This is a genomic window from Pseudarthrobacter sp. W1I19, from assembly GCF_030817835.1.
Classification (GTDB): domain Bacteria; phylum Actinomycetota; class Actinomycetes; order Actinomycetales; family Micrococcaceae; genus Arthrobacter.
Genome location: NZ_JAUSZR010000001.1, coordinates 4,467,331 through 4,582,673 on the forward strand (window position 1 = coordinate 4,467,331; position 115,343 = coordinate 4,582,673).

The 115,343-nt window shown below is 62.2% G+C and carries 104 protein-coding genes, 3 tRNA genes and 3 pseudogenes (2 of these 110 only partly in view); 62 read left to right on the forward strand and 48 right to left on the reverse strand.

Annotated features, from left to right (window positions below; all coding sequences use genetic code 11):
• From QF038_RS20700 to QF038_RS20760, 14 genes and pseudogenes are all read right to left on the reverse strand, one after another.
• Window positions 1-322 carry the 5' portion of an alpha/beta fold hydrolase gene (locus QF038_RS20700; RefSeq protein WP_307612862.1) on the reverse strand. It extends 521 nt beyond the left edge of the window, so 322 of the gene's 843 nt are visible here — the first part of the coding sequence; the start codon lies at window positions 320-322; its stop codon lies off the left edge, out of view.
• Window positions 323-397: 75 nt separating this feature from the next.
• Window positions 398-967 (reverse strand): TetR/AcrR family transcriptional regulator, encoded by a 570-nt coding sequence (locus QF038_RS20705; protein WP_307612865.1) that lies wholly within the window; start codon window positions 965-967, stop codon window positions 398-400.
• 256 nt (window positions 968-1,223) lie between these two features.
• Window positions 1,224-1,658 (reverse strand): TetR-like C-terminal domain-containing protein, encoded by a 435-nt coding sequence (locus QF038_RS20710; protein ID WP_307612867.1) that lies wholly within the window; start codon window positions 1,656-1,658, stop codon window positions 1,224-1,226.
• A gap of 3 nt (window positions 1,659-1,661) precedes the next feature.
• Window positions 1,662-1,928, reverse strand: a pseudogene (locus tag QF038_RS22375) (TetR/AcrR family transcriptional regulator); the annotation flags it as partial.
• A 324-nt stretch (window positions 1,929-2,252) separates the two neighbouring features.
• Window positions 2,253-4,487: a glycogen debranching N-terminal domain-containing protein gene (locus tag QF038_RS20715; RefSeq protein WP_307612868.1), complete on the reverse strand. Its 2,235-nt coding sequence runs from the start codon at window positions 4,485-4,487 to the stop codon at window positions 2,253-2,255.
• A 338-nt stretch (window positions 4,488-4,825) separates the two neighbouring features.
• Window positions 4,826-5,866: an NADP-dependent oxidoreductase gene (locus QF038_RS20720; RefSeq protein ID WP_307612870.1), complete on the reverse strand. Its 1,041-nt coding sequence runs from the start codon at window positions 5,864-5,866 to the stop codon at window positions 4,826-4,828.
• Between the two features lie 24 nt (window positions 5,867-5,890).
• Complete coding sequence (locus tag QF038_RS20725) at window positions 5,891-7,273, reverse strand: NAD(P)/FAD-dependent oxidoreductase (protein ID WP_307612872.1); 1,383 nt, start codon at window positions 7,271-7,273, stop codon at window positions 5,891-5,893.
• A 183-nt stretch (window positions 7,274-7,456) separates the two neighbouring features.
• A complete protein-coding gene (locus tag QF038_RS20730; protein WP_307612875.1) occupies window positions 7,457-7,927 on the reverse strand; it encodes a carboxymuconolactone decarboxylase family protein in 471 nt (156 codons plus the stop codon).
• A 742-nt stretch (window positions 7,928-8,669) separates the two neighbouring features.
• Window positions 8,670-8,915 (reverse strand): hypothetical protein, encoded by a 246-nt coding sequence (locus tag QF038_RS20735; protein WP_307612878.1) that lies wholly within the window; start codon window positions 8,913-8,915, stop codon window positions 8,670-8,672.
• Window positions 8,916-8,947: 32 nt separating this feature from the next.
• A complete protein-coding gene (locus QF038_RS20740; RefSeq protein WP_307612880.1) occupies window positions 8,948-9,199 on the reverse strand; it encodes a hypothetical protein in 252 nt (83 codons plus the stop codon).
• 138 nt (window positions 9,200-9,337) lie between these two features.
• Window positions 9,338-10,096, reverse strand: coding sequence for a maleylpyruvate isomerase family mycothiol-dependent enzyme (locus tag QF038_RS20745; protein WP_307612882.1), 759 nt, complete (start codon window positions 10,094-10,096; stop codon window positions 9,338-9,340).
• A complete protein-coding gene (locus QF038_RS20750) occupies window positions 10,096-10,935 on the reverse strand; it encodes a fumarylacetoacetate hydrolase family protein (protein WP_307612884.1) in 840 nt (279 codons plus the stop codon). The genes QF038_RS20745 and QF038_RS20750 overlap by 1 nt, the downstream gene beginning before the upstream one ends.
• Window positions 10,935-12,065 carry a cupin domain-containing protein gene (locus QF038_RS20755; RefSeq protein ID WP_307612887.1) on the reverse strand — a complete coding sequence of 377 codons (1,131 nt, stop codon included), beginning with the start codon at window positions 12,063-12,065 and terminating at the stop codon, window positions 10,935-10,937. The genes QF038_RS20750 and QF038_RS20755 overlap by 1 nt, the downstream gene beginning before the upstream one ends.
• 98 nt (window positions 12,066-12,163) lie before the next feature.
• Complete coding sequence (locus QF038_RS20760; protein WP_307612889.1) at window positions 12,164-12,961, reverse strand: IclR family transcriptional regulator; 798 nt, start codon at window positions 12,959-12,961, stop codon at window positions 12,164-12,166.
• Window positions 12,962-13,046: 85 nt separating this feature from the next.
• Between QF038_RS20760 and QF038_RS20765 the strand changes: the two genes are divergently transcribed.
• The 15 genes and pseudogenes from QF038_RS20765 to QF038_RS20835 all read left to right on the forward strand — a co-directional run bounded on the left by QF038_RS20765 (window position 13,047) and on the right by QF038_RS20835 (window position 28,182).
• Window positions 13,047-14,309 (forward strand): FAD-dependent oxidoreductase, encoded by a 1,263-nt coding sequence (locus QF038_RS20765; RefSeq protein ID WP_307612891.1) that lies wholly within the window; start codon window positions 13,047-13,049, stop codon window positions 14,307-14,309.
• Between the two features lie 223 nt (window positions 14,310-14,532).
• Window positions 14,533-14,670, forward strand: coding sequence for a hypothetical protein (locus QF038_RS20770; RefSeq protein WP_307612893.1), 138 nt, complete (start codon window positions 14,533-14,535; stop codon window positions 14,668-14,670).
• Window positions 14,671-15,655: 985 nt separating this feature from the next.
• Window positions 15,656-17,386, forward strand: coding sequence for an L-aspartate oxidase (locus tag QF038_RS20775; RefSeq protein WP_307612895.1), 1,731 nt, complete (start codon window positions 15,656-15,658; stop codon window positions 17,384-17,386).
• A 189-nt stretch (window positions 17,387-17,575) separates the two neighbouring features.
• Window positions 17,576-18,739, forward strand: coding sequence for a pyruvate dehydrogenase (acetyl-transferring) E1 component subunit alpha (gene pdhA, locus QF038_RS20780; RefSeq protein ID WP_307612897.1), 1,164 nt, complete (start codon window positions 17,576-17,578; stop codon window positions 18,737-18,739).
• Complete coding sequence (locus QF038_RS20785; RefSeq protein ID WP_307612900.1) at window positions 18,736-19,728, forward strand: alpha-ketoacid dehydrogenase subunit beta; 993 nt, start codon at window positions 18,736-18,738, stop codon at window positions 19,726-19,728. The genes pdhA and QF038_RS20785 overlap by 4 nt, the downstream gene beginning before the upstream one ends.
• Before the next feature lie 14 nt (window positions 19,729-19,742).
• On the forward strand, window positions 19,743-21,026 hold the full coding sequence (locus QF038_RS20790) for a dihydrolipoamide acetyltransferase family protein (RefSeq protein WP_307612902.1): 1,284 nt from the start codon (window positions 19,743-19,745) through the stop codon (window positions 21,024-21,026).
• Between the two features lie 486 nt (window positions 21,027-21,512).
• Window positions 21,513-22,934 (forward strand): MFS transporter, encoded by a 1,422-nt coding sequence (locus QF038_RS20795; RefSeq protein WP_307612904.1) that lies wholly within the window; start codon window positions 21,513-21,515, stop codon window positions 22,932-22,934.
• Between the two features lie 4 nt (window positions 22,935-22,938).
• A complete protein-coding gene (locus tag QF038_RS20800) occupies window positions 22,939-23,436 on the forward strand; it encodes a pyridoxamine 5'-phosphate oxidase family protein (RefSeq protein WP_307612907.1) in 498 nt (165 codons plus the stop codon).
• Between the two features lie 151 nt (window positions 23,437-23,587).
• Entirely contained in the window at window positions 23,588-24,043 is a 456-nt protein-coding gene (locus QF038_RS20805) for a carboxymuconolactone decarboxylase family protein (protein WP_307612909.1), read from the forward strand.
• Between the two features lie 339 nt (window positions 24,044-24,382).
• Window positions 24,383-24,880: a pyridoxamine 5'-phosphate oxidase family protein gene (locus QF038_RS20810; protein ID WP_307612907.1), complete on the forward strand. Its 498-nt coding sequence runs from the start codon at window positions 24,383-24,385 to the stop codon at window positions 24,878-24,880.
• The gene (locus QF038_RS20815; protein ID WP_307612911.1) at window positions 24,877-25,869 is read left to right on the forward strand and encodes an NADPH:quinone reductase; all 993 of its coding nucleotides are present in this window, start codon (window positions 24,877-24,879) and stop codon (window positions 25,867-25,869) included. Before QF038_RS20810 ends, QF038_RS20815 begins: the two co-directional genes overlap by 4 nt.
• Before the next feature lie 20 nt (window positions 25,870-25,889).
• Window positions 25,890-26,327: a GNAT family N-acetyltransferase gene (locus tag QF038_RS20820; protein WP_307613550.1), complete on the forward strand. Its 438-nt coding sequence runs from the start codon at window positions 25,890-25,892 to the stop codon at window positions 26,325-26,327.
• Between the two features lie 182 nt (window positions 26,328-26,509).
• Window positions 26,510-26,680 (forward strand): hypothetical protein, encoded by a 171-nt coding sequence (locus QF038_RS20825; RefSeq protein ID WP_307612913.1) that lies wholly within the window; start codon window positions 26,510-26,512, stop codon window positions 26,678-26,680.
• A gap of 46 nt (window positions 26,681-26,726) precedes the next feature.
• A pseudogene (locus tag QF038_RS20830) lies at window positions 26,727-26,870 on the forward strand (helix-turn-helix domain-containing protein); the annotation flags it as partial.
• A gap of 604 nt (window positions 26,871-27,474) precedes the next feature.
• A complete protein-coding gene (locus QF038_RS20835; RefSeq protein ID WP_307612915.1) occupies window positions 27,475-28,182 on the forward strand; it encodes a helicase associated domain-containing protein in 708 nt (235 codons plus the stop codon).
• A gap of 28 nt (window positions 28,183-28,210) precedes the next feature.
• Here QF038_RS20835 and QF038_RS20840 read toward each other — a convergent pair whose 3' ends face one another.
• Window positions 28,211-28,372, reverse strand: coding sequence for a hypothetical protein (locus QF038_RS20840; protein WP_307612916.1), 162 nt, complete (start codon window positions 28,370-28,372; stop codon window positions 28,211-28,213).
• 633 nt (window positions 28,373-29,005) lie between these two features.
• Between QF038_RS20840 and QF038_RS20845 the strand changes: the two genes are divergently transcribed.
• Window positions 29,006-29,218: a DUF1508 domain-containing protein gene (locus QF038_RS20845; RefSeq protein ID WP_307612918.1), complete on the forward strand. Its 213-nt coding sequence runs from the start codon at window positions 29,006-29,008 to the stop codon at window positions 29,216-29,218.
• A 454-nt stretch (window positions 29,219-29,672) separates the two neighbouring features.
• Here the strand turns inward: QF038_RS20845 and QF038_RS20850 are convergent, their stop codons facing one another.
• The gene (locus tag QF038_RS20850; RefSeq protein ID WP_307612920.1) at window positions 29,673-29,903 is read right to left on the reverse strand and encodes a hypothetical protein; all 231 of its coding nucleotides are present in this window, start codon (window positions 29,901-29,903) and stop codon (window positions 29,673-29,675) included.
• A gap of 9 nt (window positions 29,904-29,912) precedes the next feature.
• The gene (locus tag QF038_RS20855) at window positions 29,913-30,680 is read right to left on the reverse strand and encodes a TM2 domain-containing protein (RefSeq protein WP_307612922.1); all 768 of its coding nucleotides are present in this window, start codon (window positions 30,678-30,680) and stop codon (window positions 29,913-29,915) included.
• 1,309 nt (window positions 30,681-31,989) lie between these two features.
• Here QF038_RS20855 and QF038_RS20860 point away from each other — a divergent pair.
• Window positions 31,990-32,772, forward strand: a complete 783-nt coding sequence (locus QF038_RS20860) for a response regulator transcription factor (RefSeq protein WP_307612924.1) — start codon at window positions 31,990-31,992, stop codon at window positions 32,770-32,772.
• A gap of 23 nt (window positions 32,773-32,795) precedes the next feature.
• On the opposite strand, the gene QF038_RS20865 is transcribed toward QF038_RS20860, so the two are convergent.
• On the reverse strand, window positions 32,796-33,257 hold the full coding sequence (locus tag QF038_RS20865) for an Hpt domain-containing protein (RefSeq protein ID WP_307612926.1): 462 nt from the start codon (window positions 33,255-33,257) through the stop codon (window positions 32,796-32,798).
• A gap of 397 nt (window positions 33,258-33,654) precedes the next feature.
• On the opposite strand from QF038_RS20865, the gene QF038_RS20870 reads away from it, so the two are divergent.
• The 4 genes from QF038_RS20870 to QF038_RS20885 all read left to right on the forward strand — a co-directional run bounded on the left by QF038_RS20870 (window position 33,655) and on the right by QF038_RS20885 (window position 36,570).
• Window positions 33,655-34,053, forward strand: a complete 399-nt coding sequence (locus QF038_RS20870) for a hypothetical protein (protein ID WP_307612928.1) — start codon at window positions 33,655-33,657, stop codon at window positions 34,051-34,053.
• Between the two features lie 93 nt (window positions 34,054-34,146).
• Window positions 34,147-35,685: a signal peptidase I gene (locus tag QF038_RS20875; RefSeq protein ID WP_307612930.1), complete on the forward strand. Its 1,539-nt coding sequence runs from the start codon at window positions 34,147-34,149 to the stop codon at window positions 35,683-35,685.
• 125 nt (window positions 35,686-35,810) lie between these two features.
• The gene (locus QF038_RS20880; RefSeq protein ID WP_307612933.1) at window positions 35,811-36,362 is read left to right on the forward strand and encodes a PAS domain-containing protein; all 552 of its coding nucleotides are present in this window, start codon (window positions 35,811-35,813) and stop codon (window positions 36,360-36,362) included.
• Between the two features lie 43 nt (window positions 36,363-36,405).
• Window positions 36,406-36,570: a hypothetical protein gene (locus QF038_RS20885; RefSeq protein ID WP_307612934.1), complete on the forward strand. Its 165-nt coding sequence runs from the start codon at window positions 36,406-36,408 to the stop codon at window positions 36,568-36,570.
• Window positions 36,571-36,767: 197 nt separating this feature from the next.
• On the opposite strand, the gene QF038_RS20890 is transcribed toward QF038_RS20885, so the two are convergent.
• From QF038_RS20890 to QF038_RS20905, 4 genes are all read right to left on the reverse strand, one after another.
• Entirely contained in the window at window positions 36,768-38,825 is a 2,058-nt protein-coding gene (locus QF038_RS20890) for a bifunctional diguanylate cyclase/phosphodiesterase (RefSeq protein ID WP_307612936.1), read from the reverse strand.
• Window positions 38,798-39,247 (reverse strand): PAS domain S-box protein, encoded by a 450-nt coding sequence (locus QF038_RS20895; RefSeq protein ID WP_307612939.1) that lies wholly within the window; start codon window positions 39,245-39,247, stop codon window positions 38,798-38,800. Before QF038_RS20895 ends, QF038_RS20890 begins: the two co-directional genes overlap by 28 nt.
• Before the next feature lie 132 nt (window positions 39,248-39,379).
• Window positions 39,380-40,126: an EAL domain-containing protein gene (locus QF038_RS20900; RefSeq protein WP_307612941.1), complete on the reverse strand. Its 747-nt coding sequence runs from the start codon at window positions 40,124-40,126 to the stop codon at window positions 39,380-39,382.
• Entirely contained in the window at window positions 40,123-40,467 is a 345-nt protein-coding gene (locus QF038_RS20905) for a hypothetical protein (protein ID WP_307612944.1), read from the reverse strand. Before QF038_RS20905 ends, QF038_RS20900 begins: the two co-directional genes overlap by 4 nt.
• Window positions 40,468-40,886: 419 nt before the next feature.
• Here QF038_RS20905 and QF038_RS20910 point away from each other — a divergent pair, with 419 nt between their 5' ends.
• Window positions 40,887-41,357: a sensor histidine kinase gene (locus QF038_RS20910; RefSeq protein WP_307612946.1), complete on the forward strand. Its 471-nt coding sequence runs from the start codon at window positions 40,887-40,889 to the stop codon at window positions 41,355-41,357.
• 321 nt (window positions 41,358-41,678) lie between these two features.
• Window positions 41,679-42,278, forward strand: coding sequence for a TetR/AcrR family transcriptional regulator (locus QF038_RS20915; protein WP_307612948.1), 600 nt, complete (start codon window positions 41,679-41,681; stop codon window positions 42,276-42,278).
• Window positions 42,279-42,336: 58 nt separating this feature from the next.
• Here QF038_RS20915 and QF038_RS20920 read toward each other — a convergent pair whose 3' ends face one another.
• Window positions 42,337-42,615 (reverse strand): helix-turn-helix domain-containing protein, encoded by a 279-nt coding sequence (locus QF038_RS20920; RefSeq protein WP_307612950.1) that lies wholly within the window; start codon window positions 42,613-42,615, stop codon window positions 42,337-42,339.
• Window positions 42,616-42,815: 200 nt separating this feature from the next.
• On the opposite strand from QF038_RS20920, the gene QF038_RS20925 reads away from it, so the two are divergent.
• From QF038_RS20925 to QF038_RS20940, 4 genes are all read left to right on the forward strand, one after another.
• Window positions 42,816-43,535: a DUF4389 domain-containing protein gene (locus tag QF038_RS20925; RefSeq protein WP_307612952.1), complete on the forward strand. Its 720-nt coding sequence runs from the start codon at window positions 42,816-42,818 to the stop codon at window positions 43,533-43,535.
• 175 nt (window positions 43,536-43,710) lie between these two features.
• Window positions 43,711-44,463, forward strand: a complete 753-nt coding sequence (locus QF038_RS20930; RefSeq protein WP_307612954.1) for a DUF4386 domain-containing protein — start codon at window positions 43,711-43,713, stop codon at window positions 44,461-44,463.
• A 224-nt stretch (window positions 44,464-44,687) separates the two neighbouring features.
• A complete protein-coding gene (locus tag QF038_RS20935) occupies window positions 44,688-45,005 on the forward strand; it encodes a DUF4386 family protein (protein WP_307612956.1) in 318 nt (105 codons plus the stop codon).
• 17 nt (window positions 45,006-45,022) lie between these two features.
• On the forward strand, window positions 45,023-45,358 hold the full coding sequence (locus tag QF038_RS20940) for a DUF4386 family protein (protein ID WP_307612959.1): 336 nt from the start codon (window positions 45,023-45,025) through the stop codon (window positions 45,356-45,358).
• An 807-nt stretch (window positions 45,359-46,165) separates the two neighbouring features.
• Here QF038_RS20940 and QF038_RS20945 read toward each other — a convergent pair.
• Complete coding sequence (locus QF038_RS20945; RefSeq protein WP_307612961.1) at window positions 46,166-47,371, reverse strand: ROK family protein; 1,206 nt, start codon at window positions 47,369-47,371, stop codon at window positions 46,166-46,168.
• Window positions 47,372-47,461: 90 nt separating this feature from the next.
• On the opposite strand from QF038_RS20945, the gene QF038_RS20950 reads away from it, so the two are divergent.
• The 7 genes from QF038_RS20950 to QF038_RS20980 all read left to right on the forward strand — a co-directional run bounded on the left by QF038_RS20950 (window position 47,462) and on the right by QF038_RS20980 (window position 55,730).
• Window positions 47,462-48,739: an ABC transporter substrate-binding protein gene (locus QF038_RS20950; RefSeq protein WP_307612963.1), complete on the forward strand. Its 1,278-nt coding sequence runs from the start codon at window positions 47,462-47,464 to the stop codon at window positions 48,737-48,739.
• A gap of 36 nt (window positions 48,740-48,775) precedes the next feature.
• Complete coding sequence (locus tag QF038_RS20955) at window positions 48,776-49,714, forward strand: carbohydrate ABC transporter permease (protein ID WP_307612965.1); 939 nt, start codon at window positions 48,776-48,778, stop codon at window positions 49,712-49,714.
• Entirely contained in the window at window positions 49,711-50,601 is an 891-nt protein-coding gene (locus QF038_RS20960) for a carbohydrate ABC transporter permease (RefSeq protein WP_307612967.1), read from the forward strand. Before QF038_RS20955 ends, QF038_RS20960 begins: the two co-directional genes overlap by 4 nt.
• A gap of 92 nt (window positions 50,602-50,693) precedes the next feature.
• A complete protein-coding gene (locus tag QF038_RS20965; protein WP_307613551.1) occupies window positions 50,694-52,367 on the forward strand; it encodes an alpha-amylase family glycosyl hydrolase in 1,674 nt (557 codons plus the stop codon).
• Window positions 52,368-52,737: 370 nt separating this feature from the next.
• On the forward strand, window positions 52,738-53,484 hold the full coding sequence (ppgK, locus tag QF038_RS20970; RefSeq protein ID WP_307612969.1) for a polyphosphate--glucose phosphotransferase: 747 nt from the start codon (window positions 52,738-52,740) through the stop codon (window positions 53,482-53,484).
• A 395-nt stretch (window positions 53,485-53,879) separates the two neighbouring features.
• A complete protein-coding gene (locus tag QF038_RS20975; RefSeq protein WP_307612970.1) occupies window positions 53,880-55,007 on the forward strand; it encodes a mandelate racemase/muconate lactonizing enzyme family protein in 1,128 nt (375 codons plus the stop codon).
• A 24-nt stretch (window positions 55,008-55,031) separates the two neighbouring features.
• A complete protein-coding gene (locus QF038_RS20980; RefSeq protein WP_307612971.1) occupies window positions 55,032-55,730 on the forward strand; it encodes a FadR/GntR family transcriptional regulator in 699 nt (232 codons plus the stop codon).
• A 145-nt stretch (window positions 55,731-55,875) separates the two neighbouring features.
• Here QF038_RS20980 and QF038_RS20985 read toward each other — a convergent pair.
• Window positions 55,876-55,958: transfer RNA gene (locus tag QF038_RS20985), tRNA-Leu, on the reverse strand.
• Window positions 55,959-56,333: 375 nt separating this feature from the next.
• Between QF038_RS20985 and QF038_RS20990 the strand changes: the two genes are divergently transcribed.
• From QF038_RS20990 to pknB, 7 genes and pseudogenes are all read left to right on the forward strand, one after another.
• Window positions 56,334-57,065, forward strand: a complete 732-nt coding sequence (locus tag QF038_RS20990; protein WP_307612973.1) for a DUF3662 and FHA domain-containing protein — start codon at window positions 56,334-56,336, stop codon at window positions 57,063-57,065.
• Window positions 57,062-57,544: an FHA domain-containing protein gene (locus QF038_RS20995; RefSeq protein WP_307612975.1), complete on the forward strand. Its 483-nt coding sequence runs from the start codon at window positions 57,062-57,064 to the stop codon at window positions 57,542-57,544. The genes QF038_RS20990 and QF038_RS20995 overlap by 4 nt, the downstream gene beginning before the upstream one ends.
• Before the next feature lie 2 nt (window positions 57,545-57,546).
• Entirely contained in the window at window positions 57,547-59,355 is a 1,809-nt protein-coding gene (locus QF038_RS21000; protein WP_373461605.1) for a protein phosphatase 2C domain-containing protein, read from the forward strand.
• On the forward strand, window positions 59,352-60,740 hold the full coding sequence (locus QF038_RS21005; protein ID WP_307612977.1) for an FtsW/RodA/SpoVE family cell cycle protein: 1,389 nt from the start codon (window positions 59,352-59,354) through the stop codon (window positions 60,738-60,740). The genes QF038_RS21000 and QF038_RS21005 overlap by 4 nt, the downstream gene beginning before the upstream one ends.
• The gene (locus QF038_RS21010; protein ID WP_307612980.1) at window positions 60,737-62,197 is read left to right on the forward strand and encodes a penicillin-binding transpeptidase domain-containing protein; all 1,461 of its coding nucleotides are present in this window, start codon (window positions 60,737-60,739) and stop codon (window positions 62,195-62,197) included. The genes QF038_RS21005 and QF038_RS21010 overlap by 4 nt, the downstream gene beginning before the upstream one ends.
• Window positions 62,194-63,925, forward strand: a pseudogene (locus QF038_RS21015) (serine/threonine-protein kinase). Before QF038_RS21010 ends, QF038_RS21015 begins: the two are co-directional and overlap by 4 nt.
• Window positions 63,926-63,940: 15 nt before the next feature.
• Window positions 63,941-65,872: a Stk1 family PASTA domain-containing Ser/Thr kinase gene (pknB, locus tag QF038_RS21020; protein ID WP_307612982.1), complete on the forward strand. Its 1,932-nt coding sequence runs from the start codon at window positions 63,941-63,943 to the stop codon at window positions 65,870-65,872.
• Between the two features lie 31 nt (window positions 65,873-65,903).
• On the opposite strand, the gene QF038_RS21025 is transcribed toward pknB, so the two are convergent.
• From QF038_RS21025 to QF038_RS21035, 3 genes are read right to left on the reverse strand one after another with little or no spacing between them, the layout of a single operon-like run.
• A complete protein-coding gene (locus QF038_RS21025; RefSeq protein WP_091419350.1) occupies window positions 65,904-66,545 on the reverse strand; it encodes an aminodeoxychorismate/anthranilate synthase component II in 642 nt (213 codons plus the stop codon).
• Entirely contained in the window at window positions 66,542-66,712 is a 171-nt protein-coding gene (locus QF038_RS21030; RefSeq protein ID WP_307612985.1) for a hypothetical protein, read from the reverse strand. The genes QF038_RS21025 and QF038_RS21030 overlap by 4 nt, the downstream gene beginning before the upstream one ends.
• Before the next feature lie 2 nt (window positions 66,713-66,714).
• Window positions 66,715-67,500, reverse strand: coding sequence for a class E sortase (locus QF038_RS21035; RefSeq protein ID WP_307612987.1), 786 nt, complete (start codon window positions 67,498-67,500; stop codon window positions 66,715-66,717).
• 174 nt (window positions 67,501-67,674) lie between these two features.
• Here QF038_RS21035 and QF038_RS21040 point away from each other — a divergent pair, with 174 nt between their 5' ends.
• A complete protein-coding gene (locus tag QF038_RS21040; RefSeq protein WP_307612990.1) occupies window positions 67,675-67,926 on the forward strand; it encodes a cell division protein CrgA in 252 nt (83 codons plus the stop codon).
• A gap of 12 nt (window positions 67,927-67,938) precedes the next feature.
• On the forward strand, window positions 67,939-68,550 hold the full coding sequence (locus QF038_RS21045) for a DNA-3-methyladenine glycosylase I (protein WP_307612992.1): 612 nt from the start codon (window positions 67,939-67,941) through the stop codon (window positions 68,548-68,550).
• Window positions 68,551-68,760: 210 nt separating this feature from the next.
• Here the strand turns inward: QF038_RS21045 and QF038_RS21050 are convergent, their stop codons facing one another.
• From QF038_RS21050 to QF038_RS21060, 3 genes are all read right to left on the reverse strand, one after another.
• On the reverse strand, window positions 68,761-69,228 hold the full coding sequence (locus QF038_RS21050; protein ID WP_307612994.1) for a carboxymuconolactone decarboxylase family protein: 468 nt from the start codon (window positions 69,226-69,228) through the stop codon (window positions 68,761-68,763).
• A 593-nt stretch (window positions 69,229-69,821) separates the two neighbouring features.
• Complete coding sequence (locus QF038_RS21055; protein ID WP_307612996.1) at window positions 69,822-70,700, reverse strand: rhomboid family intramembrane serine protease; 879 nt, start codon at window positions 70,698-70,700, stop codon at window positions 69,822-69,824.
• 9 nt (window positions 70,701-70,709) lie between these two features.
• Window positions 70,710-71,255 (reverse strand): peptidylprolyl isomerase, encoded by a 546-nt coding sequence (locus QF038_RS21060; protein ID WP_307612998.1) that lies wholly within the window; start codon window positions 71,253-71,255, stop codon window positions 70,710-70,712.
• Between the two features lie 154 nt (window positions 71,256-71,409).
• Here QF038_RS21060 and QF038_RS21065 point away from each other — a divergent pair, with 154 nt between their 5' ends.
• Together QF038_RS21065 and QF038_RS21070 are read left to right on the forward strand one after the other, a co-directional pair.
• A complete protein-coding gene (locus QF038_RS21065) occupies window positions 71,410-72,348 on the forward strand; it encodes a hypothetical protein (protein WP_307613000.1) in 939 nt (312 codons plus the stop codon).
• A gap of 124 nt (window positions 72,349-72,472) precedes the next feature.
• A complete protein-coding gene (locus QF038_RS21070) occupies window positions 72,473-73,348 on the forward strand; it encodes a glycosyltransferase family 2 protein (RefSeq protein WP_307613003.1) in 876 nt (291 codons plus the stop codon).
• Window positions 73,349-73,377: 29 nt separating this feature from the next.
• Here the strand turns inward: QF038_RS21070 and QF038_RS21075 are convergent, their stop codons facing one another.
• The 12 genes from QF038_RS21075 to dnaA all read right to left on the reverse strand — a co-directional run bounded on the left by QF038_RS21075 (window position 73,378) and on the right by dnaA (window position 86,691).
• Window positions 73,378-74,328 carry a DMT family transporter gene (locus QF038_RS21075; protein ID WP_307613005.1) on the reverse strand — a complete coding sequence of 317 codons (951 nt, stop codon included), beginning with the start codon at window positions 74,326-74,328 and terminating at the stop codon, window positions 73,378-73,380.
• A 71-nt stretch (window positions 74,329-74,399) separates the two neighbouring features.
• A tRNA-Ala gene (locus tag QF038_RS21080) sits at window positions 74,400-74,475 on the reverse strand.
• A 72-nt stretch (window positions 74,476-74,547) separates the two neighbouring features.
• Window positions 74,548-74,724: a DLW-39 family protein gene (locus QF038_RS21085; RefSeq protein ID WP_373461606.1), complete on the reverse strand. Its 177-nt coding sequence runs from the start codon at window positions 74,722-74,724 to the stop codon at window positions 74,548-74,550.
• 8 nt (window positions 74,725-74,732) lie between these two features.
• Window positions 74,733-74,806: transfer RNA gene (locus QF038_RS21090), tRNA-Ile, on the reverse strand.
• Between the two features lie 97 nt (window positions 74,807-74,903).
• Complete coding sequence (locus QF038_RS21095) at window positions 74,904-75,578, reverse strand: DUF3566 domain-containing protein (RefSeq protein WP_307613007.1); 675 nt, start codon at window positions 75,576-75,578, stop codon at window positions 74,904-74,906.
• Window positions 75,571-78,249: a DNA gyrase subunit A gene (gyrA, locus tag QF038_RS21100; RefSeq protein WP_307613009.1), complete on the reverse strand. Its 2,679-nt coding sequence runs from the start codon at window positions 78,247-78,249 to the stop codon at window positions 75,571-75,573. Before gyrA ends, QF038_RS21095 begins: the two co-directional genes overlap by 8 nt.
• A gap of 56 nt (window positions 78,250-78,305) precedes the next feature.
• Window positions 78,306-80,378 (reverse strand): DNA topoisomerase (ATP-hydrolyzing) subunit B, encoded by a 2,073-nt coding sequence (gene gyrB / locus QF038_RS21105; RefSeq protein ID WP_307613011.1) that lies wholly within the window; start codon window positions 80,376-80,378, stop codon window positions 78,306-78,308.
• A gap of 380 nt (window positions 80,379-80,758) precedes the next feature.
• Entirely contained in the window at window positions 80,759-81,316 is a 558-nt protein-coding gene (locus QF038_RS21110; protein ID WP_307613012.1) for a DUF721 domain-containing protein, read from the reverse strand.
• Window positions 81,309-82,511, reverse strand: coding sequence for a DNA replication/repair protein RecF (gene recF / locus QF038_RS21115; protein WP_307613014.1), 1,203 nt, complete (start codon window positions 82,509-82,511; stop codon window positions 81,309-81,311). Before recF ends, QF038_RS21110 begins: the two co-directional genes overlap by 8 nt.
• A 45-nt stretch (window positions 82,512-82,556) precedes the next feature.
• Window positions 82,557-83,441, reverse strand: coding sequence for a phosphogluconate dehydrogenase (NAD(+)-dependent, decarboxylating) (gene gnd / locus QF038_RS21120; RefSeq protein WP_307613016.1), 885 nt, complete (start codon window positions 83,439-83,441; stop codon window positions 82,557-82,559).
• 180 nt (window positions 83,442-83,621) lie between these two features.
• Window positions 83,622-84,746 carry a DNA polymerase III subunit beta gene (gene dnaN, locus QF038_RS21125; protein ID WP_091419638.1) on the reverse strand — a complete coding sequence of 375 codons (1,125 nt, stop codon included), beginning with the start codon at window positions 84,744-84,746 and terminating at the stop codon, window positions 83,622-83,624.
• Between the two features lie 523 nt (window positions 84,747-85,269).
• Complete coding sequence (dnaA, locus tag QF038_RS21130; RefSeq protein WP_091419371.1) at window positions 85,270-86,691, reverse strand: chromosomal replication initiator protein DnaA; 1,422 nt, start codon at window positions 86,689-86,691, stop codon at window positions 85,270-85,272.
• Between the two features lie 467 nt (window positions 86,692-87,158).
• Between dnaA and rpmH the strand changes: the two genes are divergently transcribed.
• The 8 genes from rpmH (at window position 87,159) to QF038_RS21170 (ending at window position 92,891) form a co-directional block, all read left to right on the forward strand.
• Window positions 87,159-87,296 (forward strand): 50S ribosomal protein L34, encoded by a 138-nt coding sequence (gene rpmH / locus QF038_RS21135; protein ID WP_003800212.1) that lies wholly within the window; start codon window positions 87,159-87,161, stop codon window positions 87,294-87,296.
• Window positions 87,297-87,336: 40 nt separating this feature from the next.
• Complete coding sequence (gene rnpA, locus QF038_RS21140) at window positions 87,337-87,744, forward strand: ribonuclease P protein component (RefSeq protein WP_307613019.1); 408 nt, start codon at window positions 87,337-87,339, stop codon at window positions 87,742-87,744.
• A complete protein-coding gene (yidD, locus tag QF038_RS21145) occupies window positions 87,737-88,129 on the forward strand; it encodes a membrane protein insertion efficiency factor YidD (RefSeq protein WP_170850781.1) in 393 nt (130 codons plus the stop codon). The genes rnpA and yidD overlap by 8 nt, the downstream gene beginning before the upstream one ends.
• 15 nt (window positions 88,130-88,144) lie before the next feature.
• Window positions 88,145-89,116 (forward strand): membrane protein insertase YidC, encoded by a 972-nt coding sequence (yidC, locus tag QF038_RS21150; RefSeq protein ID WP_307613021.1) that lies wholly within the window; start codon window positions 88,145-88,147, stop codon window positions 89,114-89,116.
• Window positions 89,116-89,682: a R3H domain-containing nucleic acid-binding protein gene (locus tag QF038_RS21155; protein WP_307613024.1), complete on the forward strand. Its 567-nt coding sequence runs from the start codon at window positions 89,116-89,118 to the stop codon at window positions 89,680-89,682. The genes yidC and QF038_RS21155 overlap by 1 nt, the downstream gene beginning before the upstream one ends.
• A gap of 21 nt (window positions 89,683-89,703) precedes the next feature.
• On the forward strand, window positions 89,704-90,354 hold the full coding sequence (rsmG, locus tag QF038_RS21160; protein WP_307613026.1) for a 16S rRNA (guanine(527)-N(7))-methyltransferase RsmG: 651 nt from the start codon (window positions 89,704-89,706) through the stop codon (window positions 90,352-90,354).
• Window positions 90,355-90,443: 89 nt separating this feature from the next.
• The gene (locus QF038_RS21165) at window positions 90,444-91,511 is read left to right on the forward strand and encodes a ParA family protein (protein ID WP_307613028.1); all 1,068 of its coding nucleotides are present in this window, start codon (window positions 90,444-90,446) and stop codon (window positions 91,509-91,511) included.
• A 66-nt stretch (window positions 91,512-91,577) separates the two neighbouring features.
• A complete protein-coding gene (locus tag QF038_RS21170) occupies window positions 91,578-92,891 on the forward strand; it encodes a ParB/RepB/Spo0J family partition protein (RefSeq protein ID WP_307613030.1) in 1,314 nt (437 codons plus the stop codon).
• A 5,094-nt stretch (window positions 92,892-97,985) separates the two neighbouring features.
• On the opposite strand, the gene trxA is transcribed toward QF038_RS21170, so the two are convergent.
• From trxA to QF038_RS21195, 5 genes are all read right to left on the reverse strand, one after another.
• Window positions 97,986-98,312, reverse strand: coding sequence for a thioredoxin (gene trxA / locus QF038_RS21175; protein WP_091419383.1), 327 nt, complete (start codon window positions 98,310-98,312; stop codon window positions 97,986-97,988).
• Between the two features lie 33 nt (window positions 98,313-98,345).
• Window positions 98,346-99,302: a thioredoxin-disulfide reductase gene (gene trxB, locus QF038_RS21180; RefSeq protein ID WP_307613032.1), complete on the reverse strand. Its 957-nt coding sequence runs from the start codon at window positions 99,300-99,302 to the stop codon at window positions 98,346-98,348.
• Between the two features lie 254 nt (window positions 99,303-99,556).
• Window positions 99,557-101,140, reverse strand: coding sequence for an ABC transporter substrate-binding protein (locus QF038_RS21185; protein WP_307613035.1), 1,584 nt, complete (start codon window positions 101,138-101,140; stop codon window positions 99,557-99,559).
• 165 nt (window positions 101,141-101,305) lie between these two features.
• Window positions 101,306-103,474 (reverse strand): murein biosynthesis integral membrane protein MurJ, encoded by a 2,169-nt coding sequence (murJ, locus tag QF038_RS21190; RefSeq protein WP_307613037.1) that lies wholly within the window; start codon window positions 103,472-103,474, stop codon window positions 101,306-101,308.
• 60 nt (window positions 103,475-103,534) lie between these two features.
• A complete protein-coding gene (locus tag QF038_RS21195; RefSeq protein ID WP_091419389.1) occupies window positions 103,535-104,035 on the reverse strand; it encodes an NUDIX hydrolase in 501 nt (166 codons plus the stop codon).
• Between the two features lie 207 nt (window positions 104,036-104,242).
• Between QF038_RS21195 and QF038_RS21200 the strand changes: the two genes are divergently transcribed.
• The 9 genes from QF038_RS21200 to QF038_RS21240 all read left to right on the forward strand — a co-directional run.
• Window positions 104,243-105,748 (forward strand): CCA tRNA nucleotidyltransferase, encoded by a 1,506-nt coding sequence (locus QF038_RS21200; RefSeq protein ID WP_307613039.1) that lies wholly within the window; start codon window positions 104,243-104,245, stop codon window positions 105,746-105,748.
• Window positions 105,745-106,329: a histidine phosphatase family protein gene (locus tag QF038_RS21205; protein ID WP_091419393.1), complete on the forward strand. Its 585-nt coding sequence runs from the start codon at window positions 105,745-105,747 to the stop codon at window positions 106,327-106,329. Before QF038_RS21200 ends, QF038_RS21205 begins: the two co-directional genes overlap by 4 nt.
• Window positions 106,330-106,906: 577 nt before the next feature.
• On the forward strand, window positions 106,907-107,047 hold the full coding sequence (locus QF038_RS21210; protein WP_307613042.1) for a hypothetical protein: 141 nt from the start codon (window positions 106,907-106,909) through the stop codon (window positions 107,045-107,047).
• A 121-nt stretch (window positions 107,048-107,168) separates the two neighbouring features.
• Window positions 107,169-108,635, forward strand: coding sequence for a glycosyltransferase family 87 protein (locus tag QF038_RS21215; RefSeq protein ID WP_307613044.1), 1,467 nt, complete (start codon window positions 107,169-107,171; stop codon window positions 108,633-108,635).
• A complete protein-coding gene (locus QF038_RS21220; RefSeq protein ID WP_307613046.1) occupies window positions 108,628-110,076 on the forward strand; it encodes an NAD(P)/FAD-dependent oxidoreductase in 1,449 nt (482 codons plus the stop codon). The genes QF038_RS21215 and QF038_RS21220 overlap by 8 nt, the downstream gene beginning before the upstream one ends.
• Before the next feature lie 68 nt (window positions 110,077-110,144).
• Window positions 110,145-112,133, forward strand: coding sequence for a penicillin-binding transpeptidase domain-containing protein (locus QF038_RS21225; RefSeq protein WP_307613048.1), 1,989 nt, complete (start codon window positions 110,145-110,147; stop codon window positions 112,131-112,133).
• 94 nt (window positions 112,134-112,227) lie between these two features.
• Window positions 112,228-113,910, forward strand: a complete 1,683-nt coding sequence (locus QF038_RS21230) for an ABC-F family ATP-binding cassette domain-containing protein (protein ID WP_307613050.1) — start codon at window positions 112,228-112,230, stop codon at window positions 113,908-113,910.
• Window positions 113,911-113,958: 48 nt separating this feature from the next.
• Entirely contained in the window at window positions 113,959-114,732 is a 774-nt protein-coding gene (locus QF038_RS21235; RefSeq protein ID WP_307613052.1) for a DeoR/GlpR family DNA-binding transcription regulator, read from the forward strand.
• Window positions 114,729-115,343, forward strand: the 5' portion of a protein-coding gene (locus tag QF038_RS21240) for an MFS transporter (protein WP_307613054.1). It continues 573 nt past the right edge of the window; the window shows 615 of its 1,188 coding nt (coding positions 1-615); it begins with the start codon at window positions 114,729-114,731; its stop codon lies off the right edge, out of view. Before QF038_RS21235 ends, QF038_RS21240 begins: the two co-directional genes overlap by 4 nt.

A 115,343-nucleotide genomic window follows, 5' to 3' on the forward strand; every position in this document is an offset into this window, starting at 1 on the left:
CGAACCCGCCGATGGAGAAACCAAAGAGGTCCACCTCGTCCAAGCTGAGTGCGTCTATGAAGGTCAGCGCATCGCGCCCGAACTCCTTGAAGGTCGTGGGTACAGTCCCAGTTGAAAGTGCCACGCCGCTGGCGTCGAACAGGATGACTTCCCGTTCGGCGGCGATGCTGTCAACAAGCGCAGGATCCCAGCTGTCGAGATTGCCCCGGAAATGCTGGAAAAAGACAATGGGCGTGGTTCCGGCTTTGCCGAACCGGCGGTAGGCGTAAGTCGTAGCGTTGCTTCCCTCGATAGCGAGGTTCGGAGCGGTGTATTGGGACATAGAGGAGCCTTCAAAAAGTAGACCGGTCGACTACTGCAGAAAAATAAAAGAGTTGTCGTCTGGTTGGCCAGCGGTTTAGGTCAAGACGTCGGAGTAGACGGTTTCCAGGAACCCATCGAGCGGCGCCGGTGAACGGGTCAGCTTGGATCGTGCGACGGCGCCTTCGAAGCCGGCGATAATGAAGCCGGCAAGCCGCCGTGGCTCGCTGTGGTTGGAGATCTCACCCTCATCTTGCGCTGCAGCGATGGCGGCGGCGAGCTTCGTTGTCCACAGATCGAGGGACTGTTCAACCACGGCCGTGACGGCCGCGCTCTGAGATGGCATCTCATTTGAAAAGTTACCCAGCAGACATCCCCGCTGGAAGTTCTCCGCTTCTGCCATCTTCGTGATGTAGGACAGATGCGCCCGGATTCTTCCCAGGGGAGATGTGTCGGCATTATCGAGCAGTTCATATTTGACGGTTGCTTCGTAAAGTTTCACGGTTTCAACGGCAAGGGCTTCCTTGCTTTCAAAAAAGTGATAGAAGGAACCCTTGGGAACTCCGGCGGCCCGGGTGATGTCCAGTACGCCGGTTGCTGAATAGCCGTTGGCGTGGAAGAGATCGAGTGCGGTACTCGCAATTCGATCCTTGGTGCCGGTGCTCATCTCTAGTCCTTCATTCGGGTGCTGGTTCCAGATTAGACCGGTCGTCTAGGAAAAGCAATAGCCTTCCTGGAACCTTGGTGATCATAGCTTCCAATCCTTCCTTCCGTGAATGTCTCAGCGCTGGTTTCAGACTCCCGCCCCGGGCTATATCAGGGCCAAGGATTGAGACGAAATAGCCCCAATTGTTCCACAGAGGGGTGAAACGACAGCGGGGAGAAGGCCGACACCACCAGGCGGGCTGGAACCTGCCTGCCGCTCACTCTCGGGCGTGGTAACTCTGCAGGTAGGACGGCGAGGCCGTTCCATCGATCGCGAACCGGGTGAGGTGCCGCAGGAAGGACCCATCAATGTCCTGTCCGGTAGCGACTAAGCGGTGGTGGATCGCACCGTAGACGGCATCGGTCACCATAACAAGATCGACATCCTCGCGGATTTGTCCGCGACGCTGCCCCTGATGCAGGATCGTGAGGAACCCCTCCCGGCGCTCCCGCAGCAATGTCTGCCGGAACTGTACAGCGAATTCCTCACTGCGGATCGCCTCGGCTAATAGATTTGCGACCGTCGACGCCGCCCCACCAACGTGTAGGCAATAGGTCAACGCGACCAGGTAGGAGTGCAAATCACGCCCGACATCCCCCGTATCCTGCACGTGGGTCAGAAGGTTCGTCTTGAAGGTGAACGCCTCAAGCACGAGCAACTGACGCGATGGCCAATACCGGTACAAGGTCGACTTACTAACCCCAGACGCCCTTGCCACAGCATCCACTGTTACCCCGTCATAGTCCAGCCGATCGACCAGGACGCTCGCTGCCTTCAAAACACGCAAACGTACCTCCGCCTCATGTGAAGCGACCAAGGGATGCGCGGGATCTGCCCTGCTTCGCAGTGCCACATGCATGCCCGGCTGACCCCCACGGAAACCGGGTCTTGACTTGCTGAACGTGCTATCAGATAAGGCCATCAGAAAACTCAAATCTTAAACGTTTGGCGCTTGTAGTCGTGAAGCGTACACAGAAATTGAAACACCTTGTGCCTTCGGCGCACGATGGGCTGGAGCGAGGGGGCGAGGCCACCCACAATCAGTCACACTCCTGGGATTCGGTAGCGGCTTGAAGCAACCATTGTCGCCCCTGCCTCTGCCTTCGGACTCCTTTCCTGCTCGGTGGAATAGCACAGCTGCCGGGCCCTTGTCTTTACTGGGGCGTAGGACGACTGCTGCCCTCTCGAAAGGATCTCCTTGCCATGCGGGTACAAACAACTTAGAGGTTGCTGCCAGAGCAGCGGGTTATTGGCCATCGAGTCCGGGTTCCGGTGTCTTCCCTCTGCTCGCCGTATGGCTCCGCCTCGAGCCTGTGATGTCAAATAGTTCGGAAAGGGGTGGCCGCCCACCGAGCCGCAGCCCCACATGTTTCGGGAGTCCGTGGACCTGGACCGAATCATTACGCATGTCGACGTCTAGGGAGATCCGCGCTTGACCGGCGAAGGGGACGTTGTCTAGGCGAAAATGCGTTCCGGGAGGCAGCGCTGGGGCGAGCCACAGTTCATTCCAGATGAGGATGGGGTCAAAACGCAGCAGCAGCCTGATGAGGTGGACCGGAGCGGCCGATGCCCAAGCCTGTGGGGAACATGATGCGGGATAGGGCACGGGTACTGGATAGCTGCGTCGGTCCAGTCCGCAGAACAATTCCGGCAGCCGTCCTCCGAAATAATCCGCCGCCTCCAAGAGGGCGTAAGCCACCTTCTGTGCTTGCTCAACGAAGCCGTATCTCATCATGCCGGCCGCGGCCAGCGTCGTATCATGAGGCCATACCGAGCCGTTGTGATAGCTGGCGGGGTTGTATGCCCCCATCGAGCTGGCGAGAGTGCGGATTCCCCAGCCGGTGAACATCTCGGGGGACATAAGGTGTTCCACCACGGAGGCAGCCTTGTCCTCGTCGATTATTCCCGTCCAAAGGCAGTGACCCATATTCGATGCGAGAGAGTCGACGGGTCGCTTGTCACCGTCCAGGGCGACTGCAAAGTAACCGCGGTCCGGAAGCCAGAAGCGGTCATTGAACGCCCGTTTCAGCGCATGAGCTTTGGCGGAACATCGTTCAGCCATAGCTGTATCTCCATTGGTCAGTGCGATCAGCGCGCGACCCAGGTACGCGCTGTAGCTGTACGCCTGGACTTCACACAGAGCTATCGGAGGTTCGGCGAGAGACCCGTCCGCGAAATTTATCCCGTCCCATGAGTCTTTCCAGCCCTGGTTACGCAATCCCTGCTCGGTGTGGCGTTTATATTCAATGAATCCATCGCCGTCACGGTCTCCATAGTTCTCCATCCATTCAAGCGCTTTGTCGGCGGCAGGCAGGAGTTCCTGAACCGCCTCCGCTTCAAGTCCCCACCGATTGAGTTCTCCCAACCCTGCGACGAAGAGTGGGGTGGCGTCCGCAGTGCCGTAATAGATACCGCTGCCGGCCAGGTCTTCGGCGGTACTGACGCCGAGCCGGACTTCGTGGAGTATCCGCCCCGGCTCTTCCTCCGTGAGCGGGTTGACGGCCCTGCCCTGGTATTCAGCCAGGGTTCGTAGGGTGCCTAGTGCCAACGATGGATCCAGCAAGAGGGACATGTAAGAGGCAAAGAGACTGTCCCTTCCAAACAGGGCCATGAACCAAGGGGCACCGGCAGCTACTACGACCCTGTCAGGGTGAGCGGAGTCGAAGATTCGAAGGGAACCTAGGTCTTCCTGACTGCGCCGGATGACTCTTTCAACAGCGTCATCGCCCAGGTCGGCGACGGGCATAGCAGTCCGCCACTCGGTGATGCGACGAATAGAGGCGGAAGGTTCCGCGTCTGTGACGAGATTTAGCGTTTGTCCATGCTTCGTCCCTTCACTCGCTGAGTTGGCTGTAGCTGCCATTCCCGAATGGGGGGTGGCGCTGATCGTCCAGGCGCGCTCACCATGCGCTGGGACGACGAGATCAGCCGCCAGGCCTCGTCCCTGGACCTGCGCGTCCTTGCAAGTGACGACGAGACCCTGGCTGCGGCCATTCCACTTGGACTCAAGGATCAGATTGTCTCCCTCGCTCCGCCGGGACTGCGTCCAACTGCGGGATACCCGTCCTTCCTTGACTTCAAACAGATCGGCGAAGTCCGTATCGACAACCAAGACCAGGCGACACGCCGCTTCCACCCGAGAGTGGTTCCGCACGATAACCCGCTCAGTCAGGCCGTGCTCCAGGGACCGTTCCCGCTCTACAAGCAGGGTGCTCTCGGCATTGGCGGTTGCCGGAACCCGGCCGATGAAGCGTGCCCGGTATGGATCAGGAGTCACGGCGGACAGCGCTTCGATCGGGCTGCCATTGACGGTCAGATTCCACTCGCCAATGAACCGGGTGTCATTGAAGAACGCTCCTTGCGGGCTTCCGGGATCTATGTCACCGTTCGCAGACGAGATGCAGAAGGATGCCCCCTCAAGCAAAGTAACCGCACCTGGCGCCATGCGGCCGGCGGCATTGGCTGCATTCCACCCTGACATGCCTGTACCTCCCATCCGGGGAACGGGGCCGCGGCGGGGAGGGGCCCGACTACCGATGTCCCCGATCAGTACTACGTACTATCCGGCGTGCCCAAGGCCATGGCAAGAGAAGTCTATTTCCCGGCACTATGCGCCCGACGGAAGACCGGGTTTCATCAGCCGGCAATTCCCAGAAGCTGAATGGCACTCTGTCTAGCCGTTCACGTACATCCGTTGCGCTTCTTTCAATAGAGTCGGGTCTTGCTCAGTGGCTGTGGAAATCGCCCCGGTTGAACTACACCCCAACCTGAATGCGTTCTTGATGGACCCACAGCCGGTTATCGGTCGCCAGTCGTGGGTTAATCCTTGATGGTCAGGACTACCCTGCCGGGCCGGCCAAGTCGCGGACCCTCGCTGTAGGCGCGGCGGCCTTCGGCCAGGGGATAGACCGCTGCGACTGTGGGGCGCAGCTGGTTGGCGTCGATCATGTCCGCGATGGTGCTCAGTTGCCGGCCGTCGGGTGTGACGATGAAGAAGAGGGCTTGGATGTTGCGGCCCTTGGTCAGCGCTTTTTCGACGGGTGCGCCTAATGTGATCAGCCGGGCCCCGTCATGCATCATCGTCGCGGCTTCTTGGAGCGCGGTTCCGCCGACAGTATCGATGACGACGTCCGCTTCTTGCAGGGCGGCTTGTAGCTTTCCAGTGCCTGTTTGAACGATTCGGTGGGCACCAAGACTCTCAGCGAAACCGTGGTGGACGGAGCGTATGACTCCGGTAACGATTGCCTGAAGGCTCTTTGCTACTTGTACCGCGTAGGAGCCGACGCCTCCGCTAGCGCCCAGGACCAGCACGTGTTCCCCCGGCAGGGTGCGTGCCTGCGTGGTCAGCGCCTGCAGTGCGGTCAACGCGGCGAGGGGGACGGTTGCCGCTTCGTGATGAGTCAGCGACAGAGGGCGGTGCGCGATGCTTGTCTCCTCTGCCGCGACGTATTCTGCGGCGGCCCCGTCCCTGTCGAACCCGGGAATGCCGAAAACCTCGTCTCCAAGCACGAATCGCGTGACCTCGGACCCGATTGCTGCGACAACGCCGGAAAACTCGTGTGCGGGAATAGATGGTGTCCTGTCCTTCCCTTCAGCATTGACGTATGTTTCCGGCCACTGGAACTCGTGGAACGTGATCGCCGTGGCGTGGACTTCGATGAGAACGTCCGTCGGGCCAAGCACTGGTAAAGACGCGTCTTCGTAAACAAGGTCATTGCTGCTCCCGGGGGCGTAAATCCGGAGAGCTTTCATGGTTGTCCTGCCCGCAGGGATGGCACTCCTCGAGATGATGCCGGTACCGGCAGCACTTCCGGGATTGATGGGGTAGGTGTTTGAGGGTTTGCTGGGGTTGGAGGCCATGGTCCTAATCCTCGTGCTTGGTTGTTACGCGGGCTGGTGCCCGCTCGGGATGGGCGGTGCAATACCAGTTGTCTCTGGTGATAGCGTGGGCTGGCTGTAGAAGGTGGCCTCCTTGAAGGTTGCCCGTGGTGTTTCCAGGCCCCGTAGTCCGGCTGTGTCGCGGCCTAGCCAAAAGTTGTTCCACCAGCCCCACAGAACCCGCCACTTCCGTTCCCAGGTAGGGATGGCCAGCACATGGTAACCACGGTGGATGACCCAGGCGGGGTATCCCTTGATGACTACTGGCCCGGACTGGAACACGCCGGTGCCCAGGCCCAAGGTGGCCACGGCGCCCAGGTTGTGGTGGAAGTATTCCCGGGCTTCACCGCCACGCAGGGTATCCCGGATATTGCGGGCAAGCAGCTTGGCCTGCCTGATCGCATGCTGGGCGTTTGGGACGGTAAATCCTCCGACCCCACCGCCGGAAAGGTCGGGAATGGCCGCAATGTCCCCTGCAACCCATGCATCGCGGACCGGGGCGTCGGGGGTGCCCACCCGCAGATCGGAGCGAGCTTTGACGCGGCCCCGCTCGTCGATGGGCAGGTCGGTGTTCCTGGTGATCGCGGGGTTCGCGATGACACCCGCTGTCCAGATGAGCAATCCTGCCTCAAGCGTCTCGCCGGTCGAAAGGCTGATGAGGCCATCTGCGGCGGATGTTAGCTGGGAGTTCAGGTGAATCTGGGCGCGGCGTGCGGCGAATTGCCGGAGGACCCACTGACTGGTTCTCTCAGACACTTCCGGCAAGATCCGGTTAGTCGCTTGGATCAGATGGAAGTGGGTCTCCGGGAGGGACAGTTCGGGGTAATCGCTAAGTGTCGCGGTGGCAAGCGCCCGCAACTCGCCTAAGGTTTCAATGCCGGCGTATCCGCCGCCCACGATTACAACCGTCAGCAGTTTCTCGCGGGCAGGCCCTGGGGGCAGGGCGGCCGCGGTGTCGATGTTGCGCAGCAGCGTGTCGCGGATGAAGACGGCCTCCTCGATGTTCTTCACCCCGATGGCCCGATCCGTGATACCGGGAACGGGGAATGAACGGGTCACTGCCCCGCTGGTGACCACGACGACGTCATAGGTTTCCTGGCTTTGATGCCCGTCAGGGAAATTCAGGGTGGCGGTCTTCGTAGCGTGGTTCAAGTAGGTGACCTTGGCTGTGATGAGCCGGGTCTTCCTCAAGTGCCTGCGATGGACAATGACACTATGGCGAGCCTCGATCGATCCTGCCAGCACTTCGGGGAGGAACGGCTGATACGTCATATACGGCACGGGGTCCACCATGGTGACCTGCGCCTCGTCAGGACGCAGGTATTTTTCCAGCCGCCAAGCGGTGTAAAAGCCTGCGTAGCCGCCGCCGATGATGAGGATCTTGCGCATCTTAATGCGCCTCCAAAGTTCTCTGGTACTGCTGCTGGTTTGGGATGCCTGCGGCCGATGTCAAGGGTGGACGAGCCACCCCAACGACGGCGAGGGACGGCCCTTCCGGCTTTGCCGGGTGGAGCCTAAGAGACTGCATTGGTGAACCCGTTCCGGTGTTGAGCAACCTATGCCTGCCGGGGTTCAGTCAGGGGCCACTGCGTACGCGCTGCTGATCGCAATGCGGTTGTAGGTGTTGATGACCATTACCACCCACGTCACTGCGGACACCTGCCCGGACGTCAGGTGCGCGACCGCGGACTCGTAAAGGCCTTTATTCCTGTGGGATTCGTAGATTAGAGTGATGTACTCGGCCAATGCGAGGGCGGAGCGTTCCTGCTCGTCGAAGTAGTTGCTCTCCCGCCACGCCGAGAGTACGTTCAGGCGCTCAGCGCTCTCACCCTTCTCTAAAGCATCCTTCGAGTGAAGGCGCAGGCAGAAAGCGCACCCATTGATCTGTGAGGCACGAAGCTTGACGAGCTCGAGGAGCAGTGGAGACAAGCCCTCCTCGAGAGCCGTCGCGTCCGCCAGCTTCGCCACTGGCATCAGGGCCCGATAAAGCTCCGGGTGCCTGCTTCCGACATTCGTCCGCTTAGTCTTTTCCTTCGTCGCCATGCTTTTCGATCCTCCGGTGGGTGGTATTTCAGCGCTTGTTCCTGCGCTGGTTCCAGCATCCCGCCACGGGCCATAACCGGGACAAGGAATGAAACGAAACGGTCCCGATCGTTCCACTGCAACTCGAGGCGGAGCCCACCAAAGCAACCGAGGGCGCCCAGGCGCCGGAAGTGCCCGTCTTAAGCTCGGGCGCATAGTTCTCGAGGTAGGACGGAGAGGCCGTTCCGTCGATCGCGAAACGGTTCAGGTGTCGCCCGCAACCGCCCGTCGATGTCCTCTCCGGTAGCAACTAATCGGTGGTGGATCGAGCCATAAACCGGATCGATGACCATCACAATGTCGACATTGTCGCGGATCTGTCCTCGACGCTGCCCCAGTCGCAGGATCGTGAGGAACCCGCCGGCGCTCCCGCAGCAGTATCTGCCGAAAACTTGACCGCGAATTTTCGCTGCGGATTGCCTCAGCCAACAAGTTGGCGGCTGTCGACGCCGCCCCACCAACCTTCAGGCAATAGGTCAAGGCAGCCAGGTGTGAGTGCAAATACATGGTCGACCAGGACGCTGGCTGCCTTCAATATGCGCGTACGCACCTCAGCTTTGTGGAAGCAATCAAGGGATGCGCCGGGTCTGCACTACAACGCGGCGCCACGTGGACACCGGGCCCAAACCGCGGAGCGTTCACCCGCAATTCTCCTGAAGACCGGATACCCGCACTGCTGCTTGGTGGCTCGAAGCACCAACAGCTAAATTTTTCTGAAAGGAAGCCCGTAGGGGCCACCGGCATAAACAAGCCTATACACCGTAGAAGCCTGAACGTCGATTAACTTACGGTCACCTGCCAAGGTGCGTATCCAAAATATGCCAAGGTCGCGCGCAACTGTTTCCACGGTTCCTTGCCAGACGACGCCCGCTCCGCTGAAGGCCTCCACCTGATCTCCAGGTGTGAGCAGGGGCAGGGCTTGCACCTGGATTCTTGAGATTCGGTCCATCAGCGTGGCTGCTTTCCTTTGCTTTTAGACTGTCACGGCTTTGTCAGTGAGCCGCTGCTGGCTGCGGTGATCCCAGCCTCCTCGGCGGCAGCCTCGGCCAGTTTCGACTGCATGATAGCCGTCTTGTACAACTCCGCATTTTCTTTACCTACGTTGATGGATATGACAGACAGTGGGTCAAGTGTCCTGTTCAGTTGTGCACGGAAGGTGAAGGTAACGCATGGGGATATAACGAGGTTGGCGGGAATTTTGAGTTCTACTTCGATGACAAAGGGGCGCAGCAAGTGGCCGACCTGTGCATCAGCAATACACCGGCCAGTTTGCGGACTACTTCGGGAACGCCTAACTTGCTGGGGCGGAGACGAAAGGGCGGGTCAGAGGGCATTCCCAACCTCAAGGCCTCCCAAGTAGGCGGCAGCCCGTCAGATCCAGGCCGGTGCCGGGGGCGTCGGGGTGGCCGGTCCGCCGTCGTGCCGTGCAGTGGTTCCGTCCGTCCCCCGCCCGGTCGCCCACTGAGCAATGGCAGGCAGCGAACCTGACACCACCGTGGGTGACATGCCCGCGCTGTCGCCGAATGTCAGCGGCGAAGTCCCGCCGGTGATCTCGACCACCAGGCCCTTGTCCGTTCCGCGGGCGTGCCAAGCGCTCGTGATGTCGGTGAGGAGGCGTTCCAGGACGGGTGCGGGGATGTCCTTGAACGTGGCGCCGTTGTTCAGGTCCACCGCATGCACCCAGACCTCGCGGGTGCGCATCCAGACGGTCTCCTCCGCCGGGACGGTCCTGCCCTGGACGGTCTTAACCTTGTGGTGCCAGGAGTCCGCGGCCAGGTCGCGCCATTCGACGTTCAGGTGCACGGCGGAATGGTCGAAGAGGTTCCGTAGGGCGATGGGGCTGAGCGTGGCACCAAAACCGATCTCATGGTTGCGCACCTCAACGGAAGGGTACATCGGGGTCTCAACTCCGGTGGCCGCCCATTCGATCAGCCGGGCGATGGCGCGGGCGTTGTAGCCCACGTGGGCCACAACGTGCCGGCGGGTCCAGCCGGGCAGCAGCGAGTCGTCGTCGAGTTCTGCGTCGGTGAGCTCGTTGAGCTTGCGGGCGAAGAACGCGGTGCCCCGGCGCGCCTGCAGGAGTTGTTCCTGCAGGCGCGGGTCGGTGGTCTGGTCGTGGCGGGCAACCATCAGGCTTCCTTGATGACGCGGTTCTTCAGCTGGCCCAGGCCCTCGATGGTGGTGACCAGGATCTGGCCTTCCTGCAGGTACCGTTTGGGGTCCTGCGCGTGGCCCACACCGCCGGGGGTGCCGGTGGCGATCACGTCGCCCGGGTTCAGGGTGATGATGGTGGAGATGTAGGAGACGAGGAATTCCGGGGTGAAGACCAGGTCCGAGGTAGGGGTGGACTGCTGGAGGTCCCCGTCCACGGCCGAAGTCATGAGCGGACCCGCAGTGAATTCGTCTTTGGTGACCAGGGCGGGGCCGAAGGGGGTGGACTTTTCCCAGGTTTTGCCCTGCAGCCACTGGATGGTGCGGAACTGGTAGTCCCGCATGGACACGTCGTTGAGGACGGCGTAGCCGGCGATGTGGTCCGCAGCGTCTGCTTCAGCGATGCGGCGGCCCTGTTTGCCGATGATGACGGCGAGTTCGGCTTCCCAGTCCACAGTGTCGGATTCCTGGGGAAGGGCCAGGTCGTCGTTGGGGCCGATCAGGGATTCGGCGTACTTGGCGAACAGGGTGGGGTACTCGGGGACTTCCCGGCCCATTTCCTTGATGTGGTTGCGGTAGTTGTGCCCCACGCAGATGATTTTGCCGGGGGCGGGTACGACGGCGGCAAGGTCCGCGCCGTCGAGGGCGTGCGTTGCGCCGTTGGCCGCCTTCGCCGTGGCTTCCCAAGCGGGGTCCTGCAGCAGGGCGCCGACGTCGGCGAAGCCGGGGATCTCGGTGAGGGTGTCGCCGTCCTGGCGCACCGCCACGGTGCCCTTGGTTCCGGCGCCGTCGGAAGTTCGGAGGGTGAGGAGTTTCATTACTTGGTGCGTCCTTCGATGTAGGTGCGGTTGAAGTTCAGGCGCTCGAAAATGGGGGCGTCGCTGAAGCGGAAAAGATCGAATTCCGTCTCGGCGTGGAGTGACCAGGCGGCCCAGGACGGGACCACGAACAGGTCGCCCTTGGCCAGCTGCCTGGTTTCGCCGTTCAGGACCACAGAGCCGGTGCCTTCGAAGACCTGCCAGACGCTGGAGCCCACCTCGTGGACGGTGTCCGTGGCGGCGCCGGCGCGGAGGCGGTGGAACTCGGCCCGGATGGTGGGCATCACGTCCCCGCCGGTGGTGGGGTTGGTGAACCGGACGGCGGCGTGGCCCTGCGAGACGGTGGCGGGGTGCCCCTCGTCCTCCAGGAGCAACTGCTCACGCAGCGCGGCGTCCGTGTGATTCCACCGGTAGGCAGCGATCGGGGAACTGGCGGTGTCATCCAGGCCCGAGAGCGGGCGCAGGCCGGGGTGCGCCCAGAGCCGCTCGGAGCGGGAGATGTCCGGGGTCGCTTCGTCGGTGACGCGCTCGGTGCCGAACTCGAAGAACGCGGCGTCGACGTAGTGCACAAACGGAATGTCCAGGCCGTCGATCCAGGCCATCGGCTGATCGGTGTCGTTGTGGTGCCCGTGGAAGTTCCACCCCGGGGTGAGCAGGAAATCCCCGCGGGACATCCGCACCGGGTCCCCGTTCACCACGGTCCACACGCCCTCGCCCTCCACCACGAACCGGAACGCGTTCTGCGAATGCCGGTGTTCCGGTGCTGTTTCCCGGCCGCCCAGGTACTGGATCGCCGCCCACAACGTCGGGGTGGCGTATGGGGTGCCGGCCAGGCCGGGGTTCGCCAACGCAATCGCCCGGCGTTCCCCGCCGCGGCCCACCGGAACCAAGTCCCCGGCCCGGGCCGCCAACGGATACAGATCACTCCACCGCCACACATGCGGCACAGCCTTCGGGCTCGGAACCATCGGCATCAAATCACCGATCTCCGTCCACAACGGAACCAGGTTCTCCTTCCCGAAATCCTTATACAACTGCTCCAGCTGCGCAGCCTCCTCCGGAGTGGGCTCCGGCATGACGTGGCTGGCGGCGACTGATTCGTGGGTCGCATTCTCGGCGCTGATGGACACGTGGGCCTCCTGGTATGAACAAGCTAGATCGGCTTGTCAAAGGCTAGGCAGCCCATCAGGTTTTTCACAGTCTTTTCTGGCCTGTAGAAATTCTGGTTCTAAGTAGCATCGGACGGGTTGGCTGCGATGTCAATCTCAAGCTGACGGCGGGTCTCGTCCATGATGTGCACCAGGCCAGCGTCGAACAATGGTCGGATACGCGCGACGGGAGTGGCGACACTGAACGCCCCTACGACATCCCCACTGGCATTGTGAAGAGCCATTCCCAAGGCGCCTATTCCGTCTTCTGTGCCTTCGAAGTTCGCGGCGAAGCCATTCCTCCGAATCGTTTCCAGCTCGTGGAGGAATGCAGGGTATTCCGAATCCAGGATGTGGTCACCCCCGATTTCAGCGCTGCTGGTGCTGAAGAGTTTCCTGACCATTTCGGGGTCGAGCTCGGCCAGCATTGCCTTACCCCCCGACGCCTTGTTGGCTGGCATAACGCTGCCCTGTCGGTCGCCGACCCGCAACGCATTTTTTCCTTCCACGGTGGCCAAGAACCTCACCTTAGTGCCGACTCGAACCATCAGGTTGACGGTTTCATTGACACGTCCTGCGAGAATCTCCATGTGCGGCTGGGCAACCGTTCGGAGCAGCCTGGTCCAACCCAACCCCGCGGGCCCAACCCCGATGGCTACTCCGGGGACGTAACTGCGTGATTCGTCCTGAACAGCGAACCCCCGATAGACCAGCATGGCCAGCAAGCGGTGGGCGGTGGAAGGCGCCACACCGAGCTCCTTGGCGGCATCCTTGAGCCGCAAACTGCCGCCATCCCGAAGCAGCTGCAACAGGCGCAACGCATTGTCCACGGCCTCTATGGGATACATGGGCTTCTTCTGCAAGGGAGGGTTCTGCATATCAGAATTGTATTGCTACTAGATGGAAGTGTCAGGGAAGTTTGGTCTTAACGAACACAACTGATCTACTTTTTTAGGAGTCTGCATGTCTGATTACCCATCTTCAACTGACGTTCTGGTGGTCGGCGGGGGCATGGCCGGCTTGGCCGGCGCGTTGGTTCTCAGGGAAAACGGTGCGGCCGTAACGCTCGTTGAGGTTGCGCCAGAGTTCGGCGAGATCGGTGCCGGGCTTCAAATGGCACCTAACGCTTCCCGCGCACTCAAGCGCTGGGGTCTTTTGGAAAAAGCCTTGGAAATAGGCGTACAGCCGAAACATCTCGTGTTCCGTGACGCTGTCAGCGGGGAAGAACTCACGCGCCAGAGTCTGGGCGGTGAGTTTGAGCAGCGGTACGGTGCGCCCTATGTTGTAATACATCGCAGTGACCTCCACCGAATTCTGTTGGAGGCATGTCAAGAAGCGGGGGTCACTTTGGTTAATGACGTCCGCGTCCAAAGGGTGGAGACCGAAGGAAACAAGGCTCGTGCCTATACATCCGCCGGCGAGGTCTTCGAAGCCGACGCAATCCTGGCCGCAGACGGGCTGAAATCCACCCTTCGCAGCACGATCTCCACCGATTCGCCTGTGCCGTCGGCTTACGTCGCCTACCGGGGTACGGTGCCCATCACGGCGGAAACCCCGGCGACGGATCTAGAGGACGTGATCGTATACTTGGGGCCAAATTGCCATCTGGTCCAATACCCACTACGCAAGGGAAAGCTCCTGAACACCGTCGCGGTGTTCAAGTCGCCCTCATTCGAACGCGGTGAAGAGCAATACGGCGGTGTTGATGAACTCGAGGACGCTTATCGGGATTGTGTCCCGGCTGTGCAGAACGCTTTGAAAAACCTCTCGACGGCTATGCGCTGGCCGATGTATGACCGCGATCCTATTGAAAACTGGGTCACAGGGCGAATGACACTAATCGGTGATTCAGCTCATCCCATGCTTCAGTACCTGGCACAAGGTGCTTGTCAGGCGCTGGAAGATGCCGCTGTTCTTCAGGACGTCACTCTAGAGCACGTCTTTACTCCGGAAGGTGTCGATTCAGGGGCTTGGCCCGCGGCGTTCAAAGAATTTAATGACACCAGGGCCGGTCGAACGGCAAGGGTTCAGCGGACTGCCCGGATTTGGGGGGAGTCGTGGCACGTGTCCGGGGTCGCCAGGATTCTAAGGAACATGTTGTTCAAGAGTCGTGGTGACGGAAATTTTGAGTACAACGATTGGTTGTACGGCAAAGGCGAACCCGGTGTCCCGGCGGACGCGCGTCGGGCAGCCGTACCGATGCTCGAAAGCGGAGCACCCGACTAACAAGACGGCGGGTTCCGACGTACGCCTTGTCTAGTCGTGGAGACTTCCATCCACTTCCTGGTGTCAATCCAGCTCGCAGCCAGCAGAAAGCCATCGATATGGAGAATCAACTGCAAGACGACACGTGATAAGAGTCGTCGCCGAAGCAGCCCAGCTGCAAGAGCAGTTCTCCGAAGCTGAGGCCGCTCTCCGTCTGACCTCCATTGCTGAAAGGGAAACACGCATGAATACAGTGTTGAAGAAGCTTATGAGCTTTTTGGCGGATCCAGTCAGCCGGGACTTCGCGGCCTGGGAAAATGAGCTAGCCGCCGTGGACATCCGCCTCACTTCGGCGGCGTGGGTCGGGTGGTACGAAGAATGACTTAGCCTGACCCGCGCTTCACCGATCCAAAGCTTTTCTGATGCTGCTGCGGCCTTGTGGCTCTTGAGCCGGCCGCGGGGCGCACGCACCACGGCGACAGGTGTATTCGTGGGACTGGTAGCGAGTCTGCATGGCTGCGCTTTTCCGGTAAGCAGAATAGACAATCAAGAGGTCGGCTTTTCAATGGCTCTACTGACAGTCGGCGTTATAACCTTCTCAGCACACGCGTTCGCTCCTTGGGCTGGAAGACGCGAAATGCGGCGGTGGGCTGCGAGTTTACGATTCATCACACGAATCATCTCTTTAGTTCAGAAGTGCAAGTCGGTTAGATATGAAGGTGTCTACTTCACGTAGACGGATGTAGTGCTTGTGACTGCCTACTACTAACCTCGCTGACGTCCGGAAGGGCGGCAACATAATTCTTGTTAGTAGAACGGGCTCGTTTCCATCCAGAAATCGGCGGAATCGGGTGAGACGTTGAGTGGCATTTCGTCCCAGATTCTGGCCTCTGTTACCGGGCCCGAGCCATAGTTGAAGCATCGCCGGAACAGGCGCTGCGAGACCCAACAAACGGATCGGAAGCCATGACCGTCACCACAACGCCGGTGCAAACAAACCCTTCGCTGACGCTAGGTCGGCTGCCCGGTGATCGGCTCCGGCGCGGCTTCCTGCGCTAACCCCAACCACGACTGGTCAGCCCTCCTCTTGAGAGATTCGGCTGGCGGGACTCCAGGACCTCACAATGTCCCTGCATGCTTGCACTTACTGAGGGCAGCAATCCGACCTGCCCGTAGGAGGTTGCATACCCAAATCCCGGTATCCGGCAATCAAGAGGCCAGGTTCCCTTCGTGTTACTCGCAAGTTTCTGGCTGCGCTCACGCCGACGCTATACCTCGCTTCGGCGGAGCATCTGACCGGGAACCCAACATATTGTCCTAGTCATTTCACATAAGGCGCCCCCGCTATCGCCAAAAGGAGAACCATCATGAACAGCAGTGAACGTCGTCTCGCGACTGGCGTCCTAGTCATCGGTACGGGTGGCTCTGGCCTCCGCGCGGCAATCGAACTCGCCGAGGCCGGCGTCGATGTGATCGCTGTTGGAAAGCGGTCGCGTCTGGATGCGCATACATCATTAGCAGCTGGCGGTATCAACGCTGCCCTCGGAACTGAGGACCCTCTCGACTCTTGGCAGCAGCACGCCGCGGACACGATCAAAGAGAGCTACTTTCTGGCCAATCCACACACCGTGGAGGTCGTCACCAGCGGAGCGGAGGAAGGCATTCGAGATCTGGAAAGATACGGGATGTCATTCGCACGAACCGCGGATGGGCGCATCTCACAACGCTTCTTTGGAGCCCACACCTGGCGCCGCACCGCGTTCGCCGGAGACTATACCGGGCTGGAGATCCAACGTACACTCGTCTCCCGAGCTGAACAGCTAGAGGTACCCATCCTCGATGGCATCTACATCACCCGTCTTCTGGTTAACGACAACCGGGTGTTCGGGGCGTACGGCTTCGACATCAACGATGGTACGCGCTACCTCATCCATGCTGATGCGGTCATTCTCGCCGCGGGCGGCCACAACCGCATTTGGCGGCAAACAACTTCCCGTCGGGACGAAAACACCGGCGACTCGTTCCGTCTGGCCGTCGAGGCCGGCGCACGCCTGCGGGACGCTGAACTCGTGCAATTCCACCCCTCCGGGGTTCTGGAGCCGGAAAACGCGGCTGGCACGCTGATATCCGAAGCCGCACGCGGAGAGGGCGGCATACTGCGTAACGCACTTGGTGAACGCTTCATGGAACGCTACGACCCTGACCGAATGGAACTGTCCACCCGCGACCGCGTCGCCCTCGCCGCATATACCGAGATTCAGGAGGGCCGCGGAACTGAAAAGGGCGGAGTCTGGCTGGACGTATCGCATCTCCCCCGCGAAACCATCATGCAACGGCTTCCGCGGGTTTATCAGACGATGCTGGAGTTGCAGATGCTCGACATCACACGCGACCCAATCGAGATTGCCCCAACCGCTCACTATTCCATGGGTGGGGTCTGGGTGCGTCCCGAGGACCACGGCACGGACGTCGACGGACTGTACGCCATTGGTGAAGCGTCGAGTGGACTCCACGGAGCGAACCGGCTTGGCGGCAACTCACTCATCGAGCTCCTCGTCTACGGACGGATCGTGGGCCAGGCCGCGGCCCGCTACTCTGCCGGACTGACCAATCACCGGAGGTCTTCAGCGGCGATAACAGAAGCGCGTGCCGAAGTTGACGCCCTGCTCACCGCTGACGGCCGAGAGAACGTTCGAGTGCTCCAACGGGCGATCCGCAACACCATGACGAAGCATGCCGGCGTAGTCCGGGATGAGAAGGGCCTCAGGGCCGGCCTGGACGAGATCACACATATTGGCCAAAGGGTAGAGAACATAGGAATCCACCCCGACATCGCCGGCTTCCAAGACCTCGCCCATGCGTTCGACCTCAAGGCTTCCCTGATCGCGGCTCAAGCAACTTTGGAGTCTGCGCTGGAGCGGCGCGAAACTCGAGGCTGCCACAACCGTAGCGACTATCCGGACTTAGACCCGAAGCTCCAGGTCAACCTCGTCTGGTCCCCCACCACAGGTGTCGTCCGAGAAGACATACCCCCTGTGCCTGATGAAATCGCCAAACTCATTCAGGACGTTTCAACCAACGGGAAGCTCGTCGAGTAGGGGCTTGGTGAATCGCTGAAGTGAACTTGATGTTTTTGACGGCGCCCCGCCCGCCCCGTGCTTAGAGAAAGCGCAACTTAGACACCCAAACTGTTGGTGCTCAAGCGACCCCGCAACAGCCCCGCGCCTGCGAACCGTCGCTTGATCCTCCCGCAGCTGTGGTTCGTCGACGTGAGAAGGAGAATCTACATGTCCACCACTAGCAAGGCTCGCGCTCCGAAGAGCCCGGCCGCAAAAGTCACTGCCGACAGCAGTGCGCCGCCATCATCGGTTGGCCGATCGTCAGTCGGACCGCTATTGCCTGGTCCTCCGAATGAGCTGCTGCTCAGCTTCTATCGGCAAATGGTGTTGATACGACGTTTTGAAGAGCGTGCCGCCCGGGCATACACCGAGGCGAAGATCGGTGGCTACTGCCACTTGAACCTCGGGGAGGAGGCCACGGTTTCCGGCCTCATGGCCGCAATGCGGGCCGAGGACTACGTGTTTACAAATTACCGAGAGCACGGGTATGCCTTGGCGCGAGGCATTACGCCAGAGCGGGTTATGGCTGAGTTGTTTGGCCGCTCCGAGGGTGTGTCGAAGGGGTGGGGTGGATCAATGCATATGTTCGACATCGACTCCCGCTTCATGGGCGGGTACGGAATCGTCGGTGGCCAGGTACCGCTGGCGACCGGAGCGGCACTCGCGATCCACTACCGGGGCGGGTCCGAGGCCGTGGTGTGTTTGATGGGCGATGGGACGACGAATATTGGTGCATTTCATGAGTCCCTGAACATCGCCGCACTGTGGGACTTGCCAATCGTGTATGTGGTCGTCAACAACGGACTTGGTATGGGCACCACGGTGGAACAATCCTCTGCTGAACCAGAGCTGCACAAGCGTGCCGCGGCTTATCGAATGGCTTCCACCCGCGTTGACGGCAACGATCCAGTTGCCGTGCACGAGGCGGCCCAAGCGGCGCTGGCCAGCGCCCGGGAGGGCAAACCATTCCTGCTGGAAACTGTGTCAGGGAGAATGAAGGGGCACTCGGTAGTCGACCCTGCCCGCTACCGCAGCCGCGAAGAGGCGGAGGCATTGAAGGCTGCAGATCCCCTCGCGGCATACTCGGTACACCTGCAGCAGCGGGGGTTGCTGACCGATGACCTGATTGCACGAATCGACACCCAGGCTAGGGAGGCTGTCGCCGCTGCGGTCGAGTTTGCCGAGGCGAGCCCCCACCCGGACGTGGCGACACTGTTCGATTACACTTACGCCACCCCCGTGGCAAACGACTCCCGCCGCTTGCCAGGGGATGCCCTGTTCCCTGCGGCACCCCGACCGAACACGGATGGGTTCATGGAGGTGACGGCATGAGTGTTATCAGTTATCGGCAGGCCCTGCATGACGCGTTGCGTTCCGAACTTCTGCGCGATGAGAACGTGTTTCTGATGGGTGAGGAAATTGGTCTTTTCGAAGGCTCCTACAAGATCACCGCGGGGCTCCTAGCTGAGTTCGGCCCCAAACGGGTCCGTGATACGCCAATCGCGGAGGAGGGATTTACCGGCGCCGCGATCGGCGCTGCGATGTTGGGTCTGCGGCCTGTGGTGGAGATCATGACGATCAACTTTTCGCTGCTGGCTCTGGACCAGATCGTTAACCACGCCGCGAAAATCTACGGCATGTTCGGTGGGCAAGCTCGAGTCCCCCTTGTTATCCGCACCCCAGGTGGGGGTGGGCAGCAGCTTGGTGCCACGCATTCGCAGAACATTGAGCTCTACTATGCGTTTGTACCAGGGATGAAAGTTGTCGCACCCTCAAGCCCAAGGGATGCGAAGGCCCTCATGCTGGCCGCGATCCGCGACGATGACCCCGTGCTCGTCCTGGAAAACCTTGCCCTCTACAACACCACCGGTGAAGTGCCAGATGACATTGAACCTGCAGAGATCGGCAAGGCCGCCATTACCCGCGAAGGCAGCGACATCACCGTAGTCGCGTACTCGCGGATGGCGGTGGTCGCCCTCCAAGTCGCCGAACAACTCGCGCCCGAAGGGATCGAGGTCGAAGTCATTGACCTGCGTAGTCTCCGACCGCTGGACCGCGAAACGGTTATTTCCTCCGTCAAGAAGACCAACTGCGCCGTCGTGCTTGAAGACGACTGGCTCACATACGGAATCGGCGCCGAGATCGCAGCGACCATCAGTGACGGTGCCTTCGATTGGCTCGACGCACCCGTCCGCCGCGTAGCCATGGCTGAAGTACCGATGCCCTACGCCAAGTCCTTGGAAACCGCCGCGCTGCCCTCGGCAAACGACGCCAAGACCGCCATACGTGAAACCCTTGACGCCGTTTCCCGGCGTCGCTGAGAAGAGCAAATACCATGATCGATATCCTCATGCCACGCCTGTCCGACACCATGACCGAGGGCGCTATTGCTACTTGGCACAAGAAGCCCGGCGATTCTGTCGCGCCGGGTGATCTGCTCGTCGAGATCGAAACTGACAAGGCACTCATGGAGCAGGAGGCCTATGACACCGGAATCCTCGCCGAGATCCTCGTCCAAGAGGGCGAGAACGCCGCTATCGGCACTCCGATAGCGCGCCTCGATAACGGCGCCGGCGATAAAACGGTGAACGTATCCGCCGCGTCCGCACCGACGTTTGTGCCAGACGCGGAGGTCACGGCGGCGGCTCCCAATGTGGAGATGGCGGCACCTGCTCGGGCGGCAGTCGTAGCCGACGAACAACCCACACGTCCCGCAGCCACGCCGCTGGTCCGTCGGCTCGCGCGGGAACGCAGCATCGATTTGACCATAGTCGAAGGCACTGGACCCGGCGGCCGGATCGTCCGCGCCGATCTGGACGCCGTCGCTGGCACCCCCAACACCTCGTTCCAGGCCGAGAGGACGAACCCCGTTCCCGTCATGCCATCTGAAGAAGCAGTGCAGGTGAATACGACGGATACACGCGAACCGCACCCGGTGCCGTTCGATGCGATCCGTCAGGCTCTCGCTGCCCGACTGACCGAGAGCAGCACCACCACCCCCGCTTTTACGGCTACCGCCTCCGCCGATGTGGTGGAGCTGCTCTCACTGCGCGCACAAATCAACCAAGCCTCTGCTGAAACCGGGGTAAAGATCAGCGTCAATGACCTCCTTGTCCGCGCGGTCGCGCTTGCCCTTCGCGTCCACCCAGGACTCAACGCTTCGTACGCCGCCGACGGGCGGGGACAAACAATCATCCACGGGCGAGTCCACGTCGGCATCGCCGTTGCTTCACCGGCAGGTCTAGTCGTCCCCGTTATCCGAGATGCAGACAAGGCGGCTGTCAGCGCAATCTCAACGACAGCCCGTGACCTCGTCGCTAAAGCGACCGACAGGAAGCTTACAGCCGTGGAGATGAGCGATGGCACGTTCACCATTAGCAATCTCGGCATGTATGGCATCGAACACTTCACCGCGATCATCAACCCACCTCAAGGCGCCATCCTCGCAGTCGGCGCTGCACGCGACGAGTTGACCCTCGTCGACGATAGTGTCGTCGCACGCAAACGGCTTCGCTACACACTTACTGCAGACCATCGAATCATCGATGGTGCCCTCGCCGCACAGTTCCTCGCTACGCTCACGGAACTACTTCAGAACCCACTGCAGATCGTGGCTTGACCATACGCCGCTCTGGCGGGGTCCGTGGCGCGGCGCAGTCTTGCCGGACGGTCGCAGATTCCGGAATTCTGCAGCTGACCACCACGACGTCAGCGCAGATACCACTGCTGATGACGCAGGCGTTGATTGGCGGCAGCTCTGAATACGTTTGAATGAGCAGCCTCTGGATCGTTTCCGGGGGCTGCTCATTTTGTGCTGCCCGATTATGCCGTGGTTGTGGGGTCAAATCCTTTTCGATGTGGGCATTTCCGGGGTCCAGCTACCCCGATTCAGCTTGTCCTTTTGCCACTCCCGGAAACGAAATCTGCATGGCATGAATGCTTTCTGATGAGCAGAAAGTTCTATCTCTGCAGTCAGGTAAGTCGTAGGTTCGATGTAGCCGACATCACACTTCTGTCGGCCAGATCTTTCTCATTCGAGTCTCAGACGGACACGTGGATGTGCCCTCCCTGGGAAGCCCCCCACATGGAAAGTAGCAACAAGGCAATGACTACATTAACTACCGGTGACGTGGACAAGAAGATGTCGCCGCAAGGACGGAAGGCGATGTTCGGTGCGCAGGGTGGTCTGTTCGTGGACATGTTCGATGTCTACTTGCCGATCATCGTTATGGCACCGGCAGCCATCTATTTTCAGGCGACAGGCATCTCCGACTCCGCGAGCCGGATTCTGACTGCTGTTGTCTTTGTTGCGACGATGCTCGGACGGCCCCTGGGAGCACTCATTTTCGGTAACCTCAGCGACCGAACGGGGCGACGCCGGACAACCCTGATTTCCCTGATCGGGTTCGGGTTTACGACCCTGCTCATTGCCTCGCTACCCGGCAATGAGCAAATTGGAGTATGGGCGATTATTCTCCTGATCACTCTGCGCTTCGTAGATGGCGTCTTTCTCGGGGGCCAGTACACGGCGTCAGCTCCGCTTGCGCTGGAGACCAGCCCGCACCATAAGCGCGGCCTGATTGGCTCGTTCATCATGACCGGATTTCCCTTGGCCTACTGCGCTACCGGTCTCATCACCTTTGGTCTGCTCCAAATCATTCCCGCAGGCAGTTTGCACTCACCCTACGTTCAGTGGGGTTGGCGGCTTCCCTTCGTCCTTGGTGGCCTCATGGCGCTGGTCTTCGCATGGTGGTACGCCCGAAACGTCAAAGAATCAGCCGTTTGGGAAAAGACAGTCCGCACTGGCCCCTCCCCCATCGTGCAGCTGTTCAGAGGGTCCAACCTCCGCGGCTTCCTTCAAGTGTTCCTCCTCATGTCCGGAAACTACATGTCCTTCAACATGGTCGGCGCAGTACTTCCAGGAGTGCTAAAGCAATACGCGGGGCTGAAGGATACTGAAGTCACCATGGTGATGATCATCGCGTACGCCCTTCTGGCTCTCACCTATTTGGGTGCTGGCCTATTTAGTCAGCGTGCAGGAAGGCGACCGTTCTTCATGATCCAAGGTGTTATGACGGCGACAGTGGCCCCTGTTCTGTACTGGTTGGTGGCATCGAAGACAGTGACCGGCCTTCCGGCTGTCGGGCTCGTAACCGTTGCCTTGATCCTTGTTGTCGTTACGACATGGGGAGTAGTCACTACGTACATCATTGAACGCTTCCACACCGGTGTACGCTCTAGCGGCTACGGCCTGGGCTACTCCCTGGCCGTTGTTATCCCCTCGTTCTACGCCTTCTACCAAGCCGGACTGACCAGCTTCATGCCCTTTGAGTACACGCCGCTTGTGCTGCTGGTTTTGGGCGGGATCCTGCTGTTTGTTGGGGCGGCAATTGGACCGGAGACCAAGGACGTAGACCTTGCCTCGGGTGCAGAAGTCAAGGCTGTTGACGGAGATGCACTCGCTGGCTCCCTTGTCGGTGTTCCATACGCCCACGACAAGAATGATTCAGAAAAAAAGGGAAAGTAAGACAATGGCTCTGATCACTGATGACATGCGAGACATCATCGCCAGCGCGATGCTCTCGTACGCAGCAACTACTTGTCCTGATGGGACACCCAACCTGTCGCCGAAGGGTTCCGTACGCGCCTACGACGACGAGCACCTGATCTTCATGGACATCGCGTCCCCCAACACGATCGCCAACCTGAAGGCGAACCCAAGCATCGAAATCAACTCCGTGGACGTTTTCAAGCGCCGTGGATACCGGTTCAAGGGCACGGCGGAACTGCTGCAGCCCGGGCATGCCGCCTATGAATGGTTGAACTCATGGCTTCTCGACCTCAACGGTCCCGGATACCCTGCACACCAGGCCGTGCTCGTGCACGTTGACAGGGTGTTGCCCATCGATTCGCCGGCATATACCTTCGGCGGCGCTGAAGAAAAAGAACTTTCCGACACTTGGTTCAGCCGTTATGAGGCAGTACATAATGCCCGCGCAGGGCAGGGCTCCGTGGGAGAAATTCAATGAACGATCTTCCCACCACGATGCGGGCGGCCTTCATTCGTGAACCAGGCCCCGCCGAAGCCATCGAGATCGGCATACTCCCAATCCCCGACCTTCGGCCTGCTGCGCTTCACCTTCCCTGCACAACAGAACAGGACAGTAACCAATGTCTGTCATGACTTCCACCAACGTAGGTAAAGAACATGGCGAGTTATACAAGACGGCTATCATGCAGTCGAAACAGGCCGAGGCTGCCGCCCAAGAGGCAGGCCTGTCGACGTTGCTGATCGAGCTGGTAAAGATCAGGACATCACAGATCAACGGCTGCACCTACTGCATGCGTCTTCACACTGGAGATGCCATTAAATACGGCGAATCCATCGACCGCCTTGCGGTACTCTCTGCCTGGCGGGAGACCTCGTATTTCAACGAACAGGAACAGGCCGCGCTCAGCCTCAGCGAGTACGTCACTGGCATCCCGAACGCCCACGCGAACAAGAGCCTCTATGAGGAGGCTACAGCAGTACTCACGCCTCAGCAACTGTCCGCCATCACCTGGATGACGATCAGCGTCAACACCCTGAACCGAGTCGCCATCACCAGTTCCTACCCCGTAAAGCCAAAAGAATAACCGCAGCAGACAGGCCGGTAGGACCAAGCAAACAGCAGGAGGGCCGGTTTCCGGTCCTCCTGCTGCTGTTTCCGGCACCGGTTTCAACCAACGTCGCATTCACGAGATCCGGAGCCACCCAAGGATTCTGATATCCAGAAACTCCTAGCACTTGAATTGTCTGCGGCCGTATCTTTGAGGCAGTCGTCGGGGCGGCAATTGGACCGGAGACCAAGGACGTAGACCTTGCCTCGGGTGCAGAAGTCAAGGCTGTTGACGGAGATGCACTCGCTGGCTCCCTTGTCGGTGTTCCATACGCCCACGACAAGAATGATTCAGAAAAAAAGGGAAAGTAAGACAATGGCTCTGATCACTGATGACATGCGAGACATCATCGCCAGCGCGATGCTCTCGTACGCAGCAACTACTTGTCCTGATGGGACACCCAACCTGTCGCCGAAGGGTTCCGTACGCGCCTACGACGACGAGCACCTGATCTTCATGGACATCGCGTCCCCCAACACGATCGCCAACCTGAAGGCGAACCCAAGCATCGAAATCAACTCCGTGGACGTTTTCAAGCGCCGTGGATACCGGTTCAAGGGCACGGCGGAACTGCTGCAGCCCGGGCATGCCGCCTATGAATGGTTGAACTCATGGCTTCTCGACCTCAACGGTCCCGGATACCCTGCACACCAGGCCGTGCTCGTGCACGTTGACAGGGTGTTGCCCATCGATTCGCCGGCATATACCTTCGGCGGCGCTGAAGAAAAAGAACTTTCCGACACTTGGTTCAGCCGTTATGAGGCAGTACATAATGCCCGCGCAGGGCAGGGCTCCGTGGGAGAAATTCAATGAACGATCTTCCCACCACGATGCGGGCGGCCTTCATTCGTGAACCAGGCCCCGCCGAAGCCATCGAGATCGGCATACTCCCAATCCCCGACCTTGGACCCACCGACATTTTGGTGAAGAACATTGCGATGGCAGTCAACCACGTGGATACGTTCGTTCGTTCCGGTGCCTACAAGACCCACACGCCGTTTCCATTCATCGTAGGACGTGATCTGGTTGGGACGGTCGCTGCAACTGGGCCAGGTGTAACAACGTTCCAGCCCGGCGACTCGGTCTGGTGCAACAGCTTGGGGCACGACGGTCGTCAGGGATCGTTCGCCGAATACGCCGTAGTCGCCTCCGATCGTCTCTACAATCTCCCTGAAACGGTCAATCCACTCGACGCTGTCGGAATACTTCACACAGCAGCTACCGCGCATATTGGGTTGTTTCGCGAGGCGAAAATCAAACCAGGGGAAACCATTTTTGTCGCAGGAGCAGCGGGAGGAGTAGGTAGCGCTGTGGTCCAAATGGCCGCCGCTGCAGGTGCGCGAGTGATTGCCTCCGCTTCCGACCGGGACGTCCAGTGGTGCCTGAGCTGTGGAGCAGACGAAGTTATCGACTATCGCGATCCGCAACTATGGAAGCGGATCGCCGACGCAGCACCTCAAGGCGTGGACATCTGGTGGGACAACTCCGGTCATCATGAGTTCGACCTGCTCTTCCCACTGCTTAGTAAGGGCGCCCGCGTTATCGTGATGGCAGGCCTTGGGGCCAAGCCGGTATTGCCTGTCGGCGGTCTCTATACCCGAGACGCGAGCCTCCACGGATTCGTCATCAGTAACGCGTCGACCAGCGAGCTGGCCGACGCGGCAACCATGATAAATCACCTATTGCAAAGCAAGCGGCTGGCTAGTCGCGTCGGAGTAACTTTGCCACTCAACGAGACCGTTCAAGCGCATCGGAAGATGGAAAATCATGCGCCTGGCGGCCGGATCGTAGTAATCCCTTGACGGTCTCTGACCGGGCACTAGTGTTCCTGGAGATTCACCCTAGCGACCCCCGGGTTGAGCTTGAGATAGCACCTCTACTTCGATCCCTCCGCCCGGAGCTTACGCCGGAGAGGGCAAGAGCATTTCTGCGCGAGGCACATACCGAGGGATACGTCCTCACTATCGCCACCGACGCAGACAACAGGTGCTGTGGATTGGCGGGCCATCGTGTATTGACGACCAGCCGCGGAAGGATCCTTTTTCTTGAGGATTTGGCTGTGGCTGCGGACATGCGGGAGGCGGGGATTGGTGGCAAAATCATGCACTACCTCGAGCGGAGGGCTGAGCTCGCCGGCTGCGACAGACTCGAACTCGACACAGGAATCGGCAACCACGTGGCTCAGCGCTTCTATCGAAAAAATCAGCTGGAGTGGGCTGCGTTGCATTTTTCAAAGAATATTGAAACCGAAGCGATTTGAGTGCTCATGAGGTCTGAAATCAACGAACACTATTGCTGACAAGGAAAGCTCGCCGGCCTTCAACGGCGGGCTTTCCTCGCAGCGGTCGTGCAGACCATTGCTTAGTGATTGCCAAGCGTTATCAAATTTGTCTTATAGGGCGTGGTATCGGGTGTTCTACCCATGCAGAGGAAAACAACCAGATGAGTGATACATGGTTCACCGTGGAGGACAACAACGGGAGGATATTCTCCGTGGACGAGGTAAGGGTCTCTTTCAGGAAAGATCCGCAAGTCGGAAGGGTGTGGACCATGTCGCATCTCCAGTTGGCCGACCTCCAAAAGGCAATCGAGGCCTACCAAGCGATGAACTGAGTAGGGACCGCCGCCAGGTCTGGAAAGCTCGATGGCTACTTCTAGGCGGAAAAGGACCCTCACACCGGAACGGGCTGCCGAAATGGTCCAGCGCGCCGGCAACGGAATTCCGAAAGCCGTCCTTGCCCGGGATTACGGAATCAGCCGGGAGACCGTGTACCAGTACCTTCGCCACGCCAAGCTTTGCTGAAGCACTCCCCTGCCGACGCCGTCCTTGTGCCGTAACCCCGTGACCGTAGCTTGACGAAAGATCAATTATCGGCGTTCGGTCTGGCCGTGAGTGGACGCGGGAATCGCTTACAGGTCTGTGGTTGGGCAGCGTTAATTCCGACGCTACGCAGAAGTGGCATCAGTCGGGACGACGACATCTGCCCGGGCACACGCCACGTCTTCGTGTCCGGCGGCGGAGGCCCCCGTACAGTCTCCAATCCGTTTCCTCTCCGGGCGGGCAACGGCAGTCGGTGGTCACGGTGCTTCCGCCCCGGGAACTGAGGTCACGTGCCGGATGTTCAGCTTGCATAGCAGGGCCTGGATCATGGCAGCCTCCGATTCAAATCGCAGCGCTCTGTACTCCAATGATGGCCTTCGCCCCCTCCCGGGGGAACTGGCATTTTGTCAGGTGGGGGCGTGCCGCATCACGACGACCTGATCGAGTGATCTGGTGCCATCACCAGCGTTCTCTTTCGGTCGATGGGGCAATCTGTTGTCTAGACGACATAGGGCGAAGTCGAAAGGATGGACTCGTCAGGAGAAGCCAGTCCTGACGATTTCCTCGGGAAGGCAGGAACCAGGGAGTGGAGAAATTGGAATCCACTAGGGGCTCAGGCCGAGGCCCGGACGTGGTTCCTCGGCGTGATTGGGACGAACAGCTCGATCACTATGTTCGCTTCGTTAGGGAGCACAACAGGGTTCCTTCCCAATACGCCGAAGACCCGGGCGAGCGAATGCTGACTTTCTGGCTCAGGCATCAGAAGGCCAGCTTGCGGAACGGGCTACTCCTGCCGGAAAGGTTCGAAAAGTTGGAAAGGCAGCTGCCCGGCTGGAGCTCGCCCTACCGGGTACATCCCAGCTGGGATCAGATGCTGGCCCTTGTGGTTCAATTCAAAACCGATCATGGTAGGTGGCCGTCGAGCACGTCTGCCGACGACGCCGAACGTAGCTTGGCTAATTGGCTGTACCGACAAGCTGCAACCAGGACGGCCAGCCGGGACCGCCAGCATGCGGAACGCATGGCCACGCTGAACAACGTGTTGCCGGGCTGGCGCCGGCGCCCCTCCGGTCACGCCGAACGGTGGAAGAGCCGGTTGGAACAAATCCTGGAACACGTGCGGACGTACGGCAGGCTTCCAACCATGGGGTCAACCACCTCACCTGAGGAATACGCGCTGGGCAAGTGGCTATCAATTCAGCGGTACGCCCTGAAGAAGGGCACACTTTACCCGGAACGCCTGACGAAGTTGGATGAGCTGCTGCCGGGGTGGAGGCCAGCGGCTGCCCCCTAGACAGAGGCTCCCCCCAGCAGGGAGTCGATCAGCCGCTGGCTTCCAGAAGAAGCTCGTCCAGTGCAAAGCCGAGAGCTTCTGTATCAAACCAGGTAGCCGACAACGCGTCATGAATGATGGCGTCGAACTCAAAGGGGTGACAGCGTCCTCCGTTGTTCCAGTACAGGATCCAGACATCGATCAGAGCCACGGATTTCCCCTGGAGCAGAATTCTGGCTGTCAGTCGCAAGTCCCTCATGACCAATCCTTGCTTCTGCTACCCGCGTCCGGCAAGACCAGCAAAAGCGCCGATATCGAAACCGGAATCAGCATCCTCTGTCGCTCATGCAGGCCATTTTTTCAGGCACTCCAAGCAAGGACTGGCCACAGTCCTTGCTCTTGTCGATAGCGAGCAGTTAAAGGAGTATCTCGCAATGGCGGTGTTCTACCTGCTGGGGAGGGTTCCTTCCAGCCTTCGCGGGGCTGGCTCTCTGGTCTCAGGAACTCTTCAGGAGCCAGCCCTGCCTGCAGCGCCGTGACGTTGGCAGAGTCAGGGGGAGTCGGTAGTGCGCCGCCGCCAACGCAGCGTAGCGCCTTTAGACGGCGCATTATTCCGGACTTTGGGGCATACAGCGCAGTGCACATGCGCGAAAGTTCTACTGACAAGTAACTGATGTGCCGCGTACCTTTGGCGAAGACGGACATGCAGGGCCCCGTATCACCGTGATTGCGTCCTTTGCATCCGATAGACCGTCCGGATGGCAGCCCAACGACGTGCTGTCATTCTGACGATAAGCACCAAGACCAGCGGCAGCGGCCGTCCGGGAGGAGACTCATTTCAGGAATGTTCGAACTCTTCAATGACGAAGACTCGAACTTCAGGTTCAGAATCAAAGGTCCTGATGGTGCAGTGATGGCCACCTCCCGCGCTTTCCCCGACAAAGTGTCTGCCGTGGCAGGGATTCGGGACACACGCGAGTCGGCGGAATGGGCCCCGTCACTGACATGTGCCTGCCACGGGTGGCTGATGCGGTCGCTGAGCGGGTGGGCCCGTTAGCCGGGGAACCCGACTCCGGTCCTGAATGTGCCAGCCACCGGTCTGGGTCGTCTGCACCTCCCAGACGGATATCCCGGACCGTGTCGGCAGCCTGACGGTGCACCGAGAACCGCTGCACGCAAAACGAGGCGATGAGAATCCTGGCCGCCTCCAGCACCCGGAACCAATAGCTCCGCGACTTCGCCCTCAGAGATAGACGAAATATCAACCATCAGCTATTAGAATCCGGAAGTGGAAGTAGCTGCGAGCGCTCAGTACCTGCCCCAGCGAGTCCGAGTAGCCATCCGCCGCGCTAGAACCTGTGCTTGCCCAGTGATCAGGTCTAGATACGTAGCAGGGATTCCAAGGCTTCCAGCCGGCGAGCTGACCTCAAGTCCGCTCAGATTGCGGTTGCGTTGGCAACTGAAAGTGCCCGTCCAAAATGTTGGACGGGCACTAAACCCGGGGATTTGACCTAGCTACCCAGTACGTCCCGGGCCAGCTGTAACAGCTGCGGGCGGGGCAATGGAAAACCTGGGCCGATCTCGCTTCGGATCCTGATTTCGAGCTCGTCTGCGAGCTGGTCCTCAGTGAGGCCCTGGTTCCTGTTCCGAAGGTCGTGCATCGCCTTGGCGCTGGCCAACGTGAACGTGCGGACAAACGCCGCCCGCTCGTCGTGGTCTGGAATCAGGTTTTCCAAGCTCACCTCGTGGCTCTACTTCTTCTCTTCGACGGTGATAGTCCAGGAACCGAAGTTGGCTGCCTTCACGTCCAGGTAGTAGTTGCCTGCTCCCTTGTGGATCGCGGTCTCGCCGGCTTCGTCCTTCTGAAGCATCTTGATGGGGATTCCACCATCCTTAGTGATGTCCACGCCTTCCTTCTCCAGGTAGATGGCACCGACGGCCATTGACTGGCCATTCATCTGCTGGGCACCAGTGAAGGAGTAAACGAGACGTGTGCTCTTGCCGGATAGCGCGAACGCCTGGCTTGCCATGTCACTTGATCCGGTCAGCTCCGCTACCTTGGTCCAGGTTGCCTCCGCTGCGGGTGCGGCCGGTTCAGCAGCTGCAGGGGCCGCGGGAGCTGCCACCACGGGGGCCGCGGCGTCATTTGCGGGAGCTGTGGCCGGTGCAGCGCCGCCACGTGCGGCGTTGATGATGATGCTCAGGACGATGAAGGCAGCCGTAACGATGAAGGCAATCTTCTTGTGCTTGTCGTAGCCCTCCAGAGGGAGGCCTTGCTTGTCCCGGGCCTTGTTGGTGAGGATCAGGATGAGGTCGATAAGTGCCCAGATACCGAAGCCGCCGATGGTGACGAGCTTGAGGATGCCTGTGCCGATTTTGCCGAGGTAGAAACGGTCAACGCCGAGGACGCCGAGCAGAAGGGCCAGCAGCCATGTGGTGAGGAATGACTTGGAGCTCACCTGGGGCGGGCCATATGTCTGGGCCGGAGGATACGGGGCGAGGTGGGGGTTGTGGCTCATGAGAGTCCTTTCAGAGGACACCCGGCCGCGGAGCGATGCGAAGCGTGCGGAGTGGGTGCGGTGATGGACGTCCATTGAGGGAACCCGGGCACGTTTGCTTGGCAAGCGGTTATACGGACAGAGCAGCGGCGTGCGAACACCACATGATCACTTCCCCCAATAGCGTCACGGGTTTGTTGCCCGTGTTTCGGATGCTACACCCGGGATGCGACGAGGAACATTTTTCGCCCGAAGATTACCGCTGACGGCTGCTCTTTCTAGGTGCTGTGGTCCCCCGGACATGAGCCTGTCCAGCTTTTCCTCGACTTTGTCGACCTTGAATTCGGGGCCGGACATTTCCGTGCAGGGCTGCGCTTTACCTCGTCTGTGATGTCGCTGCGGGTCAGCCCGTGCCAGGGTCCCGCTTATCTCGGTCAGGGCCCTTACTCACGTGGTTTTCGACGATCTGCGTATCCTTTGATCGACGCCCGCGTGAGTGAAGGAGATTGAGCTCGCCGTGAAACGCTCTGGTCTCGCCCACCACCACGCGCGGAATCTTGAAGTGGATGATGGTTCCGGCAGCTCCTCTGGCGCCCGGCAGCCCGAAGCGCGGACATCCCGCCGTGGCCGTGGCCGATTGGGTCCCCGTGCTGGACGCGCCGGTAGTGGCCGTTGGCAATCACTCCCCCATTAGGGGCCCAAAGCAGCGCCGATCTGGATCCCGCCCTCTCGGAGCCTTTTCTGTGCGGCGTCATGGGCAAGCTTTGAAAACTGGATCTGTGTGGCTCGTTGGGGTTCGGGTATTGATGCAGTCTGAAATGGCATGCCTTCCCTCTGCCGGTTCACCAGGCTCAGTCTGCTGAAGAAGCGCTACCGGCCTAATTCGCGGTGAGGGCAGCGATGATGACGGTTGCGGTTAGGACTGCCAGGACGGCCAGTATGAGGTAGCCGAGCCATTTCGGTCGTTGTCGATGAGGGTTTATGTCGATGTATGGCATCGTCTATTGCTCCCGGTTTGAGAGTGCGGCGTTTTTTCGCTTTGTCCGCCGTATCAGGATCAGGTGGGCGGTAAAAGCGAGGACAAGTGATGATCCGAGGAAGACCAGCAGGCCGGTCAGATAGTGGACAAAGTCCAAGAAAGGCGCCTTTCATAGGCCATTTTCGCTGATCCTAGCGCGACGAGGAGTAGATTACACAGTCAAGCTCAAAGTATGCCGTTAGGATCCTCAAGACTTAATCAAGCTTTTCCGCCTGTTCCTTGTACCTTAGTGGTGGGTTTGAATACCGGCTGGCGCTGGGCCAGTGCGGAGTCAACCAAAACGGGGGGGCCGTGGGCGACCTGGGTGTGGCTGTAATCATTGAAGATGACCTGGATCTGCGCAATCTCGTGGAGGGGGTCTTCCTTCAATCCGGCTTTATCGTGCATACGGCCGAGGACGGCCGACATGGTGTGGAGGTGGTGCGGGACAAGCGGCCCGATGTGGTGACCCTGGATGTCGGGCTGCCTGATATTGACGGCTTCGAGGTGCTGCGAAGGATTCGCCGGTTCAGCAACGCGTATGTCGTGATGCTGACGGGAAGGACCGAGGAACCTGATCTGCTGGCCGCTCTTCAGGGCGGGGCGGATGACTACATCACCAAGCCGTTCCGGCCCCGGGAAATGCGGGCACGTGTCGCGGCGATGATGCGCAGGCCAAGGAACACAAACGTTGAACCCGAGGAAGACCCGCAGCCGCTGCCGCCCGCGCCCCTGGCTGTTACCGGCGGCCCGGTCCTCGACCATGACGGGTTGAGGTTGAACCCCAGGACCCGTATCGCCACGCTGGGAGGGGCACCGCTGCAGTTGACGCGGAGCGAATTCGACCTTCTGCACGAGCTGCTCCGCGCTTCCGGTGCCGTCCTGTCACGCGCTGACCTCATTCGCGCGGTCCGGGGGAACAATTACCCCGAGGATGCTTATATCAGCGACTCCGATGAGCGCGCGGTCGAGGTGCATATCGGTAATCTTCGCCGGAAGCTCCGGGACGATCCCGAATCGCCGCGGTGGCTGCAAACGGTTCGCGGCGCCGGCTATCGGCTGGCCGCCCGCCGGCTTCCGGACGCGCCGGACTGACCCCGTCTAGGTTGTGACAAGTTCTATCCGCGGTGCTGGAGATACTGTGCCTGAAGTTCTTCCACGGTGGCTCGCCCGTGAACTGAAATCAGCTCCCGGACCGATCCTCCGCTGAGGTCGCCCCCACGAACCGCGGACTCCAAGGCCTGCGCCAGGCCTGCCAGGCGCCGCGCCCCCACCATGGTGGAAGAGACCTTCAGGCTGATGGCCGCATCCAGCGCTGCGGCACGGTCCTCATGTGCAAGTGATGCCATGAGGCGGCGCTCCCGCTGTTCCCACAGCCCCACGTAGTCCTTCGCGAAATTCGTGGCCAGGTCCGGCTGTCCGAGCTGGTGTTCGAGATCCTGCAGCACCACTGGATCCACCAGCGGCACATTAGAGCTGCCGTCGGATGGCACGGCCGAAGCGGGTGTCTGCGGTTCGCTTGTCGCCGCTGTTGATTTTTCACCGCCTGACGGTGTCTGTGGTGATGCTGAAATGACCATGTTTTGAGGCTACGTCCCTTCATGATTCCAATGCCCTGTCTTCGGCGGATCCTGCGCAAACCTTGGCGCCGCCTTGATCGGGCCCGGCCGGGAGTGCGAGCACTGGCTGAGCCGCCCGTTTGCGGGGAGGTCCGTGGGCCTGCCCGTTGTTTTCCCAGTTTTCTTTGGGCATTGCCGCTGTTTCCCTTGATTCTCCCTAGCTTTCCAAGGGTTCCCCGAAGTTAATCCAAGGAACGGATTTTTATGGTTTTGCCGCTGTTAGCTTCGAGATGTCGATGTGATGCGGACGGAGTTTCGGTCCGTGTCCGTTGGCAGCGGCATCCAGTTGTACCTGGGGGTTGCAACCGCCGCGGAGCCCGCTCAGGGGCTGCCGGGCTTCCTACCTGAAAGAGAAACCATGCGCACTTCTGCAAAGATCGTCACCGCCCTGTCCGTCACCGGCCTGGCCCTCGCCGCCGGCTCCGCCTTCACCGGCGCCGGCCTCGTCAACGCCGCCGGATCAAGCCAGTTCGTCGGCGGTACCGTGACCCAGAGCGTTACCGGCGCGACCCTGACCAACCTGGAATATGGCTTCACCAACGCCACGAACTCGGACGCCGTCAACAAGGTCACCCTGACCTTCGCACCAGGCGCCACAGGCAAGGCCGTCAACATTTCCCTGGCCGGTGGCACCCCCGCCGACTTTACCTGCACCGACATCGACGTCGACGGACTCTCCATCTGTGACCCCACCGTTCCGGGAACGAGCCAGAGCGGCGTTACCAACGCGTCTGTCACCGTCACGGACGCCGTCTAACAATGAGCGTGTGAGTGGCCGGTCCGCCGGGGTGCCGGCCACTCACCCTTTTCTCTTCGAGCCATGTCCGTCCGTTCCCGAGAGGGGTTCGCCTTGCCACAGCGGCTGACGCACCGCCTCCGCGCCGTCGTCCTTGCTGTCATCGCGATTCTGGGAGCGTGCGTTGGGGTTGTTCTGGCCAGCGGCCAGGCCGGTATCGTCATCACCCATGGCGTCAGCATGAACCCGCTCTACCACCAGGGCGATCTTGTCATCATCGCCCGTGCCTCCTCCTATGCGGTCGGCGATATCGCCGCGTATAACCTTCCGGGCCGGGACGAGGTGGCGCTGCACCGCATTATCGGTGGCAGCGACGGGGCTTTCGTCTTCAAAGGCGACAACAACCAGTCCGTTGACCCCATCACCCCCCGCGCCGCTGATCTCGTGGGACGGGCGCTCGTCCATGTCCCCCAGGGCGGGCTGTGGTTGGGAACCCTGACCAGTCCCCCGGTCTTGGGCCTGCTGGCTTTCGCGCTGCTGGCCGGCGGGAGCGCGGCAACGACAAGGCGCCGCCGTAAACGAAGGAGAGCATCCATGTCCCGCCACATCAGTACGCGTCCCTCCACCCGGCAGGGCCTGGTCGGCCTGCCGCCCTCGCTGCGGATTTCCACGGCACTTGCCGTGGTCTTCGGCGTCGCCGGGGTTACCCTCGGTGCTTTGGCGTGGTCCGGTCCGTTGGAGGAAACGGCCGCCTCACAGGTCAAGAGCGGCACGCGGATGGACTTCTCCTACACCGCGGACGTCGGGCAAAGCGCGGCCTACGACGGGACCACGGCCAAATCACCGGACCCGGTCTTCCGGAAACTCGCCAAGACTGTCGATGTCGGTTTCAGCTATCACGGCGAGCCCGGAACGATGACCGTGACAGCGGAGTTGTCCACCCCGGGAGGCTGGCATTCCACGCTTCCCCTTACCGGCCCGGTGGATTTTGAGAGCAACGACTGCGAGGGCACGGCGCGGCTGGACCTGGCAAGCCTGGATGCCAAAGCCCAGGCCGCGTCAGCGGTCACAGGTCTTCCGGCCGGACCTGTTTCCGTCGCCCTGACCCCGGCCGTTCGGACCGCGGAGGGCGTGGAATTCCGGCCTGAACTCAAACTCGAGCTCACACCCCTGCAGCTCACCCTCGCCGGTGGGCCGGGCACCTTGTCTGTCACTGATTCGGCCACCCATCAGCACACCGCCATGGTGCCCCGCATGATCGGTATCAACGGGTTGTCGGTGACTGCGGCCGCTACCCGTATCATCTCGTCAGTGTTCCTGCTCGCTGCCCTGGCCACCGGAATCATCATCATCGTTTTCGCCGGCCGCTCCACCCTCGGGGACGAGGCGGCGGTGATCCGCCGCCGCTACGCAGCGTTGCTGGTGCGGGTCCACCCGATGCCGGCGCCCCAAGGCAGGCCCGTCATCGATGTCACGACGTTCCCGACCCTGGCCAAACTGGCCGAACGCTACGGCCTGCTCGTCCTTCACTGGTCCCGCAGCGGTGTGGAAACCTTCGTGGTCCAGGACGAGAACATCACCTACCGTTACCGGGCAGGGTCAGAGCCTGCCCCCGCCGAACCCCAGCCCCAACCGGCCGACACACAGGCATAACCGGACATGTCCAGGCAGGCGTCACACCGCGGCCTTCTAACAGCCGGTCCAGTACCGGCCCCTGACGACCGCAACACTTCCCTGCTGCCGGGAGGGTAATCGGACGGCCAGGGGGCCGGTTGGGGGTGCGCGTATTCATCGGCAGCCGCCTTCTGCTGTGTGTGCTCGCCGCGCAGGCAGCCTTCGTCCTTGCCCTCACTGCATGGCTGCATTTCCTGGCTCCCCGCGTCCAGGAGCCGGCCGTCCTGACCGGCGTGCTCGCTTCCTTCGCCGCAGGCATGATCCTTGTGGCCGGCTGGACCCCATACCGCGGCGTGCGGGGGCACAGTGAGGAACGGAACCGGAACAACATCACTTCAAGCCTGATGGACACGGTGCTGGACACCAGCCAGGAATGGCTCTGGGCGGTGGACGGTGCCGGAACCTTCACTTTCTCCAGCAGTGCCAGCACCACCTTGCTCGGTTACGAACCCCGCGAATTGGTGGGCAGGCCTTTCAGCCAGCATCACGGGCGATCACTTGTCCAAGGCCCGAGAGGCAGTCAACGTGGCCTTGAACGCCGCTCAGGGCTGGACAGCTGTCACTGTCTGCTGCAGGCACCGGGACGGCAGCCCGGTCCTCATGGAGATGTCCGGCAGGTCGTACCCGGCGTTGGACGGGACCGGCCGGCGATTTGAAGGGACCAACCGCCTGCTGCCTTCCCAGGTCACGGAAACCCAGGTGGAACAGCGGGTGCGGGAACACATCCGCAGCACCGTCAAAGACGGACTGATCCTCACCGCGTTCCAGCCCATCCATGACCTGTCCGGCGGGGCCATCGGCGGGATCTCCGGCATTTCATCAAGGCGCCTGCGGACATTGGAGAGGATGAAGGGTCGGATATAAGCGGTCACAGCATGCGAGGTAAGGGGTATCCACAACTCCGACCCCTCCCCTGCGCCCAGGGCGCAGGCGAGGGCATGGGAGGCCTCGGAAAGGTCGCTGGCGTGGCTGGTGAGCTCGGTCAATAATCTCGTATCTGGTGTATCGGGCAGGACGGCCAGGGGCTGACGGGAGATTGTCACGGCGATTAGTGCTCCTCTTCATTGAATTGGCACCCTGGCGTCATCGCCACTGTTGCGCCGGCTTGCGTAGGTGCCGCTAAGCCACGCGGGGACGAGTTCTGAGGGAATGGGTTTGCTCCAGAGGTAACCCTGCGCCCGGGTGACGCCCATCCGTCGGAGTTCATTGAGCTGGGCGAGGGTTTCAACGCCTTCGGCGATGACGTCGAGTTTGAGGCTTTTCGCCATCCCCACGACGAGTTCGATGACGGTGCCGCTGTGGGGATCGTCGCCGAGTTCCTGGATGAAGATGCGGTCAATTTTCAACGTCCGGGCGGAAAGCCACTTCAGATAGCTCAGCGAGGAGTAGCCGGTGCCGAAGTCGTCGATGGAGAGGCCAACGCGCAGACGGGAAAGACGCTGCAGGGTTTCCCTGGGCAGGTCCGGTTCGTCCATGAGCACTGTTTCTGTCACTTCCAGATGTACCGCTGCCGGATCTATCCCGGAGGCCAGGATCGCTGCCTCCACGATGTCCGGGAAATCCTTGGCCACCAGCTGACGCCCGGAGATGTTCACGGCCGCCGCAAGCTCCTCCGCTCCCTCCACCTGGTCACGCCACTGCTGGATCTGGCGCAGGGTTTCCTGAAGGACCCAGGCTCCAATCGGAACAATCAGGCCGGTTTCCTCGGCGACAGGGATGAACGTCTCCGGGGGAATGACCCCATGATCCGGGTGGTTCCACCGCAGGAGCGCCTCGAACCCCAGCGGGGTCTCCGTGGTCAGGTCGATGATGGGCTGGTAATGCAGGCACATCTCCTCCCTGTCGAGGGCCAGGCGCAGGTCTGATTCCAGGTCCAACCGGCCGCTGGCCCGTCGGGTCATCCTGGAGTGGTAGACCACCGATGCGTCCCCGCCGGCCGATTTTGCCCGGTACATCGCGGTGTCCGCGCCGCCGAGTATCGACTCTGCTGTGTCCTCGGGTCCGGCCAAGGCGATGCCGACACTGACGTTGAGGAAAATCTGCCGCTCTTCGACCTCGAACGGTGCCCTGATGCATGCACGGATCCGCCCGGCGAGGACCTTAGCTGCCCACATGCCCATGTTCTCGCAGACGATGATGAATTCATCGCCGCCGAAGCGGCCCACGGTGTCACCGGGCCTGACGGCGTTCGTCAGGCGTTCACTCAGGAGCATCAGGATTCTGTCCCCGCCACTATGGCCCATGCCGTCATTGACCAGTTTGAACCGGTCGATGTCAACGAACATCACCGCGGGCCGGGAACTATGGTCCAGGAAACCCTGCAGTACCTCGGTGATCCGGTACCTGTTGGGCAGACCTGTCAGGGCGTCGTGGCGGGCCTGCCACTCCAGGACCTGCTCGGCGTTCTTGTGCTCTGTATTGTCCAGCACCGTGTCCAGGAACTGCAGGGGTTTCCCGTCAGGACCATCCACGCTTCGAATTCTCGAATGCAGCCACCGCTGCCCGCCATCGAGCCGGATGAGCCGGTATTCGATGTCTTCGAAACCCGAACCGGCATACAAGCTCCGCCACACCTGCCGGACCCGGTCCCTGTCCTCAGGGTGGGTCCGCTCCAGCATCCATTCCCACGATAAAGACTCCCCGGCCCCCAAGCCTACGATGCGGGCGAACTCCTCTGAGTGCCACGTCGCCTCTGTGGTGGCCGAGTATTCAAGGCTGCCCACATGTGCCATCTCCTGGGCTGCCAGCAGGCGGCGGCGTTCCGCGGCCGCTTCTGACCGCAGCCGTTTGATTTCGGTGATGTCCCTGGCGATTCCGGACGCTCCGGCCAGCTTCCCGTCCTGCCCGTAGACCGGGGACACCGTCAGTTCCACATCGATGAAGGATCCGTCCTTAGGCCGCCACCGTGCTTCCAGGCCGGGGACGAAGGCGCCGCTGCGGATCCGCTCAGCGACGCGCTCGTTGGCGTCCTCGGGCGGACTGGTCGTGAAAAGGTCAGGGTTTCGGCCGATGGCCTCTGCCGCGCTCCAGCCGAGCATCCTGACCGCGCCTGCGTTCCAGCTGGTGATCTTTCCATCCATGTCAGCGCCGATTATCGCATCCCCGGAGGACTCCACCATCGCCGAGAGCCTGCGCAGAACCGCCTCAGTATGTTCCGGTCGGTAATGTCCTTCGAAATGGCCACGATGTCCACCGGCGCGGTGTGGCGGGCCCTGATCGGGCTGATCGTCCCATGGACCGGGAACTCCCTCCCGGCCCGGGCCCGCACCCAGAATTCGCCCGACCAGTCCTTGCCGCCGGCGACCCTCTCGGCGATCTCCTCCCCCGTCGGCCCGGGCCCGACTGTCTGGAACTGACCGACGACACCCAGATCAACAGGCGTCTTCCCCAGAACCTCGGAGGCGGAAAAACCATACAAACGCTCCGAGGCACGGTTCCAGTAAGTGATCCGCCAACGGTTGTCCATGCCGATCACAGACTGGCCGATTTCATCGAGCAGCAGCGACTGCGTCAGCAGGTCATCCTGTTGTTCCCACGCCATTTGATCCCCCGAGATGTCCTCGATCAGGCCTGCCCAGTGTTTCAGTTGCTGAAGTATATGATGGGCCTGGTTTCCCCGGATTCCACTGCCAGTTCCAGCCAATTATTGGTGGAGGAGCACGCTGGGCTGCTGCTATGGCTCAACGGTGACCCCGACGGCCGGTTGGATCACCCATGACGACCAGTCCAGCGGATGCACGGACGGCCGTCCCATCAGATAGCCCTGGCCTGCAGTCAGGCCGGCCTCGATGACCGCTGCAAGCTCGGTTTCTGTTTCGATGCCTTCGGCTGCCAGGACCGCTCCAACTTCCCGGGCCAGAGCTATCACGGCCGGCTCATCCGGCTCTGGTCCTTCCAGGATCCCATTGATGAATGTTCGGTCGAGTTTGATGATGTCCGGGCGGAGGCTAAGAATTCGGTCGACCGGGGTGAAGCCCGGGCCGGAACCGTCGACGGCTACCCGCAATCCCCTTCGGCGGAGCGGTTTCAGCGACCGGGTAACCCTGCCCCATTGTTTGTCATCTGTTTGGCCCCGGAGTTCAACGACAATCCTGTCCATCGCCAGCCCGGAGTTCTTTAGCAGGTCCTGGGTAAGGCTCTCCGTCAATGTCGTGGGGGTCAGGTTGAATGCGACGAAGAGATGGGAAGGGACCATCCCCGCCGCGGACACGGCGCACTGCAGTGCGGCTATCTCCAGCTCGATGCCAAGACCTGCAATCTCCGCTTCCCGGAACCAGGTGTCAGCGTCGGCGCCGTCGCTGCTGACAAAGCGGGTAAGGGCTTCGACCCCGGCGACTCCTCCTTCCGGCAATTTGTAGATTGGCTGGAACGCCGTAAGCAACAGCCTGCTGCCCAGGACGGACTTGATCCTCTTCGTCATTCCACTGTCCTGAGCGCCCTGATCAACAGGGCGACCTGCAGGGGCAATCCGTGCACTGTCAGGAAGAGGCCGCTGCCCGGTGCTGTGCTTCCGCGTCCGATCAGATGCTCAAGCAACGCCCGCTCGGGGTTATCCGGATGCGAGGCCAGAAGCGTCCGCAGCTGGCTTCTGGCCCATTCTGAATCGGGCTCAGGGTCGGAGAGGACATCATTGATCAGCTCCATCACCTGGGACCTCAGAGAAGTACCCTCCGCCGCCTGCGGCGGAGAATCAGGTCCCCCCAGACCCGGTGTGTCCTCTGCGCCGGTGACCGCTGGGAGAGAAAACTCATCCCTAGACATCGGCTATTCCTTTTTTGACTGGAAGTGCCGGCTGAGCCCGGCACCTTGGCTTTACCGCGATTCTCCCCAATAGTGCGAAAAGTGCAGCGTCAGCCTGAACAAAGAATACAACCAGAAAGAATCGAATTTCTGGTTCGGATGAACAAGTAACCAAGCGGACTGATATTAGGCAATCAACATCGCACGAAAGACCGGTACGACCAGCCTTGTTGCAGCGACCCAGCCATCTCCTAGCCGCGCCATCGTCTGCTGCTTTCCCATCTTGTTAAATCCTGCCCAAACCCTGCACGGGAGCTATGGAAAAGCACCGGAACCCTTGATGCTGACCGGGCACCATCGATACAACAGCCAGACCACGGGAACCAGCCATGGCGATGGCAATGCCGACAACGGAAAAAGCAGCGGAAGCAGGAACGGCTATGTCTCAAGCACCAGCTCTGGATGAAGTATCTGTCATCGGCGGCATCATCACAGATCACCGCCCCCTGGACCTCCATGCCCTGGGCGTCGCCGGCTGCATTGACCGACTAGCGGACCCTCTGCGCCATCAGGGAACCCTGGTCCGATGGGACACCCCGCATCACGGCATCGAAATAACGGCAAGCTCCGCGGCCCTTCTCTACCACGCAGCCCAGGAAGCACTCAGCAACGCCCTTAAGTACGCACAGGCCTCCGAAATCACCATCCGGCTCGCCGCCGTCTACCACGGCATCCGCCTGACCGTCACCGACAATGGCAACGGCTTCGACAGTACAGCGAACGACGACCGGAACCGCGGGTTCGGGCTCTGTCTGATGTCCATCGCCGTGCACGAAGCCGGGGGCACCATCACCATCGATTCCAGCCCGGGCAACGGCGTTCGCCTCGCCGTCACACTCCCGCTGGACTAGCTAGGGGAGGGACCCGCGCGCTGCCCGTGTCTCCGAAGGCAGGCTGGATGTCGTTGCCTAAGAAGTCCGGGCCCTGGTGGAACAATGCCAGCAGCGCGCCTTGGCACTCCTGCAGGAAAACCGCTGGCGCTTGGACAACCTAGCCCAACGACTCCTGGATAAAGAAATAGTCGTACTCGATGGGCAGCACTATCTGCAGTGGACCCAGTCAAAAGTCATGGCAGATAAAATCAGAGAATTTTTAGGCAAAATCGACGGGAACTAGGCCCGACAGACAGATCAGTCGTACTTTGCTCACGAATACTCAGACAGGGGGGCCGCGTGCCTGAGGTACAGAAACAACGCAATAAGCGGGCGGACGCTGTTCGAAACAGAGACGCCATCATTGATGCCGGGCTGAAGTGCCTGAGTCACAATCCCGCAGCAAGCATGTCAGAAATAGCACGGGTTGCAGGAGTCGGCAGAGTGACCCTCTATGGCCACTTCACCACCAGGGAAGACCTGGTAAGCGCCGTATTTGAGGCGACAATGGACCGGGCAGAGTCCGAAGTGGCTGCCGTAAACATCGACCAGGACACCTGGACATCCCTGAACGAACTTGTGGAGTCATCATGGCTGGCCCTGTTCCACTTCAACGCACTTTTAGCGGCCGCGGAACCCTACCTCTTATCAGAGCAAATACGAGCTCACCACGATAAACCTCTCGCCCCGCTAATTGCAGTGTTGCAAAAGGGCCGTTCGGAAGGGGCCTTCCGCAGCGACCATACGCTGGAATGGCAGGTAGCGTGCTTTTACGCAATTCTTCACAGTGCCGCCGCGGAGATACGGGCAGGCCGCCTCAGGGAAGCAGATGCTCCAAAGATCCTTCCGACAACCGTCCGCGCCCTCCTAAGTTCGCCGGCCAGAATGGCCCGAACATAGCGGATCCGGGAGCGTCGTTCAGCGGGACGCGTTCAGGGCGGGTGTGGTTGCCTTCTTCTCACTCGCGCCTGAGGAGGACGTCGAGAATTTCACCGACCGCGACCTCGTCCAAGCCTTCCCGGCGGATCGGCTGGTTCGGATGCAGCTCATAGAAGTTGCGGCTCCCGACCCGCTTGCGGGTTAAGTAACCGCCCTCGACCAAATCCGCAACGAGGCGGTGCGCCGCCCGCTCCTGAACCCCCACACTTTCAGCGATCTCACGGATCCGGATCCCGGGGTGGCGCGCGACGCAGTAAAGCGCATGCAGGTGATTAGTGAGGAAGCCCCATTCAGCCATAACCACATTATAGCTGTCGTATAGGACATGTCCCTATTGACCTGTCTGGTAAAGCGGCCTACCGTTGCGGGTATCGGCGCAAGAACGCCCCATCGCCGATAGAGGCGCGGACCTGGCCGCATAAGAGAGACCCCGCCCGCCGCTGTAACGCCGACGCCCCCGTTCGGGCAAGGGTTTACAGCTCAAGGAAGGACTTCTCAATGGCACAGCTGACTTCGTACCCGCTCGTTCTCGACGGCGGGCAATCCCCAAACCTGAGCCGTTGGCTGTGGCTCGTCAAATGGTTGCTGATCATCCCCCACATCGTGGTTTTGTTCTTCCTGTGGATCGTTTTCCTGGTGCTGTCGGTGGTGGCGTTCTTCGCGATCTTGTTCACCGGACGCTATCCGCGGGCAATTTTTGACTTCAACGTCGGCGTGATGCGCTGGACGTGGCGGGTCAGCTTCTACTCCTACAGTGCGCTGGGCACCGACGCCTATCCGCCGTTCACGCTGGCCGACGACCCGGACTATCCGGCCCGGCTGTCCGTTGAATACCCGCAATCGCTTTCACGCGGACTCGTGTTGGTGAAATGGTGGCTGCTCGCGCTCCCGCATTACCTGATCATCGGTGTGTTCACTGGAGCCGCCTTCGCCGGCTATAACCAGGTGCGGGATGGCAACGCCTGGGCCTACGGCAGCGGCCTGATCGGCCTGCTGGTCTGCATCGCCGGACTCGTCCTGCTGTTCGCTGGCCGCTACCCCCGTGGAGTCTTCGACCTCCTTATGGGTATGAACCGCTGGGTGTTCCGCGTCACCGCCTACGCAGCGCTGATGACCGACCAATACCCGCCACTCCGGCTGGACATGGGCGGCAGCGAATCACCACCCAGCCCTGACGCCCCCATCATAATCGGGCCGAATCCGCTGCCGACGACCTAAACGGTCCAAACACGGTGGAAATGGCGGGCGCCGACAGGCCAGGAGTGAACAGCTTCACCATCGCTCGAACCTGAATGACGTTGGCTTGCCGCCCATCATTTTCTCGCATCACGCCCGGCTCCGGGCAGCCCGATTCATCACAGCGGGGCGCAAACCGCCTTCGAAGGAGTACGTCATGACTGCCAACACCAATATCAACCCGCCGGTCCGAGGACCCGCTCAGCAGCGCCGAATGCACCCGACGAGGCGGATCTCGCTGGCCGCGGGCATCCTGTACGTGCTCACGTTTGTTTCCATCCCCACCCTCGCGCTCTACAAAGCGGTGAAGGATGACGCAGGTGCTTTCGTATTGGGCGCCGGCAGTGCCACCGGGGTGCAGTGGGGAGCCCTGTCCGAGGTCATCGTTGCCCTGGCCGGCATCAGCACTGCCGTAGTGCTGTACCCGGTCCTGAAGCGAGTCAGCCAAACCGCGGCCCTGGGGTTGGTGGCCGCCCGACTCCTGGAAACCTGCCTCATCTTCGTCAGCGTCGTCAGCCTGCTCACGATCCTCACCCTGAGGAACGACGTTGCCGGCACCGCCGGCACGGACTCCGCCTCGCTGGTCACAATGAGCCACAGCTTGATCGCAACCTACAACTGGATATTCCTGCTCTCCCAAAGCCTGATGCCCGTCGCCTGCGACCTGCTCCTGGGCTACATGCTCTACCGCTCCGCCCTGGTGCCCCGGATCCTGCCGATCATCGCACTCATCGGCGCACCGCTGCTCCTTGCCTCTGACATCGCGGTCTACTTCGGCGCCTACCCCCAGATATCCCCGATCGGCGCTCTTGCCGCAGTGCCCGTCGCCGTGTTCGAACTGTCCCTGGGCATCTATCTGATCGTCAAAGGCTTCAAGCCAACCCCTCTGACTACGGGCCACAACACATAGACCGGCAACGAGGACCCCTAAACCCAAACAACGGTTCAACCATAAACACCGCATCGTGAAGATTCCCGTGCCCTGGCTTGACTTCCCTCAGTGAATCGACCCAGTAACAGCTGAAGGACAGTGGACTGAATGCTCCCCGCCACACTTGCTGGCCCGCAATTGAATCCATACCGCCCGGCACGAGTCTTTTCAACTGGACCAACTCAACTTTGAAGGAGCACGTCATGGCCACCACCACCCACACCACTCCGGGTTCCCGGGCTGAGCGAGGCCGGCCAGCGACAGCCTGGATCATCGGGACGCTGTTCCTTGCAGGATTCCTGACATATGGAGTCGGCAACGCCATCGCTACGACCACTGCAGGCTCTGCCGACCCAGGCTCTCGAGGCTTCCTCCTCCTGGGCGCATTGCTCATGCTCATCAATTCAGCAGTCGTCATCTGCATCGGCGTTCTAATGCGCCCGTTCCTGCAACCGCACAACAAGGCCGTGGCTCTCGGCTACCTGGCCACCAGGGTCTTCGAGGGCCTTGGCCTGGCGTAGGTGTTGGCTGCCTGCTTTTGCTGAGCGGCGTCATTGCGGTTACCGGCAATTTCATCGCCTACAACATCGCCATGGCCGGGCTCGGAATCGGCAGCCTGTTCTTCTGCGCGTTACTCTTCCGCTCAGGCCTGACTCCACTCCACGATTCCTGGCGGTTGTGGGGCTTTGTCGGGTACGCGTTCTTTGCTTTAGGCTCGCTGCTGGAGCTGTTCGGCTTCAAAGGTGCCGGCTTCGTCGGGGCTGTTCCTGGCGGCCTCTTCGAATTGACCTTCGGCATCTGGCTAATCATCCGCGGGTTCCGTCCCACCTTGATGGTCACAGCTCGACGTGGGTTGCAGGAGCGCACCCTGTAAACACCCCTCATAGGAAGTGGCCCCCAAGCTGGGCCAGCGTACCCGGCAGTACGTGTCCCGGAAGTCTGACCATGGACCGCTCAAGCGACAAGGGGCGGGTTGCACGGGCGTGAATGCTGGCTCTACTGGTAAGCGTGCATATTCGATTTCGAACTATTCGCACCACCGTCGTGTTAGGGCACACCCCAACCTGACGTCGGGGGCGCCTGGCCAGGCAGGATTCGCCTGTCGGTGGAGCTCGGATCGTGTACTCAAACACTTATCGACCCTCAAGAGGTAACATCGCAGCCGCTGCACGAAGCAATTTCTATCGAGTCCCGATTCTTTGGACTTTTTCGATGATTCTCGGGCTACCGCACCCCGGTTCGCTGCCCCTCCCACTGTCAGGCTGGGATCTGAGAACATCATGAGCCACTGCCAATAAAACAGAATTTCGAGCTGTTCTGACACCAACCGAGATCTCCTACAATTTCTGCTCCCGTTAGCATAACTCGATGGCTACTTGACCGAATGTCCGTTATAGGCGTTCGAAAATGGGCGGGGGGTGCCGCAGAAGAGCTGTTTCCGGCATCAGGACCGGAGTATTTCACCCCCCAAATCCTGCAGTCAGAACTGGTCTGTCACCGCCCGGTTCACGGCGGCGACGTCGAGAAAAGCAGGGTCGAAAGGCCCATCCGATCCGGTCATTTCGGCCACTCAGGAGGCTTGTTCGGCGTGGTTCGGATGCGACGGATCGGCCAGGAGGTCCATGATCTCCTCATATCCAGGAACTCCTCCGGAGGTCCTATTGGGTGAGAGTCGAGAGGGTCAGGATCGGGCGGCCCGCGGGAGGAACGCGTTAGGTTCGGCCTTGACTTGTGTCAGTGCGGACTCGATGGCGCCTTTGACCACGACCTCGGCCCCGAAGGTGCTCGCAATGAGTTCCGGGAGCGGTAAACCGGTGTCGGTGGGAAGCAGGCTGCGTGCGTGTTCCAGGACAGGTTCGATGGCCAGTGAGATGCCGCCCGCGATGACTACCCGCTCAATGTCCAGGAGGCTGGAGAGCACCACCGCAATCCGCGCCAGCCGGGCGCCGAGCCGGGCGATGATGTCCTCGGCAAACGGATCCCCCTCACGGGCGGCCTGGAACACGTCCTCCGCGTTGATTTCCCCCTCGGGCATCTGCCGCAGCATGGTTTGTCCCTCGTAGGAATGAATCCGCGAGCGTGCCCACTTCCGGGCAAGTGCTCCAAACCCGTCCGCACCCCCTTCGTCGGGCACGAACTTGCCGGCGGTCAGCGTATCGAGGAACCGCATTTCCCCAGCGCCGCCCCGAGGCCCCCGCAGCAAGCGCCCATCGACAATCAGGCCAGCACCGAACCGCTCCCCCGTCAACAGTGTTGCCTGGTTGGCTGACGGCTCGTGTGCGCGTTCGGCAACAGCCGCCAGGTTGGCATCATTCTCGACGACGACCCTTCCGTGAAGATGCGACGCAAAGCCGGAATTCATCAAGTGCCAGAATTCTCCCTCAGGAGACATGCCGTCAGCGTCGATCGGAGCGGGAACGCCGACGACTGTCAGTAAGACGTCGTCGAGGTCGCGACCGACGTCGTGGAGGGTCAGACGGATCAGCTCCCGTGCACTCTCACCGCGGCCCGCGCGTCCCAGCGCATGCGAGTCAACGCTCTGGCGACGGGTGCCCAGCTCACGACCCCGCAGGTCCGCGACCGTGGCTGTGAAGGAGGTCTCCCCGGCGTCCAGCCCGACAACAACACCGGCAGCCTCGCGCAATTGGTAGCGCCGGGCCGGGCGGCCCTTGTACGTGCTGCCCGCAGCCGGAGCGTCATCCACTTCCTCCAGCCATCCGGCGTCAACCAGGCCATCGCAAACGCCGAGCACCGTGGCGCGCGTCAGCCCAGTCACGGCCATGGCCTCTCCAGCTGTGAACACTTGCTCCTGGAGAGCGAAGCGCAGCAACGCATTGGAGTTGATCTGCCGCAAAAGCTGCGTCGATCTCGCCGTGGTCTCATTCATCCCTTGACGATATCGCCTCTATCCCTCATCCTCGTATAGGACCTAAATATAAGATCCATATAAATACGAAGTGAGACCCTTGAGGAGCCGATGTTGCCACCTTTGACGTCCATAGGGACGCGAGTCTCCCGAAGGACTTTCCTTACTGTTGCCGGAGGCGCATTGACCGCTTTCGGCTTGGCCGGTTGTGCCCCGGGAGGTACACGTCCCACCGTTACGTTCCACCAGTCAAAACCGGAAGCGGTGCCCTACTTCCGCGATCTGGCAGCGGAATTTTCCGCTTCGCAGGACCGGGTCCGCGTTCTGCACGACATGGCGACAAATCTTTCCGCCAGCTTTGTGCGCAGCAGCCCGCCCGATCTCGGTTGCCTCAACTACAACCTTGAGATGGCCCGATTCATGGAGCGCGGGGCACTCTCGGACCTTTCCGACCTCCCGGCAGCAGCTTCCATCCGGGACGACGTTCTGGACCTCACGAACTGGTACCCCACCTACCCAGGCCGTACGAGCGTCATCCCCTACTCGGTCATGGCCGCCTCCGTCATCTACAACCGCCGCATCTTCGAGCAGAACGGGCTGGCCGTCCCGACCACCTGGGAAGAACTGATCGAGGTATGTGAGGTACTCAAAGCAGCCGGCATCACTCCGATCTACGGCACTTTCCGCGACCCCTGGACGATCGCGCAGGGCCTGTTCGACTACACGGTGGGCGGCATGGTCAACGTGCGCGACTTCTACAAGAAAATGCATGAGATTGGCGAGAAGGTCGGACCGGATTCCGAAGTATCGTTCCAGAAAACGATGCTTGAGCCGGTGCAGCGCATGGTCCAGCTGACGAAATACATCAACCCCGATGCATCCAGCCGCGGCTATGGGGACGGCAACACTGCCATGGCCCAGGGGCAGGCGGCAATGTACTTCCAGGGGCCGTGGGCCTTCGGGGAAATTGAAAAGGCCGGCACGGATGTGGATCTCGGCACCTTCCCGCTGCCGATGACCAGCGACCCCGCCGACCTGAAGGTCCGCGTCAACATCGACCTTTCGCTGTGGGTTCCCGAAGTCGCCAACGCCCAGGAAGGCGCCCGGAACTTCCTTCAATACCTCATGCAGCCGGAGATCCAGAACTCCTACAACGCAGAATTCCTGGGATTCGGCACGACCAAGGACGCACCCACGGTGACAGACCCCCGAATCGTCGAGATGCAGAAGTACTACGACGAGGGCCGCTTCTACATGGGCGCCTCACAGTTCATACCGAACTCGATTCCCGCCGCCAACTACCTCCAGTCGATCATCGGTGGCGCCGACGCCGAAAGCACGTTGCGCCGGATCGACGCCGACTGGGCGCGACTGGCCTTCCGCGCGTGATCACTTCCGTTCCAATGCACGAAACGAGGACCCTTCATGTCATCGACGACTAAGCCTTCCACTGGAGCGGTGGTGACGGCCCCGGCAGCGCCCAGAGCGACAAAAGCGCGCAAGAGCCGCCTCGATCCGCTCTACTACTTTTTCCTGTTCCCCGCGCTGGCGATTTTCACCCTCGCCGTCACACTGCCGGCCGTACTTGGGTTCGTCTACAGCTTCACAAACTCTGTTGGCTTCGGCGACTTCGACTTCATCGGCATCCGAAACTTCATCGCTGTCTTCCAGGATGAGGGAGTCCTCAGCGCCTACAGCTTCACGCTCGGCTTTGCGCTCGTGACCGTCATCGTCGTCAACGCCCTGGCCTTCCTCCTGGCGCTGGGACTCACATCCCGTGTCCGCTTCCGCGCTGCACTGCGCACGGTATTCGTGATCCCCATGGTGATCTCCGGCATCGTCATCGCGTTCGTCTTCCAATACCTCTTCTCCAACTCGCTGCCACTCCTGGGCCAAAACCTTGGAATCGAACCGCTGGCGACAAGCATCCTTGCCAACCCCGACCTGGCGTGGCTGGCGATCGTCGTCGTCACCGCGTGGCAGTCCATTCCGAGTGCGATGCTGATCTACATCGCAGGGCTCCTCACGGTTCCCGCCGAGGTTTACGAGGCAAGCTCCCTCGACGGAGCATCGCCCTGGCACAACCTGCGGCACATCACCCTGCCGCTCGTGGCCGGGTACGCAGTGATCAATATGGTCCTTGGCTTCAAGAACTACCTCAACGCCTACGACATCATCGTCGGCCTTACCGACGGCGGCCCCGGCGTCGCCACACGCAGCGTTGCGATGTCGATCTTCCGCGGCTTTGAAGGCGGAGACTACGCATACCAGATGGCCAACGCCGTGATCTTCTTCCTCATCAGCATCGTTATCGCACTTATCCAGCTTCGCTTCACACGTGGCAAAGGAGGGATCGCAGCATGAGCAGCGCACCCAGCACTATCCCGGCAGGACCCACGGCAGCGGGGAAGAAACATCGGGTCCGCGGCCACCAGGAGCGCAGCAACTGGCCCGCCACCATCGTCCTCATCGTCTGCACGCTCAGCGTGCTCGTCCCGCTCTACGTCACTATCAGCATGGCGTTCAAAACCACCGGCCAGGCGGTGGACGGCAACGCCTTCTCGCTGCCCAGCCCCCTGACCTTCGATAGTTTCGTCCAGGCATGGACGCTCACCAACTTCCCCCGCGGCTTCGCGATCTCCGTATTCGTGTCCGTGACCGCCGTCGCGGGGGAAATTATCGTGTCGGCGCTGGCAGCCTACGCGATCGTCCGCAACTGGGACCGCCGGCTCTTCCGCTGGTCCTTCTTCTACCTGCTCGCGGCAATGTTCATCCCGTTCCCCGTGGTGGCACTACCGCAGATCCAGCTCACCGGCCTCCTCGGGCTGGACAACCCACTCGGAGTCGCAATCCTGCACATCGTGTTTGCCCTGGCGTTCAACACCATGCTTTTTACCGCATTCCTGCGCTCCATCCCGCTGGAACTGGAGGAAAGCATGCGCATCGACGGCGCCGGCACGTGGCAGGTGTTTTGGCGGCTCATCTTCCCCCTGCTGGGACCCATGAGTGCAACGGTGGGCATCTTCGCTTTCATCGCCTCCTGGAACGACTTCATGATGCCGTCACTCATCATCTCCGACCCGGAACTGCAGACGCTCCCGGTGCTGCAGAAGATCTTCCAGACACAGTTCAGCAACAGCTACAACGTCGCCTTCGCCTCGTACCTGATGGCCATGGCGCCCGCAATTGTCGTCTACCTGTTTACCCAGCGCTGGGTCATGTCCGGCCTGACCCAGGGCGCCGTCAAGTGACCCAAGCCGCGAACCCCACCACTCAGAAAAAAGTAAAGGACCCAGTCTTGCCCTCCATCATTACCAAGGCAACCAGCACCGAGCCCAAGAACATGGCCGACCCCACCTGGTGGCGCCAGGCCTCGGTCTACCAGATCTACCCCCGCAGCTTCTCAGACTCCAACGGCGACGGCATCGGCGACATCAACGGCATCACCGCCAAGGTCCCATACCTGAAGTCCCTAGGTATCGACGCGGTCTGGCTGAGCCCCTTCTACCCTTCAGCCCTCGCCGACGGCGGCTACGACGTGGACGAGTACCGTAACGTTGATCCGCGGCTCGGCACGCTGGAGGACTTCAACGACATGGCTTGCGCCCTGCACGCCGCGGGCATCAAGCTGATTGTGGACATCGTCCCCAACCACTCCTCGAACCGCCACGATTGGTTCCGGGAAGCCCTCGCCTCGCCCAAGGGATCCCCGGCCCGCGACCGCTACATCTTCCGGGACGGGCTCGGCGAAAACGGTGCACTGCCGCCGTCGGACTGGGACTCCGTGTTCGGGGGGCCCGCGTGGGAACGCGTCACAGAATCCGACGGAACCCCGGGGCAGTGGTACATGCACATCTTCGCCAAGGAACAGCCGGACTTTAACTGGGACAACCCCGAGATCCGCGAGGACTTCCTGAAGACCCTGCGCTTTTGGTCCGACCGGGGCGTGGACGGTTTCCGCATCGACGTCGCCCATGCCTTGACCAAGAACCTCGAAGAGTCCCTGCCCACCAAGGCTGATCTCGAAGCCCAGGGCGAGGCGCTCTACCTTGCCGGTGCGCATCCGTACTGGGACCGCGACGAAGTCCACGAGATCTACGCCGAGTGGCGCAAGGTCTTCAACGAATACAACCCGCCGCGCACCGCCGTTGCCGAAGCCTGGGTCCACTCGGACCGCCGCGCCCGCTACGCCAGCCCGGAGGGCCTTGGCCAGGCGTTCAACTTCGACCTGCTCCAAGCAGACTTCGACGGCGCCCAGTTCCGGAAAATAATCACCAAGAACCTCGCCGAGGCTGACGCCTCAGGCGCTTCCTCCACCTGGGTGTTCTCCAACCACGACGTCGTCCGGCACGCCACCCGCTACGGGCTTCCCGTATCCGGGCCTTCGGCCGAGGGCGAGATCATGGCCGGCCAAGCCGGTCAGAAGTGGCTGCTCGCCGGCGGCAAGCAGGAAGACGTCGACGTCGAACTCGGCCTGCGCCGCGCCCGCGCCGCATCTTTGCTGATGTTCGCCCTTCCAGGCTCCGCGTACCTCTACCAAGGCGAGGAACTGGGCCTGCAGGAAGTCGGCAGCGAAATCCCCGACTCCGAGCGTCAAGACCCGGCCTTCTTCCGCAACAAAGGCGTGGAAATCGGCCGCGACGGCTGCCGCGTCCCGTTACCCTGGACAGCCTCGGGCAACTCGTTCGGATTCGGCACAGGTGGCGCCCACTTGCCGCAGCCCGAATGGTTCGCCAGCTACTCAGTGGAAGCCCAGGAAGCTCAGGAAGACTCAACTCTATCCCTCTACCGCCAGGCGCTGACCCTACGGTCACATCTGCAAACAACCGAAGCGCTGGAATGGCTGGAGACCGGCCGGACCGACGTCGTAGCCTTCCGGCGCCCCAACGGCTGGGCCTCCGTAACGAACTTCGGCACGGAAGCCTTCGAACTGCCCGCCGGCAAGGTACTGGTCTCCAGTTCACCGCTCAAGGCAGATTCCCTGCCCGGAGCGACCACTGCCTGGCTCCAGGCCTAGCTTGACCCTGCAAGGAGATGCCCCAGGCGCTCGGGCGCCGGGGGCATCTCCCTGGTAATCAGCACATCGATCGGGCTTGCATCACTCGCAGATTCTCCCCTTCACAGACCATTGCGGCTTGCTGCTCGTCGAGTTTGAAAGTTCGACGCCCCGACTCCGCGGAACTGGGCCCCTCCGGTCATGACCCCATAACTATGCAAAGGAAACGTGATGACACGACCCGCGACCGCTACCACCAACGTGCCGTCCGGACTGAATTTCCGGATAGGAATCGATGTCGGCGGTACGTGGATCAAGGGTGCAACCATCAACATGAGGAGCGGTACCCCGGTCGGCGGCGTCCGTCACCTCCGGACCTGCCTCCGGCACGGTGGATGCAGTCGCAGACACCCTGAAGCAGCTCATCGATGAGCTCGGATCCGAAAGCATTGGGCATACCGACCCTGCTGTCGGGGTGGCTATACCTTCGATAGTCCAGCATGGAGTGGCCATGTCGGCAGCAAACATGGACGACACCTGGATCGGACTGGATGTTCAGGCTTACCTGCGGGAACGTCTTGGTCGACCTGTTTGCGTGGTGAATGACGCTGACGCAGCTGGTATGGCAGAAACCCATTACGGCGTTGGGAAGGACAAACACGGCGTTGTCCTGGTCCTAACGTTGGGAACAGGCATCGGATCAGCACTCGTAGTTGATGGAAAGCTAATACCCAATTTTGAGCTGGGACATCTGGAAATCGACGGCTATAAAGCAGAATCCCGGGCATCGGCACTCGCCCGCGAAAATGAAGGCCTTAGCTGGATGGAGTACGCCGACCGGCTGCAACAGTACCTGTCACATGTGGAGTTCCTCTTCTCACCTGACCTGATCATCATCGGTGGGGGAATTTCAGCATGCAGCAACGAATACCTGCCACACCTGTCACTACGCGCCCCGGTGATCCCGGCCAGCTTGGAAAACTCTGCGGGCGTCGTGGGTGCTGCCTTACAAGCAACGATAACCAGCCACCCCAATCACTTCGGCAACCCAGGCCGAAGGACCCGGCTGAACTCCACCGCAACGCCTCCAGCACCCCGGCTGCTGCCAGCCTGTTCTCTGACCTTCCCATCAGCCTGAGCTACACCCAACCTGACGTCAGGCGAGCAGCGAGCCAACGTCAGAATAGGACCCATTCGCGAGTTTCCAGACAGAGCACTTACGGGGTCATAGGACCCATCCTGACAACGGTCGGCACAGGAGGCTTGAGTGGCGGATGAACAGATGGGTTCCACCAGGGGTCAGCGCGCGCGCCTGGATTTGAGAGTGCCTTTAATTAGGAACGTCAGTGCGGGCATCACATCGGCCAGGCAACTCCTACGGGAATCAGCTGGGAAGGCCGTACATCGGCTCCCCCGCCAGCCAGAGGTTGGGGTGAGCCGCTCCGGGAAAACACAACCACTTGTAATACAAGTAAGCAACTTATATCCTAAGACTGTGGGCGAAGGAGCCCAGCCCCGCCTTTAGGAGAATCCATGAGCAGCGTCGATCTGATCCGGCACGTCAAACTGTCCACCGCCCGCCTTCCCCTCTCAGTCCCCATCAGCGATGCCAAAGTCTTCACGGGCCGGCAGAAGCCCATGACGGAGGTGGTTTTCCTCTTTGCCGAGATCACCACCGAACTGGGACACACCGGCGTCGGCTTCAGCTACTCCAAGCGCGCCGGCGGCCCCGCCCAGTACGCCCACGCCAAGGAAGTGGCCGAGGGCGTCATCGGCGAGGACCCCAACGACATCGCCAAGATCTATACCAAACTGCTCTGGGCAGGCGCCTCGGTGGGCCGTTCCGGCGTCGCCACCCAGGCCCTCGCCGCCATCGACATCGCCCTCTACGACCTCAAAGCCAAACGGGCGGGCCTGTCCCTGGCCAAGTTCCTCGGCTCCCACCGTGACTCGGTCCAGACCTACAACACCTCCGGCGGCTTCCTCAACGCCAGCCTCGAAGAGGTCAAGGCCCGCGCCACCCAGTCCCTCGAAGAAGGCATTGGCGGCATCAAGATCAAGGTCGGCCTCCCGGACAGCAAAGAAGACCTGCGCCGGGTCGCCGGCATCCGCGAACACATCGGCTGGGACGTCCCGCTCATGGTGGATGCCAACCAGCAGTGGGACCGCGCCACCGCCCTGCGGATGGGTCGACAGCTCGAGGAATTCAACCTCATCTGGATCGAAGAACCCCTGGACGCCTACGACTTCGAAGGCCACGCACACCTGGCCAACGTCCTGGACACCCCCATCGCCACCGGCGAAATGCTCGCCTCCGTGGCCGAACACAAGGGCCTCATCAACGCCAACGGCTGCGACATCATCCAGCCCGACGCACCCCGCGTCGGCGGCATCACCCAGTTCCTCCGCCTCGCAGCCCTCGCCGACGAACGTGGGCTGGGCCTTGCCCCGCACTTCGCCATGGAAATCCACCTCCACCTCGCCGCCGCCTACCCGCGCGAGCCCTGGGTGGAGCACTTCGACTGGCTGGACCCGCTGTTCAACGAGCGCCTCGAAACCAAGGACGGCCGCATGATCGTTCCGGACCGCCCGGGCCTCGGCGTTACCCTCAGCGACCAGGCACGCGCCTGGACCACCGAGTCCGTGGAGTTCGGCGCGTAACCCCGAAGCCGTAACCTTGAAACCATGAGCCGGAACCTCACCGCGGACCTCGCCGCTGACCTTCGCACCCGCATCGTCGACGGCGTCATCCAGCCAGGTGAGAAGCTCCCCAGCGAGAACACCCTCATCAGCGACTTCGGCGTCAGCCGGACGGTTGTCCGCGCGGCGCTGACCCGGCTACAGGCCGAGGGACTTGTGGAAACCGAACGGGGGCGCGGCAGCTTCGCCCTCACCCCGCCGTCGGACGGGCCCCAGGCAGCACCCGGGGCCCGTCCTGTGGCCAGCATGGAGGACCGCCTCCACCTGCTTGAGTTCCGCATGGGCGTGGAAACCGAGGCGGCCGCACTTGCCGCCCGCAACCACACCGAGCGGCAACTGAGGGCGGTCACCGCAGCGCTGGAGGAATTCACAGCCAGCGCCGGCCACCCGGCCCACGCCATGAAGTCCGATTTTGAGTTCCACCGCGCCGTGGCAGCTGCCTCCGGCAACCCCTACTACTCGGACTGCCTCGCTGCCCTGGGCCAGACGATGATCGCGATGCCGCGCACCCGCTTGATGACCGGCGTCGAGCATTACGCCCGGGACCACTTCGACCAGGTGGTCCAGGAGCACCGCTCCATCTCGGACGCCATCGCCGACGGTGACGAGGCTGCCGCGGCCGCCGCCATGCGCAGCCACCTGGCCAACTCACGACGACGCTTCAAGGCTTCCGCGCGCCCGTAACCTCGGGCTCGTCCCGGCAGGGCGAGACCCAACCTTGTTCGCGGATCCGAACCTTTATGGCCAGGATTCGCGAACAAGCCCAGGATCCGTGGCCAGAGGTTAAACAGAAGAGCCCCGGTCCTAAGACCGGGGCTCCTCATTTGCGTGCGCGAGGGGGGATTTGAACCCCCACGCCCTTTCGGACACTGGCACCTGAAGCCAGCGCGTCTGCCGTTCCGCCACTCGCGCGCAACTTCCTTCACTGAATTCCGGCAGGTTTCCCTGATCCGCAACCCTGTGAAAGCAGCGAGATCAAGCATAACGGACATTGCAGGGAAAATACCAATTGGGCTCCAGAGCGGCGGTGGATGCCCGCAAGTACGTGCCACTTGGGCCAAGCCGAAGAGCTGGGACCAACGCCCCCCACGGCACCACAGGCAACTGCAAACCGAACTTTTGGCGGCGCCCGGCCGTTGTGAATTAGGGTCATTCACAGGCCTGCCCAGTAGTATCGGATGTAGGAGTGGCTGCTGCATGCGGGCACACCGGAGGCCTGGCAACACCACTGCAAGTGAACTTACGGAACGATAACTGCCCCGCAGCCGGGGGGAAAGGAGAAGAACCATGGGTCTGCTGGACAAGGTGGAGCGCGGCATCGAAAAAGCCGTCCGGGGCGTCTTCTCCACCGGCTCGCGCGCCCAGGTGGAACCCGTGGAGATCGCCAGCCGGCTCCGGCGCGAAGTTGACCACAAATCCCTCACCGTTGCCGCCGGCCGCACCCTGGTGCCCAACGTTTTTGACGTCCAGCTCAGCGATGACGACTTCAAGCGGGCCCAGGAGTGGGGCACGGCCCTGGCCGAGGAACTGTGCGACGTGGTGATCAACCACGTCCGCAGCCAGGGCTACATCCTGCAGGGCCCGGTGCGAATTTCCTTCCGGCGCGAGTCCGAACTGCGGCCCGGCGACTTCGAGATCGTTTCCACAACAGAGAAGTCCGGTTCCGCGCCTGCCCGTCCCAACGTGCCGGCTGCTCCCAACCGCCGGCCAGTCCGCCTGCAGCCTGTCCTGGACATTGACGGCCAGCGGTACTCACTGAATGCACCGTCGATCGTTCTGGGCCGGTCTTCAGAAGCTGACATTCACATCGAGGACACAGGAGTTTCACGGCGCCACCTCGAGATCCGGACCCTCAACGGCGTCACCAGCGCCGTGGACATGGGCTCCACCAATGGCAGCTATGTCAACGGACACAAAGTTTCCGGAAGCACCGAACTCACCGACGGCTCCACCATCACGATGGGACGGACAAAGATCATCTTCCGCCTGCTCCCCGCCAGCCCGGGTGGCTCCGTATGAGCGAACTGACCATCACCGCCCTGCGGTTCGGCTTCCTGCTGCTGCTGTGGGTGCTGATCTTCAGCATTGTCTCCGCCATGCGCCGCGACCTCATGGTGGGCCGCAAGGCAGCCGCCGGCGCACCCACCGCCCGCCAGGTCCGCAAAAACCCGAACCTGGCCGATGCGCCGCCGCAGCCGGTGAAACAGCACGCCAGGCAGCTGGTAGTGGTTGAAGGCCCTCTCAAGGGAACAACCCTTCCCCTCGCCGCAAGCCCCATTCTCCTCGGCCGCGCCCAGGAGGCCACCCTGGTCCTGGAAGACGACTACGCCTCCGGCCGCCACGCCAGGCTCTTTCCCCAGGGCAGCCGCTGGTTCATTGAAGACCTCGGCTCCACCAACGGCACCTACCTGGGCGATCAGCAACTGACCCGCGCCCTGCCCGTTGAACCTGGTGTTCCCGTGAGAATCGGCAAGACGGTCATCGAATTGAGGCCATAGGCGTGGCCGAACCGCAAACCCCCGCAACCGACCCCAAGCCGGTGGAGCGGCCCCTCATCATGCGCTTTGCCGCGCGCTCCGACGTCGGAAAAATCCGCGCCAAAAACGATGACTCCGCCTATGCGGGACGCCACCTGGCCGTGGTGGCCGACGGCATGGGCGGCCACGCGGGTGGCGACGTTGCGTCCGCGGCCACCGTGTTGGACATGATCCACCTGGACCATGACGATTACGACGGGGACGCTGCCACCACTTTGGCGGACGAGATCCAGACCGCCAACTCGCTGCTGTCCGAACTGGTGCATATCAACCCAAAGCTCGCCGGAATGGGCACCACGGTCACCGCGCTGCTGCTCGCCGAAGGAAAGCTCCACTTCGCCCACATCGGCGATTCACGCGCCTACCGCCTGAGAGATGGCAAGTTCGAGCAGGTCAGCGTTGACCACACCTTTGTGCAGCGGCTCATCGACGAGGGACGGCTCCGCCCCGAAGAGGCCGAAACCCATCCGCACAAAAACGTCCTGATGCGTGTCCTGGGCGACGTGGACGCCAGCCCCGAACTGGACCTGGACAGCCTTGACGTCAGGCCGGGTGAGCGCTGGCTCCTCTGCTCCGACGGGCTCAACTACGTGGCCGGCCACGCCGTGGAACGCACCGTGCGCGAGACCAGGGACCTGGGTGAATGCGCGGAAATCCTGGTGGAGCTCACCCTTGAGGCAGGCTCCCCGGACAACGTCACCGTGGTGATGGTGGACATCGTTGAGGAAACGCCCGACGACGTCAATACCGCCGCCGTCGACGTCATTCCTTCCCCCGGGGCCACCAAAGCCCCTGCCGCGGCAAAGGACGCGCAGCCTCTAGCCGCCGTGCCACCGGAAGGAAAGGGCTCCGGCAAGGCTGCCGCCTCCCTGCCAGGCGCAGCAGCCCCGGCAGCCAAAACACCCGCAGCAACGGAAGCTCAGAATGCCGGCGCTGATGGTGGCCCGGACACCCCGAAAACTGGCAATGGCACCGGCAAAGCAGACTCGGAGGCAGACTCCGAGTCTGGTTCGCCCGGGTCGGATTCGTCTGAGCAGGACCCCTCTCACGCCGGTTCAACAGACCCGCACCTCGGCGAACACCTCACCGCCGAAGTACTGCGCGAAGAACTTTCGTCACGCCCGCATGAACTGGTGGGCGCGGCAGCAACAGCCGCAGAGACCGGATCCATTCCCACCATCGCCGGCCGCACTGTTGCACGGCGCGCCGCCACCCTCCTCACGCACAAGGCTGAACCGCAGCCCGGCGATGCTGAAGACAACCTCGTCCCGCTCAAGCCACGCCGGTGGGTCACCTGGTCCATCGCCGCGCTGGTGCTGGTGGTCCTGACGGCGGCGCTCTGGCTCGGCTACGCGTGGACCCAGACCCGCTACTACGTCGGCGAGTTCGACGCCCGGGTGGCCATCTACAATGGCGTCTCCCAGCGGCTCGGACCCATCCAGCTTTCCACCCTTGAGACGGTTACCGAGATCCGGATGGACTCGCTCCCCCCGTTCTCGCAGCAGCGGGTACGCCAGACCGTCCCCGCCCAGGACCTCTACGACGCCCAGCGCATCGTCAAGAACCTCGAACTCACCGGCACCACGTCACCCGAAGAGGGGTGCCCGTCCCCGTCGGCATCGCCCGCCACGTCCCCGGTTCCGGCCAGCCCGCCGCCGTCGACAGATGCCCCAGCGCCGGCACCCGATACCTCAACCGCCCCGGCATCGCCGACACCCTCAGCACCGTCCCCCACACCCAGTCCCACGATCTCCTGTGAGGTGGGCCAATGACCCAGCCCAGTACCGCGCCCAAGCCACGACGCAACGTGGAGCTCGCCTTGCTCCTGCTTGCCCTCTGCGTGGGCATCGGCGCCAACATGCTGGTTGGCGTGGACAAGGAAAAGGCCTTCGATTCGGACTTCTGGTTCCAGTCCAGCCTCCTCGCTGTTGCGGCCCTGGTATTCCACGGGGTCCTCCGCTTCCGGGCCAAATATGCTGATCCAGTAATACTTCCCGTGGTTGTGGCCCTCAACGGCATTGGCCTGGCCATGATCCACCGCCTGGACGCGCCCGGCGATGACACCGGCAACAACCAACTCCGGTGGACCCTCATCGCCATGGCCGTGGCCATCGCGGTGATCTGGTTCCTCAAAGACCACCGGGTCCTGCGCAAATTCACCTTCATCTCACTTGCCGCCAGCGCCCTGCTCCTGTTGCTGCCCCTGATCCCCGGGATCAGCGCCGGGGAGATCCTGGGCGCGCGCGTGTGGATCCGGCTCGGCCCCATGACCTTCCAGCCCGGCGAAGTCGCAAAGATCACCCTCGCAATATTCTTTGCAGGGTATCTGTCGTCCAACCGGGACCTCATCCTGCTGGCCGGCCGGAAAATCGGCCCGATGCAGTTCCCCCGCTTCAAGGACATGGGACCCATGATCACTGCCTGGCTGGTCAGCATCGGCGTGCTCATCTTCCAGCGTGACCTGGGCTCCTCGGTCCTGTTCTTCGGCCTCTTCATCGTGATGATCTACGTTGCCACCAGCCGCATCAGCTGGGTGGTCATCGGCCTGGCCCTCATCCTTGGCGGCGGCTTCGTGGCAGCGCAGGTGTTTTCCCACGTCCAGCAGCGCGTGTTCGGATGGCTCAATGCCTTTTCCCCTGAGGTCTACGAAAACGGCAGCCGGCAGGTAATCCAGGGCCTCTTCGGCATGGCCAACGGCGGCCTGGTGGGAACGGGGCTGGGCCAGGGCCGTCCGGATCTGGTGCCCTTTGCCAACAGCGACATGATCATCGCCTCCCTCGGCGAGGAGCTGGGGCTGATCGGACTGTTCGCCATCGTCCTGATGTACCTGCTGCTCTTCACCCGGGGTTTCCGGGCCGCCCTCGGCACCCGCGACGCGTTCGGAAAGCTGCTGGCCTGCGGCCTGTCCTTCGCCGTCGCGCTGCAGTGCTTTGTGGTGATCGGCGGCGTCACCCGGCTCATCCCCTTGACCGGCCTCACCACCCCATTCCTGGCCGCCGGCGGCTCATCGCTGTTGGCCAACTGGATCATCGTGGGCCTGCTCCTGTTGATTTCCCATACCGCCCGCGGACCGGTGGATACCACTCCGCCTCCTTCGGCAAAAGAAGCCGATTCCCTGGGCATTGACACTCCTACCGAGGCGGTGAAGCACCCGTGAACCAGGCAATACGGCATTCGTGGGTAGCGGCAGTTGCCATGTTTGCACTGCTCTTCGGCGCCATCAGCTTCGTCCAGGTGGTAGGTGCCGACGATCTCAAAGCCAACCCGCTTAACCAGCGCGCCATCCTGCAGAACTACTGCAATGACCGCGGCGCCATCATTGTGGGCGGAAGTCCCGTGGCGGAATCGGTGGAAAGCGGTTCGGAGACCTGCAAGTTCCAGCGCACCTACTCACAGCCCGAACTCTATGCAGGCATCACCGGGTACTTCTCACAGAACTACGGCGCCACGGGCCTGGAACAGGCCCTCGGCCAGCAGCTTGCAGGCAATTCGGACCAGCTGTTCCTGGACCGGGTGGGGCAGATGTTCCTGGGAAACCAGCCCAAGGGCGCCTCGGTGGAACTCACCATCGACCCCGAGATCCAGAAGCTCGCATATGACCTGATCCCGGACGGCCAGCGCGGCTCGATCGTGGTGACCAACCCCAAGTCCGGGGCCATCCTGGCCATGGCGTCCAAGCCGTCCTACAACCCGAACCTCGTTGCCACCCAGGACACCGAGCAAGAGTCGGCCAACATCAACGAACTGGTTAAGATCCCCGGCATCAACCTGAACGCCAACGTCAGCGGTCCCACGGGCGAGCAGCTCGCCCCGGGTTCGGTCTTCAAGCTGGTGGACACAGCCGCGGCCCTTGCCTCGGGCAAGTACAACAAGGACAGCGAGCTTCCCAATCCTGCAGAGATGCCCTTCGACGGCATCCAGTACAAGCTGCCCAACTACGCCGGCGGCAACTGCTACACCCGGAACACAGCGGACTTCGCGTTCGCCCTGCAACAGTCCTGCAACACCCCGTTCGCGAGCATCGCCCTTGACCTGGGGCGCAACGCCATTGCCGAACAGGCCAAAAAGTTCGGCTTCGGCGAAGACATGGGCGACCAACTGAAGCTGGGTTACGCCAAGGGCAACGGTTTCCCCGACGACCTGGACGCTCCGGGGCTGGCGCAGTCCGCCATCGGACAGCGCGACGTCCGCGCCACACCGCTGCAAATCGCCATGATGACTGCCGCCATCGCCAACGACGGTGTCCAGATGCGTCCCACCCTCATCAAGGCCTTGCGCTCCCCGGACCTGCGTGTCATCGACGAACCGCAGCCGCAGCAACTCCGGACCTCCACCACTCCGGCGATCGCCAACCAGATCACCGAATGGATGACCAGCGCGGTCAGCCAGGGCATCGCCAACAGGGCAGCAGTCCCCGGAGTCCAAGTGGCCGGCAAGACCGGAACCGCAGAGTTGGGCAACGGCGTCAACAACTCCTGGTTCACCGGGTTCGCCCCCGCAAACAACCCGCAGGTGGGAGTCACGATCGTCATGGAGGGCGTAGACATCACCACCGGCGCACAGCTAACCAGTCCGAACGCGAAGAAGATTTTTGAGGCGGTGTTGAATAAGTGAGGCCTACAACCGGAATCACCCTCGGCGGCAGATTCCAGCTGACTACGCGGATCGCGATCGGCGGCATGGGGGAAGTCTGGAAAGCCAAGGACCTTGTCCTGGGCCGCATCGTCGCCATCAAAGTCCTGAAAGAGGAGTACACGGGGGACCCCGGCTTCCTTCAGCGGTTCCGCGCAGAGGCCCGCCACACCGCCCTGCTCAACCACGTGGGCATTGCAAACGTCTTCGACTACGGCGAGGAAGAGGGCTCGGCCTACCTCGTGATGGAACTCGTTCCGGGCCAGCCGCTGAGCAGCATCATCGAGCATGAGCAGGTACTGTCCCCGGACCGCACCCTGTCCATCATCGCCCAAACCGCCCGGGCGCTCTCCGTTGCCCATGCCCAAGGCCTCGTGCACCGCGACGTGAAGCCCGGCAACATCCTGATCACCCCTGACGGCCGGGTGAAGGTCACTGACTTCGGCATCGCCCGCCTCGCCGACCAGGTCCCGCTCACGCAGACCGGCCAGGTGATGGGAACGGCGCAGTACCTGGCACCCGAGCAGGCCACCGGACAGACTGCCACGGGATCTTCTGACATCTACTCGCTGGGCGTCATCGGTTACGAGTGCCTTGCCGGGCACCGGCCGTTCTCCGGCGAGTCCCAGATCGCCATCGCCCTGGCGCAGGTGAACGACGCTCCGCCACCCCTGCCCGAGTCGCTTCCCGCCCCGGTGCGCGCCCTCCTGATGTCCATGCTGGCCAAGGATCCCAAGAACCGTCCGGCCAACGCCATCAAACTTGCCGAAGCTGCCGAGGCCATCCGGAACGGCGACATCAACGCCGCCCGCGCCGCGGTACCGGGCATGCTCCTCTTTGACGCGGACACAGGTCCCATTACCGCCCCCGTGGACACGGCCACTGCCCCCACCGGCGTCATCGGCGCCCAGCGGGACTCGTCGGACGCAGCCACCTCGGCGCTGCCGCGTACTGGGTGCCGGTGCTGCAGGAGCCGCGGCGGGGATGGCGGCAGGCGCTGCCGGCGCATCCGCAGCAGATGGTGAACCACAGGGGACACTGGCCCGCGCCAATGCCCTGGCCGCCGAGCGGAATTGGACCCCGGAAGAAACAACGTACGACGACGAGCCCGCCGATGAGCCGCGGCGTAAGGGCCGCAGCCCCTGGACGTGGCCGTTGGTTGCCTTGATCCTGCTGCTCCTGTTTGCCCTGGTGGGGTTCCTCGTAAGCCAGCTCGGACTCTTTTCGCCCTCCGGCAATCCCTCACCCAGCGCTACCTCCACCAGTGCGCCGGCTACGTCGGCCAGCCCCACCCGGACCACGCCGTCGGCTACCCCGACGCAGACGCGTTCCACGCCCACACCCACTCAGGAGCCCACGCCGGAAACGGTGAACGTCATCCCCGCGGCCTACCTCGGCAAGGACTACCGGACGGTTCAGTCGCAGCTTACAGACCTTGGGCTTGCGGTGAGTGTGGTCCCGCGGCAAACGACTGAGGCCGCTCCGGGGAGAGTTGTGGAATTGAACCCGACCGGTCCTTTGCCTTTGGGGTCGGCGATAACTGTCACCTATGCCGAGGCACCGCCCGCGCCCGCGCCGACCACGGCTGCCCCTACCACCGTTCCCACCACCGCTCCCAGCACCCCGTCCGCCGCAGGACCTACGGCGCCTTCATCCCTCCCGGCTTGTGGACCAGACCAAGTGCCCGGCCTGCCTACCTGCCGGCCGTAGCCGCCAGGACAGCCAGTGAACGAGTCAGCGCGCACACCGTTGCACCGGGAGGACAACCTCCCGGTGGATAGCCAGCGTGTCCTCAGCGGACGCTACGAACTGGGCGGCCTCATCGGCCGCGGCGGAATGGCAGACGTCTACCGGGGCCTGGATACCCGGCTGGGCCGTACGGTCGCCATCAAGCTGCTCCGGCCGGATATGGCCCGGGACCCGCAGTTCCAGGCACGCTTCAAACGCGAGGCCCAGTCAGTGGCCGCCCTGAACCACCCCTCGATCGTGGCAATTTACGATACGGGCGAGCACATGGTCCATGACGGCTCCGATGACAACGTCCGGGTGCCGTACATCGTGATGGAATACGTTGAGGGCAGGACCATCCGGGAACTGATCCGGGCCAACGAGGTCAGCATCAACCAGGCCATCGACTATTGCCTGGGCGTGCTCGGCGCCCTTGAATACAGCCACAAAGCCGGCATTGTGCACCGCGACATCAAGCCGGCCAACGTGATGTACTGCGACGGCACGGACTCGGTAAAAGTCATGGACTTCGGCATCGCCAGGGCCATCGCCGATTCCTCCGCCACCATGACCCAGACCCAGGCCGTGGTGGGCACGGCGCAGTACCTCTCTCCCGAGCAGGCCCGCGGCGAAACAGTGGACGCGCGCAGCGACCTCTATTCCGCGGCCTGCCTGCTCTACGAAATGCTGACCTCCCGCCCGCCGTTCGTCGGCGACAGCCCCGTGTCCGTGGCCTACCAGCACGTGCGCGAGATTCCGGCGCCGGCGAGCAGCCTGAACCCTGCCGTTTCCCCGGCACTGGACACCGTGCTGGCAAAAGCGCTGCAGAAAAGCCGCGACGACAGGTTCCAGGACGCCGCCGCCTTCCAGCGTGCCCTGCGCGCTGCTCGGGCGGGGGTTCCGGTCCCGGCAATTACTGCCTCGGAGGCACCCACCGATCCCAATGACCACGTCCCCGCCCCCACCACAGCGCCCGTGACCGAAGCGTTCGCGGCAGCCGGCGCAGGCTTCCTCGATGACCCCCCAACCGGGCGCTTGGCTGCCCTGGGCACTACAGCCGACGACGGCGGCGCCACTGCCGCCGCTTACGAACCTTCAGCACGCGATGGCCTGCCCCTCGGCTTCCCTCCCGAGCGCGAGCGGACCGCCCGGCAGAAGTCCCGCCGTCGTGCCTGGATAACCACCCTGGTGATCTTCACCCTCCTGGTCCTCACCGGCGGCGGGCTGTGGGTGTACGACACCGTGAACCGTCCGGCACCGCCGCCGCCCAAGGTGCAGATCCCGGCTGTGGCAGCGCTGACCGAATCGGCGGCACTGCAGGAGCTCTACGGCGCGGACCTCAAACCAAAAATCGTGCGGCTGCAGCATGACACGGTGCCCAAGGGGACAGCCATCGGAACGGATCCGGCGTCCGGCACGTCCATGGACCCGGGCTCCGATGTAGTGCTGAACATTTCCGAGGGGCCCAGCGCCGTGAAGATTCCGGACAGCCTGCCGGGCAAGACCGAAGCGGCGGCCAGGGATATCCTGCGCCAAAGCGGACTGGCGGGTGCCCCGTCCACCACCACGGCCAACAGCGCCACTGTCCCGGCCGGAATTGTGATTACCACCAGCCCTGCCCCCGGGCAGATGGTAGGAGTGGGCACCACGGTTGAGCTGGTGGTGTCCACGGGCAAGGTGGCAATTCCGGAACTGCGCGGCCGGACCCGCGAAGAAGCTGAAGCGGCACTGAAGGAACTCAGCCTCGTACCAGCGGTCACGGAGGCGGAGAACGCCCAGGTGGAGGCCGGCAGGGTGACGGACCAGAGCGATCCCGTTAACTCCGTGGTGGAGCAGGGAAAGACTGTCAGCATCGTGGTGGCCAAAGCCCCGCCACCGCCACCGTCCCCCACGCCTACACCGACGCCCACCTCCACAAAGAAGGGCTAGCGGCGGGCCGAGCCGGCGTGCTTGGCGAAGGCTAGTGCTGGATGAGCGGGCTCAGCTTCGCGGCGCGCGCCGCCGCACCCTTCATGCCCAGGGACTCAAGCCAGTTCCCCAGCATCTGGTAGCCGCCCTCGGTGAGCACGGACTCGGGGTGGAACTGCACACCGCACAGCGGCGCGGTCCGGTGCTGAAGCCCCATCACCACGCCCGACGCGGTTTCCGCGGTGACTTCCAGGACATCCGGGAGCGTTTCGCGGACGGCGGCCAGCGAATGGTACCGGGTGGCCGTGACGGGGGAGGGGAGCCCGGAAAACACGCTGGTCCCGATATGCTCCACCAGCGACGTCTTGCCGTGCATCAGTTCGGGCGCGTGCGTCACCTTGCCGCCGAACGCCTCCGCCAGCGCCTGGTGTCCCAGGCATACGCCGAACATCGGCACACTGTTCTCGCCGCACCATTTGATCAGCTCGATGCACACCCCGGCCTCTGCAGGGTTGCCGGGGCCCGGCGAAATGAGGATGCCGTCGCGCGTGCCGGCCAGTTCGATGGCCTCGGCGAGGGTGACGTCGTCGTTGCGGACCACTGTGGTCTCGGCACCGAGTTCCTGGAGGTAGCCCACCAGGGTGTAGACGAAGCTGTCGTAGTTATCCACCACGAGGATCTTGGTTGTGGTCATGGCTGGCTTGCGGAACCAATCGTTGAGTCGGTGAATTGGGTGTACTCGGACATCCACGGAAAAAGGAACTGAACCATCAATACCAGTGCGACGGCGACCAGCACCAGCGAGATGACGATCCGCAGCCACAGCGGCCCGGGAAGATGGCGGAAGATCCAGGCGTACATGCTCAGCCCCGTCCCGTCGCTGCGGCTACCTGGGCTGCAATCTCCGCCGGCGGACCGGCGGCGGCAGGGCGCCAGTTGTCCAGCAGCGCATAGGCGATGATGCGCTCTTCAGCACCAAAGCGGGGGTTGCAGCTGGTCATGGTGAGGAAGCTTTCGGTGGGGACGACGCCCGGCTGGGTGGGCACCGGCTCCAGGACGTCGGTTCGGGAGGGCATCACGATCTGGTTGTTGCGGAAGACGTAGATGTAGAAGCCGTCCTTCGTCTGTACGTAGATCTTGTCCCCGGGCACCAGCGTGTGGATGTTGTCCAGCACGGCGCCGTGCGTCTGCCGGTGGCCGGCAACGGCGAAGTTCCCCACGGCACCTGGCATGGCGGTGTTGCTGTAATGCCCCAGCCCCAGGGTGTCCAGCACATCCTGGCTGGTTCCCTGCACAATGGGCCGGGTGTAGTTCGGACCGAACCGGGGAATGTACATAATGCCGATGGTGCCGGCATGGCCGGGCGGGGTCCCCACGGCAGGAGGGCCGAAATCTTCGGGGGCGGCCGGGGCCGGGGCCTCCGGAGCGGCAGGTTCCGGGCTGCCCAGATCCTGGGCGAACTCCTTGATCACTGCGCTCTGCTTGGCATCCGATTCAACGTTGGTCCACCACAGCTGCCAGGCGACAAACAGCAGCAGGACCACCCCGGCGGTGATGAGCAGCTCACCCAGTACCTGGATGGTTCCGCGCAGAAATACGACGCCGGCACGCGGCGCAGCGGCGGGCCTCGCCTTCTCCTGCAGTACCACGCATTCTCCTCGGGGCGGTTGCGGCGGGCACTGGTGCCCCATGAACTACGACTAGAATTGGCTGCTAGTAAGAATCCAGATTTGACCAAGATCGCGCAGACCGCTGGCAACTTCCTTCTTGCAGGATATCAAGCCCGGAACGCCGAGCTTGCCTCAGCCCGCCAAGGAGAGCCAGTGCCCGAGTCAAAGCCTCGCAAGAAGACCGCCAGCACCACCGCGCAGGCGTCTTCGCAGACCTACAAGCCCAACCCTGTCTGGTTCAAGCCGGTCATGTTCGGCCTGATGATCATTGGCCTCCTCTGGATCATCACCTTCTACATCAGCGAGGGCCGCCTTCCGGTCCAGGCATGGGAATCATGGAACATCGTGGCCGGCTTCGGCATCGCGATCGTCGGATTCCTGATGACCACGCGGTGGCGTTCATAGCCGGTGGCATCCATGGCGCCTGACAGCGGCGCGGTGCTGGGGGAGGACGGACTGGCCCGTCCCCTGTGGGCTTCCACCGACCCCCTCCTGCGCGAGTACTACGACACTGAATGGGGCCTGCCAGTCACCGACGAACAGGGACTCTACGAGCGCATCTGCCTTGAGGGCTTCCAGGCCGGGCTCTCCTGGGCAACCATCCTCCGCAAGCGCCCCGCATTCCGTGCGGCCTTCGCGGCCTTCAACCCCGACGCCGTGGCGTTGTTCACCGAGGCCGACGTGGAGCGCCTGATGCAAGACCCGGGCATTGTGCGGAACCGGCTGAAGATCCGGTCTGCCATCACCAACGCCCAAGCCACCCTCGCCCTGCGGCAGGACGGTGGCCTGGTGGACTACGTGTGGCAGTTCAAGCCCGCACAGACGCCCCGCCCGGCCTTCCACGCAGATATTCCCACGCAGTCCCCGGAGTCGATAGCGCTGTCCAAGGCGCTGCGGAAAAGGGGATTCGCCTTCGTGGGACCCACCACCATGTTTGCGCTGATGGAAGCCATCGGCATGGTGGACACCCACCTGCTGGACAGCCACCGCCGTGGATCCTCGGGAATCTGGCCTGCTTCAGACGCCTGACCTTCCAAGTTTTCCCCAACTGTTGGGAAAGTTATCCACAGTGTTGATAACTTACTGCTGCCACCGGGCCGGAGCCGTGTTGGGGCGCCATGCCGTACCAAATGCGCCAATCGGGCCATTCGGATGCACTTATTAACAGTGTGGAAGAACTGTGGATAACGGGCAGCCCGTGCTTAACCAAGGGGGCTCAGCGCCGGGGAACCGTGCACTCTACCGGTCCCGAGAGACCGGATGGTGGCTGGTGATCGAGACCCGGTTGAATGCGTTCATGGCGATGGCCAGCCAGCTCACGGCAGAGAACTCCTCCTCCGAGAGGTGCTCCCGGGCGTAGGCTTCCTCATGACCCTGCACACTATGGCCCGGCAACTCCGTAATGCTCTCTGCCAATGCAAGTGCCGCACGCTCTTTCTCGGTAAAGAGAGCCGTCTCGCGCCATGCCGGCAGCACGGCCAGGCGCTGCGCGGTTTCCCCGGCCTCCATGGCTTCCCTGACGTGCAGGTCCAGGCAGTATGCACAGCCGTTCAGCTGTGAGACCCGGACCCGAAGGAGCTCCACGGTGGTTTCGTCCAGGCCGGCCGCCTCCGCGGCCTCCCGTACCTTGAGTCCGAGCCCGTTGAGGGCACGCCACAGGGTGGGATGCTGCTTGTCGAGATAGATGTTCTGAGTGGTGGCGCTCAATGGATTCTCCTGGTGAAAACACAACGGTGGGGAAAAACTAGCAGGTGGACAGCCCCGCCGAGGAGCGGGCCGTGAGTCCCTTGCCCCCAGCTTTACACACCCGGCCTGTTGATCTTTTCCACTTACCAACACTGCAATACCCACAAGTTATCCACAGCTGTGGAAATGCATGGGGAAATTTAGGCGTAGCGAGCCCCATGGCAGTGGCGTGTGGCTGTTTTTCCTGAAGGGAACTACATGCCTGTCAGTTATTAACACTGTGCACAAGCCTGTTGAAAGTACCCCGACAAAGGGCTTCCGGCGGCGGAAATCCCCGCTGTGCTTCGCCCTTTTCCACAGAACCGTAGTTGGCAGCCGATTTGTCCACTTAAGCACAGGCCTATCCCCAAGAGTTATCCACAGATGTGGATGGAGGAAGGGGATATCCGGGAAAACTCCTGCGTGCTGGCGGGAAAGGGACCTTTCCCATGTGAACTACAGGCGTGTAAGTTACCAACACTGTGGATAAAGGCTGTGGATAAAGGAGGCCCCGGCATCCGTGAGGATGTCGGGGCCTTATCTTGACGAGTGGAAGCTGCGCTGCGCCTGCACGGCTATAGCGAGATGCGTACCCAGCTGGCGGCAATCAACAGCGCCAGGACGGCTGCCAGGCCCGCTGCCTGGATTAGGCCTTGCCTGGGTCCGCGGGGGGTGTAGGCGAGGACCGCCGCGCACAGCGCACCTGTGGCCAGCCCGCCGAGGTGCGCCTGCCAGGCGATCTGGGGGATCAGGAAACCAATCACACCGTTGATGGCGATCAGCACCCAGAGCTGGCGAGTATCACCGCCCCGGTGCCGCTGCACCAGAAGCATGGCACCGAAAAGCCCAAAGATGGCACCGGAGGCACCGACCACTCCCACCTGTTGCTGCCCCGGCACGTAAAGCGACGTGAGCATGAGATAGCCGACGGAGCCGCCAATGGCGGCAATCAGGTACAGCGCCAGGAAACGGATCCGGCCGAGGAGCGGCTCAAGGGCTTGGCCAAAAATCCACAACGTATACATGTTCAAGATGATGTGGAGGTAGGAGCCCTGGGAGTGCAGGAAGGCAGCGGTTAACATCCGCCATGGCTCAAACTCTCCCCAGCGTGGCTCGACGTAGCCATTGGCATAGGCAAGATTTTGGTAGACCGCCTCATTGGGCAGCAACAACTGCAGCGCGTACATCACCACACACACGGCGATGATGACGTACGTTACCAATGGTTTGCCGGCCACTGCGGCGCCGCCGTAGACGGTCCGCACCTCCGGCGTCGTCCGCTTTGTTTCGTTGACGCAGTCAACGCATTGGAATCCGACGGCGGCCGCCCGCTGGCAGTCAGGGCATGCGGGGCGCCCGCACCTCTGGCAGCGCACATAGGAGGGCCGGTCAGGGTGCCGGGGGCAGACCGGAACCTGCGCGGACGGCTCAGCCGACGGAATTCCGTAACTCATGGAGGGGGATTACAGCTGTTCGATGTCGATGCTGTTGATGGTGACGTCCTCTACCGGGCGGTCACCCATGCCGGTGCGGACGCCTTCGATGGCGTCTACGACCTTCTTGGATTCGTCGTCCGCTACTTCACCGAAGATGCTGTGCTTGCCCTGCAGCCAGTCCGTGGGGATGGTGGTGATGAAGAACTGTGACCCGTTGGTGCCCTTGCCCATCTGGATGCCGGCGTTGGCCATCGCCAGCTTGTAGGGCTGGTTGAAGGTGAGCTCGGGGTGGATCTCGTCGTCGAAGCGGTAGCCCGGTCCACCCGTGCCGCGGCCCAGCGGATCGCCGGCCTGGATCATGAAGTCCTTGATGATGCGGTGGAAGATGGTGCCGTTGTACAGCGGCGTCCCGGTCTTGTCCTCGCCCGTCTCCGGGTGGGTCCACGCCTGCTCGCCGGTGGCGAGGCCTACGAAGTTCTTGACCGTCTTGGGCGCGTGGTTGCCGAAGAGGTTGACGACGATGTCGCCGAGGCTTGTGTGGATGGTTGCTTTTGCAGTTGCGATGGCAGTCATAGGCCCCATTCTTTCATGGCCCCCTGAGGTGGGGAGGGCTGCGGGGGCAGTTCCGCGCTCGGTGAAATCGGCCTAAAATCCGCGGAGGGAATAGCCGGTGAACATCAAGCCACGTAGGCTAACCACAGACCGTCACATTAATCGGGAGGTAGTTGTGAAGAAATCGGACCGTATTGCCCGTGACCTTGAGCTGTCAGTCATTGGCGCCATGGAGAATGCCAAAGATTGGGCGTCTCCGCGCGTGGAAGCAGCTGTGGACCGTCTGCAGCACAGCCTGGATACTGCATCTCCCAAAATCCAGGAGGGCCTGAAGACTGCTGCGCACAAGGCGGCAGATGGAGTGGCCACCGTGACGCCGCGTATCCAGGACGGCCTGGCCCAGCTCGCTCCGCGGATCAACGACGCGGTGGACGGTGCTTCACCGCGGCTGCATGAAGCCCTGGACAGGGCCACGCCCGTCATCCTCAATGCACGTGACCGGGTGGTGGTTGAATACCTGCCCCGCCTGTCCGATCAGATCGGCTCCGCATCCGGCATTGTGCACCGCACGCTTGAAAACACACCCGCACGCGTGGACGCCGTCGCCCAGAAGCTTGGCGACGTAGGAATCATCCACGCCCTCCAGGAGCAGGCCCTGGCTACCGGGACACAACTTAAGGCAGCTGCGACTCAGGCTGGCCGCACGGCGACCATTCAGCTGGCGGAGCCCGAGGTGCCGAAAAAGCGCGGCTGGCTGGTGTTTGGCGTCATCGCTGCGGCAGTTGCGGCGGGAGTGGCAGCCTGGAAGGCTTCCAAGCCGGTCGAGGATCCCTGGAAGACGCCGTCCCCGGTCACGTCCACGCCCGCACCGGTCCCGGCCACCACGGTGAACGACGTTCCAGAGGCCACCGCCGGTACTGCCGCTGGCACCGCCTCCGGCGCAACCGATGAAACGGCCGACGATTCCGCGGACAAGGCCAAGCACGTGGCGGAGGATATTCCCGGCGCCACGGCCCCGATTGTCACGGACGCCAAGACTGCCACCCAGGACATCGCCTCCAACATCGGTACCAACGGCAAGTCCACCGCGGACAAGGACGCCACGCAGTCCTAGCAGTCCTGCGTTGTGCCTAAGGGCTCCGCCTCCGTGACAAGTTCACTGGGGCGGGGCCCTTTATTCATCTCCACATGCCATCGCGCTCCCGGGCAGGCCCCTGATCGGTGCTAGATTTGGACTGATGTCAGCCGATCAATCCTCTGAGGATGCCTTGAACGACGCAGCAGTACAGCCCCGCGTGTCCATTGTCATCCCGGCATATAACGAGGAAAGTGTCATCCGGCAGTGCCTGATAGCTGCCATCTATCAGTCGGTGCCCGCCCACGAAATCATCGTGGTGGACAACCTCTCCAAGGACCGGACCGCTGATATCGTCCGCCAAATGCAGCTTGAGTATCCGGAAAGCCCCATCATCCTGCTCAGCCAGGACAAGGAACAGGGACTCATACCCACCCGCAACTTTGGCCTGGACAATGCTACCGGCGACATTTTGGGCCGCATCGACGCGGATTCAGTGGTTGAGCCAGACTGGGTGGAGCAGGTGCAGCGCGCGTTCGACGACCCGTCAGTCCAGGCCGCCACCGGCCCCGTGGTCTATTACGACATGCCCATGCGCCGCTTCGGCCTCAAAGCGGACGACAAGATGCGCCAGCTCATGCTGAAGCTGGCCAAGCACCAGTACCACTTCCTGTTCGGCTCCAACATGGCCCTGCGTTCTTCGGCGTGGCAGATCATCCGCTCCGAGACATGCCGTGACGAGAAGGACGAGATGCATGAGGATATTGATCTGTCCCTGCACCTGGCAGACCACGACCTGAAGATCAACTACTGCCCCCAGATGGTGTCCGGCATGTCCGCGCGCCGGCTGGAGGATTCACCCCGCGACTACCGCTATTACGTCACCCGCTTTGACCGCACATACAAGGCTCACAACGTTAAGAAGATGGCCCTCAAGGCCCCCATGGTGGTCTTCTTCTCTGTGTATTTCCCGGCCAAGCTCCTGCGGGCCATCCACACCGTTAATACAGCCCAGCCTGCCCGCCGCGGCGGCCAGTAGGCTTCGGCGGGAAACGCCGGCCTAAGGGATCAGTCCGTCCCAAGTTCGGCCAGCGGCCGGTCCGGTGGTCCGTCCTGATCCCGGTTTCCTGCTCCGCGTCCCCGCCTTCCCGCCCGTCCAGGCTTTTGCCCGAGGACGACGACGGCGAGCCCCACCAGGATCAGTCCCAGTCCCGCGTAGGTACCGGCGGGGAGCTTCTCCTGGAGGAACAAGGCAGCCAGGAGGGCTGCACCGGGGATTTCCAGCAGGATGATCATCGACACCAGCAGCGGGCTCATCGTGGCGAGCAGGTGGTTGAACGCGGTATGCCCCACGAGCTGGGCGCAGACGGTGATCGCCAGAATGCCCAGCCAGCCGGCCGCCTCAAAGCCCGCCAGGGGCTGGCCCCCCAGCAGGGCCATCACCGCCACGAGGACAGCACACATTCCGTAGCAGAGCGTTGTGTAGGTCCCGGTGGTCATGCTTTGCCGGGCCTTGCCTCCCGCCAGGGTGTACAGCCCGGCCAGGGCTCCGCCGGCCACGGCCAGCAGGTCTCCCAGGAGGGCATCGGGAGAAGATCCCATATCAAAGCCCGTAATCGCCACCACTCCGCCAAAGGCGATGCCCAGCCCCGCCAGCACCTGCCAGCGGTACCTGGTTCCCCTGAAGAGCTGGAAGACAGCGATCCACGCGGACTGCAGGCAGACCAGCGCCGTGGCTGCGGCGACGGACGTCAGCTGCAGCGACGTAATGAAGCAGGCAAAGTGCAGGGCAAGGGCGACGGCGGCGAGCAGCGACCAGCGGAATTCCCCCCTGGTTACCCTGCCGAACTGGGCGGGCTGGCGGATGAGGGTGGGGGTGGCCATCACGGCGGCACCGATGGCATTGCGCCAGAAGGCTATGGCCAGGGCACTGACGCTGGTGGCCCCCAGGGTGGCTGCTATCAACGGGCCCGAGGAGGCAACACCCAGGACACCAAGGGCTGCAATAAAGAAGGCCACCATCCACCCCTACGTATGCCGGAGAAAACAAAAGTCCCGGCCAGCGTTTCCGCTGAACCGGGACTTCCTTATGGTGGAGGCACGGGGACTCGAACCCCGAACCCCCTGCTTGCAAAGCAGGTGCGCTACCAATTGCGCCATGCCCCCATAAGAAGCAACCCGTCCATCATACCCTAGAACCTTGGGGCTGCTGACCAGCTCAAGGACCGGGCATCCGGCCTAGTCAACCGAATCGGTCGACTTGCTCCAGACTGTTTTCCGGGCTTCGGATTCCTGTGCTTTCCGGTAGACCAGGACGCCTGCGATTGCCGCTGCCAGTACAAGCAACTTCTTCACATGCTCCCCGTTCCGGTCCGGCCGCAGTACTGCGAACCAAACCTCCACTTGAACCTGCACAGGTTCCGTGGGCGTACCAGGACTTGAACCTGGGACCTCTTCGTTATCAGCGAAGCGCTCTAACCGCCTGAGCTATACGCCCCGATACCTCATCGGGCCGAGACATGACTTTACAGCACATCCCGGCCCGATCTCAAATCGGGCGCTTTCACCGCAATTTACCCGGTGAAAGCAAGGGCCTAATCGTCGGTGAGGGTAACGCCGATGCCGCCCACCAGGGTGGCGGCAATGTTGTACAGGACAGCCGAAAGCATGGAGAGCGCGGTCAGCAGGACAACGTTCACCACGGCAATGATGGTGGCGAACGAGGCCACCTGCCCCAGCGATGCAACCTTCTTAAGCTCGAAGCCGCCGCCCTCGGAGCCGGCGAGCGTACCAAGCAGGCTGTCCACCTGATCAAAGATGCCGGTGAGGTCCAGGACGGTCCACAGGACGATCGCAGCCACCACCGTGACGATTCCCAGCGCCACGGAGAGCAGGAAGGCCATCTTCAGGACGGACCATGGGTCAACCTTGCTGACCAGCAGCCGCGCGCGCCGGACCTTGGCCTTGGGCGCCGGCTTTACCAGCCCCGGCCCGCCCTGGGCGGGCCGCTGGCCCTGCTGGCCCTGCACCGGACGCTGGCCGGGGACGGACGGTCCCGCAGCCGTGCGCGGCGCGGCCTGTCCCGGCGTCGGCCGTTCACCCTGGACGGGACGCTGGCCCGGGACTGCAGGCCGCTGGCCGGGAGCTGCCGCGGGGGCGGCAGGCCGCTGCTGCGGACGAACAGGAGCGTTCACGCGGGGTGCGGCCGAGGGCCGGTTTCCCTCGGAAGCTGAAGTGTTCGGCCTGGGAAATGAGTCGGGATTACTCACTCGTTACCTCCGTGTTGTCTTCGTTCGGCTCAGCGTCGCCCGAGGCGTCCTCTGACTCAACGGCCGGTGATTCTTCTGCCAGTGCTGACTCTGCGGCTTCCTCCGGGGAACTGCCATCTTCAGCCAACGTTACGTCATCGGCCAGCGATTCCTCGCCCTCAAGACCGCGTTCGCTGTTGCGCGCCACCTCGATGATCCGATCGTTTTTGTCCGGCTTGGCGAAGATAACGCCCATGGTGTCGCGGCCCTTGGCAGGGACACCGACCACCGATGAACGGACCACCTTGCCGCCCTCCATGACCACCAGCACCTCATCCTCTTCCTGGACAATAAGTGCGCCCACCAGGTCACCGCGTTCTTCGGCAAGCTTTGCAACCTTGATGCCAAGCCCGCCGCGGCCCTGGAGCCGGTATTCCTCGACGGCGGTGCGCTTGGCGTAGCCGCCCTCGGTCACGATGAACACGTACGAGCCGTCGGTCACCACGTTGGCGGCGAGCAGCTCGTCCTCCTCACGGAACTTCATGCCGGTGACGCCGGAGGTTGCCCGGCCCATGGGGCGGAGTGCATCCTCAGTGGCGGTGAAGCGGATGGACTGCCCCTTGCGGGACACCAGGAGCAGATCGTCGGTTTCGGAGACCAGCTGCGCGGACACCAGTTCGTCGCCGTCGCGGAGGTTGATGGCGATCACACCGGCGGAACGGTTGGTGTCGTAGTCCTCCAGCCGCGTCTTCTTGACCAGGCCGCGCTTGGTGGCGAGGACCAGGTACGGAGCCTGCTGGTAGTCCTTCAGGTCCAGCACCTGGGCGATGTGCTCGTCCGGCTGGAACGCCATCAGGTTGGCCACGTGCTGGCCCTTGGCGTCGCGGCCGGCTTCCATCAGCTCGTAGGCCTTGGCGCGGTACACCCGGCCGAGGTTGGTGAAGAACAGGAGCCAGTGGTGGGTGGTGGTGACAAAGAAGTGCTCCACCACGTCGTCGCCGCGCAGCTGGGCACCCTTGATGCCCTTGCCGCCGCGCTGCTGCGAACGGTAGTTGTCGCTCCGCGTCCGCTTGACGTAGCCGCCGCGGGTGATGGTGACCACCATCTCCTCTTCGGGGATGAGGTCCTCCATGGACATGTCGCCGTCGAAGCCCATCAGGATCTTCGTCCGGCGGTCATCACCGTGCTTGTCCACGATCTCGCCAAGCTCAGTGCTGATGATTTCGCGCTGGCGCTCCTCGGATCCAAGGATCTCGTTGTATTCGGCAATCAGGGCTTCGAGCTCGGAATGCCGGTCCTGGATCTTCTGGCGCTCCAGTGCTGCGAGGCGGCGCAGCTGCATGTCCAGGATGGCCCGGGCCTGCAGTTCGTCGATGTCCAGCAGTTCCATCAGGCCGTCACGTGCTGCTTCGGTGGTGTTGGACGCGCGGATCAGGGCGATGACCTCGTCCAGCATGTCCAGCGCCTTCAGGAGCGCCCGCAGGATGTGGGCTTCTTCCTCCGCCTTGCGCAGCCGGTACCTGGTGCGGCGGGCGATGACGTCCATCTGGTGGGTGACCCAGTGCCGGATGAAGGCATCCAGGCTCAGGGTGCGGGGCACGCCGTCCACGATCGCCAGCATGTTTGCCGAGAAGTTGCTCTGCAGTTCGGTGTGCTTGTAGAGGTTGTTCAGCACCACCTTGGCCACGGCGTCACGCTTCAGCACGATGACCAGCCGCTGGCCGGTACGGCCCGAGGTTTCATCGCGGAGGTCCGCGATGCCCTGGATCTTCCCGTCCTTCACCAGTTCGGCAATCTTGATGGCAAGGTTGTCCGGGTTGGCCTGGTAGGGCAGTTCCGTGACCACCAAGCAGGTGCGGCCCTGCAGTTCCTCCACGTTCACCACGGCACGCATGGTGACGGAGCCGCGGCCGGTCCGGTAGGCGTCCTCGATGCCCTTGTGGCCCAGGATGGTGGCGCCGGTGGGAAAATCCGGTCCCTTGACGCGGCGCAGGAGTTCTTCCAGCAGTTCCTCGCGGCTTGCGGTCGGGTTGGCCAGGTACCACTGCACGCCGTCAGCCACCTCGCGGAGGTTGTGCGGCGGGATGTTGGTGGCCATGCCGACGGCGATGCCGGAGGAGCCATTTACCAGCAGGTTGGGGAACCTGGCCGGCAGGATGGTGGGTTCCTGGTTCTTGCCGTCGTAGTTGTCCTGGAAGTCGACGGTTTCCTCGTCGATGTCCCGGACCATTTCCATGGCCAGCGGGGCCATCTTGGTTTCGGTGTAACGGGGTGCGGCTGCACCGTCGTTGCCCGGTGAACCGAAGTTTCCCTGGCCCAGGGCCAGCGGGTACCGCATGGTCCAGTCCTGGATGAGGCGGACCAGGGCGTCGTAGATGGCGGTGTCGCCGTGGGGGTGGTACTGGCCCATGACCTCGCCCACCACGCGGGCACACTTGTTGAAGGATCGTTCCGGGCGGTAGCCGCCGTCGAACATCGCGTACAGCACGCGGCGGTGCACGGGCTTGAGTCCGTCGCGGACGTCCGGGAGGGCACGGCCCACGATGACGGCCATCGCGTAGTCCAGGTAGGACCGCTGCATTTCCGTCTGCAGGTCCACCTGCTCCACGCGGTCCACCAGCACGTCGCCTTCAAGAACGGTGTCCGGGTTCCCGGCTTCGGGGGCCGGGTTCTCGGGTGTTTCGTCGCTCATTTTCTATTTCCGTTTCAGGTATATGTCGGATCTGGAATATCTGTTGGGGTGAAGCCCTAGATATCCAGGAACCTGACGTCCTTGGCGTTCTGCTGGATGAAGTTGCGGCGCGATTCCACGTCCTCGCCCATCAGGACGGAGAAGATCTGGTCCGCAGCCAATGCGTCATCCATGGTGACCTGCAGCAGCGTGCGATTGTCCGGGTCCATGGTGGTGTCCCACAGTTCCGTGTAGTCCATTTCGCCGAGGCCCTTGTACCGCTGGATGCCGTTGTCCTTGGGGATGCGGCGTCCTGCCGCTTGCCCCGCCAGGAGCTTGGCGTCGCGTTCCTTGTCGCTGTACACGTAGTCGTGGGCAGCGTTGGACCACTTGATCCGGTACAGCGGCGGCTGGGCCAGGTAGACGTAGCCGTTTTCGATCAGCGGGCGCATGTAGCGGAACAGCAGCGTCATCAGCAGGGTGGTGATGTGCTGGCCGTCCACATCGGCATCTGCCATCAGGACGATCTTGTGGTACCGGAGCTTGGAGAGGTCAAAGTCCTCACCGATGCCCGTGCCGAAAGCCGTGATCATGGACTGGACTTCCGCGTTGCCCAGGGCCTTGTCCAGGCGGGCACGCTCCACGTTCAGGATCTTGCCGCGGAGGGGAAGGATGGCCTGGGTCTCGGGGTTGCGGCCGCGCTTGGCGGAACCGCCTGCCGAGTCTCCCTCCACGATGTAGACCTCGCACCTCGCGGGATCCTTCGAGGAACAGTCGGACAGCTTGCCCGGCATGCCGAAGGATTCCAGCGGGCTCTTGCGGCGGGCGTTGTCGCGGGCTTTGCGTGCAGCCATGCGGGCCTGCGCGGCGGAGATCGCCTTGCGGATGACGTCGCGGGCGGGACCGGGGTTGCGTTCCAGCCAGTCGCCGAGCCCGTCGGTAACAACGCGCTGGACGAAGCCCTTCACCTCGGAGTTGCCCAGCTTGGTCTTGGTCTGGCCCTCGAATTGGGGCTCGGCGAGTTTGACGGAAATGACGGCGGTGAGGCCCTCACGGATATCGTCACCGGTGAGGTTGTCGTCCTTTTCCTTGATGATGCCCTTCTCCCGCGCATAGCGGTTGATCAGGGAGGTCATGGCAGCGCGGAAACCCTCTTCGTGGGTGCCGCCTTCGTGCGTGTTGATGGTGTTGGCGTAGGTGTGGACGCTCTCCGAGTAGGCGTTGGTCCACTGCATAGCCATTTCCAGGGCAATCTTGCGCTCCTGGTCCTCGGTTTCGAAGGCGATGACGTCCTCGTGGACCACGTCCACCTTCTTGCCCGAGTTGAGGTGCTTGACGTAGTCCAGCAGGCCCTCGTTGTACTGGTACACCACGGTGCGGTGCTCTGCACTGACCTCGCCCTCGGTGACCACGCCGTCCAGGTCGAGGTCGGCGTCCGCCTCGCTGTCGCCGGTGGGGGTGCGTTCGTCGGTCAGGGTAATGCGCAGGCCCTTGTTGAGGAACGCCATCTGCTGGAAACGTGCGCGCAGGGTCTCGAAATCGAACTCAGTGGACTCAAAGATCGCCGGGTCCGGGTAGAACGTCTGGGTGGTGCCGGTGAGGTCGGTTTCCTCACCCTGTACCAGGCTGCCCTGGGGCTTGCCGCCGTCGGCGAAGGACATCCGCCAGACATGGCCCTGGCGGCGGACCTCTGTGTCAACCCGGCTGGAAAGTGCGTTGACAACGGAGATGCCCACGCCGTGCAGTCCGCCTGAAACGGCGTAGCCGCCACCGCCGAACTTGCCGCCCGCGTGCAGGATGGTCATGACGACTTCCACCGTGGGTTTGTGTTCGGTGGGGTGCATGTCAACGGGAATGCCGCGGCCGTCGTCAACAACCTTCACGCCGCCGTCGGCCTGGAGCACAACCTCGATATGCGTGCAGTAGCCGGCCAGGGCTTCATCAACGGAGTTGTCCACCACTTCGTACACCAGGTGGTGGAGGCCGCGGGGTCCGGTGGAGCCGATGTACATACCGGGACGCTTCCGGACAGCTTCCAGGCCTTCAAGCACGGTAATATCGCTGGCGCCATACTCTCGTGGAGTGTCAGGCGTGCGGGCATCCTCGACTGCGGATTCAACTGCCAGAATATCTGTATTGTCGTTAGCCACAGGCGCTGTCGACTCCTCTGTTCTCGATGATGGCCGGCCGAAAAGCTCTTCCAGGCATGGAAAAACCGTCCGCCAACAGGCACAAACTTATGGCGCCGGCTACTAGCTGATGGTGGGATCCGAAATCCGCTGTTGTAAGCGTGCGGAGAACGGACTCAGTCAACGTTTCACCGGCGCCCAGTTATCTACAACGATTCTACCGTGTAACAGGCCGGATTCCCGCATTCCGGGGACCGTGGATGGCTGACGATATGCCCGCTGCAGGGCGTTGAGCGCGCCTTGGGCGCTCCGAAACTCCGGCCAGCGGGTGCCTGTACACCCTCCGGCCCTTCCAGGGCGCTACACGGCAATCAGAGGATTTTCAACAGTTCGACGGCGGGCTATCCGTAAGTGTCCCGCGGTCCCCGGCCGTTGACTGTCCGGCCGCCCTTGCGCCAGCTCGGCGCGGACGGCCCCAAAACCTGGATGCTCGTGACCACACCGTCGCCCAGTTCCACCCGGAATTTCTCGAGAAGGCTCAGGCTGAGGAGCCGCAATTGCGTGGCCCAGGCCGTTGAATCACACCTGACATGGAGCGTGGTGTCCGTGAAGCTTTCGGGTGTGCAGTGGGCCGAGATTTCCGGCCCCACCAGGGTGGCCCATTCCGCCATCACGGAGCCGACGGCAACCGGTGAGGTCCAACCGCGTTCGGCCACCAGGCGGCCTACTACTTTGCCCAGTCCCAGCGGATCGCGGCCGGTGGCATGGAACTGGTTGAATCCGCGGGTATCCCGGATACCGCGTTTGGCCTTCTGGGATCCGGGACGCACTGCCGCCCTGCGGATTTCGCCCCGGGCGGCCGCGGCTTCCCGCATTCTGTTCAGGGCGGCCTGGGGCGCATCGATATTATCGGGTTCACGGCCCGGCTGCCGGGCGTCGTCGTCCTTGGCCCTACTCATCGATACCTCCCGCGATGACCTTCACCCGCCGTCCGGACAGCTCTTCCGGGATATCGGCGTCGACGGCGGCGGTCACCAGGACCTGTTCCGCACCCGAGACTATTGCGGCCAGTTTACGCCTGCGCTGCACGTCCAGCTCGGCAAAAACATCATCAAGGATCAGGATGGGAGCGGAACCGCCGGTCCGGGCATCGTCCAGCATCACGTAATAGGACGCCAGGCGCAGCGCCAGGCACGTGGACCACGTTTCACCGTGGGATGCGTACCCCTTCGCGGGCGCCTGTCCCAGGACCAGCTCCAGTTCGTCGCGGTGGGGACCCACCAGCGAAATGCCGCGCTCCAGTTCCTTGCGCCGGGCGTCGGCGAAGGCGCGCACATAGCGCTCCGTCAGCTGCTCCACGGTGAGCTGGCGCAGGTCCTCAGCTTCAGCTGTTGTACCTCCGGCTCCGCTGCCGGCCGCGCGCAACTCGGGTGCGCCGTCGTCGTCCATCTGGTTCTGGAGGGTGGAACGGTAGATGGCGTCGGCCGGCTTTGAGGTGTCCGTGAGCCCGGCATATGCCTTTGCTAGGTGCGGGCGGAGGCGTTCCACCAGCTCCAGCCGGGCATGCAGGAGTTCGGCACCGGCTTTGGCCATGTGCTGGTCCCACACATCCAACGTTGTTTCATGCGCCGAGGTGAATTTGCCCGCCCGGGCGGACTTCAACAGGGCGTTGCGTTGTTTGAGCACACGGTCGTAATCGCTGCGGGTGGCCGCGTGGTGCGGAATCAGGCTGGCCAGGAGTTCATCCAGGAAGCGGCGGCGGTTGGACGGATCACCCTTCACCAGGGCCAGGTCCTCGGGCGCAAAGAGCACGGTTTGGCAAATGCCCAGCAGGTCGCGGGCACGGACCGGATTGCTGCGGTTGATCCGGCCGCGGTTGGCCCGGCCCGCATTGATTTCCAGTTCGAGGACCGTGATCTGCCCGCCGCGGACCAGCCGGGCCCTGACCAGGGCGCGCTCCGTGCCGAACCGCAGCAGTGGAGCATCGGAGCTGACCCGGTGGGAGCTGAGGGTGGCCAGGTACCCGATGGCTTCCATCAGGTTGGTCTTGCCGATGCCGTTGTATCCCACCAGGACGGTGACGCCCGGGCCCAGGGCAAGGTCAACCTGGGCGTAACTGCGGAAATCAGTCAGCGAGAGGTGTTCTATGTACACGCGGTTTTCGGCAATTCCGGGAACCTCCCAGGTTCCCTCTGGTTGCTACTTGGCAGGACGGGTTGCGTGCCCGCCGAACTGGTGGCGCAGGGCGGACACCATCTTCATGGCGGGAGAACTGTCCTCGCGGGATTCAAAGCGGGCGAACAGGGCAGCCGTGATGGCAGGTGCGGGAATGGCGTTGGCGATGGCTTCTTCCACAGTCCACCTGCCCTCGCCCGAGTCCTCGACGTAGTCGTCGATGTTCTGCAGCCCCGGATCCTCGTCCAGCGCTTTGACCAGGAGGTCCAGCAGCCACGACCGGACCACGGTGCCCTTTTGCCAGGCGCGGAAGGTGCCGGGCAGATCGTTGATGATGTCCTTGGATGCGAGGAGCTGGTACCCCTCGGCGTACGCCTGCATCAGGCCGTACTCGATGCCGTTGTGCACCATCTTGGCGTAATGGCCCGCGCCGATTCCGCCCACGTGGACAAAACTGTCGGCCCGTTCGCCTTCAGGGCGCAAGGCGTCAAAGACCGGAAGGGCCCGTTCGATGTCGGCGGCGTCCCCGCCTGCCATCAGGCCGTACCCGTTCTGGAGCCCCCACACGCCGCCGGACACACCGCAGTCAGCGAAGTGGATACCCTTTGCGGCCAGGAGTTCACCGTGTTTTTGGTCCTCGGTAAAGCGTGAGTTGCCGCCGTCTATCACCAGGTCGCCCTCGGTGAGTTTTTCGCTGAGCTCCTTCACCACGGCGTCCGTGATGTCGCCGGCAGGAACCATCACCCAGATGAGCCGCGGGACGGGCACAGCTGCAATGAGCTCATCAATGGAGCCGGCGTCCGTGACGTCCGGGTTCCGGTCATAGCCGGTGACCTCAACGCCGCCTTTGCGCAGGCGTTCGCGCATGTTGAATCCCATTTTGCCAAGGCCAATCAGTCCAATGTGCATAGGGGAATCTCTTTCTGCGCTGGGTGTCGGTTGTCGTTTTGGGGCCCAGAACGGCGACAACTGTCTGGGCCCCCGCCGCCAGGGTTCCCTGGCCGTGGGCCCCCATCGGCGAGGGGCCCTCCTGAGCTTGCGAAGGTTGGGAGCCGATGGGGACTTGCGAGGCGAGGGTGGCGGTGGGGACTAGTTGGGGAGGCGGACCGGCATCACGAGGTAGCGGTAGTCATCCTGGTCTTCGCCGTCCGCGTCCGCCTGGGCCGTGATCATGGCCGGCTTCGGTGCCGTGGTGAATGAGAACCGGACGAACTTGGTTTCAATGACACTCAGGCCTTCCACCAGGTAGTGCGGGTTGAAGGCCACAGTGATGTCGTCGCCGGAAAGTTGGGCTTCCAGTTCCTCGGACGCCTGGGCGTCCTCGCCGGTGCCGGCGTCCAGGTTCAGCAGGCCCTGGGTGAAGGCGAGGCGGACCGGGGTGTTCCGTTCTGCCACCAGTGAGACGCGACGTACCGCTTCGACGAGTTCCTGGGTCTGGACCGTTGCGTGGATTGGCGTGGAATCCGGGAAAAGGGAGCGGATCTTCGGGTAGTCGCCGTCCACCAGCAGGGACGTGGTGGTGCGGCCGCCGCTTTCGAAACCGATCAGCCGGCTGTCGTCATCCGAGAGGGCAAGCTGGATGTCTCCGCTGTTGCCGAGGGTCTTGGCCACCTCGTTCAGGGTTTTTGCCTTGACCAGTGCGCTGGTGGAGATGCCGGGAGTTACCGGCTTCCACGGAACTTCACGCATGGCGAGCCGGTAGCGGTCAGTGGCGAGAAGGGTGATGAGGTCGTCCTCGATCTCCATCCGCACACCGGTGAGGATGGGCAGGGTGTCGTCCTTGCTTGCAGCAATGATCACCTGGGAAACAGCCTGGGCAAACGAGTCACCGGGAACTGTTCCGCTCACCGTCGGCAGGGCGGGAAGCGGCGGGTATTCCGCTTCGGGCATGGTGGCCAGGTGGAAGCTGCTGCGGCGGCAGGTGAGAGTGACCTTGTTGCCGTCCGTTTCGACGTCCACAGGCGCGGAAGGCAGGCTGCGGCAGATATCAGCGAGGAGGCGGCCCGAAACCAGGATAGTTCCTTCGTCCCGGATGTCAGCGGCAATCTCCAGGCGTGCGGAGGTTTCGTAGTCGAAACTCGAGAGGCTGACCGTGCCTGCTTCAGCCTTCAGGAGGAGGCCGGAAAGGACGGGTACGGGCGGCCGCGGAGACAACGAGCGGGCTGTCCAGGTGACGGCTTCTGCCAGGACGTCCCGATCGACTCTGAACTTCACGGAAGGGTGCCGCCTTTCATTGCTGCTGCGTTGGTGTTCGACGAAACTTCCCGCAGGAAGCTCCTCAAGGAGTTGTCCCAGACCTGAACTTGCATGGTCCGTGCTGCCTGAACCACGCGGAAACCCAAGGATGGGAGCGCTGCTGACAGCTTAGCCGGAAGATCCGCGATTAACCCATCCCCACTTTGCCGGGCTGGCCCCTTGGGGCCGGCGGCCCCTCCGAGCGGTGCGGGCGGATCGATCTTGTTGTTTGAGGGACTTCAAATTTTTGGGATTAGTAGTGTTAATAACTGCTGTGGAAACTGTGGATAACTGCCTCCAGCCGCACGATCCGGCGGTTAAGCCCTGTTCATGGACTGTGGGTGGAGGAGGTTTTAAACAGGGTGTGGATGGGGATAAGAATTTTGGCGTTTTTCGCGATCCACAGGCGGCTTAAGGGTTTTAAGCCCATTAACCGCGGTTGTCCCCTTAAGTATCCACAGGCTTATCCACATGCACCTGTTAATAAGGTATAGATGCTTCGTCAGGAATCGCGCTGCTGTTGCTTAATCCGGTTGGTCAGCTCGGTCACTTGGTTGTAGATCACACGGCGCTCGGCCATCAGCTCACGGATTTTCCGGTCTGCGTGGATCACGGTGGTGTGGTCGCGGCCGCCAAGTTCCTGGCCGATCTTGGGAAGCGACATATCCGTCAGCTCCCGGCAGAGGTACATGGCGATCTGGCGTGCGGTGACCAAAGTCCGGGTGCGGGACTTGCTGCAGAGCTCTTCCATGCTGAGCTTGAAGTACTCGGCCGTCTGCTGCAGGATCTGGCTGGACGTGATCTCCTGGGCGCCGTCGTCGGTGATGAGATCCTTGAGCACCATCTCGGCGAGGGCAACGTCCACGGGCTGGCGGTTGAGGCTTGCGAACGCGGTGACCCTGATCAGGGCGCCTTCGAGTTCGCGGATGTTGCTGGAAATCTTGGACGCGATGTACTCGAGCGCGTCGTCGGGAGCGGAAAGTCCTTCACTGAGGGCCTTCTTGCGGAGGATCGCGATACGGGTTTCCAGTTCCGGTGGCTGGATGTCCGTCAGCAGGCCCCACTCGAAGCGCGACTTCATCCGGTCCTCGAATCCGGCGAGCAGCTTGGGCGGCTGGTCGGAGGTGATAACCACCTGCTTGTTGTTGTTGTGCAGCGAGTTGAACGTGTGGAAGAACTCCTCCAGCGTCCGGTCCTTGCCGGCCAGGAACTGGATGTCGTCGATGAGCAGGACGTCCACGTTGCGGTAGGTGGTCTTGAAGCTGGCGCCTTCGTCATCACGGATGGAGTTGATGAAGTCGTTGGTGAATTCTTCGGAATTGACGTACCGCACGCGGATGCCGCTGTAGAGCCGGCGGGCATAGTGGCCGATGGCGTGCAGGAGGTGGGTCTTGCCCAGTCCCGAATCGCCGTAAATGAACAGCGGGTTGTAGGCCTTGGCCGGGGCTTCGGCAACAGCGACGGCCGCGGCGTGGGCAAAGCGGTTGGACGAGCCGATCACGAAGGTGTCAAACACGTACTTGGGGTTCAGCCGCCCGAATTCGTGGGAGGTGCTGGGCAGCATGGGCTGCGGCTTCTGCTCGATCAGCTGGTCCGGCGAGAAGGAAGGCTCGACGACGGGTTCGGGCTCTTCGTGGATGGGCACCAGATCCGTGTCCACGTCAATGGCACAACGGATGTCCTCGGAGAAGACGCTGTGCAGGGCATCATCCAGGGCGTCCTTGACCTGGGTCTGAAGCACTTCCCGGGTGAGTTCATTGGGTACTGCCACCAGCAGGGTGGAACCGATCAGGCCCTGGGCCTGGGCGAGGATGACAAAGCCACGCTGCCGCGGTGAAACGCGGTGGTCCTGTTCCAGCAGGCTGACAACGCGGCGCCAGGAACTTCCGACAGTATTGGCGTGATTGGCTTCGTCTACTGTCATCAATTGGTTCCCTCAAAACTTGCTTTGCCTGCATTGCCTGCAGCCGCAAGCGCGGAACCAGGATCCGGTTCAGCTTCATCCACAGGGTTATGCACAGCACGTGGATAATCGGCTACTGGGCCACTCTAGGGGATGAAAAGCCTAGAAGATAGCTGGCAAGTAGCTTGTGGATAATTACACCGTTGTGGTTCTGAAAAGGAGCCTGTGAGCCACTTCATCCACAGGCTTCAGGGGCAGGTTTGCCACAGCTGGGGACAACGCCGGCGGCCTGCTTCGGTTTGACTGGGGGCACTGAATTGCCCTAACGTTGTGAAGTCCTTTGTGTCCGCTTTTTGGCCCCATCTGAAACTCTCAGACGCAGTGCGTGTGAGCAGCCGGGGGAAGCGTGCATATACAAACTTAGCGTCGGCCAGTTCTTCCCCATACTGATCGGGTGGGCGCACCTTTGATCCACTGGAGTAACTAACGTGAGCAAGCGGACTTTTCAGCCGAATAACCGCCGTCGAGCCAAGAAGCACGGCTTCCGCCTTCGTATGCGTACCCGTGCCGGCCGCGCCATCCTGGCAGCCCGTCGTGGTAAGGGCCGTACCGAGCTGTCGGCGTAAATAACTGACTTGTCGGTAGACATTTCTTTGCGAGTTTAAGGTGCTGGCCACCCGCAACCGTTTGAGGACTGCAACCGATTTTTCAACAACTGTACGTTCCGGTGTCCGCAATGGACGCCGGAACGTAGTGTTATATGCGGCAGCTATTGCTGCCGACGAACCCAGCCGGATCGGGTTCATTGTTTCCAAAAGTGTTGGGAACGCTGTGGTCAGGAACCTCGTTAAGAGGAGACTGAGGGAAGCCGGTGCTGCCTCGCTGCGCGAGTACGGTACCGGGTTCGCCATAGTGGTCAGGGCGCTGCCTGCGTCCGCGTCCGCGAGCTGGGAGCAACTGCTCTCGGACTACAACGCTGCACTGGAGTCGACAATGGCCCGTCTGACCGGCCGCCCCCGGGCTGCCGCCAACGGTTCGGCCGGTACAACACAGGAGGGGACACCGCGTGCGTAACGCCACCGCCGTCGTCGCCCATTTACATCCTGTTGTGGCCGCCGTGGCGCTGTTCCTCTGGAACCTGCCCCGCAACATCCTCATTCTTCTGTTGAAGGCCTACCGCAAGGTGGTTTCTCCCTTGTACGGCCAGGTCTGCAGATTCTTCCCTTCATGCTCGGCCTATGCCCTTGAAGCGATCACTGTCCATGGTGCCGTCAAGGGAAGCTGGCTTGCTGCGCGCCGCCTTGCCCGCTGCCATCCATGGAATGCCGGCGGTGTGGACCATGTCCCCGCCGGCCACCGGGAATGGCCTGCCAGCCAGACCCCCACAATTGTTGTGCTGAACAACCCGGACAAGTACCTGGCTGCTCGGACTGATGGAGAAGGCCGCACGGCGGCCTGACGAATAGGGATAAGTATGGACTTCTTTGAAACAATCATGTTTCCGTTCAAGTGGCTTGTGTCCGTCATCATGGTGGGCTTCCATGAGGGCTTGAGCGCGATCGGCCTGCCCGAAGCATCGGGCTGGACCTGGACGCTGTCCATCATCGGCCTGGTGCTGGTGATCCGCGCCGCCCTGATTCCCGTGTTCGTCAAGCAGATCAAGGCCCAGCGCGGCATGCAGCTGCTGCAGCCTGACTTGAAGAAGCTGCAGGACAAGTACAAGGGCAAGACAGACCAGCTGTCCCGCCAGGCCATGGCGCAGGAACAGATGGCCATGTACAAGAAGCACGGGACCAACCCGTTCTCCGCCTGCCTGCCCATGCTGATCCAGATGCCCTTCTTCTTCGCCCTGTTCCAGGTGCTGTCCGGCATCAGTTCCGCCAAGACCCAGGGCAAAGGCATCGGTGCCATGAGCCAGGAGCAGGTGGTGCAGTTCGACGAGTCCAGCATTTTCGGAGCTCCGCTGTCTGCCGCACTCCTTCACGGCGGCGCCACCAACGTGGCCGTCGTGGTCCTCAGCATCGTGATGATCCTGGCCATGACAGCCTCGCAGTTCATCACGCAGAAGCAGATCATGGCCAAGAACATGTCTGAAGAAGCCATGGCCAGCCCCTTTATGCGCCAGCAGAAGATGATGCTCTACATCCTGCCCATTGTCTTCGGTGTAGGCGGCATCAACTTCCCCATCGGTGTGCTCATCTACTGGACCACCACCAACCTCTGGACCATGGGCCAGCAGTTCTTTGTCATCCGCCGTATGCCGACGCCGGGATCCCCCGCAGCGAAGGCCCTCGCCGAGCGCCGTGCCGCCAAGGGCCTTCCGGCCCTTTCGATCCTGAGTGGTAAGAAGGACGACGACGCGGACGCAGCGGCTGCCGCCGCTGCCGTGGCGCAGGCAAAAGGACAGCGCACACAGCCACAACGCAAGAACAGGAAGAAGAAGTAATGTCAGCCGAGAGTACCGAACAGGCCCTTTCTGAAGTGACTGTCGACGAGCAGGACGAGTCCTTGGACCAGGATGTTTCCTCCCCCAAGGCTTCCTCAGCCAGCCGCCTGGAGGAAGAAGGCGACGTCGCAGCGGACTACCTCGAGGAGCTGCTGGACATTGCAGATATCGACGGCGACATCGACATCGAGGTCCGCAACGGACGCACTTACATCTCCATCGTTACCGAGGAGGAATCGGACAGCCTCGACAGCCTGGTGGGCGAGGACGGCGAAGTCCTTGAAGCCCTGCAGGAACTGACCCGCCTCGCCGTGCTGTCCGCCACGGAAAACCGTTCGCGCCTAGTGCTGGATATCAACGGCTACCGGCAGGAGCGCACTGGCCACCTGCAGAAAATTGCTGAGGATGCGGCCGCCACTGTAAAGGAAACCGGCCAGGCAGTTGCCCTGAAACCGATGAGTGCTTACGAACGCAAGATCGTCCACGACGCCGTTGCCGACCTCGGCCTGGTGAGCGAGTCCGAGGGCGAAGGTGCCGGCCGCCATATCGTTGTTTCCGCGGACTAGAGAATTGCTGATTCGCTGATCATGGTTGACATCACGCCAGCTGAGCTTCTGGCAGCTGAGAAGATTTTCGGTGACCGCCTGGACCTCGCTAAGCGTTACGTGGAACACCTCGCCACCTCCGGAACTGAGCGCGGGCTGATTGGCCCCCGCGAGATCCCCCGGCTCTGGAGCCGCCATGTCCTGAACTGTGCGGTCATTGAAAGTGCGATAGCCCACGGCAGCCACGTGGCGGACGTCGGAAGCGGGGCCGGACTCCCGGGCCTGTGCCTCGCTATCGCGCGCCCGGACCTGGAACTGACCCTGATCGAGCCGCTGGAACGCCGGGTGATCTGGCTTCAGGAAGTGGTGGATGACCTGGGCCTGGAGAATGTCACGGTGATGCGCACCCGCGCCGAGCTGGCAGTGGGACACGTGGACGCCGATGTTGTGACCGCGCGTGCTGTTTCTGCCCTGAGCAACCTTGCCGGCCTCACCATCCCCCTGCTCGCAGGCAAGGGCGAAGTGGTTGCCATCAAAGGCCGCAGCGCGGGCGAGGAAATCGAGAAGGCGGCTAAGGTCATCCGGAAGCTGGGCGGTGTGGAGACATCCGTCCTGACGGTTGGCGATAACCTGCTGGAGGAGCCCACCACCGTGGTACGCATCGTTGTAAACAAGTCCCAAAAGAAGTCCTAGTGTTGGCCCGGCAGCCGCAGTCTGCCGGAGTAAGCAGTTAGGCTAGTCAACGGCAGCAAAATTAGCTGAACGAGAGTGAGTGTGCCCCAGTGACCAGTAGCGAAGCCTCCACACAACGGATACCCCCGTTTGTGTCTCTGGGGTCAGCACGTTCTTTCGCTGGGACTGTCTCGGGCGCCTCCGGTGTACTCGGAAATCAACCTGGTGCGGTATCAAGCTCTTCTCCGGTGTTCGTTTCACGTGAAACAACCTCCACAAGTAGGGGGAACATCATCGACGCCATTGATGATTCCAGTCCCATTGCCCGTGAACTGGCGCATGAGACCCGCCGGCGCGAGCGGTTGGTGGGCCGGCAGTTGCCGCGCCCGGAGAAAACGCGCATCTTCACGGTTTCCAATCAAAAGGGCGGGGTGGGGAAGACCACTACCACCGTTAACATCGCTGCGGCCCTCGCAGCAGCCGGACTGAACGTCCTGGTCATCGACATTGACCCCCAGGGCAATGCGTCCACCGCGTTGGGCATCGAACACCACGCTGATGTGGACAGCATCTATGATGTCCTGATCAATGACGTGCCCTTGGCCGACGTGGTGGCCCAGTGCCCGGACATCGGAAATCTCATCTGTGCGCCGGCCACCATCCACCTGGCCGGGGCCGAAATTGAACTGGTGTCCCTGGTGGCGCGTGAGCAGCGGCTCCGCAGGGCTATTGATGTTTATGCCAAGGCCCGCGAGAAAAATGGCGAACAGCGCCTGGACTACATCTTTATCGACTGCCCGCCGAGCCTTGGCCTTCTGACAGTCAATGCATTCTGTGCAGCCAACGAAGTGCTCATTCCCATCCAGTGCGAGTACTACGCGCTGGAAGGCTTGAGCCAGTTGCTCAAGAACATTGAGATGATCCAAAAGCATCTCAACGCGGACCTTGTGGTTTCCACCATTCTGCTCACCATGTATGACGGCCGCACCAACCTTGCTGCGCAGGTAGCCGCCGAGGTCCGTCAGCATTTCCCGGAACAGGTCTTGGCCGCAGTGGTACCGCGTTCGGTACGCATTTCGGAGGCGCCGAGCTACCAGCAGACTGTAATGACTTACGACCCCTCATCCAGTGGCGCCCTGTCCTACCTGGAAGCTGCTGCTGAAATAGCAGAACGCTAAAATCTTCAAGAACTGCAACAACTGGAGCCCGGCTGGACCTGGCTCTTCCACTGGAGGGATTTATCCATGAGCGAGAAGCGACGGGGCCTAGGCCGCGGTCTTGGCGCACTGATTCCGAGTTCCGCCGGTGCTAATGGGGCGGGCAACGGAACAGCTGCAGCGCGCCCCGTCGATCTCTTCTTTCCCGAGGGGCGCCGCAAGACCGATCCCGCCGAGTCTGTTGTGGATTCGGCGCCGGTGGAAGAGTTCGATGCCGGCACCGCTGCCGGTACCTCTTCTGTTGAGTTGCCGGATGCGGTGTCGAAGGGATCATCTTCCACATCCTCGGGCAACGGCTCACGCAAGCCCGCAGCCGCAAAGTCCTCCACTGCAAAGAGCGCAAGCCCCGATGGGCCCGCTACGAAATCCAATGCCAGTTCAAACGGTAGCGGCAATGCCACGGCGGCCAAGAAGGCTGCCGACGCGACTGAAGTTCCCAGTGACAAGCCGGAGGTTCGTGGTGGCCAATCCCTCGAGTCTGTGGCAATTCCTGAGACGGACAACGGTGTTGACCTGGTAGAGGTCCCTGGCGTCCGCTTTGCCGAGATCCGGGTAACGGACATCCACCCGAACCGCAAACAGCCCCGTTCCGTCTTCGATGAAGACGACATGGCTGAGCTGGTTCACTCTGTGCGTGAAATCGGCGTCCTCCAGCCAATTGTGGTGCGGAACTCAACCGAACCCGGTGGAGAGCCGTTTGAGCTCGTTATGGGTGAACGCCGTTGGCGTGCAGTGCAGGCCGCTGGACTGGAAACCATCCCGGCAATAGTCCGGGACACCACTGACGATGACCTCCTGCGTGACGCACTTCTCGAAAACCTGCACCGCAGCCAGCTGAACCCCTTGGAAGAGGCGGCGGCCTACCAGCAGCTCCTCGAAGACTTCGGCACCACGCACGAGCAACTTGCAGACCGCATTGGCCGGTCACGCCCGCAGGTCTCCAATACCCTGCGCCTGCTGAAGCTGCCTCCCCTTGTCCAGCGCCGCGTTGCTGCAGGTGTACTCTCCGCTGGCCACGCACGCGCCCTCCTGGCCCTCCCAGACGCCGCAGCGATGGAACGACTGGCCCAGCGTATTGTCGCTGAGGGGATGTCGGTGCGGGCCACCGAAGAGGCCGTCACCATGTACCAGGATCCGGCGAAGCCTGCCAAGAACAACATTCCGCGTCCAGGCGCGCGTCACGAGCGTCTTGACTATCTCGCTTCTTCGCTTTCGGACCGCTTGGATACCAACGTCAAGATTTCGCTGGGAGTCCGCAAGGGCCGGGTCAGCATTGAATTCGCCAGCGTTGAAGACCTCAACCGGATCATGGATGTCCTGGCACCCGGAGCGGAAAACTAACAAGAGTTTGCGCGGAGTGGTTGCTTGGCCGTTTATACGCCTCTGGCTCACTCTGCATGCTGCGTATCTGGGTGCTCTTGAATCTTGAACGGTGGCGATTCGTTCGCGGTGGGTGTGAAGGCGCCTAAAAGTTGACGAGCAGTTCTCTTAGTTGCAGCGTGGAACGGTGGGTGCATCGGCTCCGCGTTGGCTCCGTTTCCGGCTTACTTCAGAGCCTTCTTTTACCCTACTGAGCTAGAAGAAGCGGCTTTCCTGTACTGCGCTAAGCTAGCTGGCTCAGGCCGGGTCCGTCTCGACTGATCGTGTCAGAAGTGCTGCCTTTCGTTCCTCGGTTTGGTTTGCCCTCTGCAGGTGTACGCCTCGGAAGCTCGCGGTGGGTCTTCGTTTCACGTGAAACAGGTGGGCCGTTTGCTGCGCAAAGCCTTGTATCACTAGCGTTCTGTCGATGCAGACTGATGAAAAAGCACCCTTCCGTGGTCTTTGCAGGCGCCGGTTAGGCTCGATTGCGCTCGTTCTCCTCCCGCTGGTTCCGAAACAGGTAGCTCGAAGGATCGGACGAGTGTGCCGGATCTGATAGGAGATCCAAAGGCGAGGAGACAGACTCTATAGCTCTGCAGAAGGCCTTGCGGTACATAATTGTGCTTCCGTACCCGTAGAGGCAGTGCATTCCACCGTACTAAGAGCGTCCTTCGTGGAGACGATGTGCCAGTGTGGACGAGAGCTACATCTAACGCGAAACGTCAGAGTATTCGCGATGCATCCCCTAGAACCGTACGGCTGCAGTGGCCTGTTACGCCTAGGGGCGCAGCTCTCCTTGCCCACTCCCCGACCTACCGCTTGTCGGATGGCCTACTGTTGTTCGGGCGTCGCTTTCTGGCCCTTCGTGAGACCGTAATAGAACGACAACGTGATAGGTGCCTCGTGAGGTCAACGTGCGTCAGCAAGAACTCGTACGCATATCGGCAATCACTGCCAGGGCCGATTCGGGATCGCCGATCTGATCGTTTCGGATGCAAGAATGAGCTTCAGCTCTCCGACCGAAGGGGCCCGGCGAGCGTTTCACGTGAAACGACTCCTATGAATTCACGCCCCACGCCTGACGCCTTGGCGTTCAAGATTTCAGCGGCCTCTCATGAAGCTCCCTGAATCGTCGTAGAACGATTTCCCACGGAAGCACCAATCTGCTTATCAAAGGAGAGACTCGAACCAAACGGGCCAGGCTGGTGCCGCCGCTCGATCGGCTCGGCTCGGCAAAACTAAAGGTCACTGGTTGTCGTAGTGATCCGACCAGACCGGCGGAAGCGGGAGCCCAAGGTGTCGCTCGATTCGTATGAATAGACCTGCCTTCTCCAGCGGGATGGAAGAAGGCGGGGTTTCTGGATCTAGTTGGTCGCATCGTCACCAAGCAGTTGATCCAGAGCATTCCGCGCCCTGGATCGGAAATTCGTTGTCAGTGCTAAAGCTGAGCACTACGGCAGCCAAGTTTCGAGGGATTGCTGGATACCGGTCAGCAAGAGCGTACTTGACGAGCGGACGCTGCTGTACCAACGGAATGGTGCTAAAAGTGGAGGACGCCGTGGCCGACCACCGCACCCTCCCCTACTGAACATCCGAGCCAAGACACAGCAACATGGTCCCTGACGTTCCTTGCGTCGCGGGATGCCTACTACCGGTGCTGGTGCTGGCCGTGCCTGGCTCAACGGGCCCAGTTCCGTTTCACGTGAAACATGATCAAGTCGACTACGCCTGGTTCTGCCGGTCCAACTGCTTGAGGGGCTCAAAGGAGTGCAAACGGCAACTTCCCTGGTCGCCCACCGGCTTGGGTGGTACGACCCTTTTCGCCTTCGCCGTTGAGGACCGCGCACACGGTGGCCGGCCTGGAATCAGATGATGCTGTCGGAGACCTTCCGGTTGAGTGGCTTCGTGCCCCGTTAGTGCTGGTGATGTATTTCTTGGCCACGGAGCGGAGCGTGGATAGTGCCAGCCGTGGTGCGCCGAGGTCAATACGGCTGATGATGGCCTCGCGCGGTATGCGCACTGGCAGCGGCGTGGCGTTCCTTCTGATGTCGTGTAGAGATTCTTGGTTGGCAGTTTGACCGGCCTAATAGGCCAGTAGGCACTGCTGAGCGTGGGACGCAAGACGCTTTGCATCTTGAGTGTCGGACTCCGGAGGCGGACAATACTGCCCATCCGCTGTCCCCAAGGTGACAACGGTTGCCTCGCCGAGAGGCAGATGAAGGGGAGCGAATCGATTTGGGAGACCATGTTCAGCGACCTGACAGCCGGTGGATAAAGCTGTGGATAACGGTGTGGACAACCTGGCTCCTTCATGTGGATGTGACAGACTTCTCAGCCCCCCGCACCGCCCGTGCATCCAGCCCGCCAGCCAGAAGACCCATTCGTACCCACGCGTGTTTCACGTGAAACGAGCTGAGGATCCGCAACCGAAAAGTTGGATCGGCGCAGGCGGCACCGAAAGAGGGCCAAAACTCACAGGTTTTGGTTTAATTCCGGCTGGTCCGACCAAAGCTAGGCGTTTGCCACCGCTCCGGTGCAGCGTTGGACCTCGCTGAACACGCCAGCTTCGAACTTCGGCCAACGCAATGTCTCATCTGTGTTCTCTAATGCTGTCACCGGTCCGCCTAGCACGCTGTGGATAACTATGTGGACAAGCGCGCAGGGAGCCTGTGTATAACGTGGGGAAAACCCAGGCTCCGCCTGGTGGTTCCTGCTCAGAGCTGCGTGTACTTTGCAGCACTACGCGAAGACTCGTGGGCAGGACTATGTGACTACTGTGTTGCCCCGGGATCGCTGACTCGGCCTATGCACGTGACGAGGATGGTCGAAATAGAGTCGGACTGTTCTCAGGCTGGCCCCTGGCCATGGCGCATTGCCAGGCCCGGCCGCGGTGAAGTCATGTGCCGGTTCATCGTGACACCCTTCCCAATCAAGGGCAACGGGAGACGTAGGAGGTTGGCGCAACCGTCCTTTGCGCCTGCTCGGATGCCAGCAGTATGCTTGTGACCTTGTTCAGGAATGAGCCAGCCATCCCAAGAAGAAGCTGCGGCTGATCCGTCCGAATGGTGTGAGATGGAGAAGAGGTACAGGTGATGATCGTCTCGGCGGTCTTAGCCGTGCGCGCATAGGCTTACAGTGGACTGGTGCGGGGTGCATGGGCGTCTGATCCCTTTTGGGCTTTTTCTGGTGTGGAGGCGACTGATGGAACCGCAAATGACTATTTGCTCGGGTCGGCGCCGCGAGAAGGCTAACCCGGTCTCGTTCGACGACCAGAGAGCAAGGAAGGCCGCTTCGGTAGTCGGGCAACGAAGCCACGAACCAGTAGCCGTGCCGAAGGTGTCTGAGGAGCTTAGTTGGTACACAAGCTTCAGGGGGCTGCTACATCGGACAGCGATGTGGGGAGCGACCACTGAAGTCCAAGATCCTGGAGCTGCGCGGGTGCGTAGGGGTTCCTTTCTGCCGGCCATATTCCTGGCATGTTTCACGTGAAACGGCGCCAAAGGCCGTCGTGCTTTTAGGCGTACCTCTTCGTTCGTTTCAGGCCGTACCAAGAATCGTGGGCCGCAGGCGGCGGAGGATTTGGCGCGCCCGCTCGATCACTAGGCCCGCCTTGGTCCCTGACACAAGTTGAGCCGTCTTCAAAGCAGACCTTTGGGGTCTTAGCAGAGACAGGTGTTCAGGTATTACCTTGATTACCGAATGGCGGGGCATTGATCCATCGCTGCGAATAGTCGCGACACGGTGAGCGGTCATTTTGCTGAACTGCGCCTAACCGGATAGAAGGTCGCGTCTGCTCCCGCCTTGAACCAGCTGGCAGTAGCTGACAGGAAAGGCTACCGTGATTGCCCGGAATAGTGTCCGGAGCCCAGATACACGGTCCCCCTCATCCTCGCGAATCCCACTTGCGGCTGGGGAGTGTTGCCTCTGGATTGTTCTTGTGCGGTCGTCTTCTGGGCCTTGGGCGCTCGAGCATAGCAACGCGTCCGATTCACGCCCCCGAAGTCCTTCTCAAGCTACATCGTCGGCGCAACGCCATGCCTTGTTTCTGGCGCTGAACATCGTGTAGGTCAGCACACCGGATGTTCTAAATACTGCGAGTAGCCTAGGCGCCTGCACTTTTCGAGTTACGGCATTGAAGAGGGAGGTGACCCCGGTTCCTGTTTCACGTGAAACATGACCGAGGCTCGCAGCTGGAATCAGTTAGGGCTATTGGCACGGAATTGCTCAACCCGCTTCGGGGTCTTTTTACGCCATCAATCACGACGCGCCTCCGAGCGGCTGCATTCGAACGTGCGCTTGAACTCGACTGTTGTTTCTCGGAAGCGTGCTCGTTTGGCAGCGGCGAGGTGATCAACCTCCAAGGAAACCATCGGCGCCGGTCACCTTCGAGATCGACGGCGAGGAATACACCGCCGAGATCACTGGTGGCCCCATCGACTGAATACAAACCTACGAATCCGATTCCCCACCAGCACTATGAACTCCCGCATCAATTCTGCCAGCGCTGGCACTCGCCCCGGCCGTGACGGCTGCAGTGCAGCTTCGATCACCTTGCCAGGTGCAGTCGGCGATGTCCTGAGCAAGCGACCCACCTCTCCTATATTCAGCTACTTTTTGGACGCGATAAGTGGAAGCGCGGCAAAAGATAATCTTGGCCAACCGAATCTGGATTTGAACAGATTCCGTCGCCCACGGTTAAGCCTTGGTTCGAAAGACAAATGGATAACGCTGCTTCGGCTAACCCTCCTGATTCTGTCCATCGATGTGGTTCGCCTCTGAGAGACCTGTAGCCCCCGCTACTTTAGTTGCTGCGAAAGGTGTGTGTTTCACGTGAAACGAAGTTACGTGCCCATCCGAAGGTTCCGAATTGAGAGTGAACGCGAGCTGAGTAGGCCAAACATATATGAGGCTACTTTGGGTCCCCTGTAGCCTCAAAGGGCCATAATGCAGCAATTATTAAGCTAGAACTGATCGCACCACCCAGAATCCAACCTACTGGGAACAAAAAAGTGGCCATTGCCCACATGAGCAATGGCCACCCGATACGCTCGCTGGTCCCCCAACAAGCGCTATTTGCTAGGACAGTACGTCAGCGAATTCCTTCTCAAAGAACTGCTTCGGCTTTGCGCCGATAACCGTGCTCTTCACTTCGCCACCCTGGAAAAGGTAGACGGCAGGAATGGAGGTGATTCCGTATTCGGCTGCGATAGCGGGGTTGTCGTCAACGTTCAGCTTTACGACATCAACCTTCTCGCTGTACTCAACCGAGATTTCGTCGAGGATAGGGCCGAGCTTGCGGCAAGGACCGCACCATTCTGCCCAAAAATCAACGATAACCGGCTTGTCAGAGGACAGGACGTCCGTGCCAAAACTTGCATCTGTTACATCTTTTGCGTTGCTCATAATCTGTCTCTCTCTTCGATGGCGTTTACGGACTTAGGCGTGCAGGTCTGCGAGGTAGTGCTCCACGTCAATGGCAGCGACACAGCCCGAACCCGACGCGGTAATGGCCTGGCGGTAGGTGGGGTCTACAACGTCGCCTGCGGCAAAGACACCCGGCAGGCTCGTCTTGGAACTCCGCCCTTGAACGGCGATGGTGCCCTCGGGCGTCAACTCCAGTACGTCCTTCACCAAGTCGGTTCGGGGGTCATTTCCGATAGCCACGAACACACCCGTGACCGCAAGATCAGACACTGAGCCGTCAAGAAGGTTCTTCAACTTCAGGCCGGTGACTTTGTTTTCACCGATGACATCCTCAACGGTGCTGTTCCAGATGAAGTTGATCTTCTCGTGCGCCAGCGCCCTGTCGGCCATGATCTTGGATGCCTTGAGCGAATCGCGGCGGTGGACAACCGTTACCGATTTAGCGAACTTGGTGAGGAACAGAGCTTCTTCCATGGCGGAGTCTCCCCCACCGATGACAGCAATGTCCTGGTCCTTGAAGAAGAAACCGTCACAGGTTGCACACCAGCTAACACCGTGTCCTGAAAGCCGCTTCTCATTGGGAAGGCCAAGCTCACGGTAGGCGGAGCCCGTGGAGAGAATCACTGCCTTGGCCTGGAAAGTTTCACCCGTGGCGATGGTGACCTGCTTGACGGGTCCTTCCAGCTGGAGAGACGTCACGTCTTCGAACTGGATCTCCGTGCCGAAGCGTGCTGCCTGCTTCTCGAAGTTCTCCATCAGGTCGGGTCCCATGATGCCCTCCGGGAAGCCCGGGTAATTCTCCACATCGGTGGTGTTCATTAGTTCACCGCCGGCGGTAACGGAACCTGCCAGCAAAAGGGGCTTCAGGTTGGCCCGGGCAGTGTAGACAGCTGCCGTGTAACCAGCGGGGCCGGAGCCGACGATGATGACATCACGTACATCCGACGTGGTGTTTTCTGCGATGGTCACTGAACGGTGAACCTCTTCCTTATTAGACGCGCCCCGCCTTGGAGGCCGGCCACATGGCACAACTGATACTGCTGGCTGAATATTCCGGCGCCCAACATGATGGATTTCCGGCAGGCAGCAGCAAGCCGGCTCCGTGAGGCGCTCTTTCCAGATTACCGTCTCGCGGCAAAAGGAAAGTGCCGCAGCCCGATGACTATGGACTGCGGCACTTCAATAGATAGGTCTAAGAGAAATCCTGCGGGGTGGATCCGGCGTTACTGTACCTTGATCTCGGCGAGCCGGAGGCCGTATCCATAACGTGTCTTCGGAGCCGCCAACCGGGGCAGCGAATTGATCGACACAATCACATACTGCGCCTGAACTGGCTCGGCCAGGGGGATGTTCAGATCCGTGGAGGTGAAGCTGTTCGTGCCGACAGCCTTGGCCCCGTCGATCGAGGGCCGGTCGTTGGTGTATACGGTGATGTTTCCACCGGAGCCGCCGAGCTGGGAAAGCGTGATCGACGAGACGGTGGCAGGGCTCTTCAACTTCACAACGAGCGGAACACCCTCGGGTGCGAGTCCGCCCCAGTTCTCAGTGGCAAATTCCATGTCGGACCAGTAGCTGGCGGCGTTGCCGTCGTAAGCCTTCACCAAATCGCGGTCGAACGTGGCGGCGAAGTCGAAGTTACCCTGGCGGGTGACTCCTTCAATGGCCGGCGGGACAGCAGGGGGTGCAGAGGTAGGTGCCTGGGTTGCGGTGGCGTTCGCAGAGGGAGCGCTGTTGTTGGTGCTGGCCGCCGTCGGCTTAGCCTGCGGCTGTGTAGAAAAGAGGCTGCCAAGGTTGGTTACGGCAAACACCAGGCCGGCAATCAGGACCACTGCGAGGAGCCCGCCCACAAGCCAACGCATGGAGCGCGGTTCACGTTTCGGGGCATCCCGGTCGCCGTCATCATCCTGATCGCCGTAAGAAGCACCCGCAGCGGCACCTGCAGCAGCGGCCGGGGCTGCGGACCGTGCAAAGACCGGAGACTTCTTTTTGGCCGGCCGCGGCTCTTCTTCTGCCGGCGCATCCTCGTACGGGTCCTGGTCATCGACGTTCGCGTAGTCGTCCTCGGACCACAGGGAGACCTTCGGCTTCCCGGATCCGGACGCGGACGGGGAGACGAAGTCCTGGTCCTGGTCTGAAGCGCTCGACGGGAAGCTGGCGGTCGCCGGCTCCTCGGACTGAACCGCGGGCCTGGTGGCCGGACCCGAAACGCCCGATGAAGCGGCGCCGGCAGCGGCACCAGCCGCCGCACCACCCAACAGAGAGGAGCCGGAGGGCTTGCGTCCAGCGGCGGGGGCCGCCGACGGCCGTGCCGGCGGCTTTGGCGGCATTGCGGGCGCAGAAGCGTAAGGATCAACCTGGCTGCGATGCCCGTCCGAGTAGTTGATGTAGCCGGCGTCGACGTTCTCTTCGTCGTCATAGGGCTCGGGTTCGCGGGACCGGGGCTGACCAAAAATCTCGCTCCCCAAGGTGTCCGTGAAGAACGGTTCCACATAGGGAGGGTTGGAGGCCACCACGAGATCCAGCAGGTCAGCGGCGGATGTGTGGTTGGTGATGAGGTACGTTGCGGCAGCTGTGACACCAAGGTCCAATACCTGGACTGTGCCGGGGCGCTCCCCGGTGGCAACCTCGCGGGCGCTTTGGGCAACCTGCTCGGTGTTGTCGGGTCCGGCAACCAGGATGCTGACCGGACGGTTCAGTACCTGGTCCACACCATCCAGCACCAGATCGTGGTCGTGCGAGGCCAATACGGTGGCTGTGACCTTGTAACGGCCGCCCAGTACTGATCCGACATCGATCGGGTTGGACACGTGTTCCTCCTAGACTGTCCGGTATTGCCGGCTCGGATGACGCAACCACCGTTCAGGGACCGGCGCGAGGCTGGCCCTTGAATGCAACTACCCCTGTTCCCTTTCGATCCTAGCCGATTGAGCCCAGCCCACCGTGGACAAAGGCAGCGGCGAACGGCCGGAATATCACTTCTTGCGAGGCCGCCGCGGCTTGAAATGCGGGTTCTCTCCGGCCTTGCCCTGGAACGTCCGACGGCCGGGCAGCGGGATTTGCTCACGCAGCAGGCCGCCCCGCGCAGTACTGGGCTGGTCCTCGGTGGGGAGGTAGCCGCCGTCGTCCTGGCCCGTGCCGCCCTCCGCAGGCGGCTGTGCGGGCGCCTCCCTCCGGGGAGCGGGGCCGGCGCGGAAGGAAACGGCGTCGAACTCGCCGGAAATCCGGGGAATGAGGCCGGTGTCCACTGAGGTGGTGGCGCGCTCTGGCCCCTGCGGCTGACGGTCGCCGGAGGAACCACCGGAGGGACCACCTGAGGAAGAGCCCGAGGAAGAGCCCGACGCCGGCGCCCCGTCTTCCGCGGAAGGTTCAGCCGGTCCCCCGCGCCCCAGCCGTCCCATCAGCGGCCGGAGCAGGTCCCGCAGTTCGGACACGCGGAACAACCTGAGCAGGAAGAAGTAGGCCACCAGCATGACGGGGCCAGCCACAATGACGGTCACCAACGCTGTGATCCGGTTCTCCCAGGCAAAACCGTCGGGGTTGTAGCTGCCCAGGAGCCAGAGCGCGCCCGCACCTGCAATGGCGGAACCCAGGGCCGCGTAGCCCATGCGGATGTAGGAATTGGCGATCCGCGGCCCGTCCAGATGGCCCAGGAGCCGGCGCAGGAAGTACGCGCTGATGACCACGGAGAGGATGTTGCCCACCATATAGAGGACCGCGATGGCGTAGATGATTTGGTTGACCGGTAGGAACTGGATGGCAAACGCCCCGGCCACGTAGACAACGGCGAGCAGCAGCTGGATGTAGAACGGCGTCCGGGCGTCCTCGTTGGCGTAGAACACGCGGGACATCATGAAGTTGGCGCTCATAAACGGGGTGCTGAGCGCGAGGATGGTCAACGTCTGGGCCAGCATCACGCCGTCCTGGCGAATGCCTCCCGAGAAGAACATGCCCAGCGGTCCGGCCAGGGCAAACAGGGCAAGGGCTCCGAATACCGTGGCGACGGCCATGGTCCGCAGGCCGTGTGAGAGGGCGTCACGCAGTTCGTCCCGGTTGCCGTCCTGGGAGGCACGGGTCATCCGGTTGAACAGGACCGTGGCCAGGGACAGGGCAATGATTGAGTGCGGCAGCAGGTACAGCTGGCTGGCCACCTCAAGGACGGCGTTGCCCGGCAGCATCTCCGCAGCGGGGTCGCCCGCCTCCTTCAGCCGGAGGCGTTCGGCACCGGGGATGGTTGCGATGCGCATGACGTACAGGAAGGCGAGCTGCCCGACGGCGGCCGTCAGCAGTGTCCAGACGCTCAGCTTCGCTGCCTGGCCCAGTCCCACACCACGCCAGCCGAATCGTGGCCGGAGTCCCAGCTTCAACCGGATCACGGGAATCATCAGGATGGCGGTCTGCGACACCACGCCGATGGTGGAGAACCCGGCCACGAACAGGGTTTGGGTGGGCCCCCAGTTGTCCAGGGTGTGCGCATTAATTTCGTTGGCGCCGAAGATCCAGATGAACATGCCCAGCCCGGCGATGGCCACCACGTTATTAAGGATGGGCGCCCACATGGCAGGCCCGAACGCGCCATTGGCATTCAGGACCTGGGTGAGGAGGGCGTAGAGGCCGTAGAAGAAGATCTGGGGCAGGCACCAGAAGGCAAACGTTACTGCCAGTGCCTTCTGCTGCGGCGAATACCCCTGCGTGGTGAGCTCAATGACCCACGGCGCGGCCAGCGTCACCAGGGCCGTGAGCCCCAGCAGGAGCAGGACAGCCAGGGTCAGCAGGCGGCTGATGTAATCCGCTCCCCTGTCCGGAGCCTTGCTCGCCTTGATGATCTGCGGCACCAGGACGGCATTGAACACGCCGCCGGCCACCAGCAGGAAGATCAGGTTGGGCAGGTTGTTGGCGTTGATGAAGGTGTCGTTAACCGTGGATCCCAGGCCCAGGGCCGTGCCCAGCATCCAGGTCTTGCCGAAGCCCAGGAATCGGGACACCAGTGTGCCCGCGGCCATGATGGCACTGGAACGGGTTTCACTGGGGCCTGCAGGAGCTGGCTGGGCAACGTCCGGGGCGGCCGGCTCCGGCGGAACGCCGTCGGGCGCCGCGTCGTCTGGCCGGCTGGACCTGTCGGAAGGAAAATTGGAAGCTGACATCGAGTTCATCGTCTCACCCGCAGCCGCCCATTGCTGCACGCCAGGCGCCGCGGTGCGCGCCTAAAGGTGTTCGGGAAGGACTTCCCGGGCGAGGTCGGCGATCCGGCGTTCATTGGGGAAGGACAGCTTGCGGGCAAGTTCCTGGATGGGAACCCACGCAACGTCCACTGCTTCCTGGTCCGGATCGTTTTCGATGGTCAGTTCGCCGCCGGTGGCGCGCAGGAGGTAGTGGTGGACGGTTTTGTGGACGCGGTGGCCGCTGACCGTGAACCAGTAGTCGATGCTTCCCAGCGGTGCGAGGATGTCGCCTTCGATGCCAGTTTCCTCGGCAATCTCGCGGACGGCGGCCTGCTCGTTGTTTTCCTTGCCCTCGGGATGCCCCTTGGGCAGGCACCATTCCAAACGTCCGCCGCGATTGAGGCGGGCGATAATCGCCACCCTCAGTTCGGCGTCGGACGTATCCACCACCACGCCGCCGGCGGAGACTTCCTCAACCGTAGGCAGCGAGGCCGGCGCCGAATGCGGGGCAGGCGCAACGTGCGCACCGATTGCCGACGGCAACGGTGCGTTTGTCCTCCTGCCTGGAGCGCTCGGTACTGGATGGGCCATGGAGTCCACTCTAACGACTGTTGCCCGTCCGTGATGACCGGAACATGACATCAACATGGACGGCATATGACGCGCTTTGCCGGGGGCGGACGGAATCAGCAGGATCTTGACAGTATTTTGGCCTGCGGTGCCGCTGGTTTCTGACAAGCTTAAGTAACTATGGCGCACGCACATCACAAGACTGAATCCCACACCGTCGATTTCCAGGTGGACCCGGTGGTCCTGGAGCTCGGCCAGCGCTTCGTGGACGCCGGCCATGAACTGTCGCTGGTGGGTGGGCCGGTGCGTGACCTCTTCCTGGGCAGGACCTCCCCCGACCTGGACTTCACCACAGACGCCAAGCCGGACCAGACGGTGGCCCTTATTAAGAGGTGGGCGGACAACTATTGGGAGATCGGGCGCGCCTTCGGGACCATCGGCATGCGCAAGGCCGGGTTCCAGATCGAGATCACCACCTACCGGGCCGAGGCGTACGATCCTGAATCCCGCAAACCCGTGGTGGCCTTCGGCTCATCGTTGACCGACGACCTGCTCCGGCGCGACTTCACCATCAATGCCATGGCCCTCAAGCTGCCGTCGCTGGAGCTTGTGGACCCCTTCGGCGGGGTGAAGCACCTGCATGCCTCCGTCCTTGCCACGCCCGGCGCCCCTGAAGCGTCCTTTTCCGACGATCCGCTGCGGATGATGCGCGCGGCCCGGTTCGCGGCGCAGCTGGGCGTGTCCGTCCACGACGACGTCCGGCAGGCCATGACGGAGATGGCAGAGCGGATCACCATCATCTCCGCGGAACGCGTGCGGGACGAGTTGGTCAAGCTCATCTGCGGCCCCCGCCCCCGCGCGGGTATCGACCTGCTGGTGGACACGGGGCTGGCGGAGTTCGTGCTTCCCGAGGTTTCCGCCCTGAGGCTCGAATCCGATGAACACCACCGGCACAAGGACGTCTACCAGCACTCGCTGCAGGTGCTGGAGCAGGCAGCCGAGCTCGAAACCGACGCTGAGGGTCCCGTGCCCGGGCCGGATTTTGTGCTGCGTTTCGCAGCGTTGATGCACGACGTCGGCAAGCCGGCTACGCGGCGCTTCGAACCGGGCGGCGCGGTGAGCTTCCGCCATCATGACATGGTGGGTGCCAAGCTCACCACCAAGCGGATGAAGGCGCTCCGGTTCGACAACGACTCCACTAAGGCAGTTGCCCGCCTGGTGGAACTCCACATGCGGTTCTACGGCTACGGGGACGCCGGCTGGAGCGATTCCGCCGTCCGCCGGTACGTCACCGACGCCGGGCCGCTGCTTGAGCGGCTGCACCGGCTGACCCGATCTGACGTCACCACCCGGAACCAGCGGAAGGCCGAGCGCCTGGCGTTCGCCTATGACGACCTTGAGGCCCGGATCACTGCACTGCGGGAACAGGAATCGCTGGAGGCAGTCCGGCCCGACCTTGACGGGGCCCGCATCATGGCGTTGCTGGACCTCAAGCCGGGTCCGGTGGTGGGCCGGGCCTACAAGTTCCTGCTCAACGAGCGGATGGAACACGGACCACTGCCGGCCGCGGAAGCGGAGGCCAGGCTTCTTCGCTGGTGGGCCGAACAGCCTGAATCAGCACCTGCCGCAACCGGGGATGGAACCTCTCCCGCCGGCGTCGCCCTTTCCCCTAAGGAGTCCAAGTGACCAACCCTGCCATTGCCCCCCGCCCCCAGCTCTGGATCCTCCGGCACGGCGAGACCGAGTGGTCCAAGAGCGGTCAATACACCGGACTCACTGACCTGCCCCTCACCGTGGAAGGCGAACAGCAGGCGGTGGAGGCCCGGAAGGTGCTGGACCCCGTCGATTTCGACCTGGTGCTGACATCGCCACTGCGGCGTGCCCGGCGGACTGCCGAACTCGCAGGCTTTCCCGATGCCCAGCACGAACCGCTCGCGGTGGAATGGAACTACGGGGACTACGAAGGGATCAGTTCGGACCTGATCCGCAAGGACAACCCGGATTACCTGATCTGGACACATGGGGTTCCCAACGGCGAGACGCTGGATGAGGTTGCCGCCAGGGCGGACAAAATCATTGGCCGCGTCCTCGAATCGGGAATGGACAATGTGCTGATTGTGGCCCATGGACACTTCTCCCGGATCCTGACAGCCCGTTGGCTTGAACTCCCGCCCGCCGAAGGGCGGCACTTTATTCTCGGCACTGCGAAAGTGTGCACCCTTGGCTGGGATAAGCGGACGCCGGCAATTGTGCGTTGGGGCCTTTAGGAACTGTTTTTAAATCCTTCTTAATGATTTCCACGAATTAGGTAGCCTCGCACACTAATTGTGGTGTAGCTTTATTCCTGACCCCAGAGCCACTTGCCGGGGTCACCGGCGCATGTTGCTGCAGGCGGTCCGCCTGCGTAACGGCAGAGCAGAAAAGGAGGTTGGGAAAATGATTACTTTGACTAGCGGATGGAAGATGACCATCACCGCGCCCCCGGCTTCTGATGCTTTTGCGCGCCCGTTTAGGGGTCACCCCGGCTCCTAGCCTGCGCTCTTTCCGCCGGTACTGAGTCCGGTGGTGACCCGTCGGCTGGTGTGCGCACCGGTGTCTGTACCTCCTGCGCCATTGCATCGCGCAAGAGCCTGCCCCCTTTTAGCCGCGCTTTTTGCTGCTTCTTGCAGATATTAGCCGCGCGCTTTTAGCGGCCTTTCCCTGCGCAGTAATTACAGCGTAGAAACTTCCCTGCCCATTGCAATGCCTTTCCATGTCCAAATCCGCCCGTATCCGCGGTGTGAAGAGGGCTTAATTGTCGCGCCCATTTTGCGGCCCGGCCAATTCAAAAAGGAGGTGACCACAATGATAAAGAAACTTCAACAGTTCCTGCTTCCCCAACGGGGAAGACGCAGCAGCCGCCGGCAATTCAACCGTCCGCTCCTGGAGAAGCAGCGGGAGGACGTATTCGTCCTTCTGCACCAGCACATGAGCGGCCTGCGCTGACTCTCCAGCCGTCCCGGGAGAGAACCGATGAAGCAGTTCCCTGCGGTACAGGAGCCCACGCGGCCGCGTGGGCTCCTGCCGGGTCCCGTTCCCCGTTCCGGACGGCGGTAAGCTCGTTGGCATGCAGGAGAACCAGCCGCCGGAGCATCGAGGGCGGCCCCGACTGGTAGTTCCCAGCCGCAGCGACATCCTGCTGCGAAACTTCACCGAAGTCATCGGCGGTCCCCTTGGATCACGTTCCGCTCCGGGCATCGTCTCGCCCGGGATCTTCACCGTTGAACGCATCCTGGTCCTCCTGACGGTCCTGGCTGCCCTCGCCGGCCTCCTGGTCAAGGGCTATTGCCGGGCCAACGGCTGGGAATCCCCCACGCAGTTCTATGCCACCTGCTATTCGGACTTTCCTGAGCTGTTCCGGAACCGGGGTCTGGCAGATGGGACCTTTCCTGTCCTTGCACCCGGAAGCCTGTTTGAGTACCCCGTCCTGACTGCGCTAATTGCCGGAGTTACGGCCTGGCTGGTCCCCGGGAGCGGAATTTCCGATTCACGCGTACTCGCCTACTTCGACATCAATGCCGCGCTGCTGGCGGCGGTAACAGTGGTGACGGTCCTGGCTACAGCCCGAATGACAAGCCGCCGGCCGTGGGATGCCGCCATGGTGGCACTGGCCCCGGGCATCGTGCTGGCAGGGACCATCAACTGGGACATGTGGGCCGTGGCCCTGCTCGCCCTGGGCATGTACTTCTTCGCGCGGCAGCGGCCGCTGCTTGCCGGCGTCTTCATTGGCCTGGGCGCGGCCACGAAGTTCTACCCGCTGCTGGTGCTTGGCGCCATCCTGCTCCTTGCCCTCCGCACGGGACGGTTCCGTCCACTGCTCGTGACGGCCGGCGCGGCCGGAGCCGCCTGGTTCGCCGTAAATTTGCCTTTCGCCCTGGCCAACCCGGGCGGCTGGATCTACTTTTTCCAGTTCAGCGCCGACCGCGATGCCGGCTACAGCTCGCCCTGGTTTGTGTACAACCTGGTTGCGGCCCGGCTGCGGTGGATGGAACTCAGCCCGGCCGCCGTCGACCTTCTGTCCCCGGGCCTCTTTCTGCTGTCCTGTGCGGCCATAGCGGCGGTTGCCCTGACTGCCCGGCGACGGCCCCGGCTGGCCCAGCTGGCCTTCCTGATCGTGGCGGCGTTCATCCTTACCGGCAAGGTCTACTCACCGCAGTTTGTGGTGTGGCTGGTCCCGCTGCTTGCGTTGGCCCGGCCACGGTGGCGGGAATTCCTGATCTGGCAGGGCATTGAAGGCCTGCACTGGGCGGCCGTGTGGATGTACCTTGGACAGGTGACCAGCGCAGGCTCCTCCCAGCACAACCTGGATATGCCGTACTACGCCCTGGCCGTTGCTGCACACATGCTTGCGGTGGGATACCTGATGCTGCGCGTGACCTGGGACATCCTCGACCCGGCTTACGATCCCATCCGCCGGCACCAGCTCGACGATCCCCACGGCGGCCCCTTCACGGGAGCGCCCGACTGGTTCCGGCTGGGCCCCGGCGGATCCTCCCGTTCCCTCCTCCCATGGAAAGCAGGGTCCAATGCCTGATGTTGTGGTGGTGGGTGCAGGGCCCAACGGACTGGCGGCGGCAGTGGTGATGGCGCGGGCAGGGCTGTCCGTGGAACTCTTCGAAGCCGGCCCAAGCATCGGCGGCGGCACCCGCACCAGTGAGCTGATGCAGCCCGGGCACTTCCACGACATCTGCTCGGCGGTGCATCCGATGGCCGTGGCATCACCGTTCTTCAAGGCCTTCGAACTGTTCCGGCGCGTCAACCTCATCACGCCCGAGCTGTCCTACGCCTCGCCCTTGGACGGCGGACGCGCTGCCCTCGCATACCGGTCGCTTGACCGGACAGCCGAGGAGTTGGGCCGCGACGGCGAGGCCTACCGGAGACTGATGGCGCCCCTGGTCCAACGCATCGACGACGTTATGGACTTCACGCAGAACCAGCTCCTTCGGATCCCGCGCAACCCCGTGGCGGCGGGGATTTTCGGGCTGAGGACACTGGAGCAGGGATCGCGGCTGTGGAACACACGGTTCAGGGAAGAACTAGCGCCCGCCCTGCTCGCAGGCGTGGCGGCGCACGCGATCTCCCACCAGCCGTCCCTGGCAGCTTCCGGCGGCGGGTTGATGCTGGGAGCACTGGGACACGCGGGAGGATGGCCTATTCCGGAAGGCGGGTCCGCATCCATAGCTGCGGCCCTGGCCGAGGACCTCGCTGCGCACGGGGGTGTAATCCACACCGATACACCAATCGACCGGCTTGAGGACCTTCCCCCTGCACGCGCCACTCTCTTGAACGTGGCTCCGCAAGGGCTGTTGAACATGGCGGGCCATGCCCTGCCCACTCGCTACCGTGCGGCCCTGGAATCCTTCAGGTACGGCAACGGTTCCTGCAAAGTGGACTTCATCCTTTCCGGTCCTGTGCCTTGGACTGCACCTGAACTTGCCAACGCCGGGACAGTCCACCTCGGCGGGACGCGGGCAGAAGTTGCCCGCTCTGAGAACGAGGTCAGCGCCGGCAAACACCCGGAACGGCCCTATGTGCTGGTGGCCCAACAGTCCCGCTTCGACGCCGGCCGCGCCCCCGCCGGCCGCCAGACCCTCTGGGCGTACTGCCACGTCCCGGCTGGTTCAACGAGGGACATGACGGAAGCCGTGACAGCCCAGGTGGAACGTTTCGCCCCCGGGTTCCGGGACGTTGTGGTGGAGTCCAGGGCCATCACCGCCGCCGGACTGTCCAAGTACAACCGGAACTACGTGGGCGGGGACTTCAGCGCCGGAAGCATGGACATGCTGAACCTGGTGCAGCGGCCCGTGGTTTCGCCTGTGCCCTGGCGTACGCCGTTACGTGGCGTCTACCTTTGCTCCTCCTCAACCCCGCCCGGGCCAGGGGTCACCGGCATGCCGGGCTACCACGCGGCCAAGTATGCCCTTCAGGACATATTTGGCACCGGGCTCCCGTCATTAGGGTTCGAAGCGGACTGACCCCCGCTCCCTCCTCTGCTGCCGTGCCGATGGCAAGCTGACGGCAAAAACCGGGAGATAATGGCCCGATGGGGATATCTACAAAACTGTCTTTGGGCATCGCTGCCGTCATTCTTGGAACATCACTGGTGGCTTGCGATGACGGCAGGAGTGGCGCCGAAGCCGCCGCCAAACAGCTCGCCAGCGCAGTCGCCGGGCTGGATGTGGGATCGGTGGCCTTCGAAGGTAAGGATTCTTCAGCTGCGAATGATCAGCTGAAGAGCGTTTTCGCTGCCCTCGACCCCTCGAAGCCAGCCGTTGAAGCCGGCGAACTGACGCTTGATGGCGACAACGCTTCAGCACCGCTGAACTACACCTGGAATTTCGGCGGTGCCGAATGGAAGTACACCCTGTCCGCGAAGTTCAAGAAGTCGGGGGACAAATGGCTTACCGTCTGGGACCCTGCCACTTTGGCGCCGGGGCTGGCGGACAGCGAGATCCTGACCAAAGGTTCACAGTCACCCCAGCGCGCGGACATTCTGGGCGCCGGAGACGTGCCCCTGGTGACATACCGTGCGGTGGTGAACGTTGGCATCGACAAGCCCCAGCTGGGGGCTGCAGATCCCGCTGATTCCGCCGGCAAGCTTGCCGCCCTGGTGGGGGTGGATCCCGCCGCGTACAGCCAGCAGGTGCAGGCCTCCGGTGCCGAGGCCTTTGTTTCCGCGATAACGCTGCGCGACGAAGGCCGCACCATCACCAACGAGCAGATTGCGGCCATTCCCGGAGCGCGTGCCATTCCCGCGAGCATGCCGCTGGCCCCCAGCCGCACCTTTGCCCGGGCCGTCCTCGGCTCCGTCGGAGAGGCCACTGCCGAGCAGATCGAGGCATCAAAAGGCGAATTGACGGCGGGCGACGTGACCGGCATTGGCGGGCTGCAGCAACAGTACGACGAACAACTCAGGGGGACGGACGCCGTCGTGATCCGTGCCCAGCGGGCGGACCTGACGCGGGAACAGATCCAGTCCGCCGCCACTGACCCGCGCCGGGTGCTGTTTGAAGTGAAACCCACCCCGGGAACGCCGCTGAAGACTACCCTGGACCCAACGCTCCAGTCACTGGCGGAAACCACCCTTGAAGGCGTGGAACCGGCCTCCGCGATTGTGGCCCTCCGGCCGTCCAGCGGGGCTGTCCTGGCCGCCGCGTCAGGGCCGGGAAGCAACGGCTACAACACCGCCATGCTGGGCCAGTACGCACCGGGTTCCATCTTCAAAATGGTGGACTCGCTGGCGATGTTCCGGAACGGCCTGACCCCGGATTCGAAGGTTGAGTGCACACCCACCTTGAACGTGGAAGGGCGGACCTTTAAAAACGCCGAAGGGTATCCGGAGAGCTCCCTGGGTTCGGTGACTCTTCGCGATGCCTTCGCGCACTCCTGCAACACGGCCTTCATTGCCGCACGGGAGAAGGTCTCCCAGGGCCAGCTTGAAGCAGCAGCCCTGGCGATGGGCATCGCCGTCGAAGCACCCACCCTCGGCGCCGATGCCTTTCTGGGCTCCGTTCCCGGCGAGGCCGCCGGCACAGAGCACGCCGCCTCCATGATTGGCCAGGGCAAAGTGCTGCTGTCTCCGTTGGCCGCTGCCATGATGGCCGGCTCGGTGGCCAAGGGCGCTCCGGTTGCCCCGCAGCTTGTCCTGAATCCCGACGCCGGCGCTGCCGCCGAGGGAACCACCAGCGGGTCCTCTGTTCCGCCGGCGCAGCCCTCCGCCACCGCCAGTGCTGAGGCGCCGTCCCAGGCATCCGGAAATCCGATTACCGCTGAGGAAGCGACGAAGCTGGCCGACATGATGCGCGCCGTCGTGACCTCCGGACATGCCGGTTTCCTCGCCAGCGTCCCGGGGGCACCCGTGGGGGCCAAGACCGGCACGGCGGAGTTCGGGAAGGAAAACCCGCCCAAGACCCACGCCTGGATTGTGGCGGTGCACGGCGACCTCGCGGTAGCTGTGTTTGTGGAGGACGGCGGCCTGGGTGCAACAACCTCCGGCCCGCTGCTGCAGAAGTTCCTCACCGCCGCCGGCTAGGAGTTTTTGTCCAGGTATGCAGGCTTGCAGGGCGGGTTAAGTCGGCTTGTCTGGACAAGAATTCAGGTGCTGGGCTCGTGGGAAGATGGAATGTGTGGCCCATATTGACGTTTCCGGTATCGATTACTTCCTCTCCGACGGCACGCAGCTGCTCAACGGTGTGACCTTCAAGGTTCCGGACGGCACTAAAACTGCCTTGATCGGCCCCAACGGTACTGGCAAGACAACGCTGTTCCGGATCATCGCCGGAGACCTGGTGCCTGATGAAGGGGTTATCGGCCGGTCCGGGAACATGGGCATCATGCGCCAGTTCGTCGGCCAGGTCCGCGATGACTCGACAGTGCGCGACCTGCTGGTCTCTGCCGCGCCGCCTGCGCTGGCCATTGCGGCCCGCGAGGTCGACGAGGCGGAGCTTGCGATGGTGGAGCACGACGACGAGCCAAGCCAGATGCGCTACGCCCAGGCCATCGTGGACTGGGGTGACGCGGGCGGTTACGACGTCGAGACGGTCTGGGATGAGGTGTGCATGGCGGCGCTGGGGCTCCCCTTTGACCGCGCGCAGCACCGCCCGGCGTCGAGCCTGTCCGGCGGCGAGCAGAAGCGGCTGGTCCTTGAAGCGCTCTTTGCCGGCCCTGATGACCTGCTGCTGCTCGACGAGCCGGACAACTACCTGGACGTGCCGGGCAAGCGCTGGCTCGAGGAGAAGCTGAACGAATCCAAAAAGACGGTCTTTTTCATCAGCCACGACCGGGAGCTGCTGAACAACGCTGCCGGCCGGATCGTCACGCTTGAGCCGGGCATCAACGGGGCCGGAGCCTGGATCCACGGCGGTGGGTTCGGCTCCTATGTGGAGGCGCGGGCGGACCGCAATGCCCGCTTTGAGGAACTGCGCAAGCGGTGGGACGAGGAGCACGTCAAGCTCAAGGAACTCGTCAACATGTACAAAAACAAGGCTGCCTTCCGCTCCGACATGGCCAACCGGTACCACGCCGCCCAGACCCGGCTGGCAAAGTTCCTGGAGATCGGGCCGCCCGAGGCGCTGCCCATTGAGCAGAACGTACAGATGCGGCTCAAAGGCGGCCGCACCGCCAAGCGCGCCATCGTAGCCGAAAAGCTGGAGCTGACCGGCCTCATGAAGCCGTTCTCCACGGAAGTATGGTTCGGCGACCGCGTGGGCGTCCTGGGATCCAACGGTTCCGGCAAATCCCACTTCCTTCGGCTGCTCGCCACCGGCGGCACCGATCCGGAGCGGGAGCACCTGCCGGTATCCGACGTCGAAATCGCCGAAGTGCCCCACGAAGGCACCGTGAAACTTGGCGCCCGCATCCGTCCCGGCTTCTTTGCCCAGACCCACGTGCGCCCGGACCTGCTGGGCAAAACACTGCTGGAAATCCTGCACCGCGGCGACGAACACCGGTCCGGGCTGGGCCGTGAGGCAGCAGCCGGTGCCCTCGACGGGTATGGGCTGGCCGGGCAGTCGGAACAAAAGTATGAGTCCCTGTCTGGCGGTCAGCAGGCCCGGTTCCAGATCCTGCTCCTGCAGCTGAGCGGCGCCACGCTGCTGCTCCTCGACGAACCGACGGACAACCTGGACCTGCACTCAGCCGAGGCCCTTGAACGGGCCATCGATCACTTCGAGGGCACCGTCCTGGCGGTGACGCACGACCGGTGGTTTGCCCGAACCTTCGACCGTTTCCTGGTGTTCGGATCCGACGGGAAGGTCTACGAATCGGACGAGCCGGTGTGGGACGAGAAGCGGGTGGAACGAGCCCGCTGAGGTCATGTCCCCAATGATCAAATGATCAGAAGTTGCTATCATTTGATCATGAAGACGGACGATCGGCACCGCATTATCGCCGAACTGCTGCGCCGGCGCCATGAGGTGTCGGTAGAGGAGCTGACGCTTGCCTGCGACGCTTCGGGGGCAACTATCCGCCGGGACCTTGAGGTCCTCGCTGCCAACGGCGTCCTCCGCCGGGTCCACGGCGGAGCCCGGAGCCTCATCGGCCATGGGGAGAATCCGGGCTACGGGCAGCGGGAGCTGGAGGACCAGGACGCCAAGAAGCGCATCGCCGCCGCCGTTGCCGGTCTCCTCCGCGACCGGGAGCATGTATGGCTGGACAGCGGCAGCACCGCAACCGAGGTGGCCCGGGCATTGGCTGGGAGGGACCTGACGCTGATGCCGATGTCACTGCGGTCGCTCAACGTGCTCGCGGCTGAGGAAGCGACGGCCGGAACCCGCCCCGCCCTGCTGCTGCCAGGCGGAAGCCTCGTTCCCGCCGAACTGTGTTTCCGCGGTCCGCTCGCGGAATCCAACGTCCGGTCGCTGCGCTTCGACACGGCAGTTGTAACCCCCTGCGCTGTGGACCTCAAGGACGGACTTCTTGCCCATGACCTGGAGGACGCGGCGGTGAAGCGGGCCGGGCTGGAATCAGCGTCCCGAGTGGTGGTGGCGGCCGCCGCCGCGAAATGGGAAGCCCATGCCAGGGCCCTTGTGGCCGGCCTCGACCGTGTGGACATCATGGTCACGGACAAGCAGTTCAGCCAGGACGAACGACGACGACTTGAAGACAACTCTGTGGAAGTAGTGAACGTATGAGCATAAATACAGGTACGGCACAACAGGCCGGACTTAAGGCAGCCGCGGCCGCCACCTTTGTTGTCTTTGGCATCAACGGACTGGTTTTCGCCAGCTGGGCGGCGAGGATTCCCGCAGTCACCGAAACGCTGCAGATCACGTCGGGCCAGATGGGGACTTTGCTGCTTTGTACCGCCGTCGGCTCACTGCTCGCCCTGCCCACCGCCGGATGGGTGGTAGGACGGCTCGGTACGGCGAACACGGTACGCCTGGGCGGGTTGCTGGCCTCGGCCGCCGGTGTGGGAATCGCGTTGTCACTTTCCATCGCGTCCATCCCCGGCACAGCCGTTTCCCTGTTCTTCTTCGGCATCGCGATCGGCCTGTGGGATGTTTCCCAGAACATCGAAGGTGCGGACGTGGAACACAAGCTCCGGCGGACCATCATGCCGCAGTTCCACGCTGCCTTCAGCGGCGGTGCCTTCGTTGGTGCCCTTATCGGCGCGGGCCTGTCCAACCTTGGCGTTGACCTTCCGCTGCACCTGCTGGTCATCGTGGGCATTGTTCTGGTGGTGACCATGATTGCGCCCCGCTTCTTCCTTCCGCACGTCCCCGTTCCCGCCGACGGCGCCAAG

Excerpts from the sequence above, each read along its gene's own strand:
- murJ (WP_307613037.1), bottom strand. The coding sequence starts at position 103,474 with ATGTCAGCTTCCAATTTTCCTTCCGACAGGTCCAGCCGGCCAGACGAC.
- QF038_RS21210 (WP_307613042.1), top strand. The coding sequence starts at position 106,907 with ATGATAAAGAAACTTCAACAGTTCCTGCTTCCCCAACGGGGAAGACGC.
- QF038_RS20950 (WP_307612963.1), top strand. The coding sequence starts at position 47,462 with ATGTTGCCACCTTTGACGTCCATAGGGACGCGAGTCTCCCGAAGGACT.
- QF038_RS20765 (WP_307612891.1), top strand. The coding sequence starts at position 13,047 with ATGTCTGATTACCCATCTTCAACTGACGTTCTGGTGGTCGGCGGGGGC.
- dnaA (WP_091419371.1), bottom strand. The coding sequence starts at position 86,691 with ATGACAGTAGACGAAGCCAATCACGCCAATACTGTCGGAAGTTCCTGG.
- QF038_RS20825 (WP_307612913.1), top strand. The coding sequence starts at position 26,510 with ATGAGTGATACATGGTTCACCGTGGAGGACAACAACGGGAGGATATTC.
- QF038_RS20805 (WP_307612909.1), top strand. The coding sequence starts at position 23,588 with ATGACTTCCACCAACGTAGGTAAAGAACATGGCGAGTTATACAAGACG.
- QF038_RS20900 (WP_307612941.1), bottom strand. The coding sequence starts at position 40,126 with ATGACGAAGAGGATCAAGTCCGTCCTGGGCAGCAGGCTGTTGCTTACG.
- gyrA (WP_307613009.1), bottom strand. The coding sequence starts at position 78,249 with ATGAGCGACGAAACACCCGAGAACCCGGCCCCCGAAGCCGGGAACCCG.
- QF038_RS20750 (WP_307612884.1), bottom strand. The coding sequence starts at position 10,935 with ATGAAACTCCTCACCCTCCGAACTTCCGACGGCGCCGGAACCAAGGGC.
- yidC (WP_307613021.1), top strand. The coding sequence starts at position 88,145 with ATGGACTTCTTTGAAACAATCATGTTTCCGTTCAAGTGGCTTGTGTCC.
- QF038_RS21070 (WP_307613003.1), top strand. The coding sequence starts at position 72,473 with ATGTCAGCCGATCAATCCTCTGAGGATGCCTTGAACGACGCAGCAGTA.
- QF038_RS20975 (WP_307612970.1), top strand. The coding sequence starts at position 53,880 with ATGAGCAGCGTCGATCTGATCCGGCACGTCAAACTGTCCACCGCCCGC.
- QF038_RS20865 (WP_307612926.1), bottom strand. The coding sequence starts at position 33,257 with ATGGTCATTTCAGCATCACCACAGACACCGTCAGGCGGTGAAAAATCA.
- QF038_RS20890 (WP_307612936.1), bottom strand. The coding sequence starts at position 38,825 with ATGGTGGAGTCCTCCGGGGATGCGATAATCGGCGCTGACATGGATGGA.
- QF038_RS20735 (WP_307612878.1), bottom strand. The coding sequence starts at position 8,915 with ATGGACCGAATCTCAAGAATCCAGGTGCAAGCCCTGCCCCTGCTCACA.
- QF038_RS21235 (WP_307613052.1), top strand. The coding sequence starts at position 113,959 with ATGAAGACGGACGATCGGCACCGCATTATCGCCGAACTGCTGCGCCGG.
- QF038_RS21170 (WP_307613030.1), top strand. The coding sequence starts at position 91,578 with ATGAGCGAGAAGCGACGGGGCCTAGGCCGCGGTCTTGGCGCACTGATT.
- QF038_RS20745 (WP_307612882.1), bottom strand. The coding sequence starts at position 10,096 with ATGGTTGCCCGCCACGACCAGACCACCGACCCGCGCCTGCAGGAACAA.
- QF038_RS20705 (WP_307612865.1), bottom strand. The coding sequence starts at position 967 with ATGAGCACCGGCACCAAGGATCGAATTGCGAGTACCGCACTCGATCTC.
- QF038_RS20715 (WP_307612868.1), bottom strand. The coding sequence starts at position 4,487 with ATGTCAGGGTGGAATGCAGCCAATGCCGCCGGCCGCATGGCGCCAGGT.
- QF038_RS21005 (WP_307612977.1), top strand. The coding sequence starts at position 59,352 with ATGACCCAGCCCAGTACCGCGCCCAAGCCACGACGCAACGTGGAGCTC.
- QF038_RS21225 (WP_307613048.1), top strand. The coding sequence starts at position 110,145 with ATGGGGATATCTACAAAACTGTCTTTGGGCATCGCTGCCGTCATTCTT.
- QF038_RS20995 (WP_307612975.1), top strand. The coding sequence starts at position 57,062 with ATGAGCGAACTGACCATCACCGCCCTGCGGTTCGGCTTCCTGCTGCTG.
- QF038_RS21045 (WP_307612992.1), top strand. The coding sequence starts at position 67,939 with ATGGCGCCTGACAGCGGCGCGGTGCTGGGGGAGGACGGACTGGCCCGT.
- QF038_RS21060 (WP_307612998.1), bottom strand. The coding sequence starts at position 71,255 with ATGACTGCCATCGCAACTGCAAAAGCAACCATCCACACAAGCCTCGGC.
- QF038_RS21220 (WP_307613046.1), top strand. The coding sequence starts at position 108,628 with ATGCCTGATGTTGTGGTGGTGGGTGCAGGGCCCAACGGACTGGCGGCG.
- QF038_RS20810 (WP_307612907.1), top strand. The coding sequence starts at position 24,383 with ATGGCTCTGATCACTGATGACATGCGAGACATCATCGCCAGCGCGATG.
- QF038_RS20720 (WP_307612870.1), bottom strand. The coding sequence starts at position 5,866 with ATGGCCTCCAACCCCAGCAAACCCTCAAACACCTACCCCATCAATCCC.
- QF038_RS20725 (WP_307612872.1), bottom strand. The coding sequence starts at position 7,273 with ATGCGCAAGATCCTCATCATCGGCGGCGGCTACGCAGGCTTTTACACC.
- QF038_RS21215 (WP_307613044.1), top strand. The coding sequence starts at position 107,169 with ATGCAGGAGAACCAGCCGCCGGAGCATCGAGGGCGGCCCCGACTGGTA.
- QF038_RS20760 (WP_307612889.1), bottom strand. The coding sequence starts at position 12,961 with ATGCAGAACCCTCCCTTGCAGAAGAAGCCCATGTATCCCATAGAGGCC.
- QF038_RS20870 (WP_307612928.1), top strand. The coding sequence starts at position 33,655 with ATGCGCACTTCTGCAAAGATCGTCACCGCCCTGTCCGTCACCGGCCTG.
- QF038_RS21030 (WP_307612985.1), bottom strand. The coding sequence starts at position 66,712 with ATGTACGCCTGGATCTTCCGCCATCTTCCCGGGCCGCTGTGGCTGCGG.
- QF038_RS20920 (WP_307612950.1), bottom strand. The coding sequence starts at position 42,615 with ATGGCTGAATGGGGCTTCCTCACTAATCACCTGCATGCGCTTTACTGC.
- QF038_RS20990 (WP_307612973.1), top strand. The coding sequence starts at position 56,334 with ATGGGTCTGCTGGACAAGGTGGAGCGCGGCATCGAAAAAGCCGTCCGG.
- QF038_RS20895 (WP_307612939.1), bottom strand. The coding sequence starts at position 39,247 with ATGGCGTGGGAACAACAGGATGACCTGCTGACGCAGTCGCTGCTGCTC.
- QF038_RS20730 (WP_307612875.1), bottom strand. The coding sequence starts at position 7,927 with ATGGCGACGAAGGAAAAGACTAAGCGGACGAATGTCGGAAGCAGGCAC.
- QF038_RS20800 (WP_307612907.1), top strand. The coding sequence starts at position 22,939 with ATGGCTCTGATCACTGATGACATGCGAGACATCATCGCCAGCGCGATG.
- QF038_RS20945 (WP_307612961.1), bottom strand. The coding sequence starts at position 47,371 with ATGAATGAGACCACGGCGAGATCGACGCAGCTTTTGCGGCAGATCAAC.
- QF038_RS21110 (WP_307613012.1), bottom strand. The coding sequence starts at position 81,316 with ATGAGTAGGGCCAAGGACGACGACGCCCGGCAGCCGGGCCGTGAACCC.
- QF038_RS20775 (WP_307612895.1), top strand. The coding sequence starts at position 15,656 with ATGAACAGCAGTGAACGTCGTCTCGCGACTGGCGTCCTAGTCATCGGT.
- QF038_RS20935 (WP_307612956.1), top strand. The coding sequence starts at position 44,688 with ATGGCCACCACCACCCACACCACTCCGGGTTCCCGGGCTGAGCGAGGC.
- QF038_RS20855 (WP_307612922.1), bottom strand. The coding sequence starts at position 30,680 with ATGAGCCACAACCCCCACCTCGCCCCGTATCCTCCGGCCCAGACATAT.
- rsmG (WP_307613026.1), top strand. The coding sequence starts at position 89,704 with ATGGTTGACATCACGCCAGCTGAGCTTCTGGCAGCTGAGAAGATTTTC.
- QF038_RS20790 (WP_307612902.1), top strand. The coding sequence starts at position 19,743 with ATGATCGATATCCTCATGCCACGCCTGTCCGACACCATGACCGAGGGC.
- QF038_RS20785 (WP_307612900.1), top strand. The coding sequence starts at position 18,736 with ATGAGTGTTATCAGTTATCGGCAGGCCCTGCATGACGCGTTGCGTTCC.
- QF038_RS20955 (WP_307612965.1), top strand. The coding sequence starts at position 48,776 with ATGTCATCGACGACTAAGCCTTCCACTGGAGCGGTGGTGACGGCCCCG.
- QF038_RS20905 (WP_307612944.1), bottom strand. The coding sequence starts at position 40,467 with ATGTCTAGGGATGAGTTTTCTCTCCCAGCGGTCACCGGCGCAGAGGAC.
- QF038_RS20770 (WP_307612893.1), top strand. The coding sequence starts at position 14,533 with ATGAATACAGTGTTGAAGAAGCTTATGAGCTTTTTGGCGGATCCAGTC.
- QF038_RS20965 (WP_307613551.1), top strand. The coding sequence starts at position 50,694 with ATGGCCGACCCCACCTGGTGGCGCCAGGCCTCGGTCTACCAGATCTAC.
- QF038_RS21200 (WP_307613039.1), top strand. The coding sequence starts at position 104,243 with ATGGCGCACGCACATCACAAGACTGAATCCCACACCGTCGATTTCCAG.
- QF038_RS20910 (WP_307612946.1), top strand. The coding sequence starts at position 40,887 with ATGTCTCAAGCACCAGCTCTGGATGAAGTATCTGTCATCGGCGGCATC.
- pdhA (WP_307612897.1), top strand. The coding sequence starts at position 17,576 with ATGTCCACCACTAGCAAGGCTCGCGCTCCGAAGAGCCCGGCCGCAAAA.
- gnd (WP_307613016.1), bottom strand. The coding sequence starts at position 83,441 with ATGCACATTGGACTGATTGGCCTTGGCAAAATGGGATTCAACATGCGC.
- QF038_RS20960 (WP_307612967.1), top strand. The coding sequence starts at position 49,711 with ATGAGCAGCGCACCCAGCACTATCCCGGCAGGACCCACGGCAGCGGGG.
- QF038_RS21055 (WP_307612996.1), bottom strand. The coding sequence starts at position 70,700 with ATGAGTTACGGAATTCCGTCGGCTGAGCCGTCCGCGCAGGTTCCGGTC.
- QF038_RS21025 (WP_091419350.1), bottom strand. The coding sequence starts at position 66,545 with ATGACCACAACCAAGATCCTCGTGGTGGATAACTACGACAGCTTCGTC.
- trxA (WP_091419383.1), bottom strand. The coding sequence starts at position 98,312 with ATGAGCAACGCAAAAGATGTAACAGATGCAAGTTTTGGCACGGACGTC.
- QF038_RS20980 (WP_307612971.1), top strand. The coding sequence starts at position 55,032 with ATGAGCCGGAACCTCACCGCGGACCTCGCCGCTGACCTTCGCACCCGC.
- QF038_RS20925 (WP_307612952.1), top strand. The coding sequence starts at position 42,816 with ATGGCACAGCTGACTTCGTACCCGCTCGTTCTCGACGGCGGGCAATCC.
- QF038_RS21155 (WP_307613024.1), top strand. The coding sequence starts at position 89,116 with ATGTCAGCCGAGAGTACCGAACAGGCCCTTTCTGAAGTGACTGTCGAC.
- QF038_RS20930 (WP_307612954.1), top strand. The coding sequence starts at position 43,711 with ATGACTGCCAACACCAATATCAACCCGCCGGTCCGAGGACCCGCTCAG.
- QF038_RS20845 (WP_307612918.1), top strand. The coding sequence starts at position 29,006 with ATGTTCGAACTCTTCAATGACGAAGACTCGAACTTCAGGTTCAGAATC.
- QF038_RS20795 (WP_307612904.1), top strand. The coding sequence starts at position 21,513 with ATGACTACATTAACTACCGGTGACGTGGACAAGAAGATGTCGCCGCAA.
- QF038_RS20815 (WP_307612911.1), top strand. The coding sequence starts at position 24,877 with ATGAACGATCTTCCCACCACGATGCGGGCGGCCTTCATTCGTGAACCA.